Genomic DNA, 91,866 nt, shown 5'->3' with positions numbered 1-91,866 from the left:
TCACACTTTAATGATGAGTGTTCATTGCTATGCCCGCACCCAAAGCACTCCCATTTACTATCCATATTTCCTCTTATAGGCATAACGCCCTGCTAAGGGGTGAGCAACGCAATACAAAAGCCGCTGCAAACCACCTTAATCACTAAATTCAACGCATAGTAAAAATGCCAGGCGTTGCGAATCCCTCTTGAGCAGTTTGTTAGTTTGCAAACCCAAAGCGTTGATTTTACGTTATTTTAAGCTTTGCAAACAATAAACCTTATGTGTTTTGATTCACTTAAGTCAGGCGTAGTCTCAAAGCAGCTACTCAATGAAACCACGTGGAACAAACAACGCCGCAGAAAACGAACTCACAACACCAAAAAGCGCTTTTGGAAAACCAATCTCACAATACGGACTTTCAACAAAGCCACTGAAACCACATGAACTTACCACACCAGAGAAAACGCCATTTCAGCGAGTAGATCGGCTTTTGCACCAACAAACTCAACGAGCAGAGTTTCAGCAAAAAAAGTACAGCTTGGTTAACCCATAACTCGCCGCACCAAAGAACAAATCAACCGTTGAAACGATGCCAATTTTGGATTTTCACCACGCTAGTTAACACTGAAATTGAACACTGATATGGCTATTTAGACTTTCAGCTTTTACCACTAGATCTTGCGATATAGCTGCGTTTTTCCTCTTGCAAACTAACGCCGTGTTAAGGGGTGAGACAACGCTACCGCCAAAGCGGATATGACCGCCTTAATCACTTAAACTGATTTGAAGCGAAATCGCCACGCGTTGACGAATCCCTCTTAAACACTTTGTTATGTTTTACCACAACTGACGCGCTTACTTGGCAAAGAACTGAATTGCATAAAGAATTGTTTAACTTGCGTCACACGAATTTGTGGAATAATCCGACAAAATCGGCCAACACAAAGCGTGTAATTCCCAGGAATTTGATTGAGGCAACTTTGATAACTTTCAGCAAGTGATAGCGTCCCTTTCAAAATAGCGAAAGACAAAACTCAAATTGCTGAGAACCCCGCTGCCGATTTGCTAATTGGGGAAATATAACCGAAGCGACTTTAAGCCAAACCGATTATCAACGCGCAAATGCAATTTCAAATTGAAGCAACCCACGAACTTTGAAGCGTAATTATCTTTGAGGAATTCATTAACTTGGGCAGACAATATTGAATTGCTGAGACAACTCTAACGAATTGCCAAAGAGACCAAAGAAATAAGCGCCAAGAAACCTTTTGTTTCTTCTAAATCAAAGTGAAACATAACGCCCTGTTAAGGGGTGAGCAACGCAATACAAAAGCCGCCGCATACAACCTTAAACACTGAAACCAACGCATAGTGAAAATGCCACGCGTTGCGAATCCCTCTTGAACAGTTTGTTATGTGCGTGCTTACGTTATGCACCAAACTGTTTTATACGCTTAGCGCCAATAAAAAACTGATACTTACTTTGTTGAAGTAAGTCTAAATGGCACTCAAACATGGGTACGCCATTGGATAAAGAAAGGTGGTAGACGAGTCCATTACCGACATACACCCCAACGTGTGCTCCGTATGAGTCAGTAGAGTCGTTGTACATCATGATATCTAGCGGCTTAAACTCAATAACCACCTCACTAAACTCCGAGTCATCCCACAATTCACTAGAACGGTAGTTAGGTGGATTTAGACCGAAGTCTCTGAGCAGGTTATAAGCAAAGACCTGACAGTTAGCTCCAAGCGTTAAGTCTGAATCATCTTCGCAACCCGGAATGCGGGATGAAACGTATCTTACATTTTTGAATCTGTCGGGAATATCCATTTCCATTGTCTCCCAAAGCACATAACGCCGCATTAAGGGGTGAACAACGCCACCACCCTACCTAAACCATTGTGCCGTAACCACTAAAGCTAATTCAAACCAAAACTGCCAAGCGTTGTGAATCCCTCTTGAATGCTTTGTTAGTTGCCAAACCTAAAGCTTTAATTTGAAGTTAATTACCGCTTTGCCAACGCTAGCTTTATGTACTTTGAAAAACTCAAATCAGGCTCAGTTTCAAAGCGCCTGTTACTGAAACCACTTAGAACAAACAACACCGTAGAAAACGGATTAACCACACCAACAAGCGCTTTTTAGCACACAATGTATCAGAACTTACTTTCAGCAAGTAAATCGATTTCTGAAACAGAAAAGTTAACAGCCAAAGAAACCAAAGCGCGATTTTTGCAAACCCAAATGACTCAAAACCGAATTGCTAAACCTAGTCAAAAACACATGGACATTAGCCCTAAACATTCTGTTTTGGATACGTTTTTCCTCGTTGGCAACTAACGCCCTGTTAAGGTGTGAGCAACGCAATGCCGAAGCGCACGCATACCACCTTATACACTAAACGAAACGCAAAGCAAAAATGCCAAGCGTTGCGAATCACTCTTAAACAGTTTGTTATGTGCCTTTATCAAGTTAGAACCATAAAGGGCTACCAAACTCTATAGTTTTGCCTTTTGTTACTACTATTGCATCAAAATCTGAGCAAAGAACCAGCTTTTTGGCCTTATTAGATACCAAGTTAGAAGCTTTAGTCATTTCATGGGAAGTTTTCTGTGCATGTGGCGAGAACATGAACGGGGCTATATTGAGAGCTGATGTATCAGAAAGCCCAACAGCATTAATATCACCACATAATGGCGCCGAATCAATGGTCGGAGTAAGAATCATTGCTCCTGCACTGACACCGACAATTGGTTTACCTTCTTTTGCGCAATGCCTTATGGCAACATCCAATCCTCGCCTCTTTAACCAGAATAAAAACCGATATGTATCACCGCCAGATAAATGGATAACGCTTGAAGAAAGCGCTTCTCTCACAAAACTATCATCATAATTATCTTCTAGCTCAATATAATGAACTATATGAACGCCGAAAGATTTATAAAATTGCTTTATTTGTTCAAAGAACACTCTATCGGGGTCGGGCTGAGAAGCAAAATACGCCACTGATACTTCGGTCTCATGTCGAGATATTTCTGAGAGTAAATACATAACAGCATTTCTACCCTGATCCGTTGTGTTATCACTTATCAAAGCTAAATTTATATGTTGTTCCAAATTTCCTCCTGGCACATAACGCCCTGTTAAGGGGTGAGCAACGCAATACCGAAGCCGCCGCAAACCACCTTAAACACTAAAATCAACGCATAGTGAAAATGCCACGCGTTGCGAATCCCTCTTAAACAGTTTGTTATATGCAATTTTCTGGTGCTTACTAAATCGGCTTAACCCTTAACTTAAACGATTCGATTTGCTCGACTTGCGACGGCACAAACCCACATTTGATTTCAAGATAAGAGGTTTCCTTTGGCTGCATAATAAAGATTTCATTTTCGCCGATACAATTACCAATAAAATTACCATTCACATCGAAGGCAGATGCTAAAACCTCACGAGAATATAGCGCTTCTTCAGTAAGGTTTTCCTGTACGACAGCCAAACGCACATCGTCCCCATCTTTGAAGACATTATCCAATGTTAAACCATAGGCAGTTTTGAAATCTGCCAAATACTCAATTGCTTTATCATCGATTTCTTTGTCTTCAAGAATATTTCCTAGTGATGGTTCAACGAACTTTGTATAAACCAAGCCACTCAGAATGAGTGCAACTGAGAAACCCATTCCCCAGGAAAAACCAGTTAAGATGCTATTAAATCCTTTCATAAACATTCCAATCCATTGCATATAACGCCCAATTAAGGTGTGAACCATGCTACCACACAACTTAACTAGGACGCCGTAAACACTGAACCAAACCCAGACCCAAAGTGCCAAGCGTGGTGAATCACTCTTAAATTGCTTGTTATGTGTATGCCCAAAACAACAAAGGTGATAACGCAAAAAATACGCACCCGAACAGAAAAAAGTAAAAGCACAGCAAGAAAATTATTTCTGAAAGCGTTTTTCCGACTTTTGCGGCCGATTCTCCTGCATCTGATGCAGCTATTCTTACAGCGACAGGGCCGGTTAGGATGATTTTCTTTCTTGAAAAAAACTTAGCCGAAAAGATTCCCAAGACAAATATCAAGTAGATACTAAATACTGGAGCAACCAATAACTCGTTCAAAGAAGCTATAGCAGATGCAATAAATGCAAATAAGATCATTGAAGCGAATGATATAGCCCAAATACCGAATATTGAGAATTTGCTAAAGTAAGCAAACTTCTCAGCTAACAACTTGGGAAGGTAGTACATACTAATCCTCTTTTACACATAACGCCGCATTAAGGGGTGAACAACGCCACCACCAAACCTAAACCATTGTGCCGTAAACACTAAAGCCAATTCAAACCAAAACTGCCAAGCGTTGTGAATCCCTCTTGAATGCTTTGTTAGTTGCTAGACCCAAGGCTTTGATTTGGAGTTTATTACTGTTTTGCCAACACTGTTTTTACGTGCTTTGAAAAACTTAAATCAGGCGCAGTTTCAAAGCATTTGTCACTGAAACCACTTGGAACACGCAACGCCGTAGAAAACGGACTAACAACACCGAAAAGTTCTTTTGGAAAGACAAAGCCGCAGAGCTGACATTCAACAAACTAATCGACTTCTGAAACAGCAAACCAGCAAAAGAACGAAGCGCGATTTATTCACACCCAAAACCTTAAAAATCAGAGCACAAGCCTGAGTAAAACCAAACGAACCTTAGCCTTAAACATTTTGCTTTAGCTGCGTTGTCCTCGTTGGCAACTAACGCCCTGTTAAGGGGTGAGCAACGCAATACAAGAGCCGCCGCATACCGCCTTAAACACTAAAACCAACGCATAGTGAAAATGCCACGCGTTGCGAATCCCTCTTGAACAGTTTGTTATATGCTGTCTTCAAACATTGCATTTAAAATACCATACACCATTTCATGGCACGTGGAATTACCTCCCAAATGAACTAACTCATTATCACTGTCACCACTCAGAAACGCCAAGTAAGGATGTGCTTCATCACCATCAAAGCTAATGCTTGAAGAACTGTCGATCATACTTGCAACTTCAAAAGAAATATTACCTGTTAGTTCTTTTAGCAATGCTCCCTTAATACCAGCTCTTTCCAAATGTTCGGCAATACGTGCAATCATCTCACCAGTAAATACTTCCTGTTGAAGCATAAAATTATCTGTGTCTACTTTTAACTCCATAGGTACTTCATTCCTTTGTCTGGTATTGCATATAACGCCTTGTTAAGGTGTGAGGCACGCAATACCTAAGCCTCCGCATACCACCTTAACCACTAAACCTAACGCATGGTAAAAATGCTACGCGTGCCGAATCACTCTTGAACAATTTGTTATGTAGCCGACTTTCAGGTTAGTGCTTTCTGTCCAATTTGGATCTTGGGCTCAATACCAGCTTTGCGATACAAAGCTAGAGCTGATTCATTGAAAGAATATACTTCTAACCACAGCTCTTCTCCGCCGTTAGAAATAGCCCTTTCCTCAAATGCCTCTATTAGCGCCACTCCAACACCTTGACTCCTAAAGCATGAATCCACAACAATCTGTTCAACGTTTGCGATCTTTCGCTCTTTGAGAGTCCAAGACTTACGAACCCATAGCTCACCAAAAACAAAACCTACTAACTGCCCTTTGCTTTCGGCTACCAGAAAAATCGAGCTTTCACTTTTGATTATCTTGTGTAGGTCTATTTTTTGTTCAATTTCTTCCGGTGATAAAAAGTCATCAGGTAAATTTGCTTGATGATACTCATTAAGCTGAAACTGTAGTTTCTTGATAACACTGATATCTTCAATGCGAGCTTGCCGAATATTTAACATATATAAATCCTTTTAACTTACCGTCCTCTCGCGGCTACATAACGCTCTGTTAAGGGGTGAGCAACGCAATACCGATGCCACCGCATACCACCTTAATCACTAAAACCAACGCATAGTAAAAATGCCACGCGTTGTGAATCCCTCTTAAACAGTTTGTTAGCTGCGTACCAACATTTTTGCCACATCAATTGCGACAACTTCTGTACCGCACAGGTTTGGATCCCAATTGAGACCCACAAGATGTCCATCGCTATGAATACCTTTTAGCCAATTATCAACGAATGAATCTAGGTTAATTGGACTTGGGACATACAACTCCCAATCACCAACTGCGACCCGACTTGCGTATGCTCTATCTGACCAAAAAACATAAACTAATGCGTCTGGACACTGATTCGAATTACAAACTGCCCAACCACCATCAGGATGCTGAAGTCCCCAAACAGTTCGATTTTCGATTACTCTGTCGATAAATCTTATGTAATTGGAACTTGATGTAGCTTTATCTTGGATCATCATTTTTCCTCTAAGCAGCTAACGCCGCGTTAAGTGGTGAACAACGACAACCACCAAACCTAAATCATTGTGCCGTAAACACTAAATTCAAAGCAAACCGAAAATGCCAAGCGTTGTGAATCCGTCTTGAACGCTTTGTTAGCCATACTCTCACCGCAATTTTTTAACCAAGTAATGTACGGCTGTAGATACTGGGTAGTTTTCTAACGTCATTTGGCACGAATAGCCATTCTTTTCATAAAATGGACGAGCTTGAAAGCTGAATGTCTCGACCTGTGCATATTGGCAACCTTGTGACGCGGCATGTTCTTCAAGTTGCTTAAGTAGATGTGTTCCAATGTTGCTTCCACGCAACGACTCTGCGACCCACAACAACTTAACATGGAGCCAATTACCCCAAATTTCTGCGGTAATACCTGCTATTTTGTCTTGTTCATCGTTGTAAACATAGATTGCTACTGGTTGCTCAACTACGCCTTCAAGGTGCTCATCATTGTATTTTCTAAGATGTGAGCGGATTTCCTCAATGTCGCTAATTTTCGGGCTCGAATCTAGCTCAATTTTCATAGTTATTCCTTGTATGGCTAACGCCGCATTAAGGTGTGAGCAACGCTACCACTGAACCTAACGATACCACCGTAAACACTAAACCCAACGATGGAATGAAAAATGCCAAGCGTTGGGAATCACTCTTAAATGCTTTGTTATGGCGCTGAACTCAAAGTTAGCTCTTGTATATCAATTCGGTCTACTTCCCTACCCAATATCCGCTTGTACTTGACTAAACGATTAACTGGGATGACTGGCAACTCGATACCTTGATAATCTTTAAGAACTGATTCTGAAAAGTAGATTTCAAGCTGGTGCCAAGAGCCATCTTGACGTGATTGTATCTTCGTATGTTGAGACAAACCGATTTCAATTTTTTGACTTTGGTAAACCAACTGGAAATACTCTAAATCCCAACCATATTCGGCATAATGAGCTAACGGCTTTGATATGTATTTTGCTACATGCGATAACACCACGTCTGCGTCAGAGTTATGAATATAGAGATCTATATCTGCGATTTCCCGACCACCACCATGAATGGTTGCCGCTAACCCACCGACTATTTGATACTCCACATTCTCTGCATCCAAGATTTCTTTGAGCCACTGCAAGGCTACTTTAACTTTATCACTCATCTAGTTCCCTTAGCTAAATTTTGCCCTGCGCCATAACGCCGCGTTAAGTAGTGAGCAACGTTACCACTGAACCTAAGCTATTGTGCCATAAACACTTAAGCTGAATAGAACCAAAAATGCCACACGTTGCGAATCTGCCTTAAACGCTTTGTTATACATATATTTTATGTCGCTAGTAATCCAATAACTGTTGAACAAACCGCAAAGGATTAGCTAAAACAAATGACCATACTAGCAGAGAAAATCCAGTTACCTGTGTATACGGCGTCGAAATATTGTGGCAGTAACCCTATAGCTCCAAGTGGCATACAAAACATACCCACGTAGGTGCGAAACCCACTCACATAGACCTCAGCAAAGGAAATCGACAACAAGACCAATGACGCTAACATTATGCCAACTACAAAAAGTGGAACATAAATTTCCCAGAAGCCCATCTTTGGATGCAATAAGGGTGAAAGCTCAGAAAATAGTGCACTAATGAACACAGGGATGAATATTTTCGAAGACAAATCGTCAATTGCTTTGGCATAAATTGTTCCGAAAGTTTCCACTTTACCTCCATATGTATAACGCCGCATTAAGGTGTGAGCAACGCTACCACAACACTAAACCATTGCGCCGTAACCACGAAACCCAACCTTGAACTGAAAATGCCAAGCGTTGGGAATCACTCTTAAATGCTTTGTTATGTTTCTGCTAGGTACCTGTCACGTACTCGATTTAATAGCCCAGGTATTAGTGCACCTAAAATACCAAAGGAAAACCACGCAGACGCAGTAATTATGAATATATGAGGCTCTTTATTATTTGTATCGTACGAATGACCAGATATCGTCAAAACAAAGAAAAATAATAGTGTTATAAAAAACACTGTCGCTGATGAATAGAATACCAAAGAATTAGTCCAACTTTGTGATAGTTGATTTTGCTCTCGAAGTGCATAGTTGCCAAGTGATGCTGCGCATATCCCAACAACCCAATTACTCCAAGTTGTAACATGCGGGTAAATCCACGACAGCACTGAAAACAAGATAATTGTTAGAATTAAGATTACTAAAACCCACGAATCGAAAACGGCAGCTTTTGGGCTCAGAAAGCTTATTCTAGGTAAAAACTTTTTATAAATTTTATTATGCAAAGACTGCATGAAGCCATTACTTTTTATTGATGACCACTCATATAGAATTGCTACAAAGATCAAAGATAGTATAACGACTAACCCCCACTTCGAATCTACTGGATACAACGCATCGTCAAAGACAGGAGTATAGAAGACAAAGCAGATAGATAGCATCACGCCACAAAGCCAACCAAAAGTAAGCCATTGAATTAAAAATGCTTTGTAGAATTTAAATGATTTTTCCATTTCTTATTTTTATATCCTATGAATTATCTATTTTAAGTCATTTAAACGGATGAAGCGATATGCTCGGAAACATAACGCCCTGTTAAGGGGTGAGCAACGCAATACCGAAGCCGCCGCATACCACCTTAAACACTAAAACCAACGCATAGTGAAAATGCCACGCGTTGCGAATCCCTCTTGAACAGTTTGTTAGCCGTTTATAGCCCATGATAAACGCTTTGTATCAGTTTTGAATACACTGCCAGTAAAGCCCATCATTTCGAATAGTTTATACGCAAATGCACTATCTCGATTAGCGAAGTAATTATATAGAGATAAGTATTTGTGAGCATTATCTATCCCCGCAATATCTCTTTTAACAAATTCATGATATTTCAACAAACCTTTATACTCTTGGATTCCAAATCCACAACCGCTATTATCACAGACATAGCAAGTACCTTGGCTAATACGGTTTTCTGGAATGCAAAATTGACATGCACCCTCACCACCATAAGCCTCACAGTCGGATTCACTCACATAACCTCCACCATATTCTGGGCAGGATATAATTGTCTCTGGCTCTGCAGGCTCCCCGCCACAAAACGGACAGCAGTCACCGTAATAATTGAAAAAAGAATTATGTACAGGCTCTGAGTCTGGCAATACAGTTTGACAAGTTTTAAGTAATGCATGGTAAGTAATTAAGCTTGCGGAGTTATCATTAAACTCAAATTCAACAGTAAATTCGCCGTTTTTACTTGCGTTGTACAAGTTCTGAGACCCCATAAGGATAACATTATCAATTACATATATTTTTCCATGATAGAGGTCCTTATCGATTAAAAAACAATCTTTATATGGCTTAAACCCAGAGTCACTTCGACAAATAGTTGCGATAGGTACATCGTCGGGCTTTAGTCTATAAATTCTATCCCAGTCTCTTTTACCTATATATGCAGAAAAGATAAAAATTCTACTCTTTGCTTGTATAACCAATTCATCTAAACGAGTCCAAAACTCGTCACCAAAAACTAATTTTATTTCCATAGCTACCTAATTTCGAAACGGCTAACGCTCTGTTAAGGGGTGAGCAACGCAATACCAAAGCCGCCGCATACCACCTTAAACACTAAAACCAACGCATAGTGAAAATGCCACGCGTTGCGAATCCCTCTTGAACAGTTTGTTAGGCGACATTTCTACGTTTAACTTCTTTCTCATACGAAGATTCGTTGTATAGCCAAATAGCCCAAAATGCGAAAAACATCCCGATCGTGTAAATTGAGTAATTAAGAGCATTATCCGATAAGAAAACCGTAATGCTTGCCGCATCAGAAGATGGATAAAGGAAAATAACATTAAAAATTATGTACAAAATGGCTGTGACGAAAGTTGTTCTGAAAAGCCAATTTAAACATCCTTTCTTTCGCGATTTTTGCCAATTATCAAATGCTTTACCATTCATTAATCCACTCCTTTTCTGTTAACTGAAGCTAGATTCACGCCAAGATACTATCACTACTCTATCGTTTGTCTCATGTCGCCTAACGCCCAATTAAGGGGTGAGTAACGCAACACCGATGCTACCGCAAACCACCTTAATCACCAAAATTAACGCATAGTAAAAATGCCACGCGTTACGAATCCCTCTTGAATTGTTTGTTAGCACGCTGCCCTAAAAGCCTTTGGCACACGCCAAGAAGCTGAAATATTGCACGAAATTTATGGTTAAAAACACTGAAACCAAATGGGCAGCTGCCAAGCTTAAAACTAACTCAAGACGTAAGATGGATAGAAGAAAAATATGCCAAAGCGCCCTATCTCACCGCTTTCAAATTAGCAAAGGATACGGGCTTAGGACTTTAACAGCAGCTTCAAAGAAACCTAGCTTTGACGAAAATATCTCAGCACTAAAGAAACAACACCAGAGAAATAGCCCAAAAGTTAGAAACTGTAAACGCTAAAAGCAAAGCGAAAACTTCGCATCTAGTGCCACCGGAGCGAACGTGAAAGGCACATTTGATCAGGTGTAAAGCTAGGAAAAGAAACCAATAAACACGGACACTTTTAACCTTTGATGCCAACCCAGTGCCAACGCCTTGTTAAGGTGTGAGGCACGCAATACCGAAGCTTCCGCATACCACCTTAACCGCTAAAACCAACGCATAGTCAAAATGCCACGCGTGCCGAATCACTCTTGAACAATTTGTTAGCTTACTTTTTCAACGCTCATAGATCTTTAAGTGATTCTCTAAGTTTATCCATAGGTTGAATTCCAAGTTCACTACTAACCCAACCATACTGGTCGCCATGGAACCGAGGGAAAATATGCAAATGGTAATGGTCGAGCTCGTTGAAATGAGGTGCCTCTCCGTTGTTTTGCATAAAGCCGATACCATCGGGATTGAACTTAGCTTCTATACGCTTATATAAATCTCTTGCGACGTCGGTGATCTCTAAAAACACAGACTCGGGCAAGTCGATGAAAGTACGATATTGAGTCTTAGGACAAATTAAAATATGTCCAAAGTTGATTGGGTCATGGTCTGCAAAAGCTATAACTTTGTCAGATTCGTACACGATGACCGAGTCAATTTCACGATTAACAATTTGTTCGACTATCGTGGTCATCTAAACTCCTATCAAAGTATGCTAACGCCCTGTTAAGGTGTGAGCAACGCAATACTGAAGTCGCTGCATACCACCTTAAACATTAAAACCAACGCATAGTAAAAATGCCACGCATTGCGAATCACTCTTAAACAGTTTGTTATGTGCGTGCTTAAACTGAACACCTTTGCTCACAGAACAGCAAATCGATATAAGAGGCGACCGCAACTGGACCAAAATAGAGTTCATGAGCGAAATAAAAAAGTACACTTTTGGAGACTTTCTTCTTTAAAAGCACTTTAACCATAAGAAGTGTGACAATGATGTATACGATGGCAACTTACATTCTATCCCTACATGTAGCCTGACCATGAACTATTCAAGCGACGAAATTTCGCAACCCGAACAATCAAGATGTTGGAAACGCAAAAAAGATATACAAGGCAGCACCAAATACCGAGCCAGCCATAAACAAACCCAACTTTATTGCAGTACTTTTATTCGATTCCTTTTTGGACATAGTAATTCCTTTTACTAATTTAAAATGACTTTCATGCACATCTATTAGTCATCAACACCAAAGCACATAACGCTTTCTATACGGCGATTTGCCGTTTTTCTGGCAGGCTACCGCCTTCTTTCTTATCAAAAGCGCTATCAATCGTAGCACTTATATGCATGAAACAAATAGAAAAACAGTATGAATATGTGTGGTGGCGCGCGCAATTAGGCGGCGCACAGCACGCTAATTTCAAAAGTGGTGATACATTAACGGGGCTGTATAAATAAACAGGTTAATTTATCATGAAAAGTCAGTTTTTACTTAGTGTAAAAGAGCACATGCTTACTCGTCATTATGCGAATAAAACTATCGAAAGTTATCTTTTTTGGATAAAACGTTTTATCACTTTTCACCAGCTCGCCCACCCATCAACACTAGCAGAAGATGATGTCATTCAATTTCTGAGTTACTTAGCGGTAGAAGAAAAAGTTGCGGTAAAAACGCAAGCTTTGGCGCTGAACTCAATATCATTTTTATATCGTGATTATTTTAAAACCCCACTATCACTTGATATGAGATTTCAGAAATCCTTGACCGAAAAGAAACTTCCCGTTGTGTTAACCAGGGAGGAGATCCGAAGATTCGTTCAGCATATCGACCCGAGGTATAGACTCCATATTCAGCTACTTTACGGCTCCGGGCTTCGAGTTATGGAATGTTTACGCTTAAGAGTTCAAGACATCGATTATGATTATGGTGCAGTTCGCGTTTGGCAAGGAAAAGGAGGTAAAAATCGTACAGTCACATTAGCCAAAGAACTACATGAACCACTCAAAGCTCAAGTTAATTTAGCAAGAAACTACTACTTTAAAGATAGGCACATGCCTGGTTATGCGGGCGTATATATCTCTGAAGGTTTACGACGTAAATACCCAAAAGCGGAGCTAGATTTTAACTGGCACTTTTTGTTTCCATCAACAAAGTTAAGCGCAGATCGAGACACTGGTGAACTCAGAAGGCATCATATCAATGAAAGCGCAATACAAAGAGCTGTAAAGCGCGCGGCAAGCGACGCAAGCATTGAGAAAACTGTAACTTGCCACACACTAAGACACAGTTTTGCCACGCATTTATTGGAATCTGGCGCAGACATTAGAACTGTTCAGGAACAATTAGGGCATACTGATGTAAAAACCACGCAAATCTATACTCACGTTATCGAGCGCGGGGCTGGTGGTGTGTTGAGTCCATTATCCAGCCTTTAGAAAAACAAAGCCACCTCGAAAGGTGGCTTTGTTTTATAACTCTTTATTGACGAACACCGAGTTTCACATTGCCTTTTGAATCAAACCAAAGTGCTTGCGAACGGCGACGTCCTATTAGTATCGGACCATCGTCATAAAAGAGAAAGTTCTTCCAGTGCTTTTTAAAAATAGACCATTTCGTTTCGATGACATTGTACTTCTCGTAGCAAAAGTAAACGGTTACATCGTCTTGCCAATCGATATGTGCCTCAGCTTCCGCTGGCATGTCAGGATCATCCGACTCCCACGCAACCATCCAATCCACAGTTTCAGACCAATTCGCCTCATTCATTGGCCAGTCTTGGGAACTAAGTCTATCCATATCAGGGCTTTGAGCACTGATATTTTCTTTCCAAAATTGTGCTGAGCGGGCTTGGCTCATCGGCTTAATAAAAGCCAAATCTTCTTCTGGCACAGGCATCGACTGATGCGTAAAAATCCATTTTCTTTGGTATTCGTCCAAAGGCAAATAAGACATTCAGTCTCCTTTATTACGATTTCAGCCAACCTTTCTCTGTGGCTTCTTCAATCAACTCTTTCGCTTTGTCCCATAAGGTAACAGAGCCAAATTCAATTCGTTTATTAATGGTAAGTGCTTGTTCGCGTGAGACACCATGTTCCTTCCAACTCTGACCATTATTATGGTAGTTCAAGAGCATTGGAATTAACCGATCGAGTGCTTTTGCATACTTAGCATCATCGGTCTGCGCGGCTTCAAATTCATGCCAAAGCGCCAATAGCTCTTGCTCCTGATCGCTGGGTAACATACCAAACAAGCGCTCTGCGGCTCTGATTTCTTTTTCTGCTTGCTCTTGAGACGCAGCAGTATCATAAACAAAGGTATCGCCCGCGTCGATCTCTACTACGTCATGTATCAATAACATTTTCATCACTCGGCAAATATCAACAGGTGCATTCGCATGCTCTTCCATCAATATTGCCATCAGTGCGACATGCCAACTATGCTCACCACTATTTTCGAGGCGCCCTTCAGCACTTTTAACTCGAGTTCGGCGCAAAATGCTTTTGAGTTTATCGAGCTCGATTACAAGTGCTAACTGCTTTTCCAATCGTTCCATACTATCGTCCTTCTGGCTGCCAATTCGGATTAATAAGCGACGTTAGGACGTGGTCTTGCCACTCACCATTAATCAAAAGGTAATCTTTTGCATACCCTTCTCGGTTGAACCCTACATGCTCTAGCACAGATTCACTACGTTTATTGTGAGGCATGTAGCCAGCTTGAATACGATGCAGTTTCTGGACATTAAACATGTAGTCGCAAGCCATGGTTAATCCACGACGCATATAACCATGCCCTTGCGCTTTTTCAGCGAGAGAATATCCGACGTTACAAGAATAAAAAGGGAAACGACTCAAACTACTAAAGGATATCGTACCTAGCATTTCACCCGAAGAGGCTCTGACTAAAAGGCAATAATACCCCAATCCCATTCGATGCAGCTCATTGAGCTTGATAAGCTTTTGCAACCAACCGTTCACTGAGAAAAAAGCCTCTTCACGTTTCGGTTCAAACGGTTTCAGGTATTCTCGGTTCGCTTGAAAATATTCGGCAATCATATCTGCGTCACCGATTTCAGCGGTACGAAGAAGCAAGTCACCGTCCAACTTATGAACGGCGATAGATGAGCTGTTATCTTCCATTACAAATGATTAATTCCGTCTTTTCGTTCAATTCGATTAATTCTTACGGATACCGTAATCACGCAGTTTATTAGCGATTGAGGTATGCGATACATTTAAGCGCTTAGCAAGCTTACGGCTTGATGGGAATGACTGATACAAACGTTCCAGAACTTGAGATTCATAATCACGCATGATCTCATCCAAAGAACCGTCGATGTTAAGCGTTGCACTACCAGCGCCGACTGACTGAGGCTGAGGTAAATTGAAGTGATCCGCGTTTAGTATACCACCATCCATTTCCGTGAGCGCTCGAAGAACCATGTTATCCAGCTGGCGCATGTTTCCTGGCCACTGATAATTTGCAAGGGCATCAACTAGACCATCATCAAACTCTGGCTTATCAATCCCAAGCTGTTGAGCATGTTTCGCCACAAACAACTCAAGCAATGGTACAACGTCGTTTGAGCGCTTACGTAACGGAGGAATGCTGAGCGTAAGTACGTTGAGACGATAATACAAATCTTCACGGAACATTCCTGCTTCAGAAAGCTCGGCAAGGTTATGTTTTGTTGAAGCGATGATACGAACATCGACATGCATCTCATCTTCTGCACCGACACGACGGAAATTACCATCCTGTAGAAAACGTAACAGCTTGATTTGAAGGTGCGAACTCATTTCACCGATTTCATCAAGAAATACCGTCCCGCCATTTGCTTGCTCAAAGATGCCTTTGTGGCCTTGTTCATGATTAAATGAACCCGGCGCATGACCAAAAAGTTCGGTTTCTGCTACATCGTCAGGCATCGAAGCACAACTCAAAACTAGGAATGGTTTGCTCGCACGGCTAGAACGGCTGTGGCAAGCTTTAGCAAGCATTTCTTTACCGGTCCCCGTTTCGCCCTCAATCAACAATGGTTGGTCAAGCACAGACAGCTTCTTAGCTTGGTTCATTAGTGCTTTATGACGGTTCGATATACCAACAAAGTGCTCAAAACCCAGAGGATTATGCAGCGGTAGCGCTTCTTCAATTCTGGCAACTTGCTGACTAGAGCGAATCGTCATTAGAGTACTCGCTAGAGTCGAGTTTTGCGCTTCGTCTCGGATATAAACGGGCATCAACTCTAGAACATAGTCCAAGCCATCAATCACAAGGTTTTCCCGCGTTCGACCATTAACACCTTCAGACCAACGAGAGAAACGAACACTTGGTAACAAAGCACCGATTTGAGTACCAATCACTTCTTGCTTGTGAATGCCAAGCAATGAAAGTGCAGACATGTTTGCCATGTCTACGGCACCTTTAAGATCAATGGCAAAAACCGGATCGGGCAAGTTATCAACTAACGAGAGCAGCTCCGTATTGTGGCGCTCCATCGGCATAAACTGGATTTTACGTACGTCTTTCACCCCCGGAATACGGCGGATTTCAGCCATCAGCTCACTAAACGTATCAAAATCAATATCCGGGCAATTCAAATAGATAATACCGCTAATATCGATTTCGATACCACGCAAGTCGATGCTTTTAGACGCTAAAATATCGAGCAGTTCTCGGGTCAAGCCGAGTCGATCTTCACATAAGACTTCAAGACGCACTTAAAATATCCCAATTCACAACTGTCAGGAAAAGTTGACAGTAGTTTCTATCATGCTTGGAATGGCGTCAAGCAATCCTATCCATCAAAGTTGATATTCGTTACGGTTTCATCGTAATTGATGCAACTTTCGCCGCCACTGCCTTGCGTATGGTGCCCAACTTAACCTGACGGTCAGGATACCAGGGTAGTGGACGCAATAAGGTCATCGCTTTCAAGCCCAAACGTGCCGTTAGAATACCAACACCTAGTCCCTGCCCCGCACGAGCAGAAACTTTGCCAGCAAGATCCATCGACATCAAATCCATACTGGCATCAATAGCGAGCTCACTGGCACCAGCCGCCGCCATATTTACAAATACCGCTCTTAGTAACTTGATGCGAGAGGCATAACCTAGCTCTACCCCATATACCTTGGAGAGGTTGTCGATCATTTTGAAATTTCGCCACGCCACCAGCAACATATCAGCGGCAGCCAGAGGGCTCACGGCGACTAGGGCTGCACACTCGGTTGCGTGCTGTGATACGATATTCGTTGCCAACTTGTCTTGTTGGCTCACCACCATCGAGTCATACATATCAAGAATTTCAGCGTCACTATGAGCAGGGTTAATACTGTTCTGCCAACGATCAAAGCCCGGATTCTCTGCCATCACACCACTTTGTTCTGCTACGGTTTCGCAAAAGGCTTTCCCTTTCCCAACGCTCTCACTATTAACAAGTGCTTCTGCTTCTTCTTGAACACTAAAATGATTTCGTAGTTTTCGCAGTTTCCAAAGCTCTTTACCCATAGCTCCTAAACCAAGCGAAGCGATCGCAGCAATAAACCCCGTCCAGCTTAAGGCCAGCCAATCAGAAGCCTGAATTGCGGTTATAACCGAGTCCACCGCTTGCCAGCCAACCAGACCAGCAAAAGTTGCAAATGCGCCAGTCGCGAGCCATTTTCTGCCCGATTTTGGACGAATGACATGCTCGAGTTGCAATTCCTGTTCGGTCTCCTGGTGCGCTTCTTTAACTTCAACAGGTACAAATGTTTCTTTTTCGCCGAATGTTTGCTGCGCCGTCAATTCCGGTTGATTCGATTGCTGCTCTTTTTCCATTACCTTTTCAGAGAAAACTTGTTTTTGCTTCAACTCACTCATTTCAATTTATCTCCAATCAGGTAATCCAATGCTTTGTCTAAGCGTATGTGCTTCACTGGCTCATCATTCGGTGAGGGCATCGGACGAAACGACGTAAAATCAAACCCGTTGTTTTGCCAATACGCTGCATTTGGTAGCTTTTTCGGCACCTCTCCGGGAAACATAGTCATCGGCTCACCACCCAATGTTGTTCCTTGTAACGCCGGGATGGTCTTATCTCCAGAGGAAATAAACCCCGTCGTGGTTGCTTGGATGGAAGCGATACTCATGCAGCTCATCTCAATATTCTCGTAGGCTGCCGTTTGCCATGCTGGATGCACCATTTGTTGGAGCAGAGACACCAAATTTGGGTGCTGATCGGGCGTGATATGATCCGCTTTTGTAGCAGCAAACAACACTTTGTCGATTTTGGGTGAGAACAAACGACGCAAAAAGCTACTACGACCATAGCGGAAGCTATGCATGATCTGTTCTAGCGCTTGGCGCATGTCGTAAAACGCTTCATCACCGGCATTGAGAGGCTGCAAACAATCCACCAGTACAATCTGGCGATCGAAGGTCGCAAAATGATGCTTATAAAACGCTTTCACGACTTTCTGTTGGTATTCCTGAAAACGGGCTTCTAACATCGCTAAGTTACTGCCCTTGGACGCTTTGCTTTCCGAATCAACACGACACGGAAAAAACTGTAGCACCGGCGCGCCTGCTAGCTCACCAGGTAATACAAAGCGGCCAGGCTGAACCCAATGAAGGCCAGCGTCTTTACAGGCATGAAGGTACTCGGTGTATGTGTGTGCAACTTTCTCAAGTAGTTTCTCATTCACTTCTGCATAGAGGGCCACTTTCTCTAGTTCAGAAAGCCAAGCTTTGGCTAAATCGCCACGCTGGCCTTTAAGTGCATCAAACTGAGTTTGCGACCACGTTGCAAAGTCCATGTCCAATAAAGGCAGGTCGAGCAACCACTCTCCTGGATAGTCGATAATATCAACATTTAAAATTGCGGTTTTACTCAACAGCTTTTTCGTGGTTTTATTTGGTTTGTACTTGAGCGCTAAGCGAATCTCACTCACATCACGTGTCGGTACTGGCCACTGAGGTGGAGTAGCATGAATTTGGCTCATCGCCTCATCGTAAGCAAAGCGTGGCACCATCATATTCGATTGAGGCTCACGTTTCGCTCCAATAAGGCGCTTATCTCTAGCCGCAGTCAAAAGAGGCAAATTGTCATGGGTTGCAGTATGAAGAAGCTGATTCACTAATGACGTGATGAATGCCGTCTTACCGGCACGAGAAAGTCCGGTGACAGCAATTCGAACATTAGAGTCCATACCTCTGTTGATAAAGTCATTAACTTCTTTCTTTATTCTCTTCATTACGCTTCTTTATCTTACTCCACTTTAAAACAACGTTGTCAGCGACTTCGAATTTCGAGCTATGAATACTGTTCTATCCCGAATCCTATGAGTTTCACTTTATATACCTTAATAAAAGATGAACAAAACATCCGGCTTAATGCTGTGTTAAAAAAGAAAAGCCCCTGAGTGGTTCAGAGGCTTACTTAATCTACAGCATTAGTAACTCTATATGCGCTGATTACTATGTTAAACAGGAACCCGCTTTCTTTAAGCCTAGTCGTCTTCGATTAACTTATAGATAACAAATAGAGCGATTTCTAAAATCAGCCACAACACACATGTGATGGTCACGTACTTTTCATCAAAGATGCTGATACCGTGAAGAATCAAGTCATAGCCAACAAAGCCACCTATCACTACAGCAAGAATAATTTGTAGAATCTGAATAAAACGAGGCATGCCGTCTCCTAATTATTGTTCGCATAACGTTTGATTGCTATGCCTAAAGGTTTATATCCTTAATTATATAGACAAAAAGTGCAGGTTTCGCTGCACTTTTGTCAATTGTTTGCTAGGTAAATCAGCACCTTGTCACATTCTCTCTACTGAGACGCAGCAAGATTGCCCTTTGCCTTACGCTTCCATCTCTTGAATTTTCACTTTCCAAGTGTCTGGACCGATTTGGTGCGCGTTAACACCATTTGAGTCGACAGCCACTGTTACTGGCATATCTTCAACTTCAAATTCGTAAATCGCTTCCATACCTAAATCTTCAAATGCGACAACGCGAGCTTTCTTGATCGCTTTCGCCACCAAGTACGCAGCGCCACCGACAGCCATTAGGTAAACCGCTTTGTGATTCTTGATAGATTCAACCGTTGCAGGGCCACGCTCAGCTTTACCGATCATGCCCATGATGCCGGTCTTTTCTAGCATCATGTCGGTGAATTTATCCATACGCGTAGATGTTGTTGGGCCAGCAGGACCAACGACTTCATCACCAACTGCATCGACAGGGCCTACGTAGTAAATGAACTTACCGTTGAGATCTACGCCTTCAGGTAGACCTTCACCGTTATCTAGCATGCCTTGAATACGTTTATGCGCAGCATCACGACCAGTCAGAATTTTACCTGATAGAAGAACCGTTTCGCCTGTCTTCCACTCTTGTACTTCTTCTTTAGTAATTGTGTCTAAGTTTACGCGACGCGTATTTTCGCCCGCTTCCCAAGTGATATCTGGCCAATCTTCTAGTTTAGGTGGTGTTAGCTCTGCTGGGCCGCTACCATCAAGCGTGAAGTGTACGTGACGAGTCGCCGCACAGTTCGGGATCAAACAAACAGGCTTAGAAGCCGCGTGCGTTGGCGCAGTTTTGATTTTAACGTCGACAACAGTCGTCAAACCACCAAGACCTTGCGCACCGATACCAAGTTTGTTCACGCGATTGAAGATATCCAAACGAAGCTCTTCTTCTGCGTTTTGTGGGCCACGGTCAATAAGCTCTTGAATATCGATGTGTTCCATTAGAGATTCTTTTGCCAATACCGCTGCTTTTTCAGCCGTACCGCCGATACCAATGCCAAGCATGCCAGGAGGACACCAGCCCGCCCCCATTGTTGGTAGCGTTTTTTCTACCCACTCAGCAATATCGTCAGATGGGTTTAGCATCACCATCTTAGTTTTGTTTTCGCTACCGCCGCCCTTCGCAGCGATCTGAATTTCAACTTTATCGCCCGGTACCATGTTGATATGTACGACGGCAGGCGTGTTGTCTTTGGTATTAATACGTTTACCAGCAGGGTCCATAAGTACTGACGCACGCAACGGGTTATCAGGGTTCGTGTACGCTTGTCGAACACCTTCATCTACCATCTGCTGAACCGTCATGTCGGTCGAATCCCATTGCACGCCCATACCGATGTTGACGAAACACGTCACAATACCAGTATCCTGACAAATTGGACGGTGACCTTCTGCGGACATTCGGGAGTTAATTAAGATCTGAGCAATCGCGTCTTTAGCGGCTTGGCTCTCTTCGCGGTGATAGGCTTTTTCAAGAGCTTGAACAAAGTCTAGCGGGTGGTAGTAAGAAATATACTGTAGCGCATCAGCGACACTGCTGATCACATCCTGCTTGCGTATTACCGTCATTACATGCCTCGTTATAGTTATGCTTCCATTATTGGCTTGGCTTCAATCGTGTTTGTTGAGCTTATTGCTCTTTTGAGCTTCGTTTTTTATAAACAATTGTCGAACGGCTGATATCGACACACGAAATGCTGAAGTTGCCTACTTGTAAACCATCTCAAAACCCTATGAATAGAGGGAGTTTGGCTATACAGAGGAATATGATACTCTTGCTGCCCATGACATGCCATGCAGTGAACGATCTCTTTGTCACAAATTACACAAATGAACAACATGGACAATCAATTCATTGATTTTAAAGCGCTGGAATACGCACCAGAGTTTGCTATTCACCTTTTTTCTCGCATTCAACACCTACCTTGGGCGATGTTGCTGCGTTCTGCATCAAAAACGCATATCGATAGCCGCTTCGATGTGTTGGTCGCCAACCCAATTGCAACGTTAGAAACCACTGCCGACAACACACAAGTTGAAACGCCATCGAATGCCTATTCAACTCAAGATGACCCATTCACGCTGCTTCATCAGTTGCAAGAACAGTGGCTTCCTCACGTTGAGTTAAATAAGGAGTTGGATTTGCCTTTTGTTGGTGGTGCGCTCGGTTACTTCAGTTACGATTTAGGTCGCCGCGTAGAAACGATGCCAGAAGTGGCAGAAAAAGATCTCAACACGCCGGATATGGCGGTAGGTCTGTATGAATGGGCCGTCGTTGTTGACCACAAGCTTAAAAAAGCATGCTTAGTTGGTCAGAATATCGAGCAAGCTTGGCAATGGTTAAACGAGCAAAAAGCAGAACAAACCGTTGACTTCGCTTTGTCTGGTGCTTGGCAGTCAAACATGACGAAAGAGAGCTACGCCACTCGCTTTGACAAGGTGCAAGAATACTTGTTGAGCGGTGACTGTTATCAGATCAATTTGGCGCAGCGCTTTAACGCACCGTATCAAGGCAGCGAGTGGCAAGCGTATCTGAAATTGGAGTCCGCCAACCAAGCGCCATTCTCAGCGTTTATCCGTATGCCTGAGTCTTCGATTTTGAGTATCTCTCCAGAGCGCTTTTTAGAGCTCAAAGATCGCGTCATTGAAACGAAACCAATCAAAGGTACTCGACCACGCAGCGAAGATCCAAAGAAAGATAACGCTAATGCCCATGACTTGCAGACAGCGGAAAAAGATCAGGCAGAAAACCTGATGATTGTCGATTTGCTGCGTAATGATATTGGTCGGGTTGCATCACCGGGTAGCGTTCACGTGCCAAAGTTGTTCGATATTGAAAGCTTCCCTGCCGTGCATCATTTGGTGAGCACCATTCGTGCAAATTTGGATGAACAATACGCTCCTGCGGATTTGCTGCGAGCGTGTTTTCCAGGTGGTTCAATCACGGGAGCACCTAAAGTTCGCGCAATGCAGATCATTGAAGAACTGGAGCCGCATCGACGCAGCGCGTATTGCGGCAGTATTGGCTATATTTCACGCCATGGTCGTATGGACACCAGCATTACTATCCGAACTCTTGTAGCGGAAAAAAACAAACTTTACGCTTGGGCTGGCGGCGGCGTCGTGGCAGATAGCGATTGCGCCTCTGAGTATCAAGAAACGTTGGATAAACTTTCAAAGATTTTGCCAGCGCTGCAATCGTAGATTTCAACCGTGGACAACGTCGCTTTAATGCTATTGACGAAAACAATCTAAAACGCCTCCAGAACGGTAATGCCGCTCATTTAACAGCGAGTGGCATATTTCTGTATCTCATCACCCTGCACAGCGACGAAGGAGCGTGATACAGGTTCTTCTATTCAAGCACTTTGTGGTCAAATTTGTTTCATTACCCGCTCATCGTGCTGCTACTAGATTCTCAGTCTCGCCAAGGCTCGCTAGAATGACCCAAAAAACATCGTTAAATGATCGGCATTATCCAGTGTGGTGCGTTTTTTTGTGTGTTTTATTTGCATGTACTTTAGCTTTTAGCCGTTGGCCAACAAACATACTTTTTAAGAGGCAGCGTCTACTGCTCAAGCCACTTACACATAATCTGTTCGATATCGGTTGCGGTGTACGGCTTAGTGAGGATGTCGTCCATGCCTGAATCAATGCACTTTTGACGCTCTTCGATGGTAGTGCCAGCGGTTAATGCAATAATAGGATGAGTAAAGCCACGCTCTCTCAGATACATCGTCGCCTCATAACCATCCATTTCTGGCATTCGGCAGTCCATGAATATCAGTTCGTAGTCTTTACTTTTCACCGCTTCTAATGCTTCTTTGCCGTTGGCTTTTAAATCAGGTGTAATGTCGAGTTTTTTCAGCATTTGAGTAACAATGACTTGATTCATTCTGATGTCATCAACCACTAATATTGAGCGTCCTGCTAAATCGCTTCGCTCTATGGTGACCAACTCCCCCTCTGCTGTGCCTTGTGCTTGCCCTTCCTCAAGAGGAATAGCAACTTTAAAAGTTGTCCCTTTGCGCTCTTCACTTTCAAAGCTAATTTGACCTTGCATCAAATCCACAAGGTTTTTACAAATCGCGAGACCTAAACCTGAGCCTTCAAAGCTGCGTTTCGCCGAGCGATCAACTTGGACAAATGGATCAAAGAGTGACGGCTGTGCTTTTATTGGGATGCCAATACCAGTGTCTTCAACCTCAAAATAAGCCGTGCCGTTAAGCCATTCCACCCGTAACACGACACCACCCAAGTGAGTAAACTTAATCGCGTTTCCCACCAAGTTAACCAAAATTTGTGTAATGCGCTCTAAGTCACCGACTAAAAATTCTGGAATCCCCAGCTTTTTGTCGATAGAGAAATGGATGCGTTTTTCAGCAGCCTTAGCTGCAAATACACCCATGATGGCTTTTTCAAGTTCCTCCCAGGCAAAGACTTTATGTATGATTTCCATCATACCGGCATTCATCTTACTGAAATCAAGAAGATCATTAATGATAACTCTCAATAAGTCCCCTGATTGAGTCAGATTGCTCAAGTATTGACGCTGCTCTTCTTCTAATTGGGTTCGACTCAATAACTCCGCACTACCCAATACGCCATTGAGAGGAGTTCGCAGCTCATGGTTAATCATGGCGACAAACTCCTTCGTCGCTTTTTCTGATTCCTCAGCCCGCTTTCTCAGCTCGACCTCTCGCTCTAAACTTAAGTGTCGACCAATAACACCATGAACTAAGTCAGACACGAGCTCCATCTGTTTGGAAATAAAAGACTGATCGATTTGATCTTGCAACACAGAGAAAATCAACTCCCCAACCGTTTCCCCATCAATGATAACTGGCAAATGCAAATTCTCTCCCTGCCAATTAGGAGAGGTTAAAATCTCGTTGTTATGACGAAGCTGTAAGTGACCAAAGTGATGACGACGCAATGAGCTCAGCTTTGTAGCGTCAAGAAACAAGTAAGCCGCAGAAATGATCGAGTTAGAAGTGAGCTGCTCAATAAAGCTCGCTATCATTGCTTCATCGAACGTGCTCGATAAAAAAGTACGACCGAACTTAATCAACGTCGCATCAATTTGCTCTTCAAACTCAAACTTACGAAGATCCTTTTTAGATTTCAGCTCCAGCTTTTTCAATGCAACACTGAGTTGCTGGTTGGATTCATATAACTCTAAGCTTTTCTGTTCCAACAGCTGCTCAGCTGCTTTTCTTGATGCAACTTCTCGTTTGAGTTTCCTTTCTAATGAGGAACTTCCCGTCATATCGTTCTTATTGAGCCTCTAACCAAAAACGTACTTTGCTACCATCTTCTGACTGATTTTGATGTTTGATATGAACTACCTCACCAAAATGCGCAGCACAGCCTTTTATCAATCCTAAGCATACGTGAGACATACATCTTGCGCTGTGGTAGTCAAATACCAATTGGGATTGGTTTTCACTAATGAAATCAAATTGCGGAGGGTTAGCATCAGGATAGAGCTTCTTAACTTCGACATGAATAAAGTCTTCAACATGGCGAACAAATTGAAACGTCGTTTCACACTGTTGCAAACTGGCGTGACTAGGAATGGAGCGAAGTAAATTCAAAAAGACGCACTCTCCAAACACTTCTTGCAGTTGCTCGGGGGGAACACCAGATACTTTACTGAGATTCACGATCAACTTAACCAAGTCTTTGTGATCGTAACTACCAACAGCGGTGTAAACACCTTCATCGTTAGAAAGATCGAGAACTTGGTCTAACACATCAAGACCGAATTTCTCTTCTACTAACTCCATGAACTCGGTGAAAATAATCCCTTTCATTGGCCAATACTTGTCCTATAGTGACGTCCTAAAATAAAGAATGGTGTATAACCTTATAAGTTTCAAATTAATATGTTCAAGCAGAGTGAGACACACAACACAAAGAGGGAAAGTGCTGGCGAGTGCTTTAATGCGAATGTTTTATTTGGTAACCAGTAACGATAACGCCATACGCTTTGCCGTCTTTGAGTATAATAAATAATGGTTAGGCACGATAAATAAGGACTCAGTTTGGTTATCGACAAAACTCATTTACTACAGAACTTTCAATTTCGGCTTCCAACGGGCTACCACAAAGAGTCCCTTGCACGACTGAAATGGATGAAAGAAAAGTCCCTGAGAGATGCGGCAGTCTTAATCGGTTTTGTGGAACGCGATGACGGGTTACAAGTCATTCTGACTAAGCGCGCAGCCCACTTACGCCATCATCCGGGACAAATCAGCTTTCCCGGTGGCAAATATGAGCAGGAAGATATTCAGCTCGTGAATACCGCTTTAAGGGAAACCAAAGAAGAAGTTGGGATAGAAGATGAGCATATTCATGTGTTTGGTCAACTGCCTACACTACCAACGATTAGTCAATTTAATGTGACACCTTTTTTGGCTTTTGTTTCTCCGGAATATAAAACGCATATTGACCCAAATGAAGTAGAGTCAGTTTTTGAGGTTCCTGCCAACCATATTCTGAACCCCAAAAAATTGTATAGCACCAAATTTGACCTAAAAAGAAGCAGTCATCGTGTATTTGCTATCCCATATAGACAGCATTTCATCTGGGGCATGACGGCACAAATTATCGAATCAATGCAAAAACATATTATTTCACATTAAACAGTTGTTGATATCGGTGCTTTTATAGGCGCGATCATTATGCGCATCAATATTAATAAAACGTTGCTTCATAAACATTCATTCACATTAGATTAATTTTCCATTTTCACCGCAAACGCTTGCGGTGAAATAAATTTATACAAACAGCCCTATTGATAAGTTTTTCTAATTTTACTCATTAGCAGAAATCACGAGTAGCACATCATTTTCGTGATAAAAAGCAGGTTTTTGACATATCATTCAATAAGCGTAAGCAATAAATGATTTAGATCTAATTTTCCTAGTGTAAAATCTTGCAAAATTACTCCCGACTTATTTCCTGTTCCCAAAATGAGTAACTAAAAAATGAATACAACTACTTCTGCGGTTTCTACCGCACAATCGTCTAGTAAGTTTTCTTACAAAGACTTTACCTGGTGTCTGTCCCTTTTTGGTACGGCAGTAGGTGCAGGTGTACTGTTCCTTCCTATTAAAGCAGGTGCAGGTGGCTTCTGGCCATTAGTAATCCTAGCCCTAATCGCAGCACCAATGACTTGGTTCGCACACAAATCTTTAGCTCGTTTCGTTCTTTCTGCGAAAAACCCTGAAGCGGACATCACCGACACAGTAGAAGAGCACTTTGGTAAGACTGGCGCAAACCTTATTACGTTCGCTTACTTCTTCGCTATCTACCCAATCGTACTTATCTACGGTGTTGGTATCACAAACACAGTTGACTCTTTCCTAGTTAACCAAATGGGCATGGAATCTATTCCTCGCTGGCTACTTTCTGGTGCACTTATTGCTGCAATGACAGCAGGCGTAGTATTCGGTAAAGAGCTTATGCTGAAAGCAACTTCAGCAATGGTTTACCCTCTCGTGTTCATCCTACTAGCACTGTCTGTATACCTAATTCCTGGTTGGAACACTTCAATGATGGAAGTGTCGCCTGACTGGGGTGCAATGCCAGCTATCGTTTGGCTAGCAATCCCTGTTATTGTGTTCTCTTTCAACCACAGCCCAATCATTTCTCAATTCTCTAAAGAGCAACGTCGTGTATACGGTGATGACGCAGTTAAGAAAACTGACACTATCACTGGTGGCGCAGCAATGATGCTGATGGGCTTTGTTATGTTCTTCGTTTTCTCTGTTGTACTTTCTCTGTCTCCAGAGCAACTAGCAACGGCGCAAGAGCAAAACATCTCTGTTCTTTCTTACCTAGCAAACGTGCATGAATCTCCACTGATCTCTTACATGGGTCCATTGGTTGCTTTCGCAGCGATCACCTCTAGCTACTTTGGCCACTTCTTAGGCGCGCACGAAGGTCTAGTTGGTCTAGTGAAATCTCGTTCAAAATCACCAGTAAGTAAGATCGAGAAGATGTCTCTAATCTTCATTGTAATCACAACTTGGATCGTTGCTATCGTTAACCCAAGCATCCTAGGTATGATTGAAACAATGGGTGCACCGATGATTGCGGCAATCCTATTCTTGATGCCAATCTTCGCAATGCAAAAAGTTCCTGCGATGGCTAAGTACAAAACTTCAGCACCTGTGCAAATTTTCACAGCAATCTGTGGTCTTGCTGCAATTAGTTCTGTAATCTACGGCGCTCTTTAATCATCTCTGCCCAGTGCAGTATGATTAATCCAAAAATATAACGATAAAATTAAGCCTCCCAACTCCCCTTGGGAGGCTTTCTTCTGAGGTAATCGATATGATTAGTGTTTTTGATATCTATAAAATCGGTGTTGGACCTTCAAGCTCACACACTGTAGGCCCAATGAAAGCGGGTAAAGAGTTTATTGATGATCTTCGTGCAATGGGAAAACTGCGCGACATCACTAAAATCACCGTTGACGTTTATGGATCACTATCACTGACAGGGAAAGGTCACCACACAGATATTGCTATCATCATGGGTCTTGCAGGCAACACTCCTGAGAAAGTTGATATCGATTCTATCCCGGGCTTTATTGCTCGTGTAGAAGAAACTGAACGCCTTCCCGTTGGCATGCACTGTCACACAGTATCGTTCCCACGTGAAGGTGGAATGAACTTCCACAAAACAAACCTAGAGCTACACGAAAACGGCATGCAGATCCACGCTTGGATTGATGACGAAAAAGCGTACTCAAAAACTTACTACTCTATCGGCGGTGGTTTCATCGTTGATGAAGAAAATTTCGGTAAAGAAGCTGAGAATCCAGTAAAAGTACCTTACCCGTTTACAACGGCAGAGGAACTGGTTAACCAATGCCACGAAAGTGGATTGTCCATCAGCGCACTAACCATGAAGAATGAGCATGCGCTTCATTCAGATGAAGAAACTCGTACTTATTTCGCGAACATCTGGCGCACAATGCGCGAGTGTATGGATCGCGGTATGAATGAAGAAGGTATTTTGCCTGGTCCACTACGCGTGCCTCGTCGTGCAGCAGCACTTCGCCAGCAGCTACTTACTTCAGAAAAGACGACAAACGACCCAATGTCTGTTGTTGATTGGGTAAACATGTTTGCTTTCGCAGTAAACGAAGAGAACGCAGCTGGTGGCCGCGTAGTAACGGCACCAACTAACGGTGCGTGTGGCATCATCCCTGCGGTACTGGCTTACTACGATAAGTTCATCCAAACTGTGACTGAAAAAGATTACATCCGTTACTTTGCAGCTTCTGGCGCAATCGGAGGTCTTTACAAGCGTAACGCGTCTATCTCTGGTGCAGAGGTTGGTTGTCAGGGTGAAGTTGGCGTGGCATGTTCTATGGCAGCAGCAGGCCTTGCTGAGCTTATGGGTGGTAGCCCAGAGCAAGTATGTATGGCAGCAGAAATCGCGATGGAGCACAACTTAGGTCTAACGTGTGACCCAGTTGCAGGTCAGGTTCAGGTTCCATGTATCGAGCGTAACGGTATTGCGGCAGTAAAAGCAATCAACTCTACTCGCATGGCACTACGTCGCTCTTCAGCTCCAACTGTTTCTCTAGATAAGGTTATCGAAACCATGCTAGAAACAGGTAAAGACATGAACGCGAAATACCGCGAAACATCTCAAGGTGGTCTAGCAATCAAAGTGATTTGCTAACACGCCTTTCTGAATACCAATCAAAACCCGAGTTTATGCTCGGGTTTTTTTATACCCCAAAAAACCAGGAGAATGCGTTATCAGGACAAGTAAAAAAAACCTAAAACGTTGAATATATCCAAATATTATGGATATCTCAGTAAAAAATCACATCTCTTCCCTAGCTTTATTGATAACGTAGCCAAAAATTAAACTTGGAGCACATCAACACATGATTAGGTTTGAAATTGGAAACCAAATCTGCGTTTGCTTGTCCGAAAACGAAATATCTCTAGAGCTCAATCAGTCACTCCACCACTCCATTCCTGTCAACCCAAATGAGTACGCCATTCTGTCAACTATCGCCACATACGGCAGTTTAAATACGCCGATTAGTCAGCGGTTAATAGAAAGCAAAATCACTCAACAATACAAAATGACACTGCCAGAAAATGGCTTTAAAAACGCGGTGGCCGCTCTAAGAAAGAAATTTCGCAAGCTCACGGAAGAACACTTAACCACTAACAAAAACATTATCGAAAACATTCACCGGACCGGATACTTCATCCCTTTTACTATGCAAAACAACCATCAGAATGGCATCGAACATCAACAGAAGATCAATCAATACACAACCAATAGTCTTCGCAAAGCGCTTCGTATTTGCCTGCGTAATAAAAAGATCTATTCAGAAACGATGTGGGTTGTGTTGATCACTGCGATCATTTTCTTTGCTATCTGTTACTACGCGATAAACAGCATCGTTAAACATAATTATCTGGATAACGCCTTCGAAATTGCAGAGAGCCTTTCCCGCAGGAGTTGCTTTGCTAATGAAAGCGAACTGAAGTCGCTATTTGATAATGTGAAGTTGGTGGAATCGAGCATGATGCTAGATCGTTTCAATATTCGATGCTTAGTCACTCCAGAAACCGTTGTCCCTGTCAGCAAAAAAGCCTTTGAAGAGTGGAGTAACAATAACAATTACACGACACAATCATTTGACTTAAATAACGCAACTGTTTTGGTTCGTGTTAAAAACATTAACTTATCCGACAATGTTGAAAATCATATTTCACGTTTTTTTCTTTCTGGTATGAAGCTATCAACGAATACCGGAACGTCGTTAGAGATTGGTAACACCAATGAACGCTTTTTCAATTATCACGTAAAGAATAGTGGCTATAAAGAGGTGTATTACATCTCTGGACCGTTTCAAAGTATCATTCTACTGAGCTTACTTTTTCTCATTATACTGCGTCACCGCTCCCTACAAGCCTTTATGGCTTACTTGTGCGCAATTCGACAATTCAAAATAAAACTGGAGCCGATTTATAACACTTCGGCACAAAAGATTGTGCACTACGAAGCCCTCTCCCGGTTTAAGGTAAAAAATACGCAACGGTTTATTGAAACACTGATCCGCAATGGATTGCTGCTAACTCATACCTTACTGGTGATTGATTCCATCTACACCAAACAAAAAGCGTTGCCCATCCCTATCAGCATTAACGTTTGTCCTTCTTTGCTGCGAGGGCGTAACTTTTCAATCCTATATAGAGAGCTATCTAATCGGGATTGCCGTTTGCTGACAATCGAAATCACAGAAAATGCATCGATGTACTATACCTCTGAGATTTATGGCAATGTCGCGAAACTAAAAGCTCTGGATTGTAAAATCAGTATTGATGACTTTGGCACCGGTAATAATAATGTGGCGCTTATCAGCAAGCTGAATCCGGACTACCTCAAAATCGACCGAGAATTTGTTATTGGCCTAAAAACTGATGATAAAAAGATAGAAACCTTGCGTCAGTTAATTGCTATGGGCAATACGTATCGCTGCACGGTCATTGTTGAAGGCGTAGAAACGGCAGACAGTGCTCACTTACTCACAACATTGGGCGCCTATATTCACCAAGGTTATTATTACCCTCTTCATTGCTAGCTTTTCTTCACTCGGTTAGTTACTTAAAATAGATTTAATACTCTATAAAAACTCGTGGTGGCATAACGGTATGCCGCCAATTTGTGATTGAGCGATGATTGCGATTAAACCCACCAAACTGAAAGATTTTTCAAGTTTGATGCAATTGGATGTGCAAGAAGAGCAAAAAGGATTTTTTACACCGTTTGAAATGGCTTACCAAAAACGCAGTAAGTCAGAGGCGTTCTTTACGATTTATTCTGATGACCTATTAGTAGGCTATCTTGTTATCGATAAAGGTTTCTCCCAACATGCGCCGTTTGCTAAACGATACGAACTGGAGCTTAAATACTTGATGATTGATCAACGTTTCCAACGTCAAAGGGTTGGGAGTGAGGCATTGCGTAAACTGTTCCTTTATGCGTATACCATTAACCCTAAAAGCACCTCTCTTTGCGCCACTGTCCCACAAAGTCAGCAATACGCTATCAGTTTTCTTGATGCGTGCGGATTCATTAATACAGAGGAAACAACATTGGGTGATAATGAAAAAGAATGGATTCTACGACACCCATTAAGCTAGCTGGTGAAGCATAATCAAAATTGGGCCATTCAGACACAACAAAGGCAAGCTTCTCGCTTGCCTTTGTTTAATGCTCAATAGAAAGTGACTTATTCGCCTTTGTAAATACAACCCGCTGTGCACGTTTCTTTGATTTCGACTTTACTTAGCAGTGGTAAGCTTGGCTTAAGCTGCTGCCAAATCCATTTTGCTAACACTTCGCTAGTCGGGTTCTCTAACCCTTCAATGTCGTTTAGGTAGTAATGGTCTAAGCGATTGTAAATTGGTTTAAATGCAGCTTTGATCTCTGCAAAATCCACTACCCAACCTGTATGTGGATCAACTTCACCTTCTACATAAAGACGAACAAGGAAAGAGTGTCCGTGCAAACGACCACACTTGTGACCTTCTGGTACGTGTGGCAAATGGTGTGCTGCTTCGAACATAAACTCTTTATATAATTCTGTTTTCATCTTGATTCTCAGGCTTTAAAAAGACAGGCAATACTAAGGAATTCGCTGCCAAGAGACAAGCGTTACCCCATACAAGCGTAGCAAAAACTTCCGCTAGTTCCCGGCCTCTTTGCTATCACTCACACCAAAGCGCCGTATTTCTGTCACGCGCCAAACATTTGATTACACAGCACTCACATCACAATTACATATCCCCAACATGTGTGGGGTCACAATCATTCATTTCGTTGTTCGCAGTGCGCATTTGTGCACATTAATATTGTGCAGTTCGTTCCAATTACACTTATAAATTTATGCGCTCAACTATCACTTTTAAGCTCTTACTGGCGTTAATTGCTGTCTTCAGCTGCGTTCTAGCTGCCTCTACGGCTTACCAATACCATCAACAAAAAACCTTAATCAATGATGTTCTTAGTGAACAACTCCATGATAAGGCTAGTAATTATTTCGACAGCCTAAATATGATGATGCTTACGGGCACCATGTCGCAAAAAGAAACCTTACGTCAAAAGGCCCTGGCCCAAGAAGGCATTGAAGCAGTTCGCGTGTTGCGAGCTGACGCTGTGACCAAACTTTACGGACCTGGGCAACAAAACCAGCAGCCTGTCGATGATATTGATCAACGAGCGTTGAATGGTGAACTGGTGATTGAACCAATCTCAGCCGATTGGGGCAAAGGGTTAGTAGTCGCGCTACCAATGAAATCGAGCGAAAATTACCGTGGCACCAACTGCGTTTCTTGCCACGTTGCACCAGCAGGAGAAGTGTTGGGCGCGATTCGCTTGGAATACAACATGAATCATGTCAATTCAATGATCAGTAAACAGGCAATGTTTGCGATGGGAATAATGGCCGTAATCGCATTTGTGGGCTTCATCATAACGATGAGTTTGATTCAAAAAATCATTGTACGACCAATTCAAAGAACGTCGAAATTCATGTCGAATGTGAGCCATAGCAAAGATCTATCTCAACGACTTATGCATCACCAACAGGATGAAGTGGGCCAACTTTCTACAGCAATCAATTCATTCATGGATACGGTCTCCGAAAGCTTAGAACGTGTGCAAGACACCTCTCACTCACTTGCCGACTCCGCGAGTAAACTAACTGCTGTCGCGCAGTCCACAGATAAAGCGGCCAATAACCAACAGCTAGAGACCAACGAAGTACAAAGTAATATCACCGATATGTTGCAGCAACAAACTGCGGTTGAGGACTCGACTAACAACGCTACTGTTTTGGTCAATCACACCGTTGATGTCGCCACTCATAGTGCAAGCCAAGCACACAACGTCAGTGAAGACATCAAACAACTAGTAAGTAACATTGATACCGTACGGGAAAAAATCAGCTCTCTAAATCAAAGAACCGAAGAAGTGTCGTCCATTCTTGTGGTTATTAAGGGTATTGCAGAACAAACCAATCTGCTCGCGTTGAATGCTGCTATCGAAGCCGCCCGTGCCGGAGAGCAAGGACGCGGTTTTGCGGTCGTCGCGGAAGAAGTGCGTAACCTGGCTTCTAGGACGGCTGAAGCCACTGGTAATATTGAACATATCATTTCTCAATTCCAGCAAGGAAGTGAAGAGTCATTAACTTCTGTTGATACCGTCTGCCAGTTTGCTCATCAACGCTCTGTCGATGTCGAGGCACTATCAGCCACAATGCATAACGTTGTTGACGAAATGCGCCAAGTGCTCAGACATGCAGAAGATATCCAAAACCAGACGCAAACCACATCTGATGTAAGTCAGCATATTCAATCTAAAATAGATGTGATCACACTGCATGCTAACGACACATCGCAATCGGCATCGCACACGCGTGATATTAGTGTTGATTTAGAGCATCTATCCGAACGTTTAGAGCAATTACTAAACCAATTCACACTTTCATAGCACAAAAGAATGAATAAATAGAGAGATTCTCCCCATCAAAACGAATATAAAGGTTGATGCGAGCGAATTGACAGGTAATATGTCTCGTTGAATCTGTAAAATGCTACCCAACTCAGCGCTTAGCTTGTTTTTTGAACAAAAATGTTATCAGACAAGTAGTTTAAGTAAGCGTTGAGTTGAATTTTTACCTCAATGGAGAATATTGAAAACATGACTTACGCGCCTGTATCAGACGTATTGAAAGGTCAGCTAGCAGTAGACAGCGAAGTGACTGTTCGTGGCTGGATCCGTTCACGTCGTGATTCCAAAGCTGGAATCTCTTTCCTTGCCATATATGACGGCTCTTGTTTCGACCCGATTCAGGCCGTGGTCCCAAATAATCTTAATAATTACGAAGACGAAGTATTAAAGCTAACGACTGGCTGCTCTGTTGAAGTAACTGGTAAGATTGTTGAATCTCCTGCAAAGGGTCAAGACTTCGAACTTGCTGCCACTGACGTTAAAGTGGTTGGTTGGGTTGAAGATGCTGAAACTTACCCAATGGCAAAAACTCGTCACTCAATCGAGTACCTACGTGAAGTTGCGCACCTACGTCCGCGCACAAACGTAATCGGTGCAGTAGCACGTGTACGTAACTGCCTATCTCAAGCAATCCACCGCTTCTACCACGAGCAAGGTTACTTCTGGGTATCTGCGCCGTTGATCACGGCTTCAGATGCTGAAGGCGCTGGTGAAATGTTCCGCGTATCTACGCTAGACATGGAAAACCTTCCTCGCACTGACGCTGGTAAAGTGGACTACAACGAAGACTTCTTCGGTAAAGAGACGTTCCTAACCGTATCTGGTCAGCTAAACGCAGAAGCTTACGCTTGTGCGCTAAGCAAAGTTTACACTTTCGGCCCTACTTTCCGAGCTGAAAACTCAAACACAAGCCGCCACCTAGCAGAATTCTGGATGGTTGAGCCTGAAGTTGCGTTCGCAGAACTGGATGATGTAGCGAAACTGGCTGAAGACATGCTCAAGTACGTGTTTAAAGCAGTGCTTGCAGAGTGTCGCGATGACCTTGAGTTCTTCGCTCAACGCATCGACAAAGAAGCAATCACTCGTCTAGAGCAGTTCGTTTCTTCTGACTTCGCGCAAGTTGACTACACTGACGCAATCCAGATCCTTCTTGATTCAGGTCGTGAGTTCGAATTCCCAGTTGAATGGGGTATCGATATGTCTTCTGAGCACGAGCGTTTCCTTGCTGAAGAACACTTCAAAGCACCTGTAATCGTTAAGAACTACCCGAAAGACATTAAAGCATTCTACATGCGTGCTAACGATGACGGTAAAACAGTTGCAGCGATGGACGTTCTAGCACCGGGCATCGGCGAAATCATCGGTGGTTCTCAGCGTGAAGAGCGCCTAGACATTCTAGATGCGCGTATGCGTGAAGTGGGTATCGATCCTGAACATATGAGCTGGTACCGCGACCTACGTAAATACGGTACAGTGCCACACGCAGGCTTCGGTCTAGGCTTCGAGCGCCTAGTATCTTACGTAACTGGTATGGGCAACGTTCGTGACGTGATCCCATTCCCACGTACTCCTCGCTCTGCGAACTTCTAATCACTTTTTAGTGATATTGAATTAAAAAGACCTCCCATGTGGAGGTCTTTTATTTTGTACGAATGATTTTCTAGCAACCGATGTATACACTCTAGTTGTTATTTTCGTCGTCATCCTCATCTGCTCGCGCTGCGTATTTTACTCCAACCACACACAAGCCAAACATCACAAATGGGATAACGGCAGCAGTGTATTCCGTCCAAACCATATGAGAGAAAGATTTCGCCAATATCAAGTGTGCAAACACCAACAAAAATGCGCTAAAAATAGCAACACCCATCAACCTAAGTTCATGCTTTACCAACTGCTTTTTCATTACGGCTCCTAACCTAAATGGTTGTCTGCCCATGATTGAAACACAGCTTCGGTATCGTCCACTGATACAGTTTGAGCAAAAAACAGGTAAACAGTTGGCTAATGAAGTAATTCTCCGACCGTCTTCACGGCTTGTTCTAATTCATCATTTACAAGTAACGATGTATTAAGCCTCAGGTAGTTCTCATAATTTGGAGCGATAGAAAACAACTGACCAAATGCTACAGTGATGTTCGCTTCCAATAACTTCTGATAAATCGCTTTTCCGCACTTTGTTTTCGGCAGTTCTATCCAAAGAAAATAGCCGCCTTCCGGTTCCGTGTAACGAATCGATTGGGGAAAGTACTTATCAACCAGTTCAATAAACGCCAATTGCCGCTGCTCAAGATTCTTTCGCAGTTTTCTAAGATGGCTATCATAACTATCGTTTTGCAAGTAATGCGCGATACCCTGCTGGATTGGTGCACTGCCTGACAACGTCGAGATAAGTTGCAGCTTTTGAAGTTGCTCATTGAAGCGTTTGTTTACCACCCAGCCCAGCCTATAGCCAGGGCAAAGGCTTTTTGAAAATGATCCACAATGCAACACGCGCTCTTGTGTATCAAAAGCTTTAAGTGAGCTTGGCTTTTTTTCAGAAAAATAAAGCTCTGAATACACATCATCTTCGATCAAGTACACATCGTATTTGTCAGCCAGTTCGACGATACGTTGCTTCTGCCCGTCACTTAATAAAGTTCCTGTTGGATTGTGAAAGTTAGTCATTAACCAACATGCGCGAACATCATTGTCGGCAAAAGTCGCTTCAATTTGATCCACTGAATGTCCAGTTAACGGATCCACCGTTATTTCTATCGCCTTTAGACCTAAACGTTCAATCGCTTGAAGTGCGCCATAAAACGTCGGTGATTCAACTACAACAGTATCTCCAGGCTGGGTCACGGCCTGAAGGCTCAAATTCAACGCTTCTAATGCGCCAGAAGTAACGACAATATCATCCTGGGTAAACACCATACCTTGTTTGATGTACCGTTGAGCAATCAAACGGCGTAGAGACTCACAGCCCGGCGGCAAGTTATCCAATAACGTCTCTGCCCCCATCTTCCTGCCTGAGCTGGCTAGGTTGCGGTTTAGCGCTTCTAATGGGAACAATGCTGGGTCTGGAAACGCGGAGCCAAACTTCACCGCATTCGATGAGGCCTGATTTTTGAGGTAGTCGTAAAGTTCATCGTTGATGCTAGAGCGATAAACGGAAGTGGCTGGAGAACTCGGTTCGAAGCGGTCCAACTCCGCAGTAACAAAGTATCCAGACTGAGGTTTCGCTGCGACCCAACCTTGTGCTTCGAGCAGCTGATAAGCTTGTAATACCGTACCTGCGCTGACAGAATGGTTTCGGCTTGTTACACGCACTGATGGCAGCTTTTCCCCTGCTCTCCAAGTATTTTGCTGAATCTGCGTTTTGAACAGCTCAGCCAGTTGACGGTATCGGTTCATGTTTCCCTCATTTCACTTACAGCCGCACCATAGCATACTTCGCGCCAGCATTCTGATATGGGAGTATTCAATTTAGCAACGTAATTTATCAATCTTATAATAGATATTTCAGCCACGAAGTGAGCGTTTATATCCCATACTTTGACCGTTACACACATATTGCCTCACATCTTTGCAATACCTAAAAACCAAGGTTTTACGTTGGACTGAGTGCGTTAAACTCACTTCGAACTACTGTCTTTAAATCAGGAGGAAGCGATGAAAGTTTTTACAATGGACGATCTCTCGTATCGCGGAAAACATAAAGGTGTACATAGTTGGGACCATCCTGGCAGTACCACCCCTTATTATTGGCATCCTGATTGGCTGCATATCGCTGAAGATACTTTGGGTGAACACAAAAAGGCTGACCTTGAAGTCCCTGATGGAGAAACTGCGACAGAAGAGCATGCAAAAGCGGCGATTCTCAAACACTTGAATGACGAGTAGTTTAGGCTCTATCACCGTTCAAGAATAGCATTAGGTAGGCGAATCCATCGTTGTATGCTTTAAACACAAATAAAGCTAAAACCTGCCAAATAGTAAATTCTTCTGAATGAGAAGTACGCATCTTCTATAGCGTTCAAAGGGCAAAATAAGTCGATTGTTATCACATTAATTTTCATTACATCTGTTACATTTAAATAGTAATGGTGATGCACACCTCAACTCATGGATTATGAGAGAAAACAATAATGGCGAAATACAACGAAGAAGATATTAAATACAAAGGTGAATCCAACGGCGTACATTCTTGGAGCTCTCCTTCCGGCCAACCTTATTACTGGCACCCAGATTGGCTACACGTTGCGGAAGATGCGACGGGTACGCATCCGAAGCAAAAACTTGAAGTTGAAAAGACAGAAGTACCAACCGAAAAGCACGCATTAAAAGCGATCTTAAAGCATATGAACGACTGGGCGACTGAAAAACTTTCTTCTAACCCTGACATCGAAACCAATGCGGTTGAGTCGGAAATCAATCTGAAGAAATAACCCCAACCGATATCCATACTCTAACAGTAAACGCTCCACCTTTGGTGGGGCGTTTTTGTCTCAACAAATCCTCACTAGACAATTATAAACGTGTTAACGCAAAGCACTGAATTGAAACGATTGGGATGTGTGCAAAACTTCTCCAACCATGGCATAAATGCCCTTCAAACTCTGTGCCTACCAAACGTTTTCATGGCAAAAACTTTAGTTATGTTAGAATTCTGTTTCAAATCGCAACTTTTTTAGGTTTTCTTTTCAGTAACGGTTGTAACCAATATTGCTGAAAGGTATAAATGTTAGCACACCCCTTCGATTAACATGGATGAAGATTATGTTTGAAAAAGTAGTTGCCGCTCCGGCTGACCCTATTCTTGGCCTTACTGAAGAGTTTAAAAAAGATGCTCGCGCAGACAAAATTAACCTTGGCGTAGGTATTTACAAAAACGAGCAAGGCGAAACTCCCGTTCTTGCGACAGTAAAGAAAGCTGAAGCAGCACTTGTTGAAACTGAAAAAACCAAATCTTACCTAACCATCGAAGGCACAGCAGAGTACGGCATTGCAGTGCAAAAACTGCTTTTCGGCTCTGATGCAGAAATTGTAAACGAAAAACGCGCTAAAACAGCTCAAGCTCCGGGTGGTACTGGTGCACTACGTGTTGCCGGCGAGTTTATTAAACGTCAACTAGGCGATGTAAAGATCTGGATCAGCAACCCAACATGGGCGAACCACAACGGCGTATTTACTGCTGCTGGTATCGAAACGGCACAATACAGCTACTACAATGCTGAAACAAAAGACAAAGACTTCGATGCGATGCTAAATGATCTGCAATCTGCATCTGAAGGCGACATCGTGCTTCTACACGGCTGCTGTCACAACCCTACAGGGATCGATCCTACGGCTGAAGAATGGGAAACATTGGCGAAACTTGTCGCAGAGAAGAAATTGCTTCCTCTGTTCGACTTCGCCTACCAAGGCTTTGCTAAAGGTGTGGAAGAAGATGCTGCAGGTCTTCGTACTTTTGCTAAATACAACAAAGAAATCCTAGTCGCGAGCTCTTTCTCGAAAAACTTTGGCCTATACAATGAACGCGTAGGTGCCTTCACGTTAGTAGCTGAGTCAGAAGAAGTCGCAACAACCGCTTTTTCTCAAGTTAAAGCCATTATTCGCTCTATCTACTCTAACCCACCTGCACACGGCAGCGCTGTCGTGACTCACATTCTTGGCAACGCCGAAATGCGTGCGGAATGGGAAGCTGAAGTAGCAGAAATGCGTGACCGCATTCAAGAAATGCGTGAACTATTTGTAGCGACACTAAAAGCAGAGGGTGTGGACGCAGACTTTAGTTTCATCGAACGTCAAAATGGTATGTTCTCTTTCTCTGGTCTTTCTAAAGAGCAAGTTAACCGCCTTAAAGAAGAGTTCGGTATTTACATTGTCGGTTCTGGCCGAATCAGTGTTGCTGGTATGACGAAGTCAAATATGGGCCCTCTGTGTAAAGGCATTGCAGCGGTTTTATAATCGACTGTCGCATACTTTATTAAAAGGAAAGGTCAGCATAAGCTGACCTTTTTTGTTTTAACTTAACGCCAAAAGCGAACCCGTCCGATCTAGTAGACAAACTTCAAACTCAGCCCTACTTCATTGACGTAATCTGAGCTTTCACCGCTGTAATCAGTATCTCTAAACTGATAAAAAAGACCAGTGCCGATGACTTTATGCCATTGGTAGTTAAAACCGATCTTAAAATTGTTCTCATCAACGATATCACTACGGTTCAACTCCACTTCAGCTGTCGCAATAAGCTTTTCACTGAGCAAGTAATTCACCCCAACAGTTACAGCTTGAATCAATTCGCTATCGGAAGACAACGTATTATCCGTTTTGTCGTCCGTCGCTTTCGCTTTGTTTGCGCCTATTCCATATATCCCGTAGATATCGAATTGCTCTGTAACTCCATAACGGTAACCACCACCAAACAAAAGGCGGTCAATGCGAAGAGTAAAATCATCCGGATGGAAAAACTGCGCTGAGTAATCAACATTAAACAACCAGTTCTCAGTAAACAAATAGTTACCACCGAGTCCAACTGTGGTCGCATTAGAGTTATCTAACCATTCTTCGTTTGTCGTTCCGGCACCAACATCCAAATGAATGTGTTCGTACCCAAATTTTTCTGCTTGGTCCATGACCGCTGCGCTTGATATCGCCGGCAAAGCAGCTAAAGAAACAAGCAATAAATTTCTCACCATTCGACTTCCTTTCATGAGAATTATCTAAACACTGTATTCCATCGCCTGAGCTACTTGGCTCAAGAAGAATAGCTTAATCTAAAGACGTGATAACGATCTGAAACAGCCAAAGATCTAATCAGTCATCACGAAGAAAACATATCGACGACGTCTTTTTCAATTGAGGTGACCATATAGTAGTAAAAATGAAGCTCCCTTATCGTGCGATATGTCAGAATCTTATGACTGAGCACGAAAATCGCGGTTCAGATAAGACTCTGTTTTAAAACTAAGTTAAGATTACTTTATTATTTGCGAACTAAAAGGCGCCTTCGATGGATGCAGAACTTCTCGAGATTTACAACTTTCTCGCCAAGTATCCCCCGTTCAATGAACTCCCTGAAGAAACACTAAACAAGGTGACAGAGAGTGTCGAAATCTCGTACTACCGAGAAGATACCCCCATCATCCATTTTGGAGACTATATCCAAGATTTATACGTGGTGCGAAGCGGTGTTGTTGAAGTTTATCGACGCAAAGGTGAGCTGTATAACCGCCTTGACGAGGGTGACCTATTTGGCCAGATGGGCATGCTCACCAATAACAAAGTCCGCTTTCCGGTAAAAGCCATTGAGGATACCCTGCTCTACTGTATTCCTGGTGACATTTTCCAAGAAATTTACGATAACTTTGATTCCTTTGCGGATTTTGTTGAAGTTGAAAATAGCGCTCGTTTACGCCAAGCCATTTCAGAAAACAAAGACGCCAATGACCTGACGACGTCGAAAGTGAAAACCTTGCTAACTGGCGATGCTCATACGATTGATCGTGGTCAGACAATCCAGCAAGCCGCGCAGCAAATGGCGAATGACAACGTATCGGCTTTACTTATCGTCGACCCAGATTTCGTTCGTGACGAAGACGATCCACAGTCCCCAGTACTTGGTATCATTACTGACCGTGATTTGTGTACCCGTGTGTTAGCTGAAGGTTTGTCCCCACAGGACGATGTGTCTAGTGTGATGACCACGGAGGTCATGTCTCTTGACCACAACGCTTACATCTATGAAGCAATGTTAACGATGCTGCGTTACAACGTACATCACCTACCAGTGGTAAAAAACCAATTACCAATTGGTATTATCGAAACAACCGACATTGTTCGTTATGAATCTCAGAATTCGTTGTTGCTGGTGAGTAGTATTTTCCAACAACAGACTATCGAAGATTTAGCAGTTGTTGCCGAAGAAGTGAAAAGCAGCTTCGTGCGTCTGGTCAATGAAGATGCCAACTCTCACATGGTGGGTAGCGCGATGTCGGTCATTGGCCGAAGCTTCAAACAGCGTCTGCTAGAAATGGCAGAAGAAAAGCTTGGCCCACCGCCAATTCCTTATTGTTTCCTTGCACTTGGCTCAATGGGGCGAGATGAGCAACTGTTGGTGACTGACCAAGATAACGCCATCATTCTAGATGAGACCTATCAAGAAGAGAAACATGGTAAATACTTCGAAGCCCTAGCAAAATACGTCAGCGATGGGTTAGATGCCTGTGGCTACAAATATTGCACAGGCGATATTATGGCAACCAACCCACTGTGGCGCATGACTCGTTCAGAGTGGGAAGAGTGTTTTGCTGACTGGATTGATAACCCGAACCCGAAAGCACTACTCAACGCCTCCATCTTTTTCGACTTGGATGGCGTCTATGGCCGCTTAAAATGGGCAGAACAGTTAACTAGCTTTATTGTTCGTCGCGCTCGAAAGAACAACCGCTTCTTAGCGTGTTTGGCTCGTAACGCACTAAACAGAACACCACCTCTAGGCTTCTTTAAAGACTTCGTGATGGAAAAAGATGGCAGACACAACAACTCCATCAACCTCAAACGTCGCGGTACTGCTCCTCTGGTCGACTTAATTCGCGTTCACTCTCTGGCGGTTGGTTCACGTGCACAGAACTCGTTTGAGCGTCTTGACGACATTATTGATGCTGGCATTTTGCCAAAAGGTCGAGCACAAGACTTAAAAGACGCGTTAGAATTTATTTCCATGGTACGTATTCGTCACCAAGCGACGGATGTGGAACTAGGCATTGAGCCTGATAACAATATCGAACCGGAAAACCTCTCTGAGTTTGAACGTCGCAACCTAAAGGATGCATTCCAGATCCTAAGCAATGGTCAAAATTTCCTTAAGTTCCGCTACCAAGCGAACAAGAGCTTTAAGTGAGGTTTAGCATGATTAAAAAGCTCTTTCAGAAGCCAACCATTCAGTGGCCAACGAAGTTTGAACAAAAGCTGGAGATGGCGAAGGATGAGAATTTAATTGCGTTTTATAGCAACAAGCCGCCTGCTCCAGAAACACCGTTATCTGAGGTGGAGTTCGTGGCGTTAGATTTCGAAACGACGGGTTTGAATCCTGAAAAACATGACATCATTACTATTGGTTTGGTGCCGTTTAACCTGAAGCGAATTTTCCTACGTAACTCGCGTCATTGGAAGGTACGTCCACAGCGTGCACTCGATGAAGATTCAGTCATTATACACGGTATTACTCACAGCGAATTGATCGATGCACCTGACTTAGGCGATATCTTAAGCGAGCTGCTACCATGCTTAAGCGGGAAAATCATTGTTGTTCATTACCGTCGTATCGAGAGAGAGTTTCTGGATAAAGCGCTCAAAAGCCGTTTAGGGGAAGGTATTGAGTTTCCTGTTTTAGATACGCTGCACCTTGAAGAAACGATTCAACAGAAACGTTCAGGCTCTCTCTGGGAGCGTTTAAAAGGGAAAAAACCAGAATCGGTTCGGCTAGCGCAATCTCGACGCCGTTATGGGCTGCCAGACTATACGCCTCACCATGCATTAACCGATGCAATTGCTACCGCAGAGCTACTGCAAGCGCAACTCGCCCATCATTACAGTGAAGAGCAACCCATCAGTGAGTTCTGGCTGTAATATACTTCACGCTTAATAGCGATCAAAAAAGGAGCCAGATGGCTCCTTTTTTTTGCTTAGCTTGAGACAAGATTACAGCTTAAAGCGTTGAATCTCTTGTTCAAGTTCGTGTGATAGCTCAGACAGGTGAGCAGCTTGTTCTGCTGCTTGATGAGCTTCGACTGACAACTCGTTAGACACGTCACGAATACCTTCAGTGTTACGAGTGATCTCAGTGGTTACCGATGCTTGCTCTTCTGCTGCTGAAGCAATCTGCGTTGCCATATCACTGATACGCTCAACAGCAGTGTGGATTTGCGTCAAGCTCGCTGCAGCCGCATTGGCATCATCAACACTGGTATCAGCTAGACGACGACTGTCACCCATAATACCGACCGCTTTGGCTGTTGTGCCTTGTAGCATCTCGATAGTTTCTTGAATCTCTTGCGTTGAAGCATGAGTACGTTGGCTCAATACGCGGACTTCATCTGCAACCACAGCAAAACCACGGCCTTGCTCACCTGCACGTGCCGCTTCGATCGCCGCGTTAAGTGCAAGTAGGTTCGTTTGCTCTGCAATGCCTTGAATCGTTGATAGAATCGTATTGATGCTATTTCCGTGTGCTTCTAGCTCTTGAATCACATCAGTAGCAACTTGAACTTCTTGCGCTAAGTTCTGAATAGAACCTTGCGTTTGAGTTACTTGGCTTGAACCGTGTGAACAAGCTTGAACCGCTTCTTCTGAGTTACTTGCCGTGCTATCAGCATTACCTGCAATTTCTTGTGTCGCTGCTGCCATTTCATTCACAGCCGTCGCCACCATGTTGATTTCATCTTGCTGGTAAGAGATACGCTGACTACGCTCCTCAGCTTGCTGTGCTGTCGTGCGTGCTTGCTCTGAAAGCGCAGAAGATACGTGGCTAAGCTTAGTAACCATTGTGTGCATGTTGCCAACAAAACGGTTGAAGTTTTCCGCCAGTTTACCTACTTCATCATCACTGCGTGGTTCTAGGCGTTGCGTTAAGTCACCTTCGCCAGATGCAATTTCTTCCAGTGCATTTGATACGCGGTTCAAGTCACGGAACAAGAAACCAACTAGCCAAGAAACTGCAAGAATAACCACAATCGTGATCGCCACAGCAGTGAACAATAGATCTCGTAGCAATACCGCATGACCTGCTTCTTCTGTTGCGCGATCCATTTCAATCGCAAACATCCAATGCGTACCAGGAACTTTATTGAAGTAGTAAAGCTTCTCTTTTCCTTTGATTACCGTATCTTCGATACGACCTTCATCGGCGGCGCGCTCAATTGCCTCTTCTGAAAAATCTTTTAGAACACTGGTGATAGGCTTAAGCGTCAAGCTTTTATCTGGATGCGCTAAGAAGGTGCCTTCATTCATGTCGATTAGCATCGCATGCGCGTTTTCACCTGCATCTAAGTTAATCACATCGCTGATAAGCTGATCGATCAGTACGTCCGCACCAACAACACCAACAAACTGACCATTTTTCATTACTGGCTCAGCAATGGTCACAAGTAGTGCATTCGTGATTGCGTCTTGATATGCGGCTGTGATGATTTGCTTACCCGCGGCATCAGCATCCTTGTACCAAGGACGTGTGCGAGGGTCATAATCAGCACGGTTACGCTCCGGATGAGAGCGGTACATATCACCGTTTGGTGTACCAAGGAAGATGTCATCGAAGCCACCAGCCTTGCGAGCTTGTTGTAGGAAAGGAACAACGTCTTGCTCGGTCGAGTAGTCGTTGAACGCAGTGGCAATATCTTTACGGATATTGACCCAATCAGAAATTCCCTCTGACGCAGTAGTACTAAGACTTTGCGCACGTGAATAGACACCTGAACGAGTCTGATCAAATAATTGACCAGCCGACAACCAAGTAAGTGCTGTTGCCATCACAACAACAGCAGAAAGGCTTGCGCCTATAAGCTTTTGTTTTAATGATAATTTCATATTTATAGTTTTTTGAGTTGGGAGAACAGTTAAGGTGCATGAATATTACACACTTTTTTACGACTATTCACTAATTTTTAAAAAACAAAATAGCACATTAACTCTTTGTAAAATATGAACTTTCATGTGTCATTTTTTTGTCTCGAGCGTCATAAAAACCGCACAAAAAAAGCCAGCAAATTGCTGGCCTTTTGATTAATTGTTAGTCAAACGGTTTTATAAAATGCCGAATTACTGACGCTCAGTTCGCATACCCATCAATAAGCTCACACACATTGCAAGCAGAATGAAGGTAAATGGCAGTGCTGTAGAAATGGCACCAGCCTGAAGAGCTTGAACCGCCTCGGAGCCACCAATCCATAGCAGAGCAACCGCAATTGCACCTTCCATGAATGCCCAGAAGACACGTTGAAGTACAGGTGCATCGACTTTACCACCTGCCGTGATACTGTCGATAACAAGTGAACCAGAGTCAGAAGACGTAATGAAGAACACAAGTACCAACACAACAGCGATGATAGAAAGCATGCTACCAAATGGAAGAACATCAAACATTTGGAACATAGCAAGTGATACGTCAGTCAAGCCATTTGTGCCCAGCTCACCTACTTTATCAACAACTTGCTCGATCGCCAGGCCACCAAATACAGACATCCAAACAACGGTAACCGCAGTTGGAACCAGTAGAACTGCTGTGATGAACTCGCGAACGGTACGACCACGAGAAACACGCGCGATGAACATGCCTACGAATGGCGACCATGAAATCCACCAAGCCCAGTAGAACACTGTCCAGCCTTGGAACCAAGCTTCGTCCGTACGACCAAACGGGTTACTTAGTGGGATGATATTCTCTACATATGCCATAAGTGTGGTTGGAATCGAACCTAGGCTCGCCGCCCAACCGATAAGACCAACAAGGAGAAGTAGCAAGAACGCCACAACCATGTTGATGTTACTAATGACTTTAACACCACCATCGATGCCGCGTACGACTGAAACAACAGCAAGTAAAGTCACTACGGTAATAACGACGATTTGCAGACCTAGGCCTGGCTCAACACCAAATACGTGATGAATACCACTTGCTGCTTGCTGCGCACCTAGACCTAGGGATGTAGCAAGACCAAATAAAGTCGCAAGCACAGCCAGAATGTCCACAATGTGGCCAGCCCAACCCCATGCACGATCACCCAGAAGTGGGTAGAAGATCGAACGCATAGATAGCGGTAAACCTTTGTTGTAGGCAAAGAATGCTAAAGAAAGTGCTACAACACCGTAAATTGCCCATGGGTGAAGGCCCCAGTGGAACATCGTTGCACCCAGTGCCAATCTCGCGGCTTCTGGTGTATTTGCCTCAACACCAAGTGGCGTTTCATACCAACCGGTGAAGTAAGCGACAGGTTCTGCAACACTCCAGAACATTAAACCGATACCCATACCAGCTGCAAATAGCATTGCAAGCCATGACATAAACGAGTAATCGGCAACAGCGTCTTTACCACCTAGTCGGATCTTACCCATTGGTGAGACGATAAGCGCCAAACAGAAAATAACGAAAATGTTACCTGCAATAATGAACAACCAATCGAATGAACCAATAATTTTCCACTTCAGCCCATCAAGTGCCGTCTTTGCGGTATGTGCATCTAGAACTAATGCAGCGACAAGAAACAGCGCAATTAAACCTGCACTAATACCAAAAACTGGGTTATGAACATCAAAACCCCATTTTTGAACGTTGTCCTGACCTACCGTATAGTCGGTACTATCGATACTGTACTTATCTATACCCTTTGTCATCGTTCCTCTCTATTTTTGTAGTGTTTTTACGTACCAAACAAAAAAATCTTTCGAACACGATACGTTTTGCATTCCGTGAAGGCGCAAGATCCTATCATTTGACACGTTTTTGTCTATCTTTTTGCTATTAAAAAATCCAATAACTTACTTTTCACTGTGTGATTACGGCCTTTGATAGAACAAATCACTACTACAATAGTTAGACCACAAACATTTATTGCTATAATAATTTTAGCTCTTCTTATTTTGTCGAAAAGGCGCGACAAAATGGTATTGAGGACACGGCGTAAAATTGTAGAGGTAATTTTTGATTTCCCCCCTTTAAATAAGGGCGCATTTAAGTTAGTGTCGCCTCGATAAATGTTCCCTACAGACTGGATGAATAAATTGGAAAAGTACGAAGAAGTATTGGTCTCGATTCGTCAGATCATCCGCGCTATTGATTTACATTCTAAAAAGCTGAGCAAAGAGTCTGGATTGACTGCTCCACAGTTGATTTTGATGCGCGCTATCAATGACTTAGATAACGTGACGATTAAACAGTTGTCTAGCCACACTAACATGAGCCAAGCGACCGCAACGACCATTCTAGATCGACTAGAACGAGGCCAGTTTGTTGAGCGTCAGCGCAGTGTTCAAGACAAGCGTAAAGTGCATGCTGTACTTACGAGCAAGGGCCAAGAAGCCTTAAAACAAGCACCAACGCCGCTGCAAGAGCACTTCATTAATCGATTCCAAAAATTGGAAGAATGGGAGCAATCCCTTCTACTATCTTCCGTTCAACGCATCTCGACGATGATGAATGCAGAGGACATCGATGTTGCTCCAATGCTAGAGCTTGGTAGCATTACCAAAGCCGATTAGTTTCGCTCCCACGTGCTCGCTTTTTGCGGGCACTACTCTCCTACTCAGTCAACCCAGTTTCAAACGCATATTTTGCTAACTCTGCCGTCGAATGTAAGTCCAACTTGTGCTTAATGTTATGGCGATGCGTCTCTACCGTTCGATAACTAATATTGAGTAAAGTGGCGATTTTCTTGCTGCTGTTTCCTTGAGCAACTAATTTAAGTACCGCTTCTTCCCTGCGGCTGAGAGGATTCGTTTTTTGCGTGGCAGGCACCACTTCTTGGGTAAAGAGTGTTTGTGTGACGGATTCACAGAAATACGTCGAGCCTTGGTTCACCGTTTTTATTGCTTGCACCATTTTCTCGGCCGAGATTTCCTTGAGCATATATCCTACGGCACCAGCTTGCATGACCTTCATGATGTACTCGCGATTATCGTGCATGGTCAACATAAGTATTTTGCTCTCTGGGCGAGCTTCTTTAATCACACCAGTCGCTTCAATACCGTTCATTATTGGCATGCTGATATCCATCAATATGACGTCCGGTTGCAAGTGCTTTGCGACCTCTATCGCTTCCAAACCATTACTTGCTGTACCCACCACTTCGATGTCAGGCTCTAACTCCAAACGAGCCATGAAGCCATCCAATACCACTTGATGATCATCGACAATCACTACACTAATCGGTTTATCCATAAACTATTTCATCCAAATTAAGCAGCACAGTAATCTCTGTTCCCAAGCCAAGCTCACTCATTAGCTCAAATTCACCACCGATGAACTCTACACGCTCTTGCATGTTCCTTAACCCAATCCCTTGTTGGTGCACTGCATGGTTAACCACAAATCCAAGCCCATCGTCACGTATGAGTAATTGCAGCATATTGCCCATTTTTTGCAAAGTAACCGTTACTTTTTTCGCTCGCGCATGTTTTTCAATGTTATTCAAAGACTCCTGAGCGACGCGATATAGTGTCGTTGCGACTTCCGAAGTCAGTTTATACTGCTGAGTATCGAAATTGCTCTCGATATCAATCCCGGAATGGGAATGAAAGTCCTGTAGCAAGGTCGTCAGTGCTGCTTCTAAACCGATATCATCGAGGGCGCTTGGACGGAGCTGATGAGAAATATGCCGCACCTCATTTATCGCGGTGACGAGCGATCGTTGTGATTTATCTAAGTGGGATTTGAGTTTTTCGTCTTCCAGTCTATGACTCATTAAGTCTAAATGACATTTACTGGAGACTAACAACTGATTGATTCCATCATGCAGTTCTCGCGCTAAATGCTTTTTCTCATCTTCTTGGAACATCACGGTTTTATGTGCCAATTCTTTCAGGTTCTTATCAGCGAGGCGATGCTCGTGCAGATTGATCGCCAGAGTGAGAACAATGATTACAGCAACGGTCACCGCTAAGATCACGACGACTGAGAAAAATGTCGTTTCGATATTTTTGTTCACCGCCGCGCGCATATTGGCGACTTCTCGGCTTACATCCTCAATATACAGCCCAGTCCCTATCATCCATTCCCACTTATCGAGCCATGCAGCGTAACTAAGCTTAGGGACAACTTCACCCGTAGATGGCTTTTGCCACAGGTACTGATGAAATCCACCACCGGATTGCGCTTGATACAATAGAGCTTCGATTAAGCGATCGCCATTTTCGTCTTCAAGATAGAGTAAGTTTTCCCCGACAAGCTCCGGAAGAACTGGGTGTACAAGGTTGGTACCATATTTATCATAAGCAAAAAAATAGCCGTCCGACCCATAACTCAAACGATTTAAAATCGCTTTCACACGCGTTTTGGCAGCACTCTCTTCTAAAGTCGGATCGTTGTAGATGTAAGAAATGGAGTCAAAAGCGACGTCGACCGTATCTTTCAGCGCCGCTTCTTTTGATTGGATCAGGTTTTGATGAAAGATCTCCACCTCCCTTTTGCCAAGGGTCTTAGTTTGATAGATAGAGATCCAGCTGATACTCGCTGACACCAATACCACGGGTATCAGTGTCAGCAGAATTAACTTTGCTTTGAGAGGCATCCCTTCCCTCCATGAAACGCTGCCTTTACAGCTTACTATCTTAGCAGTACAAACGAATCGATTGTGTCTGCATAGACATAATTAACAGCTTAACAACTTGTCTCAAAAGGTAAAAACTCTCAGTTCACAAAATCTCTTTATTATCGAGTGATTAACTCATACCGTAAAAACCTGGGAAAAACAGCAAAGACGCCAACACAACAATCTGAATCGCGATGAATGGCATCACACCTTTGTAGATATCTCGCGTAGTAACCCCTGCTGGAGCGACACCTTTTAGATAGAACAAACTAAAGCCAAATGGCGGTGTGAGGAACGACGTCTGCAAGTTCATCGCAATAAGAATCGCAAACCACGTCATATTAATGCCCATCAATTCAGCGACTGGCGCAATAATTGGCACGATGATAAAACAGATTTCAACGAAGTCGATAAAGAAACCTAAAATCAGAATCACCACCATGGTAATAATAAGGAATCCCCACTTTTCACCCGGCAGTTCTAACATCCACTCTTCAACTAAATAATCACCACCAGTGTAGGTAAATGCCATTGAAAAGGCGGTCGCACCAAGTAAGATCGCAAAGACCATTGCGGTTACTTTAACTGTCTCTTTTGATGCATCATAAATCATCGACCAACTAAACTGCTTATACAATAGCGATAAAATAATCGCACCTGCACCACCCAGTGCCGCTGACTCTGTTGGTGTTGCAATCCCTGCAAAGATGGAGCCCAATACCACGATGATCAATGCTAAAGGTGGCAATACAGCTTTCAGTGCGGTGAGCACTTCTTGTTTACGACTGATCGACTCATCACGCTCTATCGCCTGTGCGGCTTGAGGGTTCAACTTCGCGTAGATGAGAATATAGATCACATAGGCGCCAACAAGTGTAATACCGGGCCAGATCGCAGCTTGAAATAGGTCCCCTACCGGTACGCCAAGTACATCACCCAACAAGATCAACACGATAGAAGGTGGGATAATTTGGCCCAACGTGCCAGACGCACAAATAGTCCCACACGCTAAACCTTTGTCGTAATTGTACTTGAGCATCACAGGAAGAGATATTAAGCCCATCGCAACAACTGATGCGCCTACCACACCCGTTGAAGCTGCAAGCAATGCGCCAACTAACACGGTAGAAATAGCGATACCACCGCGAACGCCACCGAACAAACGCCCCATTGATTCTAGTAGCTGTTCAGCAAGCTTCGTTTTCTGTAGCACTAGCCCCATAAAAACGAACAGCGGTACGGCCATTAGCACCGTATTTTCCATAATGGACTGAATTCGATATGGCATAAAAGCAAACATCTCGATGCCTTCAGCCCAAACACCAAAAATCAGCGCGATACCACCAAAAGTAAAGGCAACGGGAAATCCCAATAGAAGCGCAAAGAGCGCAACAAAAAACATCACTATACCGATCATAATGACTTCCTTTTACGACTTACCGTTATTACCGGCATAGATGAGATGAGGGTTGACAATTTTGTTGATTGAATGAAGTAACAATCCAATACCACTCACCGCCATAAAGAAAAATGACAGCGGAATCATCGCTTTGATAATCCAACGATATGGTAAGCCACCTGGGTCACCAGACGTCTCGCCTAACGCGTAACTTTCCTTAGCGAAATCAACACCAAACCAAGCTACCAGTAGGCAAAAAGGGAATAAGAAAAATAGTGTGCCTATGATGTCGATGATGGATTGTGCTTTGTAAGATAAGCGTTCATAAAAAATGTCGACGCGAACATGGCCACCGGACTTAATTGCGTAAGGCACACCAAGCAAGAACACGGCAGAGAATAGATGCCATTCCATTTCTTGGAATGCGATAGACACATCATTAAACACGTAACGCATGACAACGTCGTACACAACGTTTGCTAACAACAAAATAAACAGGATGCTGGATAACCATCCGAGAAAATCGCTAAAGCGGTTAAATAATCGCTCAATATAAATAAGACTTCTCATTCCGAACTCCGTGGAACGTTTAGATGCGCTCCGCTATGGTGCGGAGCATTCATTATGAAGTTTTCTTGGGCTTCGATAGCAGGCTAAACCTCTCGGCATCGCCTGCTTCACAACGTTATTGTTGAGCTTGACTGTTTAAGTACGCTCGGTGCGAAATATCTGACCATGGTCGAACTTGATTCATATAGTTCGCTTGCGACTCTTGAATCTCTTTCGCCAAAGCATCTTTTTCTGCATGTTCTTTCAACAAACGATCGTTTGCTTCTCTCAACGCAGCTACTACTTCAGGTGGGAAATCTTTTACTTCAACACTTGGGTATTCAGACTTAATAGATGCCCAGTTTTTGCCGCTTTCGTGTTTCGATTGCGTGTACATATCGTAAGCGGCCGTTTTCATGGCTACTTGCAAAATCGCTTTTAGATCATCAGGTAGACGGTTCCAGGTGCGCTTGTTAACGAGGAACTGAAGCTCAGTCGCTGGCTCATGCCAACCTGTGTAGTAGTAAGGAGCGATTTTGTGGAAGCCCATACGTAGATCCAGCGATGGACCAACCCATTCCAAGGCATCAATTGTGCGACGCTCTAGAGAAGTATATAGCTCACCAGGGGCGATATTCGTTGGCTTGGCACCTAACTCAGCCAAAATCTCACCAGCAAACCCTGGGATACGCATTTTCAAACCCTGTAAGTCCTCGACGGACTTGATCTCTTTTTGGAACCACCCGCCCATCTGAGTATCGGTATTACCGCCAGGGAAAGACATCAAGTTATGTGGAGAGTACACTTTTTCCATCAGCTCCATACCACCGCCGTAGTAAAACCATGCATACTGCTCGGTTGGCAACATACCGAAGGGCATAGAAGTGAAGTAAAGTGTGTTTGGAACCTTACCCTTCCAGTAATAAGACGCTGAGTGACCCATGTCATACTGACCCGACTTAACCATATCAAACACCCCAAAAGGCGCTTTATGCTTGTTTGCGGAATCAATGCGGATTTGCAAACGTCCGTTGGACATCTCTTCCGCCATTTTGGCCATGTTTTTTGTGGTATCACCAAAAATTGGGAAATTAGGCCCCCAAGTTTCAGCAAGCTTTAAACGATAGACTTTTTCAGCAGCGTTTACAGAAGTCGCTGCGAGTGCCATCGCGGCAGCGACAGCGGTTGTTTTGAGCACTCGTTTTAAAGATTTTTGGATTAGACTCATCGTTCACGTCCTTTATCACCAAGGTTATTGTTGTCATCCATTTCATTAGGATTGGCTGTATTCGGTATAAAAGATGTAACAATGTTGTCTAATGCGAAATGGGCATGAACACGGAAGCGAGTGATTCATCAATAAGGCATTAGCCTAAGGTATTACGTACAAGTACGTAGGAAAACCATCATGACAAAAGACTAATAATAGCAAAATCAATAAATTATATTTTTATCTATGAATAAAAATAAAAGACAATACTTACGTATTTTTCTGCCAAAAAATTTACATAGTATTTAAGAAAATGTGACAAACCACTTATTGGTAGTGTTAAAGTCAGTACTTAATGCATTATTTCCAATACCAAGATAAAAAAATACCTCGGCATCAGCCGAGGTATTCAATCTAGAACGGTAGCGGTAATTAAACTGCTTTGTAGATAACTTTGTTACCTGCTAACTGCTCTTTTTGAACTAGGTTTTCTTCAAGAAGCTTCTTTAGTGCGCCAGTAGCCCATGATGCCGCTTTAGTATCTTCTTGACCTGCAGCTAGACCGATGCCTTTAGGGTTAATACCTTCAGCATTCGCAATAACGATGTCTAATACTTGTTGTTGCTTAGGAGTAAGGGCAACATCAACTGTTTTCACTGCAGCTACTTTTTTATCAGCTACTACTTTCTCCGCAACAGCTTTTTCAGCAACAGAAGGTGCTACTGCTTTTTCCGCAACAGGCTTCACTGCTTTAGGTGCTGCAGCTAAGTTTGCTACTGTCGCTTTAATGCGTTTTTGCAGTTTCATCTGCACTTTACGCTTATGAGCAAGTCTCATTGAATATTTCTCCAGTTCACTGCATCTCAGCAGGGATGAAAATTTGAAGCGCGTTTTATACCAAAATTCACAAGCAATTTGTAGGTTTTAGCGGCGAAACGCGATGAAAAATGCGCTCAAAGCATAGAACGTCTACTATTTAATCAGATATTTTATGAACGGATTTATTGAATACTGGGTATAAAAACAGAGGTTTGTTTTATTTTGAATGCAAATCAATGCACATAAAGCTACCCACTTATTTTTGGACAAGTATTCGATGAGGTTATAAGCATGGAAACGCTGCACCTAACAAATTCACATTTCAAACCCGACTCCCCTATCAACAGAATACTTTTGTTGCTCGTTGCACTCATCACTTTGTTTTTGGTTGCCATTTCTCCGGGATGGAAGCAAGCCATGTTGTCGGTCATTTTGATGTCTGCAATCGTTGGTTTCGCCATCTTGATGATTAAGAAAAGCCAAGTCACTTTTACGCTGACAGCTTCTCACTTTCAGCAACACCTTTTTAAAGGAGGTTGGGTCGTCCGATGGCGAAATATTGAGTCAATCGGTATTTGTAGCTACCAACAGGAAGGGTGGCACCAACCGCTACCTTGGATCGGTATTCGTCTAAAACACTACTCACCCTACTTAAATTCAATCTGCCCTCGTATAGCGACAGAAATTCTCCTCAGCCAGCGAGCACTGCTTTACTTAGGCGCGAAACAAAATCAGTGTGAAGATAAGTTTGAGGATATGGTGCTTGACCCTAAACCGTATATAAACAGAGATGGGATTGAGTACAAAGGTTTGTTAGCGATGCTCGCCAACCGGATGAAGTATCAGAGAGGTTTCTACGGCTACGATCTATTTATATCAGCAAGTGATCTAGATCGTGAGGCTGAGGATTTTGTGGGACTGACTCGGCGATACTTAGCTGCCGCCGAGCCAGAATAATGCTTAGTACACGCACTTTTAGTAAAGCGGCATCTCGTCAGCAACGAACGGGTTAGTTTTACGCTCATGACCGAAAGTCGATTGAGGGCCGTGACCAGGGACAAACGTGACATCATTGCCTAAAGGCCACAATTTCTCTTTGATAGAGCTAATCAACGTATTGAAATCACCTTGTGGGAAGTCAGTTCGACCAATGCTACCGTTAAACAAAACGTCACCCACAAACGCTAAACGCGCTTCTTCACTGTAAAGCACAACGTGACCAGGTGTATGACCAGGTGTGTGGAATACGTTCAGAACTTGATTACCGAAAGTGACAGTGTCACCCTCATTTAGCCATTGGTGCGGTTCAAACGCTTCTGTCAGCGGGAAACCAAACATTTGGCTCTGACCTTCCAAACCTTGCAACCAGAAGTTATCTGCCTTGTGAGGACCAACAATCTCTGTACCGCCAAGCAGTGCAGACAGCGGCTCCGTGCCACCTACGTGGTCCAAGTGGCCGTGTGTTAGCACTAGGTTTACCACGTCAACACCCAGCTCTTTGATAAGCATAGCGAGCTGCTTTTCATCGCCGCCTGGGTCAACCACAATACCTTTCATGGTTTCGTCACACCAGACAATAGAACAGTTTTGAGAGAAAGATGTTACTGGAACAACTTGGTATTTCAGAGCCATAGATAACCTATACCGAATAAATTTGCATGAAAACTGCCGCAACTATGACACTAAGGCCTAGCGACTTCAAGCTTTGAACTGTGGGTAATCGACGACGTTCTGAGACTAGAAACCTTGTCTCAACTAGCACTACCAGGAACGAACAGCTCCCGTATCGATATGAACAAAGTTACTACCTGGATAATAACCCACGCCACCGGCTTTTAGGCTTAATGCAGCATCACGAACCGTTGAAAGCTTCACGCCGTCTAAACGAAAATCAATGGCCTTTCCTTCCATGTGCATGCTCTTTTTCGCTACACGAGAAGACCCGTTGCGCAGCGAGGCGTTAGTGGCAGGAGAACGGTAACCTGAAATGACGATCACCTCTGCTTCTGTACCAATTAACTTTTGAATTTGGCTTATTTGATCGAACAAGCGTCGATCCATCGGATGAACCTCATTCCGTCGATGGTCTCGACAAAACTCATTCAGCCTTTGAAGTTCATCATTAATGTATCGTTTTCCATCGAAATAGCATGTTTCGAGGATCTCTCCAGTATTAAGATTGTTCATCGCCAGCGCACGTGGCTCGTCAGGGAGTGAAGCCCAAGAAAATGATGGCAGGGCAGACGCCAACACCACACCACCAGCGGTCATTTTAAGGAAATCTCGGCGGGAAAAGTTACGACTTACCATTTCAAAATACAGTGCTCAACAACTAGACAAGTCGTGGACATTAACCAAACACATTTGTCACGTCAAATGCATAAAATGCTCCATCTTGATTTTCAGATGCAGTAATTGTTGATTAATTATTGAACGAAAAGAGAATTCTTCGTTTTGTAAATTTTCCTTAAAGATTTCAACTGCGGTGATCGTACTTATAGATATCATCACGGTAGTAAAGCGTTCCCTCTTCCAACCATGCTGTTTGATAAATGATGTGTACTTGAATGCGCTCTCCCAAAGGAACTGACGTGTTAGACCGACGAGAACTTTCTCGCTTTTTCGCTAAACGTTCTTCCAGCCCCTGAGTTTTGAACAGAAGTTCTGCTAACTGGTCTGCATGTTCTACACGAACACATCCTGAGCTGAATGCGCGTCTGTCCTGTTCAAACAAGTTCTTACTTGGCGTGTCATGCAAATAAATAGCTTGTGGGTTAGGCATATTGAACTTGTACAATCCCAGTGCATTTTGTAAGCCCGACGCCTGTCGCATACGATAAGGAAATGTTCTCGGATTCACCGTTGCCCAATTGATGGTTGTAGGGTCAATAATTTCGTTCGAAGTCCAAGACCGAATGATTTGAATGTTATGGTTAATCAAATACATCGGATTACGTTTTACTTTAGGAATAATGTCTTTAACCATGATAGTCCAAGGCACGTTCCAAGTTGGGTTGAGAATAACTGAATCCAATGCCACCGACATGATGGGTGTTTTTCTTGATGCTCTCCCTACCACAACTTTAGACTCAAACAAGGGTTGACCGTCATGCCAATACGTGACTTCGTATCCAGGCACGTTAACAAAGACAACATTATCCCTTTCTTTCGACCAAATTCTTGAACGCTCAGAATTCAACGCCAGCAGATGCAATCGCTCTTGAGGAGAAAAGTTGATCCATCGAATGGTATTCGGGCCGATAACGCCATCTTCTTTCAAACCATGAATACGCTGGAACTCTTTTATCGCAAGCTCTAATTGTTCGTCATATTCTTCAGTGACTAAATCCAAGTAAGAAACATCTACGCCTACGATCTCCATTCGCTCAATCAATAGGGGTCTGTTTTCTAATATATCGCCAACACGTGCTAGCCCAGTTTGTTGATAGGCAGGATATTGGTACTGAGAATGTTCCGATAGCGAAGAATAGGCGGAGTAGAAAGCATCATCTGTTTGTAATGGAGACCGGAGACTTGCCAAAAACTGACCAAGTTTGCCAACCGTAATCTCATTACTCAAAACCGATAAAGTATCGATGCTAGGAGCGGGTAACGTAACATGGGCTTTGTCTGTAAATAGCCAATTAATCCCTTCTTCGGGGAGTTGCTCAAGATAACTAAGGTACATCAAGAGTGAGTCTGTCATCACTAAATCGAAGTCGAGATTATCTCCCTGCCACCTTACTTGGTTTATCCGGTGAAGTTGATTTTCGAATTCGTCGGTGACATCCGCAAGAGCAACCAGGTTTACTTGAAAAAGAAACTGCTCAATATCACTTTCATTTTCCCAGTTCAAACGGTAATTGGTGCTTTGATACAGTTGATCAATCACCTCTGGATAATGGATCATTTTTTCTACAGACAGCTTTTGTACCGCTCCCTCTTGCTCGACTTGCGCTGAAGCTTCGAGAGAAACGACGGTGGAAAAGCTGCAAAACGGCACCAGAAGTGCCGTCATGATTAAAACCCTAGCAAACACTGAAATGATCCTTGCGCTACTTGCCATAATAAAAAGTATGGCAAATATCTCACAGCTTGCAGGTTTAAAATTAAGAATCTGATGCCGAAAACGACAACAAAACTCTCTATAAGTAATTACTCAATGATCTTTCTAGATAATTCTCGACCAATGGTTGTCCCATTGCACTCCGCTTGCGAAGGTACTTTTTGACTCCTCTGGTCTTTGCTCTACCACTTTTCCCGCCCCAGAGCTGACTCGGAACTCATCGCCATAGACCACAACACCAGAGGCGTCTGGTAACGCACTTAGCTCTACCAATTTGCCAGTAGATTTAGACCATATACCATAACAACTGCCCGGAGGCGAAGTGGCTAAGATCCATTCATCGGTTGCTGCAATACTCGCAACGTAGTGATTGAAACGCGCCCACTCTTCAGGTTCAGCTTGAAGATCTTGCATTTCACCACCACGTGTGTGCATGGCGATCAAGGCTGGATACTCATCCGGCTCACCACGATATTGCTGCCCACAAAGCACGGTTTCCGCACCATCATGGGCTAAGTGGCGAATACTCAACTTGTGATCCGGTAAAGAAACCTGATCCAGCAACGCACCATCTTGTGAAAGATAACTTAAGCTCGGTTTCATCGTTTCAAGGTTCAGTGGTTCACGGCCGTTGGTGTGTACGCCACCGACGCCAATCGCTAGTGCGCCGTCAGGCATCATGATCACTTCATGCGGGCCAAGGCCAAAACCTGTTAACTCATCGATTTTTTGATATTGCTTCTGCACATCATAAACACCAATGATCCCGCGACTTGTCCCCCTCTCCCCTTCTGTGGCAAATAGCAATGTGCCATCATGGGAGTAAACGCCATGCCCATAGAAATGGCGGTTTGGTTTTGCTAGCTGCAGTTTGATCATCTGCTCTGAGCGATAATCAAACACCATGAAGAAAGTACCTGGCCGACGACCAAAGACTACGGCGTGGCCTTGTTGGTTGGTTGCCACACCGTGACCACGCTCAGGAATCGGCAATGAAGATAGCGGTATACCATGCTCATCTGCCACCACCGCGGCGTATTTATCTCGGCCAATGATAGAGCAGCCGATCAACGCAGGCTCACGTGAGCTTGTTGAAGCACAACCAAATGGCATCATAGGTGTAGCCGCCCCGAATAGAGCGGCTTTCAGTAAGTTTCGGCGGGTTTGATCAGTCACCATCGGTTGCATTAAATCCTATAACCACGCCAAGCTCGATCGCCACTTCTTCGTGAATCAGGTACTTCAATTGCTCTAGCTTATTGTACTGAGCGAGCACCATGCGATAGCCTTCTTTTGTTTGTAGTGCAGCAAACAAGCTCTTATCTTCTGGCCAAGTTTCTAACGCCATTTCAAATTGATGAACAACACGGTCTGCGAGATCTGCATGGCCTTGCTCTCTAAGTAGCGCATCTAGACCATTTCCGTTAGCAAAGTACAACGCTTCCATCCCTTGAAGGTTGGCTTTTAGGTTTGAAAGCGAGGTCTCTGAACGCCACGATTCTGAGAAATACGGGCGAGGCTTACCAATCTTCGCTAGCGGTCGGCTCAACTTTTTCATGCTATATTCAAGCTGATTCGAAAGCAGTGAAATGTACTCAGATTCCCATTCTGTCACCTCTAGCGATTTCCAAGGGTTCTCTGCCCAAGAATCCGCAATGATCTGCGCTTTGTTATCGAGGTTTTCTGCAATCGAAACGCCTGTCGCACAGGTATTGCTGTTGCTAGATAAGGTCGACGCTTTATCGTAAAGCAGCCATTCCAATGCACCTAAACCTTGCACGGTGACACTTTGGGTGGAGATATCTTCTGCACTCCAAGCTTGATCAGATTTCGTCAGTACAGACATTTTACGACCAGTGGTGTTCTTTTTATCTGGCAAAAACTGAACATTCCAGCTTTGCTCCAACGCCGTAGCAGGGCCACGTTCTTGACCTTGTAATGCCATCCACGCAAGCATAGTTTGATGCCATTGCTGTTTTACTGGTGCATCATCTTTCGACTCTGATGCGCAGTAATCCGCGAAGCGCTGTTCAAGTTCTGTGGTTTGCGCTAAAAACGTCTGAGCTGATTGAAACTCAACCTCGTACACGCTTTGAGAAATATGACTTGTACTCTCAGGCTTGGCTGAGCTCGAACCGACGGTCGATTGGCAACCAACCAAACTTAACGTTGCGGCAATCGCACTCACTAACAGTGTTTTTTTCATGGTTGCTTCCTTATAGAGAGTTCAGAAACGCAATCAATGCGTCACGTTCTTTTTTGTTCAGTGCTAAGACGTTTTGTTTCGCTGTCTCCGCTTCGCCGCCGTGCCACAACACTGCTTCCATCAGGTTACGAGCGCGGCCATCATGTAGAAAGTAAGTGTGTCCGTTTACTTCTTCAGTATAACCAATGCCCCATAGCGGTGCCGTTCGCCATTCACGGCCGTTTGCTAAGTATTCCGGACGGTTATCGGCTAAGCCTTTACCCATGTCATGCAAAAGCATGTCTGTGTATGGGTGGATAAGCTGCTCAGAAAGCGCTGGTAACTCTGGTCGTTTCGCCGTTTTAACACTGGTCTTGTGGCAGCTTTCACAGCCAGACGCAGCAAAGATTTGCTGACCAAGTTTCACGTTAGGATCATTGACGTTACGGCGAATAGGTACGGCTAAGTGCTGGCTGTAAAACTCTACGAAGTCGAGAATATTTTCACTCACTTCAGGTTTGCCGCCATTTGGCATGTCGTCACAAATGCTTTGTTTCGAGGTACAGTTTTCATTTGGGAATAAATGGCTCGTAAGACCCACATCACCATTAAATGCTGCTGCATTTTGCTGCATTAGCGTCGGTTGTCCTGCTTTCCAGCCAAAGCGACCAATCGAGAAGTCGTCCTTCTCAATATCCCACACCTTATTGACTTTGCCTGAGATACCGTCTTTGTCGGCATCTTGTTCATCAGCCCAAGCAAGTAGCGTTTCGTCGGGAATACTCTCTAACAAACCAAGGCCGATCATTGGCGGTGCCACGCGTGCTGAGAACTCGGTATCAGGGTGCATATCGCCGTAACCCAGATCGGTAATGTTCAAATGAGGTTTTCTTAGCGTCACCGTCGTACCGTCTTTAAATTTCACTGGGACATCGGTGTAAGTGATTTCGATTTTGCCTTCTGGCGTTTGATCTTGCAGGGCGAAATCTTGAAGCTGGCCACCATAAGTCGGCTCAGGTATGCCGCCATCTTTGATGTAAGCTTTCTTTTGTTCTGGCGTCATCGCAGGAATGCTTAAGCGCACTAACATAGACACGGCATGTAAATCATCTTTCTCTGGCGGATGACCACGACCGTCTTTGATGTGACAATTCTGACAACCATTGGTGTTAAAAAGCGGGCCTAAGCCATCACGAGCGTCCGTTGACGCTGGCGCTTGTACCCAAGGGTTGCGGAAAAAGCTGTTACCGACGCTAAAATCGAGGCGTTTGCTCATTGGCAAGTTAGCAGCAGGAAGAGAATAGGCATTCGCGCCGTCTTTTTTAACACTGGTTTTGCCACCAGACTTAACATCATAAGCCATGGCAGAAGAAGAAAGGATCGCGGCTAGCGCAGAAATTAGGTATGGCTTCATATCATTGCTCTACATAGACAACAAGGGTGATAACAACGAGCTCAAACGTCAAAAGGGCTCACAAAGAGCCCTTATTTATTATGGTTTTCTTATTAAAACTCGTGGTCAGCAGTATCAGGGCTTAGGCTGTCGATGCCGACAATGCTTGCCGCGCGCTCAATCGCTCCGGTTTGTGCTACCAACGACATGATGGTGTCGTTTACTAGCGCGTTGCCTTGTGCGTTACCCGCTGCAATAAGTTGGTCAAAGTGCTGGTTGTTCTTCTCTGCAGAAGTCACTAGCTCACCAACTTGGCTACGTGTTGTATCAAACTGCTTTTGAATTTCGGTCGCTGCTTTCTTGTCTTTTTGAGCAACAAGGTCAGCGATACTTGGACCAGATAGCTCTTTGCCGTTTACACCTTTGTATGTACCTGTGTAAACGTTGTAGATGCCTTGCTCATTGTAGTAGTGGGAGTTGTGCGTGTTGTCTGAGAAACAATCGTGCTCGTCTTCTGTTGAGTTCGCTTCCAGTGCTACCTTCATGCGCTCACCCGCTAGCTCACCTAGAGAAAGAGAACCCATGCCGAATAGCATCTTACGTAGACCATTGTCTGCTGAGTCGTTCAGTAGCTCTTCACGGTAGTTACCTTTCACTTCAGCAGACCACTGCTTTTCCATCCACTCAAGGTCTTGAACCAGTAGATCAGCGGCTGCTTTTAGGTACTCTCCACGACGATCACAATGGCCATTCGTACACTCAGAACCCACAACGAAATCAGTGTAAGCGCGTTGACCTGCACCCGCGTTAGTACCGTTTAGGTCTTGACCCCAAAGTAAGAATTCAATCGCGTGGTAACCTGATGCAACGTTTGCCTCAGAACCACCTACTTCGTTTAGATCCGCTAGCAATTCTGGAGTGATTTTTGAAACGTCCAGTTTAGAAGCACCGATCTGTAGGCTAGTGTTCGCGATGATGTTGGCAGCAGCGCCCTCGTTACCCAATTCGTATTGGTAATCAGCCGCTACGTAGTCAATCAAACCTTCATCAAGTGGCCATGCGTTCAGCTGACCTTCCCAATCATCAACAATCGCGTTACCAAAACGGAAAACTTCAGACTGTTGGTAAGGAACGCGAGAATCGAGCCAAGCTTGTTTTACTTCTTCAAGCTTTTTCGCTGATGGTGATTGTAGAAATTCGTCGATTTTTACGTCAAGCGCTTTCGCTGTTGTTACTGAATCAGCAAACACAGCATGGGCAACGTCCGCGTAATGTTCGACTACTTGTTGTTTAGTTACTGTGGCAGCAACGGTAGAACCACTGGCAATGAGGAGTGATGCAGCAATAGATTGGACTAAAACTTTTTTTGCATTCATCTGAAGCATCCTTGTTGAGCTTTTCAATTATCGTATTGGTAGTGCTAATTATTCTTATTTGCACTTTAGTCTCGAGATAATACAAATTTACAATTTATTTGCAACTCCAGATACAAAAAAACCTCATAAAAATGAGGTTTTTCACAGACTTTATTGTCAGTTTTATCTTTAGGATTAAACCTTTAGGTCATGTTTTCCGTGAGAGACTTTTGCCTTCAGATAATTTTCGTTGCCATCTTTGATATGTGCAGAGGTATTGACAACCTCGCCAATTTCAATTCCGTACTCAGATAACTCACGGATTTTCTTAGGGTTGTTCGTCACAAGGCGGATCTTATTCACGCCTAAAGCTTCTAGCATTTGTGCTGCTTCTGTGAAATCACGCAGGTCATCATCAAAGCCCAAATGGTTGTTAGCTTCGTACGTGTTCATGCCCTGGCTTTGTAAGCGGTATGCATCGATCTTATTGTACAAACCAATACCACGACCTTCCTGACGGAGATACAAGATGATACCACCGGACTCGCCCATGCGATTGATCGTCTCTTCTAGTTGCTCACCACAGTCACAGCGTGAAGAGTGGAACACATCGCCTGTCAAACACTCAGAGTGCATACGAACTAAAGGCATGTCCTGAGTTTGGTCCGCTTGTTTAAAGATAATAGCAACATGCTCTTTGTCTGTCTTCAGACCATGGAAAGACAGAATTTCGGCATCAATGTTACTTTTTGCCCCGACTTTAAAATCTACTCTGGCACGTACTTCCGCCATATCTATACTCACTCGATTTATTGCTTGATGCGCTTGGTGCGTTTTCGTTATTGCATTCATGGGATTTACTCGTTGCTCTTCAACTATGGGGACTGATACCGCATTTTGCAATATAGAGATCACAATTGAGGGCAGTTATCCACTCAAGACAGCAAAAGAGAAACACTCTCCAACTGAACAATTGTTATATTATAACAATTTAAAAAAACTACAATAAAAAACCCCAGACAAATTTTGTCTGGGGTTTCAAGAAGGTCGTTTGGTCTATCTTTTAATGGGTCTGACTGCGCTTCCAAACGGCGAGTTCAATCCAAACTGCTTCGAGTTCTTGGATTTCCTCGTCGGTCAACACGGCGAGCGTTGAAGTAACTTGAGGCAGGTTCGGTGATTGCAATGCACGAATCTGCGAATAGAAGTCTTTTTTAAGTTGTAATATAACTGAATCCACTGCGTGCACCTATTTCGTTCTTTTATTACTTATCCAGCTCAAAATTTTTATTTTCTTTATACTGGAAACTTCATAAATTCGGAAAAATGATAACATTCTGCTTGTTAAGTGCACAATTTATTTTTAATAGTGGAATAACGGTCACATTAATTACGCTTCACCATTCGGATCGAATATAAGACAAAAAAGATCAAAAATAGCACAGGAAAGATCCACAACAGCGCCGTGGAATAATTTAATGGTGGTTGATACAGAACAATATTCCCATAACGAGCAACTAGATAGTCCTTTATTTCTTGATCTGAGCTGCCTTCATTGGCCATCGTATACACTTTCAACCTCAGGTCTTTAGCCGCTTGTGCATTAGACTCGACAAGGTTTTGGTTTTGACACTGCGGGCAGCGTAAGGTCTTGGCTAACGAGGTTGCACGCTGTTGCACTTCAACAGAATGAAATTCAAACAGATCAACATTCTGTTCTATATCCGCACTTCTCGTGAAAGGAGAAAATAGTATAAATAGGATTAAAGTGAGGAGAAGATTATTAAATCGAAACATTCAAGTATCCTGAAAATATATCGTTCCATTTATCTGCCGTTAGCTCCCCACGATATTTGATCAATATACGACCATTTTGATCAATCAAGTAAGTTTCCGGCGTTCCTATAACACCTAGCTCCACAGCGAGCTTTCCATTAGGGTCACTAATTACTTCAATATATGGGTTTCGTTTAGAGCTCAAATATTCACGGGCAGCTTGTTTTTGATCTCTATAATTCAGCCCAATAATAGGCACACCGAGTTCTGCTAACTGCAATAACTCTTCATGCTCTCGCTTGCATACCCCGCACCAAGATGCCCAAACATTCAATAATTTATATCCGTCGCTTTTGAACAATTGCTCAGAAACTATGTCATCAGAGATCAGAGAAGTAGAGCGAAAATTAGGTGTCTCTAAATTTCGTTGTGGGGACAATTCGACATGTGGTCGCTCAGACAAGGCCACCGCAGTAACTACAGCAAACACGGCAACAGCCACAACGAGACCTGCGAGTTTAAGCGTATTTCTCGATCGCATTGATAGCCTCTCTCCTTTTCTTTAGGCCTGTTAATAGCGCACCAAACACAGCTAATAGCCCGCCAGACCATATCCACCAAATACCTGCGCGGTACTGAACTTTAATCGCATAAGCATGAGTGTCGACTTTATCACCCAATGTCACGTAATAATCGCCATGCCATAGTGAACGAATCGCGGGCTCGGTCATATTCATCACTCGCACAGGGTAATGACGCTTTTGCGGGTTGAAATTGAGCATGCGGCCATCTTCCAAGTGCAAGGTGATCTGTCCTTGTTCCGCGGTGTAGTTTGGCCCCACCAGCCATTCGATACCATGATAATCGATAGTGATCCCCGCCCTTTGTTGAGAACTGCCGGGTTCGACACGTAAATTATGTTCATATGAGTAGTGACTGTTGAATACAGCTCCACTCACCGCCAGCGCAAAACCGATATGTGCCATCACGATTGGCATGAGTTTGCGCTTATTGGAACAACGAAACAGCATAACGAGATGCGCCACAATCACCCAAGTAGCCAATATTATGGTTAGCAATACTTCGAAATGCAGTACGTTCACTGAGAACATAAACCCGATCCCAGAGACTATAGATAACGCAATACTAATCGCGATATCAGTGCTTCCACTCGGAACTGCGCCTTTTGTCCATTTCAGCACTGGCATGAATGCTAAGGCAATCAGAGCCAGTATGCTTAATGGAAAGGTCAGACTATTAAAGTAAGGTGCGCCAACCGAAATGTTCCCTAAGCCGAGCAGTTGATAAACCATCGGATAAAAAGTGCCAAGAAAAACGATGGCAGTCGCAATAACCAGCAGCCCTTTGGCGATATAAGCAGTGTAAGCTTGGCTCGCTAGAGATTGAAGTTTGAAACGAGGGAGTTGTTCTCCTCGCAAAATCAATACGCCAAAAGTGATGATGACAAGCAAGCTCAATACACCAAGCAGCACTAAACCTTTAGTTGGGTCCACCGCAAAAGCGTGCACTGAAGTCAGCACGCCAGAGCGCACCACGAATGTCCCTAAAATGCTTAGGTTGAACGTAGCAAACGCCAGTGCATAGGTGCTCCAAATTGCGCCTCTGTTACGTGTTGCGACAACACCGCTGTGCAACAAAGCAGTACCAGTAAGCCAAGGGAGTAGAGAAGCGTTCTCCACAGGGTCCCAAAACCACCAGCCGCCCCACCCTAGCTCATTGTACGCCCACCATGATCCCACCAAGATACCCAACGTGAGCGTTCCCCATGCAAAAAACGCTGCGCTTCGAGCAACCACATACCAATCGCTCATCGGTTGTTTACCCAATAGGGCTGCTAATGCAAAAGCTAATATTGCAGCGTAACCGACATAACCGAGATAAAGCAATGGTGGATGAATGATAAGCCCAACATCTTGCAACATTGGGTTTAGATCTCGTCCTTCCGACGCCAATACTTGGGCATACTCGAACGGGTTAGAGGTCATTAACGTGAACCAAGCAAATGTCGCAATAAGAACGTTCATGATTCCTAAACAGTCACAAGTATATTGGGCGTTGAGCGGTGACTTAAATGCAATAAACGACGCCCATAAACTCAAGGTGACGACCCAAAACAACATGGAGCCTTGGTGCCCGCCCCAAGCGGCAGCAATCTTGAATGCTACGGGGAGTTGACTGTTGGAATGCGTAACAACATATTCCAACGCGAAGTTGTCTTGCACGAAGCAGACGATCAGAAGTGCTAAACAAATGAAGGAAGCTAAGCTAATGATGTGGGACATCGCGACTTGATGCGGCAATGTCGCCTTCTTACTCATAGCACGACGTAGCCAATGCAGCAACGATGCACAAGTCGATGTTACAGCCACCAATATCAGTAAGAAGAACCCTAGCTCAGCCTCCATTTTTCCCCCTTACACTATGGTCATTTGACCGGCATAGAGAATGAAAGTACGCAGCATAAGTACGCCAACCAAGCTCAACGTCGTGACCACAAAAACGTAACTGCCTTTGTGGCGCACTTCTGAAGGCGTTAACCAATTGAGAGTCAAAGGCGTTATCATGCCGATGAACACTACGCCAACCCAGAACCATTGAGCCCAGAATCCACTCGAAATAGCATTCCAAGCCGCGACTTCGTTCTGACCACCGCTGAAGATCAGTCCAGTAAAGAATGTCACTAAGACAAACAACTCAAACAACACTACTGGGCGTTCAAATCCGTGCACCCAAGACACACTTGGGCTGCAGGTCGACTCTTTAAACACCAAGATGCCGAACATCAAGCATGCTGCTGCGCCCGAGGACAAACTAGAGAACAGGAACAAGATTGGCAGTACTGGATTGTTTAGCATTGGGTAAGTCTTCAACGCAGACAATAGAAAGCCAGTGTACGCTGCAAGCACGATGGCTAAGAAGCCCAAGAACAATTCAATTGCGTTGTTGGCTTTCCCCGCCTTAATCAAAATGCCATCGGCAAAATCCAGCAGTTTGCTTGGTAACTTCCCTTCACAGAAGCTGATGATTTGATGGCGGAAGATAACGCCAATCCAAACAAACAACACGATCATGTACACTTGGAACAAGATCACGCCCATCGACATCACAGACGTTGGGTTGTAGTAGATCATGATCTTCCAAAACTCTAAAGGCTTGGTTAAATGGAAAATCAAAATTACCAACCCAGCAATGATGCCAAATGGCGCAAGCCAAGCCATCGCTTTCATGATGCCGTTGTTTGCGGGATCACCTTCAATCACTTTGCGTTTTAAATAGATAGAAATCATCACCGCACCTGCTGACATCCCAGCAAGGAATAAGTAAATCGCGATGATCCAATCCCAGACTAACGAGTCAAAGTGGAATGCACTTTCGAAGCCGTTCATGATGACACCTCCCCTTTGCTATGCGGAATTTTGTACAGTTTAGGTTGCGTACCTAAATGCGATTTATCGCGATAGACAACATGGCTTTCGATAGCTTTGCTCACCTCGCTAGTTGGGTCATTCAAATCACCAAAGATGAGTGCTTTTGTTGGGCAAGATTCCACGCAAGCTGGCTGCTTACCTTGCGCTAGGTTGGTATCACGGCAGAAGTTACATTTATCCGCAGAGTGATCGACTGGATTAAAGAAGCGCACTTGGTAAGGGCAAGCGGCAAGGCAATAACCACATCCGACACATTTCTCTTTGTGCACATCCACGATGCCGGTCGCTTCATCTTTGTATGCAGCGCCTGTTGGACAAACGTACACACATGGTGGGTTATCACAGTGCTGACAGGATTCGCGAGTAAACTGGTATTCCACATCTGGAAATTCGCCAATCGGTTCACTGCGATGAATTTTAAGTCGCGTTACGCCTTCAGGGACTTTATTTACTTCGCGACAAGCATCGGTACAAGCGGTACAGCCAATACAGGCATTTTCATCATGAACCATACCCATGCGTTTCGCTTGTTCACTGTTGCTGGCATAGAGAGAGGAGCTAACAACGGAAGTGCCTGCAACGCCTGTAGTTAAAATCAACGCGCCGCTGCCGGCTAAAAAGTTTCTTCTCGAACATTTCATGCTATCTCTCCTCTTCTTTGGCAAGTTCAGGTTCGACGGCAAATTCAGAGTGACAATCCACACACTGCTTGATCAGTTGTTTTCTGTCGTACGACAACGCTTTGGTTTTCGCTGCGTGTACATCGTGGCAATTTGAACAAGTGAGGTTTTTGGCGTGCACATCGTGCGTCCAGTGGCTTTCTCTCAGCTGTGTCGGTGCGTGGCAATCCACACATTGGCCGTTGGCTTTAAGAATCATGCTTGGATCAAGGAACACTTTGTCGTGTACCTCTTTCGATTGCGCGGCAGAAAACTTAATCACATCAGGCGCACCTTCACGATGGTCGGGACCAATGTTGCTATGGCAATTGGTGCAATTAAGTTGCTTCCCTTGGCTGAGTAGAGCTTGCGGGTCATGCGAAAGGTTCAGAGTCTCTTTTGCATCCTTATGACATTGCAGACACTTGTAGTCACGGTCACGGATCAACTCGACTTGATGACGCTCAGCTTGAGCACCTTCAATCGGCTCTGAAGAAGTCGCATGGGCGGCGATGGAGAAACCATAGATGGCAAAGACGAAGAGAAGTTTCAGCATTGTCTCTATGGTCAATTTTAGATTGCCCATATTGTTCTTTCCTTAGCTCGATAATAATTGATAACTATTCTCAATTATTTATTTGAGCGACAATTAATTTCCTCTGAAGATATTTTTTAGATCTTCAAATGACATCAATTCTTATTTCGGAAAGCCACAACGCTAAACCTATATTTATAATACCTCTATTATTCATAAGGGGTAGAAACGCCTGCTCAAAAAGCGAACTAAATCACCCTATTTTTAAAAAGGTTAAAAACCCAAAGCATTGCAGAACAATGACTTAACAACTACCACTTTAGAGGTATATAAATTCAAACATGACTGAGATCACTGGTGTAAATTGATCTAAAACAAGACAAGATTCACTCACTATTTCATCTATCCAATTAAGCAATATTATTAATCGTAGATCTCCAGTTCTTATTTGGAATAGCTCCTCACAACGCTGCTAATAAAAACGAATATGGAGATAACACTGTGAGCATAAAACACTGGATGAGCGCACCTATTGCGGTTGCGACCTTATTCGCCAGCCAATTATTTTTGGTTGGCGCTCCGTTAGCGGCAGAAGAGAAGGATTTTATCGATCCTCGAAATGACGCCTTTGAACAGAACCATCCCGACCAATACCACTCTTGGAAAGCAACATCCGAAAGTGAGCACATAGAAGATGCTCTAAGTGAAGACCCAAACATGGTTATCCTGTGGGCAGGTTATGGCTTCGCGAAAGACTACAACAAAGCGCGCGGTCACTTTTACGCACTTGATGATGTTCGCCAAACCTTACGTACTGGCGCACCAACCGACGAGAAGTCCGGGCCTATGCCGATGGCGTGCTGGAGCTGTAAAAGCCCAGACGTTGCTCGCGTGATTGATGAACGTGGTGAAGACGGTTATTTCGAAGGTAAATGGGCACGCTTAGGCTCAGAAATCGTCAACCCTATCGGTTGTTCCGATTGCCACAACACGGGCTCTGAAGCCTTCAAGAAAGGCGAACCCGCGCTGGCACTGACTCGCCCATACGTCGAGCGTGCTTTTGATACTATTGGTAAAAACTTTGATGAACAGTCTCGCCTAGATAAGCAAGCATCGGTCTGCGCTCAATGTCACGTTGAATACTACTTCACCGGCCCAACTAAAGCGGTTAAATTCCCATGGGATATGGGCACCACCGTTAATGACATGGAGAAATACTACGACGCGTTGAATTTCAAAGATTGGACGCATGCCGTATCTAACGCGCCGATGCTAAAAGCACAACACCCGGGTTTCGAAACTTGGAGAGCGGGTATTCATGGTAAAAACAAAGTGGTGTGTGTGGACTGCCACATGCCTAAAGTGACCAAAGAAGACGGTACGGTGTACACAGACCACAAAGTGGGTAACCCATTTGATCGTTTTGAAGACACCTGTGCGCAATGCCATACCCAAACTAAAGAGCAGCTACAAGGCATCGTCTCGACTCGCAAAGCGCAAGTACTGAACATGAAGCTAACCGCCGAGAAGCAAATCGTAGCGGCACACTTTGAAGCAGGCGCAGCGTGGAAAGCAGGTGCAACAGAAGCAGAGATGGAACCTATCCTACAAGATATTCGCCATGCACAATGGCGTTGGGACTACGCGATTGCTTCTCACGGTGTCCACATGCATGCTCCTGAGGTAGCACTAGAAGTACTTGGTACTGCAGTTGACCGCGCTGCTGACGCCCGTACCAAGTTGGTTCGCTTACTGGCAACCAAAGGCATTACTGACCCTGTTCAAATTCCAGATATCTCGACCAAAGCGAAAGCACAGCAAGCACTGGGCATGGATATGGATAAGATGAACGCAGACAAGAAACACTTCCTAGAAACGGTGGCACCAGAATGGGATAAAGCAGCAGCTGAACGCGAAGCCACATATTAGTCTAACTTGCAGAGGTTAGTTTATAGATACAACAAGGGGCGTACTGAACGCCCCTTTTCTTTCTTTATTATCTTTATCTCTTCATCCTGATTCTATCGAGAGACAAAAATCGAATGTACTAGCGACGAGGAAGCCTAGGTCTAGGTTGAATATTTGGACGTGCTTTAGGTATCTGCACATTTGGACGAGCAACTGGACGCTGGATCTTCGTTTCCGGTAATGCTTTTCTTTGTTGAACCTTTTCTTTCACCGCCTTGCCTTGTAAAGTCGCTGGTTCAATATGCTCCGGACGATTCTCCCATTGGGTTCGAATCTCTTGCTTTTGCTCGTCAGGCTGTGATTGCCAATGATCGTCAAGTTGGCGTTTCATGTTATCGATATTGGCGGACATATCGTCGTCTTTCCAATCTTCGACTTTGTCTTTGATGGATTGCTGTTGGTCTTCATCTAAACCATTCCACCACTCTTCCAGTTTCTCTTTGTATTCATCGTCGTTATCGCAACAGCCCGGATAGTAATAAATCCAGTAGTCGTCATGATCGTACCACCACGGGTCGTAGTAACCCGATGAATAATAAACCGTAGAGGAAGAGCCAGAATGATCGGAAGAGCTACAACCCGCCAGCACAGAGCCGCACAGCAAAACCAATATGCTTAGTGCTTTATTTTTCATTCGTTGCCCACCTTTCTCTCTATTGCTTGTTAAATTGTACGCTTACAATAGCTCTTTTGCTTTGTTAATAGAGTTAATGATTTGCACCCTATCTAAATTTGGATCATTAGAATCTAATAATATTACCCAGGCATCAATCGCTTCCTGAAATCGGAATGACAGAAAATGATCATTTGCGATCAAAGACAAAGCGGCTTCATTGTGCGGTTCTATCTGCAAAGCTTGCTCCAAAAGCAAGCTAACTTCTTGCGTCATTGATTGCTGGTGAATGTAGTACAAGGTCGTCGCTTTTGCGGCAAGTTGCGTGGCACTGACTGGCTCAGTCAGTTGGATCGCGTAATCAAAACAAATCAGCGCGCCATCAAATTCCCCCTCTAGCAGGTAGCCCTGCCCGAGTTGGAACCACAATTCAGCGTTGTTCGGATCTTCACGCAACTGGTCTTGAATCTCTTTCATGATGTCACGAGCAGTCATCATTCGTGACATTTCCGCTTGTATTGATTTAGGCGGAGTTTGATGCAGCAATAAGAAACTGGCACTCGTCACGACAAGTACTAACAGGCAAAAGCCAAACCATTGAGCAGGTTTAACTTTTGATGCACTCAGTGATAAGAGTACGATAAACAGCCCCATCAGAGTGATGGCAGCGAAAAACCAAACAGACATAACACGTCCTGTAAACAAAGATAACGTCAGTGTACGCATTTCTTACTTTAAATGCGTTGATACAGATACAAAAAAGCCGAGCAACTAAGGCTCGGCTTTTCATATCAGGATAACGATGTAAGATTACTCTTCGTTACCTTCCTCTGCATCATCAGCAGCTGGAGCGTCTTGCTGCGTATTTTCGTCTGTTGACTCTAACGCTTCTGCATCTTCATCAGCAGGCAGCTCTTCATCATCAACTTCTTCAATACGTTGCAAACCAACAACTGATTCATCTTCCGCAGTACGGATAAGCGTTACACCTTGTGTGTTACGACCAACTTGGCTAACTTCACCCACACGAGTACGTACTAACGTGCCAGCGTCGGTGATCATCATCATTTCATCACCTTCAACAACCTGGATAGCACCAACTACCGGGCCATTTCGCTCAGAAACTTTGATAGAAACTACACCTTGAGTGCCACGACCTTTTGTCGGGTACTCGCTAAGTGCTGTGCGTTTACCATAACCGTTTTCTGTAACCGTTAGGATGTCGCCTTCGTGCGAAGGAACAATAAGTGATACAACTTGGTCATTTTCAGCCAGTTTCATACCACGAACACCAGAGGCGGTACGACCCATAGGACGAACACCTTTAAACTTGATCTCTGGCTGACCATTCTCATCAAGAACTGGTTTACCATTTTCATCAAGTACTGGAATCTCTTCTGCTTCTTTAAAGCGAACCACTTTACCCGCTTTAGAGAACAGCATGATTTCATTTTCGCCGTTAGTGATATCCACACCGATTAACGAATCGTCTTCACGTAGGTTCACAGCGATTAGGCCGTTTGAACGTACGTTTGCAAACTGGTTCAACGGCGTTTTCTTAACCGTACCGTCACCTGTTGCCATGAAGATGAATTTGTCTTCAGAGAATTCATCAACACGTAGAATCGCGGTAATGCGCTCACCTTCTTCGAGTGGAAGGATGTTCACAATTGGCTTACCACGCGCAGTACGGCTCGCTAGAGGCAATTGGTAAACTTTCAGGCGGTATGTTTTACCACGAGTAGAGAAACACAAGATGTTATCGTGGGTATTCGCCACTAGAAGACGCTCGATATGGTCTTCATCTTTCATCTTAGTCGCACTCTTGCCTTTACCACCACGGCGCTGTGACTCGTAGTCGCTCAGTACTTGGTACTTAACGTAACCACCGTGAGATAGAGTAACCACAACGTCTTCACGTGCGATCAGCTCTTCCATGTCAATATCATGGCTCGCAGCTGTGATTTCTGTACGACGAGCGTCACCAAAGCCGTCACGAACCGCTTCAAGTTCTTCACGGATCACTTCCATCAAACGCTCAGTGCTCGCAAGGATATGCATGAGTTCAGCGATTTCTTCTAGAAGTGTTTTGTATTCGCCAAGAATCTTCTCGTGTTCTAGACCTGTTAGTTTATGTAAACGTAGATCTAGGATAGCTTGTGCTTGTTGCTCAGTCAGGAAGTACTGACCATCACGAATACCGTATTCAGGCTCTAGCCATTCAGGGCGCGCAGCATCTGTACCAGCACGCTCTAGCATTGCTGAAACGTTGCCTAAATCCCAACCACGAGCGATAAGACCCGCTTTTGCTTCAGCCGGTGTAGGTGCCTTACGGATAAGCTCAATAATTTCATCAATGTTAGCAAGCGCTAGAGCTAAACCTTCAAGGATATGAGCACGTTCACGCGCTTTACGCAGTTCGAAAATAGTACGGCGTGTCACAACTTCACGACGGTGATCAACAAAGCACTTCAACATATCTTTTAGGTTGAATAGCTGTGGCTGGCCATTGTTTAGGGCCACCATGTTGATACCGAAAGTGGTTTGCAGCTGAGTCTGAGCGTAAAGGTTGTTTAGAACTACTTCGCCCACAGCATCGCGCTTACACTCAATAACAATGCGCATACCGTCTTTATCTGACTCGTCGCGCAGTGCACTGATACCTTCTACTTTCTTATCTTTAACTAGCTCAGCGATCTTTTCGATCAAGCGAGCTTTGTTCACCTGGTAAGGAATTTCAGTGACGATAATGGTCTCTTTACCATTCTTCTCCACTTCGATGTCCGCTTTCGAACGCATGTAGATTTTGCCGCGACCTGTTTTGTACGCGTCTACAATGCCTTTACGACCGCTGATAAGCGCCGCCGTTGGGAAATCAGGACCAGGAATGTAATCCATTAGTTCATCAATAGTGATTTCTTCATTATTGATGTATGCAAGACAGCCATCAATCACTTCGCCAAGGTTATGAGGCGGGATGTTGGTTGCCATACCTACTGCGATACCAGAAGCACCGTTAACCAATAGGTTTGGAATTTTAGTTGGAAGAACCGCTGGGATCTGCTCAGTACCGTCGTAGTTTGGTACGTAGTCTACGGTTTCTTTGTCTAGGTCAGCCAATAGTTCATGGGCAATTTTTGCCATTCGAACTTCGGTGTAACGCATTGCCGCAGCAGAGTCGCCATCGATCGAGCCAAAGTTACCTTGACCATCGACCAGCATGTAACGAAGCGAGAACGGCTGAGCCATACGTACGATTGTGTCGTACACAGCACTATCACCGTGTGGGTGATATTTACCGATTACGTCGCCGACAACACGGGCTGATTTTTTATATGGTTTGTTCCAATCGTTGCCTAGTACGTTCATCGCGAATAAAACGCGGCGGTGTACTGGTTTTAGGCCATCACGCACATCTGGAAGAGCACGACCCACGATGACTGACATCGCATAGTCTAGGTATGAACCTCTAAGCTCATCTTCAATGTTTACGGGCGTGATCTCTTTAGCTAAATCGCTCATAGAGCCATTATCCCTCTATTATCTGATCGTAATTACGATACGTGTAAGGTGCAAAAATATAACACACAATTCATCACTTCGGCATCACTTTCCCTCTCCTTTTATCAGGTTGTGAGCTTGGTTATGAATCAAATGTCGAGAATTTGCACACTCATCCCATATCTTTCTGATTAGTGGTTATATTTCGGTCAATATTGAGCAAAATCGGACCCTTTACGCGGAAAAGCGAGGTAAATTCCTTTAACCACACAACGCGAAAATGCAGGTTTTAGAGTTATTGTCACTGGCACCAGTTCAAGGATGAAGCAAAAACAATAGTTAGCGCTTTACAAATTACAGGCACCTGTCTCGATTGCCGCGCCAGTGAACTCTGTCATTGTCCCTTAACTAAGCACATCGAGGTTGTTTGGGTGTAAAACGTTGGAGTATACTGGCGCCCTCTAAAGGACTCAGATTGAATGCAATAAAACCAATTATGACTAAAGCACAAAACGTCGACCCAAGTGAAATTAAGAAATTCGAGGACATGGCTTCTCGATGGTGGGATTTAGAAGGCGAGTTTAAGCCACTTCATCAAATTAACCCACTTCGTTTGAACTATGTACTTGAAAAAGCAAATGGCTTGTTTGGCAAGCGCGCACTTGATGTCGGCTGTGGTGGTGGCATTCTTGCTGAAAGCATGGCAAAAGAAGGCGCTATTGTGACGGGGCTTGATATGGGTAAAGAACCATTAGAAGTCGCGCGACTACATGCATTAGAAACAGGTACTCAACTGACCTACATTCAGAGCACAATAGAAGACCACGCTATAGAAAACGCAGGAACTTACGATGTCGTGACTTGTATGGAGATGCTTGAACACGTTCCAGATCCTCTCTCCGTTATCCGCTCTTGTGCTGCGCTAGTCAAACCCGGTGGTCACGTGTTTTTCTCAACTTTGAACCGAAACATTAAGTCGTACTTATTTGCTATTGTCGGTGCTGAGAAGCTTCTTAAGATTGTTCCTGAAGGCACTCATGAGCACGATAAGTTTATCAAGCCAGCCGAAATGATGAAGATGATAGACCAAACTGACTTGACGGAAATGGGCATTACTGGGCTTCATTACAACCCTCTAAATGACAGCTACAAACTCGGTCGTAATGTAGATGTAAACTACATCGTTCATACTAAAAAATACTGAACGCTATTAAGTTAAAAAATGAGTTTTGTGATTGACATTTTTTAAAGAAAATGAATCGGAAGCGGTAGCACAAAGTTGCCGCTTTTTTTGTCTTTTTATGGCTAAAATTCGTGCTCTAGATTCCATTTTGACCAAGCCATTTTTCGTAGATAAAAACGGCCAAAGATCAAGGAAAATATTTTTGCATGCGGTTATTTCTAAACCGATCTCGAAACCGTACTTTTAACCATTCAAGTCTGCCCTTTTCTCATCGGTTAGTGTTCACTTACTGATTTTTTTCATTTTGTCAGTTATCCACAAGTCATCCCCGAACTGTACCTTGATAAATCAGTGTAATAGCACTATCTTGTAACCCGCAAACAAATGAACCCCTATATGTTGTGTTTAAGCGACAATATATAGATAGACTTTGATCACAAAGCCGCCGCAAGCTTTACTCATATTGCACATAAACAAACAAAAATACGGCTTTTATCAGTTTTCTTAGGGAAATAAAGCAGAATGAACCAACAACTTACCGTCACCAAGCGTGATGGCCGTAAAGAAAGTATCGATCTGGATAAAATCCACCGCGTTATCACTTGGGCTGCAGAAGGTCTAGATAATGTTTCGGTTTCTCAAGTAGAACTTCGCGCTCACATCCAGTTTTACGACGGCATCACAACGACAGATATTCACGAGACAATCATCAAGTCTGCGGCAGACCTGATCTCTGAAGAGACTCCGGATTACCAATACCTAGCTGCTCGCCTAGCGGTATTCCATCTGCGTAAAAAAGCGTATGGCCAATACGAGCCACCAACGCTTTATGATCACGTGTCTCGCCTCGTCGATATGGGTAAGTACGATCAACATATTCTAGAAGACTACACAAAAGCAGAACTCGACGAACTTGATGCGTACCTCGACCATAAACGCGACCTAAACTTCTCATACGCGGCAGTTAAGCAGCTAGAGGGTAAGTACTTCGTACAGAACCGTGTTACGGGCCAAATTTACGAAAGTGCTCAGTTCTTATACATCCTTGTAGCAGCGTGCTTATTTGCGAAATATCCAAAAGCGACACGTCTTGATTACATCAAACGTTTCTACGATGCGACATCGACATTTAAGATTTCTCTACCTACGCCAATTATGTCTGGCGTGCGTACCCCTACTCGCCAGTTCAGCTCATGTGTTCTGATCGAGTGTGGAGACAGTCTTGATTCTATTAACGCAACAGCAAGCTCAATTGTTCGTTATGTATCTCAGCGCGCTGGTATTGGTATCAACGCAGGTCGTATCCGTGCATTAGGCTCAGAGATTCGCGGTGGTGAAGCATTCCACACTGGTTGTATTCCGTTCTACAAGTACTTCCAAACAGCAGTAAAATGTTGTTCACAAGGTGGTGTACGTGGTGGCGCAGCTACTGTGTTCTACCCAATGTGGCACGGTGAAGCACGCTCACTAATGGTACTTAAGAACAACCGTGGTGTTGAAGAAAACCGTGTTCGTCACATGGACTACGGTGTTCAGTTAAACAAACTGATGTACCAACGTTTAGTTGAAGGCGGCAATATTACGCTATTCTCACCATCTGATGTACCTGGTCTGTACGACGCATTCTTCGAAAACCAAGAAGAGTTTGAGCGTCTATACGTGAAGTACGAGAACGATCCTTCAATCAAGAAAGAAACGGTTAAAGCGATTGAAATGTTCACTCTGCTAATGCAAGAGCGTGCATCAACGGGTCGTATCTACATCCAGAACGTGGACCATTGTAATACTCACAGCCCATTTGATTCTGAAGTCGCTCCAGTTCGTCAGTCGAACCTATGTTTAGAAATCGCACTGCCAACGAAACCATTAACTAACGTTGAAGATGACTCAGGCGAGATCGCACTGTGTACGCTTTCTGCATTCAACTTAGGTGCTATCAAGTCTCTAGATGATTTCGAAGAGCTATCCGATCTTGTTGTTCGTGCGTTAGATGCACTGCTTGATTACCAAGATTACCCTCTACCAGCGGCATACAAATCGACTATGAACCGTCGTACGCTAGGTGTTGGTGTGATTAACTTTGCTTACTACTTAGCGAAGAATGGCGTGAAATACTCTGACGGTAGCGCGAACGGCCTAACTCACCGTACGTTCGAAGCAATGCAGTACTACCTATTGAAAGCATCTGTAGCACTGGCGAAAGAACAAGGTAAGTGTCCTTCATTCGACGAGACGAACTACGCGAAAGGCTTACTGCCGATTGATACGTATAAGAAAGATATCGACCTAATTTGTGACGAAGCGCTGCACTACGACTGGGACAGCCTACGTAAAGAAATTATGGAGCACGGCCTACGTAACTCAACACTGACTGCACTAATGCCTTCTGAGACTTCTTCTCAGATTTCAAACGCAACTAACGGTATTGAGCCACCACGTGGTTACGTTTCAGTAAAAGCTTCGAAAGACGGTATCCTGAAGCAAGTTGTACCAGAGTTCACAGAACTTAAAGACAGCTATGAACTGCTTTGGAATATCGGTTCGAACGACGGTTATCTGCACCTTGTGGGTATTATGCAGAAGTTTGTTGACCAAGCTATCTCTGCTAATACTAACTACGACCCGTCACGTTACGAGACTGGCAAGGTTCCAATGAAGAAACTACTTCAAGACCTGCTAACAGCGTATAAGTTTGGTGTGAAAACGCTTTACTACCACAACACTCGTGATGGCGCGAAAGATGAACAGAAAGACGCTGTTCAACCACAAGATGACGATTGTGCTGGCGGCGGTTGTAAGATTTAATCTTCCCGTACCTAGCGAACCCGTAAAGACAGACTATCGATAACCTCCCCCTTACGGGGAGGTTTAAAAGGAATTGAGGCATTATGGCTTACAGTACTTTTAACCAAAAAAAGAATGACCAATTGAAGGAACCAATGTTCCTAGGTCAATCAGTAAACGTTGCACGTTACGACCAACAAAAGTTTGAGATTTTCGAAAAACTTATCGAGAAACAACTTTCTTTCTTCTGGCGTCCAGAAGAAGTAGACGTATCTAGCGACCGTATCGATTACAACAAACTGCCAGATCACGAGAAGCACATCTTCATCTCTAACTTGAAGTACCAAACGCTTCTTGACTCTATCCAAGGCCGCAGCCCTAACGTGGCACTGCTGCCGCTTGTGTCTCTACCAGAACTAGAGACTTGGATTGAGACTTGGTCTTTCTCTGAAACGATTCACTCTCGTTCTTACACACACATTATTCGTAACATCGTGAACGATCCTGCTGTAGTGTTTGATGATATCGTTGAGAACGAGCACATTCTGAAGCGTGCAAAAGACATCGCGCACTACTACGACGATTTGATTCAAGCGACGAATGATTACCATCGCTACGGTGAAGGTGAGCATGTCCTTAACGGTGAAACGGTTAAGGTTAGTCTGTACGATCTTAAGAAGAAGCTGTACATCTGTTTGATGTCTGTTAACGCATTAGAAGCTATTCGTTTTTACGTCAGTTTCGCATGTTCTTTCGCTTTCGCAGAACGCGAACTAATGGAAGGTAACGCGAAAATCATCAAGCTGATCGCTCGTGACGAAGCACTTCACTTAAACGGCACGCAGCACATGATCAACCTGCTACGTAACGGTCAAGATGACTTCACTTTCATGCAAATCGCAGAAGAGGCAAAACAGGACTGTTTTGACCTATTCAAAGAAGCGGCTGAGCAAGAAAAAGAGTGGGCAGAGTATCTATTCAAAGATGGCTCTATGATCGGTCTAAACAAAGACATCCTAAGCCAATACGTTGAATACATCACAAATATTCGTATGCAAGCGGTAGGTCTACCAGCAGCGTATCCAGAAGCAACAACCAACCCAATTCCATGGATTAACGCTTGGTTGTCTTCAGATAACGTTCAAGTTGCGCCTCAAGAAGCAGAAATCTCTTCTTACCTTGTGGGTCAAATTGACAATGAAGTTCGCGCAGATGACTTCGAAGGATTCGAGCTGTAATGGCAACACTCAAAATCAACAAACTGATCAGCATTGAATCCAACCCTTCCAATACGATTTTGGAAACAATGGAGCAAGCTGGCCTATTACCAGAATACAACTGCCGTGATGGACACTGCGGCGCCTGTCGCTGCAAATTGGAGTCTGGTGAAGTGGAGTATGTTGGTTTTGCCATGGCTTACACACAAAGTGATGAAATATTACCTTGTATCTGTAAAGCAAAATCAGATTTGTCACTTAGCGGCGTTAACTACGCGATGAAAGAAAAGCAGCGCGCATAACGTTGACTCGACGGTATAAAATGCAAAAGCCAAGGCAATCACCTTGGCTTTTTTGTCTCTGTGTTTTGTCTCTCAGACTACTGTATAGAGCTTTGGTTATAAAGCACTGCTCGGGAGGTGCATCTCTTTAACTTTCTCTAAAAATGCATAATGCGCAAACATCGGTTTACGTTCTAGGTAGCGACGCAACAAGTCTAGAGCTGCCGTGCTGATCACTTTAACTTGATCATTGCGCTGATACTTTTTCGAGAGTTTATATAATGCTCCCCACTCGCCTGACGGTGTCGATAAAGCGACGGAAAAAACACCCTCTTCAATATGGCCAGTAACGAGTGATAAATCCGTCCCACACTTCTCTCGCGTAGCGCCAGCCAGAGCAAACGTCTCTGCTAATGGATCTCCGCTGTTGGCCATCGCTTGAGTCAGGCTCGGTAGTATCCAACCATGCCCTAGTTGCTTTTCAGCGTTTTCATCGCCGTTTAGCCAGTACGTTAAGTATCCTCCGCTACTTTTTTCGGAGGTCGACACCGTTAGTCCTTTATCGACCAACAACTGGCCGACATTTTCAACCATAGGTAAGTCAATACTAACGGTATTACTCTCAAGGTGTTTATTAATTATCTGTACTAGTTTCAAACGCTGTTCAATCTGATCTGAAGGACCAAAAAGTTTCACTTCAATAAAAGGCAAGTAAGAGCGATACCCTAGCTCATAGCCTTGAGGAAGTTTTAGCTGATCTAGCTTATCTGAAATACCTGATTCAGACAGACCAAACGTGTAGATTCGACTACAACATGAGCCTTGAACATCGGGAAACACTCTTCTCAGATCGGGAAGAATTTGCGTCTCTGCCATGAGCTTAAATTCACTTGGTACACCCGGTGTGAAATAAAAAATGGCATCATTAATCAGCATTTTGAAACCGCAAGCAGTGCCTATCGGGTTGTCCAATATCTCTGCCGTTTCTGGCAGCATTGCTTGCTTTAAATTACTGTCCGGCATAGGGATGCCACGTCGAGCATACAAACTTTCTAGATGCTGTAACCACTCTTTGAATAGCACCAGTTTACAATCGGCGGCTCTCGCGGCGGCGGCAGCACTCATGTCATCCGTTGTAGGGCCTAAACCACCATTAACAATAACCACATCGTTGTTAAAGCTGAGCATTAAAAACTCTTCAACCAAACTCGATAGGCTATCACCAACCGTTGAGCGCTTTGTTAAGCCAAATCCATGTTGATAAAACAGGCTAGACAACCATGCCGCATTAGTATCAACAATATCACCGTGGAGGACTTCCTCACCAGTACTAAGCATTGCTATTTTCACAACTGACTCCTGAACGTAAGCACAATCCTATTTTCGTTATAGCGCTTATTTTTCTTTTTATTTGGACAAATCTCGCCGAGGTTTGTTGGGACTAAATAAGGGTCAAGTGTTTAAATGATTGATGTTTTGAGGGATAATTACGAGCCCGAACATACACCATTAACTCGGAGACCTTTGTGTCAAAATCATCCATGTTCAAGACGACTCTAACAGGCCTTTGCTTGGCTTCGTCAGCGCTTGCGCACGCAAGTCACTATGACCTAAGCCGTCATACAGAGTTTTCTTACACACCTGATTGCTTGTCAGGTTACTGCGAAACGACGACTCTGTACACCTTCGAGGCTCAAAATCGCGGTGTTATGTATGAACAGAATAATGATGATTCGCTAAACCTTGACGCAGGGCTTCAGCCTAAACATCTCATCATCCCTCAAGATAAAGACTGGGATTACCTGATGGGTCAAACCTACACCATTCTAGGTCTCAGTATCGCGACCGTAGGCATGATGACTTTTCTTCCAGAAAGTATCACCAAATGGGACGAAGAAGACCGAGACATGAGTAAGTTGGGGCAAAAGTGGAAAGATAATGTCTCTGACGGCCCCGTTTGGGATCGCGATGAACATGTCCTCAACTACATCATGCACCCATATTTTGGCGGCGTTTACTACACGGCAGCACGTCACGCTGGCTATAATGAATTTCAGTCGTTTTTGTACTCCGCAACTATGTCGACGTTCTTTTGGGAGTATGGCGTGGAGGCGTTCGCAGAAGTACCATCTTGGCAGGATATTTTTATCACACCATTCTTTGGTGCTGTTGTTGGTGAAATGATGTTAACGGCTGAGCAAGACATTATTGCAAACGGCGGCGAAGTTATGGGCTCTGAAACCGCAGGTGATGTTTCGCTCTTCTTCTTAAACCCTGTTGGACATATTCATTATTGGGTAACTGATGCATGGGGCGGTAGTGCAGAACTACAATTCAATTCATCACCTTGGTTTGGAAACCAAGATGTTGCAAAATTCGCCATGGACGCAGGCGCAAACTATGACAGTCAATTTTATGGTGTCGAGTTAAAAGTAACCTTCTAATCCTAAGTTGATACTCGGTAAAAAGCAGCCTTACGATGGCTGCTTTTTTGTGCTCTGAACATTGTTTTAATTATTTGCATCACGAATTAGTGTTAAAAATTGACTTTCATCAAACATTACCCGCCCTTAGCACCTACACTAAATAAAAGGATTTATTCCAATAACTTAAGTAGCACGTTTATTCGTACTGCGTCCAAACCTTGATTCCAGGAGGGGACATTATGAACACCGTATTTATTGTTAATTTTGTCGGACAAGCGTCACCCGCCACGATTAAAGAGCTCGCTGCAATCACACACGAAAACGGCGGGAAATGGCTGATCAGCAAAGTAAACTTTATCGAAGACCAAGTTGCAGGTGTCATCAAAGTAGAGCTTCCAAGAGAAAATGCCGACATCGTTAAACAGGCGTTCTCTTCTTGTCAGACTCTTGTTGTTAGGTTCGTCGACTCTGAGCCTCATTCATATCGTGAAGACACTATCTTCCAACTTCGTTTAGATGCCAACGATAGAGCGGGTATTGTGAATGAAATTACTCACGTTCTCGATAATCAAGGTATCTCAATTTTAGATATGGATTGTCAGCGTGTATTCATTGCTGGAGGCGGAGGGGTAAGCTCTAGCTTATTCAGCGCTAAAATGGCGATAAAACTGCCTAGCGAGCTAGAAATTGAAGACATAGCCAATGAGTTAGAATCTCTGAGTGAAGACACTCGTGTGATTGTGGAGAGTTAATCACGTACTGTTATCGTTTCCCCAATAAAAAGAGCAGCGATTAAGCTGCTCTTTTGGTGCTTATGGCGCGATACGTCTTATTTCACTGACCACTGAGATAGTGAACGTTTGAAATCAGAGTAGTCAAATTCATTCAGTTTTTGAATGTCACCATTCGAGCGTTCACAGTAGACCGACGGCATACGTAGACCGTTAAACCAGTTCAATTTCACCATGGTGTAACCCGCACTATCAAGAATATGCAGACGTTGTCCAATTTCTAGCGGCTGTTCAAAGTTCGCCACGCAGAACTGGTCACCCGCAAGGCATGAACACGAGCCGATCACATACTCATGTTCACCATTTTCAGACGCTTCTAGAATCGATGCAGGCTCGTCGTAAATCAACGTATCAAGACGGTGTGCTTCTGTTGCTGAATCCACAATCGCGGTTTTCTTTACGTTCTCAACGATATCAACCACAGTGACCACTAGGTCAGTCGTCTTGGTAATGATCGCTTCGCCCGGTTCTAGGTACATTTGCACGCCGTGTTTTTCAGCAAACGCTTTCAGCGCTAGGCCAAGCTTTTCGATGTCATAACCCGGCCATGTGAAGAATACCCCGCCGCCCATGCTCACCCAGTCCAGCTTATCTAGGTACTCGCCAAACTGATCTGAAATAGCATCGAGTAAGCCGATAAACGCATCCACGTCTTTGTTCTCACAGTTCATGTGGAACATTACGCCATCAATACCATCAAAAATTTCCGGTTTGATGTGATCAGCCTGAACCCCAAGACGAGAGAATTGACGCGCTGGGTTTGCTAAGTCTTGCCCTGCATAGCTCACACCTGGGTTTAGGCGCAAGCCAATCGATGCTTTACCTTCGACAATATGACGATAAGCCGCTAGCTGTGACTGAGAGTTAAAGATCATCTTGTCACAGATGTCCGCCACATCGCGAACGTCATCTTCGCTGTAACCCACACTGTATGCGTGTGTCTCACCACCGAACGTTTCGTAGCCAAGCTTCACTTCAAACGGGCCAGAACTTGTTGTTCCGTCTAGGTAAGGCTTGATGATGTCGAATACACCCCATGTTGAGAAGCACTTCAGTGCTAATACAAGCTTCACACCAGAGATGTCTTTTAGCTGTTTTGCTTTCTCTAGATTCTCAATCAGCTTGTCTTCATTGATCATGAAGTATGGCGTTTTTAGTTCGTTTTGTTGCATTTTGATACCTTACGTCCCTTCGCCTTAGCAAAGACACTATAAAATCGAACAAAGCCGACGCAAGTGCATCGGCTTAAACGTACAAATAAGAGTCGCTAAATTCTTACTTCAATTTATGGATAACAGGTTGTCCTGGCTCCAGTTCTTGAACATGCCAATCTAGACCAATAGATGGTATGGTTTCTAGGAATGGGTCTGGATCTAGCTGCTCCATGTTGAACACGCCTTTGTCTGCCCATTTGCCACGGAAGAACTGCAAAGCCGCAGTGATCGCTGGTACGCCAGTGGTGTATGAGATAGCTTGGTGTTCAACATCTTCGTATGCGACTTCGTGATCAGCGTTGTTGTAAATAAATACACTGCGCTCTTTACCATCTTTCTTACCTTGAACCCAAGTACCGATACACGTTAGGCCAGTGTAGCCTGGCGCGAGTGATGTTGGATCTGGTAGTAGTGCTTTTAGCACGTGCAAAGGTTGAACAACCGTACCGTCGTGAAGCGTTAGTGGATCTGGGCTGAGTAGACCGATGTCGCGCATCACATTGAAGTAGTTTAGGTAACGGTCACCAAAGCCCATCCAGAATTCGATGCGTTTCGCCGGGATGAACTCTTGCATAGATCGAACTTCGTCGTGCGCCATTGAGTACACTTTGTGTGAACCACAATTCGGGAATTCAAACTCAAGCATACGTGAGTGACAAGGTACTTGTTTCCACTCGCCGTTTTCCCAGTAGAACGAATCGCCTTGAATCTCAAGCATGTTCGTTTCTGGATCAAAGTTAGTTGCGAACTTCTTACCGTGGTCGCCTGCGTTTACATCCATTACGTCGATAGTATCGATTTCATCGAACAGATGCTTCACTGCGTATGCGGCAAACACCGATACTACGCCCGGATCGAAACCAGCACCAAGAATACCTGTAATGCCCGCTTCTTCAAACTTCTCACGGTAACCCCACTGCCAATCGTAAGCTTGAGGTACTTGTTGGCCTTCAGAGCACAAATCAACCGCAACAGATGTATCAAGGTATGACACTTTAGCTTGGTAACATGCTTCCATAATAGACATGTTCACCCAAGGAGGACCTGCGTTGATCACTAAGTCAGGTTGTACTTCTTTAATTAAAGCAACTAAAGAATCTACGTCGTCCGCGTTTACCGCTCGCGCTTCTAATTTCTTAGTTGAATCTTTCAGATTGTTTTTCTTCTGAATCGATTCGATGATTTTCTCACACTTACCTACGGTACGTGATGCGATTGTGATATCACCCAGAACGTCGTTGTTTTGTGCTGCTTTATGTGCAACTACCCAGCCAACGCCGCCTGCACCAATCTGTAGAATTGCCATAGTTTTCCGTTACCTTTGTTAAACTAGCTCTGCCGCTAGCGTATTGATTTTTGAGAGCAAAGATTCAAAGTCCGCCGTCGTCAGACACGGGTTCAAAATCGTAAATTTCAATGCAGTTTTATCGTCGACAATGGTTTCACCCAATACCGCAATACCGCGTGTTAACGCTTCTAAGCGCAACGTTTTGTTCAGTTCATCAAGATCCGCTGATTCATTTGTCGCGCGGAACAGAACCGTAGATAGTGATGGTTCAGCCAACAACTCAAAGTGTTTGGTTTCTCGAATCATGTCCGCCACTTCAAGCGTCTGCTCAAGCAAATGATCATACATATCGCCTAGGGCTTTTGGCCCTACGCTTTGCATCGTCATAAACACTTTGAGCGCATCAAAACGCTTAGTTGTCGCAATAGACTTATCCACCAAGTTCGGTAGTTCGTCGTGTTCGCGGTTCAAATAGTCTGCATGGTGAAGCAGGAATTTAAAGTTAGACTTGTCATTTACCAATAGCGCACCACAACTGATGGTTTGGTAAAACAGCTTATGGAAGTCTACGCTGATGGAATGTGCACGCTCACAACCTTTCAGACGCGCTTTTTGGCTACTTAGAATCAGAGCTCCACCGTATGCACCGTCGACGTGCATCCACATGTCATGTTTCGCTGCCATATCGGCGATAAAGTCTAAGTCATCAATAGCACCGTGGTCCGTTGTACCCGCTGTACCAACAATGGCAAATGGGATCAAACCTTCTGCTTTGGCCTGATTGAGAACTTCGTCTAATTTAGTGACATCCATCGTTCCATCGGCATTAGCATCGACAGTCATGACCGCTTTTTCACCCAATCCCATCCAAGACGCTGATTTTTGAACCGTGAAGTGGGACTTTTTCGAACATACAATACGTAGCTTGTCTGCGTATTCAGGAAGGCCAAGCTTTTGAATTGAGTGTGCACTGAGTTTGTCAGCAATCCAATCTCGCGCAAGCATCAAACCCATTTGGTTACTTTGCGTGCCGCCGCTCGTGAAGATACCGTCCGCTTTTGCACCTAACTCATATTTATCGCATAGCCAGTTCACAACTTTCTGTTCAACATAAGTCGCTGATGAAGCTTGATCCCATGAGTCCATCGACTGGTTCAAAGCCGCAATCATTGCCTCTGCCGCGATCGCTGGCATCAACGGTGGAGTATGTAGGTGAGCAATACAATCTGGATGTTGAGTAAAAATTGCGTTTTTCGCGACCAGCTCAGCAGCATCGTCGATAACGGATTTAAGAGGTGCATTTCCATTATCAAGATCAACGTCGTGAATCGCTGCTTCCAATGCTTTTGGATCCATACCTGAATACGGTGCAGTCACTTGTTCAAACACTGACTTCATTGCCGTAGTAGTGTGATTCATCACCGAAGCAAATTCATTGCTGCCCATCTCTCCAGTGTGGATGAAATGCTTCTTCCATTCATCTTGTGGCTGAGTTTCGATGTGACTACCGCCAGCGGCTAAAATCGCGTCTTCAAATACACGTAAAGCAAAGTCGATTTGCTGAAACGAGATGATAAGAGGAGGAAGGAAACGAATTACTGCGCCTTCGCGGCCACCTTTCTCAACGATCAAGCCACGCTCGAGTGCTGCGCGTTGAATAGAAAGTGTGAGTTCACTATCCGCTTGAGGTTCACCAAATTTATTGAGCTCACCGTTTGGGGTTTTAATCTCCACGCCTAGCATCAAACCTTTGCCACGAACCTCTGCGATACAGTTCACACGCTTTTGAATACTTTCAAGGCCGTAGCGCAAGTACTGACCCGCAATATTGGCATGCTCAACAAGATTATCACGCTGGATAATTTCTAATGCTTTCGCACCAGAGACCATGGCTAACTGGTTACCACGAAATGTACCTGTGTGCTCGCCCGGCTTCCATGTATCATGTTGCTTGTTGATAACCAATAGCGACATTGGTAATCCACCGCCAATTGCTTTTGATAAACACAGAATATCTGGAACAATGCCCGACTCTTCGAACGCGAAATTGTAGCCAGTTTTACCAACACCACACTGGATCTCATCGAAGATCAGTAAGATACCGTGTTCATCACAAATACGACGTAACTCTCGTAGCCAGAATGCTGGCGCAGGAACAACACCACCCTCACCTTGCACTGGCTCCACGATAATTGCGGCAGGCTTCATAATGCCTGACTCATCATCGTTTAAAAGACGATCGATATAGCGAATACTTGCTTTTGCACCTTCATCACCGCCAAGCCCAAAAGGACAACGCAGGTTGTATGGGAAAGGCATAAAGTGCACATCCGACATCAAACCAGTTCGACGAGCTTTGGTGCCTAAGTTACCCATCATCCCCATCGTACCATTAGTCATACCATGGTATGCGCCACGGAAGGCAAACATAGTGTTGCGACCGGTAGTCTGTTTCGCGAGCTTGATAGCAGCTTCAACCGCATCAGCTCCAGACGGGCCACAAAATTGGATAACGCTGTTCTCGCTTAACTCTTGAGGAAGAAAAGACTTAACAGATTGAATAAACGTCGTTTTTGCTGATGTTGCAATATCTAGCGTCTGATATGGCAGTCCTGAATCTAATTGTTCTTTCAGCGCTTGGTTTATTTCAGGATGGTTATACCCCAAAGCTAGAGTGCCTGCCCCCGCAAGGCAGTCTAGAAAGATCTGTCCACGCGTATCTTCAACCAAGCACCCAAAGGCTTGTTTAATTGCGATCGGCAAACGACGTGGATAAGAACGTACTTCAGATTCATGCTCAGCCTGATCAATCAATACTTGATCTGGCGTTAAGTCATACGTTCCCTCAACGATAGGAACCTGAGACGAAAAAATGTTTGCGATATTGCTATCGACTTCAAAGGCAGTGCTCATACTACATAATCCCTTGAATTATAATAATTCTATATCCTGTATTAATAATCATTAGAATGAAATTACAGGAGGTGTGAATACCCCTCCGCATTTGTCAGTGCATAAATGACAAATACAGATCATCCGCCACGATACTCGCGACTTTATATGTAAAAGGGATTAATCAAGGTTCTGTAATGCACCCGTTTTGTAAAACAGGACATTTCGGCAGTATGAAGCTGATTAGTGTGTGTTTATTCAAAGGTTTCAATGTTGGGTTTCCCATTAATATGCCGCGTTTACAGCATTAGTATCCCGTCTATCGACAAAAGGCTTTGCCGATACCTACCCTACGCAGTGTCACAATCAGCTTGAATGGTCACTACGCGTATCCCCCAGAGATCAAACGTTGTTAATTACGCTCCGAGATTGCGCGCGAATTTATCACAAAATAAAATCTTCTGGCAACGATTTTTCATATTAGTAACAGTGATGTAAATCACAACAAAACATACCCCATCGAAACTCGCATGTTCATATTCATGAGCTAAGCTTTTCTGCTTCTCTCAAACAGCTGTTATTTAAACAAATATTCTTGAGATATCATCACCTCATCCAACAGAGGTTTAAGGTTGTGCTGCTTAATCGTAAAACATTCCTTTCTATATCCGGAACATTTAAAAAGATAGCATTCTCGTCACAGCTTTGCCTGGAGCAAGAGTGGTTATTCTCCACAAGTGATGGTTTAAACATAGACTAGTAGGAATGGCTAAGATGCTTTGCAATGGCAGAATGAACAATCACTTGAGTCAATGAGACAAAGGGTTCGTTACTTAACGAAGTCTGTGACAGAAAAGAAGTTTGAGATTTTCAAAAAATACGAAAAAGGCCTAACATTTTCATGTTAGGCCTTAAATCTGGAGCGACACACGAGGTTCGAACTCGTGACCTCAACCTTGGCAAGGTTGCGCTCTACCAACTGAGCTAGTGTCGCATTTAATATGAGATGGTGCCCCGGGCCGGACTTGAACCGGCACAACGCGAACGTCGAGGGATTTTAAATCCCTTGTGTCTACCAATTCCACCACCAGGGCACACAAATATTCTTTGTGATGCCTTTACAGAAAAGTAAAACACCATCTGATATCGCCAATGCCATATCAATAAAATTTGGAGCGACACACGAGGTTCGAACTCGTGACCTCAACCTTGGCAAGGTTGCGCTCTACCAACTGAGCTAGTGTCGCATTTTTCTCGAAAGCCATTCGCTCTCAAAAGAATAATGGAGGCGCCTCCCGGAGTCGAACCGAGGTCCACGGATTTGCAATCCGCTGCATAGCCACTCTGCCAAGGCGCCTCATTTGTGAATAAAGATAAGCTTTTTCACCACCCTTTCGAGCCGTGCTCTCTTGGGTACGGGATGCATTCTACGGATTCGAGCGATCGAGTCAACACTATTTTTATTTTTTTAAATCGTTTGACTAGAATTTGTGCGAAAGACGATGGATTGCTTAGTTTTAATACTAAAAATCGCTTAAATACACTTGTTTATCATAAAACTTTGGCTACGCCTTACACTGCTGGCCGTGCGTTGCGTGCATTGAAGTATTAATAATCAGAAGACTCGCCTCTCTAAGACTCTCCAAGGACAAAAACAAGACTTAGATCACAAATAGAACTCTATCGAAGCAAAAGCCCCAGATACAAATTGCAAACATGGCCGTTAGCAAGCATTGAAAAGCGAGAGAAGCCAAAAATGCTGTAGATTGTCTTAGATGTAAATTACCACCTTCTAAAGAAGGTGGCTTTGTGTGAGCCCCCTAAAAGGGGGCCTTTGTTTAGTCCAGCGCCAAT

General features: G+C 43.9%; 82 protein-coding genes and 4 tRNA genes. 24 read left to right on the top strand and 62 right to left on the bottom strand.

Features of this window, described 5'->3' with window-relative positions:
• Window positions 1–310 precede the first annotated feature (310 nt).
• Window positions 311–535, top strand: a complete 225-nt coding sequence (locus R7P69_RS19970) for a hypothetical protein (protein WP_164837126.1) — start codon at window positions 311–313, stop codon at window positions 533–535.
• 876 nt (window positions 536–1,411) lie between these two features.
• Here the strand turns inward: R7P69_RS19970 and R7P69_RS19960 are convergent.
• The 14 genes from R7P69_RS19960 to R7P69_RS19885 form a co-directional block, all read right to left on the bottom strand.
• On the bottom strand, window positions 1,412–1,822 hold the full coding sequence (locus tag R7P69_RS19960; protein WP_318121665.1) for a hydrolase: 411 nt from the start codon (window positions 1,820–1,822) through the stop codon (window positions 1,412–1,414).
• A 636-nt stretch (window positions 1,823–2,458) separates the two neighbouring features.
• On the bottom strand, window positions 2,459–3,103 hold the full coding sequence (locus R7P69_RS19955; RefSeq protein WP_238952009.1) for a Type 1 glutamine amidotransferase-like domain-containing protein: 645 nt from the start codon (window positions 3,101–3,103) through the stop codon (window positions 2,459–2,461).
• A gap of 157 nt (window positions 3,104–3,260) precedes the next feature.
• Window positions 3,261–3,710 carry a hypothetical protein gene (locus R7P69_RS19945; protein ID WP_045480129.1) on the bottom strand — a complete coding sequence of 150 codons (450 nt, stop codon included), beginning with the start codon at window positions 3,708–3,710 and terminating at the stop codon, window positions 3,261–3,263.
• A gap of 139 nt (window positions 3,711–3,849) precedes the next feature.
• Window positions 3,850–4,242: a hypothetical protein gene (locus tag R7P69_RS19940; RefSeq protein WP_238952010.1), complete on the bottom strand. Its 393-nt coding sequence runs from the start codon at window positions 4,240–4,242 to the stop codon at window positions 3,850–3,852.
• A gap of 613 nt (window positions 4,243–4,855) precedes the next feature.
• The gene (locus R7P69_RS19935; protein ID WP_054866683.1) at window positions 4,856–5,179 is read right to left on the bottom strand and encodes a hypothetical protein; all 324 of its coding nucleotides are present in this window, start codon (window positions 5,177–5,179) and stop codon (window positions 4,856–4,858) included.
• A gap of 164 nt (window positions 5,180–5,343) precedes the next feature.
• On the bottom strand, window positions 5,344–5,814 hold the full coding sequence (locus R7P69_RS19930) for a GNAT family N-acetyltransferase (protein ID WP_005377057.1): 471 nt from the start codon (window positions 5,812–5,814) through the stop codon (window positions 5,344–5,346).
• Window positions 5,815–5,970: 156 nt separating this feature from the next.
• Entirely contained in the window at window positions 5,971–6,330 is a 360-nt protein-coding gene (locus tag R7P69_RS19925) for a DUF2750 domain-containing protein (protein ID WP_031780752.1), read from the bottom strand.
• A 150-nt stretch (window positions 6,331–6,480) separates the two neighbouring features.
• Complete coding sequence (locus tag R7P69_RS19920; protein WP_036825139.1) at window positions 6,481–6,897, bottom strand: GNAT family N-acetyltransferase; 417 nt, start codon at window positions 6,895–6,897, stop codon at window positions 6,481–6,483.
• Window positions 6,898–7,034: 137 nt separating this feature from the next.
• Window positions 7,035–7,517 carry a MazG-related protein gene (locus R7P69_RS19915; protein WP_238952011.1) on the bottom strand — a complete coding sequence of 161 codons (483 nt, stop codon included), beginning with the start codon at window positions 7,515–7,517 and terminating at the stop codon, window positions 7,035–7,037.
• Between the two features lie 209 nt (window positions 7,518–7,726).
• A complete protein-coding gene (locus R7P69_RS19910; RefSeq protein ID WP_238952012.1) occupies window positions 7,727–8,071 on the bottom strand; it encodes a hypothetical protein in 345 nt (114 codons plus the stop codon).
• 134 nt (window positions 8,072–8,205) lie between these two features.
• Window positions 8,206–8,886 carry a hypothetical protein gene (locus tag R7P69_RS19905; RefSeq protein ID WP_238952013.1) on the bottom strand — a complete coding sequence of 227 codons (681 nt, stop codon included), beginning with the start codon at window positions 8,884–8,886 and terminating at the stop codon, window positions 8,206–8,208.
• A 189-nt stretch (window positions 8,887–9,075) separates the two neighbouring features.
• The gene (locus R7P69_RS19895) at window positions 9,076–9,915 is read right to left on the bottom strand and encodes a hypothetical protein (protein WP_238952014.1); all 840 of its coding nucleotides are present in this window, start codon (window positions 9,913–9,915) and stop codon (window positions 9,076–9,078) included.
• A gap of 139 nt (window positions 9,916–10,054) precedes the next feature.
• The gene (locus tag R7P69_RS19890; protein ID WP_038886177.1) at window positions 10,055–10,333 is read right to left on the bottom strand and encodes a hypothetical protein; all 279 of its coding nucleotides are present in this window, start codon (window positions 10,331–10,333) and stop codon (window positions 10,055–10,057) included.
• 764 nt (window positions 10,334–11,097) lie between these two features.
• Entirely contained in the window at window positions 11,098–11,499 is a 402-nt protein-coding gene (locus tag R7P69_RS19885) for an HIT family protein (protein ID WP_005377049.1), read from the bottom strand.
• A 783-nt stretch (window positions 11,500–12,282) separates the two neighbouring features.
• Here R7P69_RS19885 and R7P69_RS19880 point away from each other — a divergent pair.
• Window positions 12,283–13,245, top strand: a complete 963-nt coding sequence (locus R7P69_RS19880; protein ID WP_017636093.1) for an integron integrase — start codon at window positions 12,283–12,285, stop codon at window positions 13,243–13,245.
• 43 nt (window positions 13,246–13,288) lie between these two features.
• Here the strand turns inward: R7P69_RS19880 and R7P69_RS19875 are convergent, their stop codons facing one another.
• From R7P69_RS19875 to R7P69_RS19840, 8 genes are all read right to left on the bottom strand, one after another.
• Window positions 13,289–13,762, bottom strand: coding sequence for a DUF2947 domain-containing protein (locus R7P69_RS19875; protein WP_054577705.1), 474 nt, complete (start codon window positions 13,760–13,762; stop codon window positions 13,289–13,291).
• Window positions 13,763–13,775: 13 nt separating this feature from the next.
• The gene (locus R7P69_RS19870; RefSeq protein WP_005376917.1) at window positions 13,776–14,363 is read right to left on the bottom strand and encodes an HD domain-containing protein; all 588 of its coding nucleotides are present in this window, start codon (window positions 14,361–14,363) and stop codon (window positions 13,776–13,778) included.
• A gap of 1 nt (window position 14,364) precedes the next feature.
• Entirely contained in the window at window positions 14,365–14,949 is a 585-nt protein-coding gene (rimJ, locus tag R7P69_RS19865) for a ribosomal protein S5-alanine N-acetyltransferase (RefSeq protein WP_005388271.1), read from the bottom strand.
• A gap of 36 nt (window positions 14,950–14,985) precedes the next feature.
• The gene (gene tyrR, locus R7P69_RS19860) at window positions 14,986–16,530 is read right to left on the bottom strand and encodes a transcriptional regulator TyrR (protein ID WP_238952015.1); all 1,545 of its coding nucleotides are present in this window, start codon (window positions 16,528–16,530) and stop codon (window positions 14,986–14,988) included.
• A 100-nt stretch (window positions 16,531–16,630) separates the two neighbouring features.
• Window positions 16,631–17,671, bottom strand: a complete 1,041-nt coding sequence (locus R7P69_RS19855; protein WP_238952016.1) for a YcjF family protein — start codon at window positions 17,669–17,671, stop codon at window positions 16,631–16,633.
• Window positions 17,668–19,044: a YcjX family protein gene (locus R7P69_RS19850; RefSeq protein ID WP_238952017.1), complete on the bottom strand. Its 1,377-nt coding sequence runs from the start codon at window positions 19,042–19,044 to the stop codon at window positions 17,668–17,670. Before R7P69_RS19850 ends, R7P69_RS19855 begins: the two co-directional genes overlap by 4 nt.
• 255 nt (window positions 19,045–19,299) lie before the next feature.
• Complete coding sequence (locus tag R7P69_RS19845; protein WP_005376906.1) at window positions 19,300–19,485, bottom strand: hypothetical protein; 186 nt, start codon at window positions 19,483–19,485, stop codon at window positions 19,300–19,302.
• 174 nt (window positions 19,486–19,659) lie between these two features.
• Entirely contained in the window at window positions 19,660–21,177 is a 1,518-nt protein-coding gene (locus tag R7P69_RS19840) for a fumarate hydratase (RefSeq protein ID WP_005376905.1), read from the bottom strand.
• Between the two features lie 270 nt (window positions 21,178–21,447).
• Between R7P69_RS19840 and pabB the strand changes: the two genes are divergently transcribed.
• Complete coding sequence (gene pabB / locus R7P69_RS19835; protein WP_238952018.1) at window positions 21,448–22,812, top strand: aminodeoxychorismate synthase component 1; 1,365 nt, start codon at window positions 21,448–21,450, stop codon at window positions 22,810–22,812.
• 364 nt (window positions 22,813–23,176) lie between these two features.
• Here the strand turns inward: pabB and R7P69_RS19830 are convergent, their stop codons facing one another.
• The gene (locus tag R7P69_RS19830) at window positions 23,177–24,877 is read right to left on the bottom strand and encodes an ATP-binding protein (protein ID WP_005388280.1); all 1,701 of its coding nucleotides are present in this window, start codon (window positions 24,875–24,877) and stop codon (window positions 23,177–23,179) included.
• Between the two features lie 7 nt (window positions 24,878–24,884).
• Window positions 24,885–25,424, bottom strand: coding sequence for a heme NO-binding domain-containing protein (locus tag R7P69_RS19825; RefSeq protein WP_005388282.1), 540 nt, complete (start codon window positions 25,422–25,424; stop codon window positions 24,885–24,887).
• 231 nt (window positions 25,425–25,655) lie between these two features.
• Between R7P69_RS19825 and R7P69_RS19820 the strand changes: the two genes are divergently transcribed.
• The 5 genes from R7P69_RS19820 to R7P69_RS19800 all read left to right on the top strand — a co-directional run bounded on the left by R7P69_RS19820 (window position 25,656) and on the right by R7P69_RS19800 (window position 31,802).
• Window positions 25,656–26,255: a CoA pyrophosphatase gene (locus tag R7P69_RS19820; RefSeq protein ID WP_005376901.1), complete on the top strand. Its 600-nt coding sequence runs from the start codon at window positions 25,656–25,658 to the stop codon at window positions 26,253–26,255.
• A gap of 345 nt (window positions 26,256–26,600) precedes the next feature.
• Window positions 26,601–27,854: an aromatic amino acid transport family protein gene (locus R7P69_RS19815; RefSeq protein ID WP_005376900.1), complete on the top strand. Its 1,254-nt coding sequence runs from the start codon at window positions 26,601–26,603 to the stop codon at window positions 27,852–27,854.
• Window positions 27,855–27,951: 97 nt separating this feature from the next.
• Window positions 27,952–29,313 carry an L-serine ammonia-lyase gene (locus tag R7P69_RS19810; protein ID WP_005376899.1) on the top strand — a complete coding sequence of 454 codons (1,362 nt, stop codon included), beginning with the start codon at window positions 27,952–27,954 and terminating at the stop codon, window positions 29,311–29,313.
• A 211-nt stretch (window positions 29,314–29,524) separates the two neighbouring features.
• Window positions 29,525–31,240 carry an EAL domain-containing protein gene (locus R7P69_RS19805; protein ID WP_025767297.1) on the top strand — a complete coding sequence of 572 codons (1,716 nt, stop codon included), beginning with the start codon at window positions 29,525–29,527 and terminating at the stop codon, window positions 31,238–31,240.
• Between the two features lie 94 nt (window positions 31,241–31,334).
• Window positions 31,335–31,802: a GNAT family N-acetyltransferase gene (locus R7P69_RS19800; RefSeq protein WP_025767296.1), complete on the top strand. Its 468-nt coding sequence runs from the start codon at window positions 31,335–31,337 to the stop codon at window positions 31,800–31,802.
• Window positions 31,803–31,891: 89 nt separating this feature from the next.
• Here the strand turns inward: R7P69_RS19800 and queD are convergent, their stop codons facing one another.
• The gene (gene queD / locus R7P69_RS19795; protein ID WP_005376896.1) at window positions 31,892–32,254 is read right to left on the bottom strand and encodes a 6-carboxytetrahydropterin synthase QueD; all 363 of its coding nucleotides are present in this window, start codon (window positions 32,252–32,254) and stop codon (window positions 31,892–31,894) included.
• Window positions 32,255–32,547: 293 nt separating this feature from the next.
• On the opposite strand from queD, the gene R7P69_RS19790 reads away from it, so the two are divergent.
• Both R7P69_RS19790 and asnS read left to right on the top strand, forming a co-directional pair.
• Window positions 32,548–34,152, top strand: coding sequence for a methyl-accepting chemotaxis protein (locus R7P69_RS19790; protein WP_193838081.1), 1,605 nt, complete (start codon window positions 32,548–32,550; stop codon window positions 34,150–34,152).
• Between the two features lie 210 nt (window positions 34,153–34,362).
• Window positions 34,363–35,763: an asparagine--tRNA ligase gene (gene asnS / locus R7P69_RS19785; protein WP_017636101.1), complete on the top strand. Its 1,401-nt coding sequence runs from the start codon at window positions 34,363–34,365 to the stop codon at window positions 35,761–35,763.
• A gap of 91 nt (window positions 35,764–35,854) precedes the next feature.
• Here asnS and R7P69_RS19780 read toward each other — a convergent pair whose 3' ends face one another.
• Together R7P69_RS19780 and R7P69_RS19775 are read right to left on the bottom strand one after the other, a co-directional pair.
• The gene (locus R7P69_RS19780; protein ID WP_017636102.1) at window positions 35,855–36,079 is read right to left on the bottom strand and encodes a hypothetical protein; all 225 of its coding nucleotides are present in this window, start codon (window positions 36,077–36,079) and stop codon (window positions 35,855–35,857) included.
• A gap of 98 nt (window positions 36,080–36,177) precedes the next feature.
• Entirely contained in the window at window positions 36,178–37,569 is a 1,392-nt protein-coding gene (locus R7P69_RS19775) for a PLP-dependent aminotransferase family protein (RefSeq protein WP_238952019.1), read from the bottom strand.
• 258 nt (window positions 37,570–37,827) lie between these two features.
• Between R7P69_RS19775 and R7P69_RS19770 the strand changes: the two genes are divergently transcribed.
• From R7P69_RS19770 to R7P69_RS19760, 3 genes are all read left to right on the top strand, one after another.
• The gene (locus tag R7P69_RS19770) at window positions 37,828–38,058 is read left to right on the top strand and encodes a hypothetical protein (RefSeq protein WP_186584870.1); all 231 of its coding nucleotides are present in this window, start codon (window positions 37,828–37,830) and stop codon (window positions 38,056–38,058) included.
• Between the two features lie 245 nt (window positions 38,059–38,303).
• Window positions 38,304–38,603: a hypothetical protein gene (locus R7P69_RS19765; RefSeq protein ID WP_005376885.1), complete on the top strand. Its 300-nt coding sequence runs from the start codon at window positions 38,304–38,306 to the stop codon at window positions 38,601–38,603.
• A gap of 331 nt (window positions 38,604–38,934) precedes the next feature.
• On the top strand, window positions 38,935–40,125 hold the full coding sequence (locus tag R7P69_RS19760; protein WP_017636105.1) for an amino acid aminotransferase: 1,191 nt from the start codon (window positions 38,935–38,937) through the stop codon (window positions 40,123–40,125).
• Between the two features lie 89 nt (window positions 40,126–40,214).
• Here R7P69_RS19760 and R7P69_RS19755 read toward each other — a convergent pair whose 3' ends face one another.
• Entirely contained in the window at window positions 40,215–40,856 is a 642-nt protein-coding gene (locus tag R7P69_RS19755; RefSeq protein WP_238952020.1) for an outer membrane beta-barrel protein, read from the bottom strand.
• Window positions 40,857–41,170: 314 nt separating this feature from the next.
• Here R7P69_RS19755 and R7P69_RS19750 point away from each other — a divergent pair, with 314 nt between their 5' ends.
• Together R7P69_RS19750 and R7P69_RS19745 are read left to right on the top strand one after the other, a co-directional pair.
• Complete coding sequence (locus R7P69_RS19750; RefSeq protein WP_191115982.1) at window positions 41,171–43,060, top strand: DUF294 nucleotidyltransferase-like domain-containing protein; 1,890 nt, start codon at window positions 41,171–41,173, stop codon at window positions 43,058–43,060.
• A gap of 8 nt (window positions 43,061–43,068) precedes the next feature.
• Window positions 43,069–43,788 (top strand): 3'-5' exonuclease, encoded by a 720-nt coding sequence (locus R7P69_RS19745; RefSeq protein ID WP_213915207.1) that lies wholly within the window; start codon window positions 43,069–43,071, stop codon window positions 43,786–43,788.
• 72 nt (window positions 43,789–43,860) lie between these two features.
• Here the strand turns inward: R7P69_RS19745 and R7P69_RS19740 are convergent, their stop codons facing one another.
• Together R7P69_RS19740 and R7P69_RS19735 are read right to left on the bottom strand one after the other, a co-directional pair.
• Entirely contained in the window at window positions 43,861–45,744 is a 1,884-nt protein-coding gene (locus R7P69_RS19740; protein ID WP_005376880.1) for a methyl-accepting chemotaxis protein, read from the bottom strand.
• Between the two features lie 231 nt (window positions 45,745–45,975).
• Window positions 45,976–47,547 carry a BCCT family transporter gene (locus R7P69_RS19735; protein ID WP_005376879.1) on the bottom strand — a complete coding sequence of 524 codons (1,572 nt, stop codon included), beginning with the start codon at window positions 47,545–47,547 and terminating at the stop codon, window positions 45,976–45,978.
• Window positions 47,548–47,934: 387 nt separating this feature from the next.
• Between R7P69_RS19735 and R7P69_RS19730 the strand changes: the two genes are divergently transcribed.
• The gene (locus R7P69_RS19730; RefSeq protein WP_005376877.1) at window positions 47,935–48,411 is read left to right on the top strand and encodes a MarR family winged helix-turn-helix transcriptional regulator; all 477 of its coding nucleotides are present in this window, start codon (window positions 47,935–47,937) and stop codon (window positions 48,409–48,411) included.
• Between the two features lie 40 nt (window positions 48,412–48,451).
• Here the strand turns inward: R7P69_RS19730 and R7P69_RS19725 are convergent, their stop codons facing one another.
• From R7P69_RS19725 to R7P69_RS19700, 6 genes are all read right to left on the bottom strand, one after another.
• Window positions 48,452–49,090: a response regulator gene (locus tag R7P69_RS19725; protein ID WP_005376875.1), complete on the bottom strand. Its 639-nt coding sequence runs from the start codon at window positions 49,088–49,090 to the stop codon at window positions 48,452–48,454.
• Window positions 49,083–50,438, bottom strand: coding sequence for a cache domain-containing protein (locus R7P69_RS19720; RefSeq protein WP_238952021.1), 1,356 nt, complete (start codon window positions 50,436–50,438; stop codon window positions 49,083–49,085). Before R7P69_RS19720 ends, R7P69_RS19725 begins: the two co-directional genes overlap by 8 nt.
• A 151-nt stretch (window positions 50,439–50,589) precedes the next feature.
• Window positions 50,590–51,876 (bottom strand): TRAP transporter large permease, encoded by a 1,287-nt coding sequence (locus R7P69_RS19715; protein WP_005376871.1) that lies wholly within the window; start codon window positions 51,874–51,876, stop codon window positions 50,590–50,592.
• Between the two features lie 12 nt (window positions 51,877–51,888).
• Window positions 51,889–52,428 (bottom strand): TRAP transporter small permease subunit, encoded by a 540-nt coding sequence (locus tag R7P69_RS19710; protein ID WP_053306570.1) that lies wholly within the window; start codon window positions 52,426–52,428, stop codon window positions 51,889–51,891.
• A gap of 115 nt (window positions 52,429–52,543) precedes the next feature.
• Window positions 52,544–53,635, bottom strand: coding sequence for a TRAP transporter substrate-binding protein (locus tag R7P69_RS19705; protein ID WP_182039495.1), 1,092 nt, complete (start codon window positions 53,633–53,635; stop codon window positions 52,544–52,546).
• Window positions 53,636–54,049: 414 nt separating this feature from the next.
• A complete protein-coding gene (locus R7P69_RS19700) occupies window positions 54,050–54,454 on the bottom strand; it encodes a hypothetical protein (protein ID WP_047103233.1) in 405 nt (134 codons plus the stop codon).
• A 273-nt stretch (window positions 54,455–54,727) separates the two neighbouring features.
• Between R7P69_RS19700 and R7P69_RS19695 the strand changes: the two genes are divergently transcribed.
• Window positions 54,728–55,393, top strand: coding sequence for a DUF2982 domain-containing protein (locus R7P69_RS19695; RefSeq protein WP_005376857.1), 666 nt, complete (start codon window positions 54,728–54,730; stop codon window positions 55,391–55,393).
• Between the two features lie 18 nt (window positions 55,394–55,411).
• On the opposite strand, the gene R7P69_RS19690 is transcribed toward R7P69_RS19695, so the two are convergent.
• The 15 genes from R7P69_RS19690 to nrfB form a co-directional block, all read right to left on the bottom strand.
• Window positions 55,412–56,068 carry an MBL fold metallo-hydrolase gene (locus R7P69_RS19690; protein WP_005376855.1) on the bottom strand — a complete coding sequence of 219 codons (657 nt, stop codon included), beginning with the start codon at window positions 56,066–56,068 and terminating at the stop codon, window positions 55,412–55,414.
• Window positions 56,069–56,197: 129 nt separating this feature from the next.
• The gene (locus tag R7P69_RS19685; protein ID WP_031778936.1) at window positions 56,198–56,746 is read right to left on the bottom strand and encodes a DUF882 domain-containing protein; all 549 of its coding nucleotides are present in this window, start codon (window positions 56,744–56,746) and stop codon (window positions 56,198–56,200) included.
• Window positions 56,747–56,912: 166 nt separating this feature from the next.
• A complete protein-coding gene (locus R7P69_RS19680; protein ID WP_005376852.1) occupies window positions 56,913–58,454 on the bottom strand; it encodes a L,D-transpeptidase family protein in 1,542 nt (513 codons plus the stop codon).
• A 153-nt stretch (window positions 58,455–58,607) separates the two neighbouring features.
• Window positions 58,608–59,690, bottom strand: coding sequence for a DUF1513 domain-containing protein (locus R7P69_RS19675; protein ID WP_225474044.1), 1,083 nt, complete (start codon window positions 59,688–59,690; stop codon window positions 58,608–58,610).
• Entirely contained in the window at window positions 59,671–60,708 is a 1,038-nt protein-coding gene (locus R7P69_RS19670; protein WP_318121657.1) for an imelysin family protein, read from the bottom strand. The genes R7P69_RS19675 and R7P69_RS19670 overlap by 20 nt, the downstream gene beginning before the upstream one ends.
• A gap of 10 nt (window positions 60,709–60,718) precedes the next feature.
• On the bottom strand, window positions 60,719–62,101 hold the full coding sequence (locus R7P69_RS19665) for a di-heme oxidoredictase family protein (RefSeq protein WP_005376848.1): 1,383 nt from the start codon (window positions 62,099–62,101) through the stop codon (window positions 60,719–60,721).
• 92 nt (window positions 62,102–62,193) lie between these two features.
• Window positions 62,194–63,456 (bottom strand): imelysin family protein, encoded by a 1,263-nt coding sequence (locus R7P69_RS19660; RefSeq protein WP_005376847.1) that lies wholly within the window; start codon window positions 63,454–63,456, stop codon window positions 62,194–62,196.
• Between the two features lie 174 nt (window positions 63,457–63,630).
• Window positions 63,631–64,227 (bottom strand): GTP cyclohydrolase II, encoded by a 597-nt coding sequence (locus tag R7P69_RS19655; RefSeq protein ID WP_025767283.1) that lies wholly within the window; start codon window positions 64,225–64,227, stop codon window positions 63,631–63,633.
• 271 nt (window positions 64,228–64,498) lie between these two features.
• Window positions 64,499–64,675: a hypothetical protein gene (locus R7P69_RS19650; protein ID WP_020480909.1), complete on the bottom strand. Its 177-nt coding sequence runs from the start codon at window positions 64,673–64,675 to the stop codon at window positions 64,499–64,501.
• Between the two features lie 146 nt (window positions 64,676–64,821).
• Window positions 64,822–65,232 carry a heme lyase NrfEFG subunit NrfF gene (gene nrfF / locus R7P69_RS19645; RefSeq protein WP_025767282.1) on the bottom strand — a complete coding sequence of 137 codons (411 nt, stop codon included), beginning with the start codon at window positions 65,230–65,232 and terminating at the stop codon, window positions 64,822–64,824.
• On the bottom strand, window positions 65,219–65,752 hold the full coding sequence (locus tag R7P69_RS19640; protein WP_054577026.1) for a DsbE family thiol:disulfide interchange protein: 534 nt from the start codon (window positions 65,750–65,752) through the stop codon (window positions 65,219–65,221). The genes nrfF and R7P69_RS19640 overlap by 14 nt, the downstream gene beginning before the upstream one ends.
• Window positions 65,730–67,637 (bottom strand): heme lyase CcmF/NrfE family subunit, encoded by a 1,908-nt coding sequence (locus tag R7P69_RS19635; RefSeq protein ID WP_053306574.1) that lies wholly within the window; start codon window positions 67,635–67,637, stop codon window positions 65,730–65,732. The genes R7P69_RS19640 and R7P69_RS19635 overlap by 23 nt, the downstream gene beginning before the upstream one ends.
• Window positions 67,638–67,646: 9 nt before the next feature.
• Complete coding sequence (gene nrfD / locus R7P69_RS19630; protein WP_238952022.1) at window positions 67,647–68,618, bottom strand: cytochrome c nitrite reductase subunit NrfD; 972 nt, start codon at window positions 68,616–68,618, stop codon at window positions 67,647–67,649.
• Window positions 68,615–69,301 carry a cytochrome c nitrite reductase Fe-S protein gene (nrfC, locus tag R7P69_RS19625; protein ID WP_017636123.1) on the bottom strand — a complete coding sequence of 229 codons (687 nt, stop codon included), beginning with the start codon at window positions 69,299–69,301 and terminating at the stop codon, window positions 68,615–68,617. Before nrfC ends, nrfD begins: the two co-directional genes overlap by 4 nt.
• Before the next feature lies 1 nt (window position 69,302).
• Entirely contained in the window at window positions 69,303–69,905 is a 603-nt protein-coding gene (nrfB, locus tag R7P69_RS19620; protein ID WP_238952023.1) for a cytochrome c nitrite reductase pentaheme subunit, read from the bottom strand.
• Between the two features lie 450 nt (window positions 69,906–70,355).
• Between nrfB and nrfA the strand changes: the two genes are divergently transcribed.
• Window positions 70,356–71,783, top strand: coding sequence for an ammonia-forming nitrite reductase cytochrome c552 subunit (gene nrfA / locus R7P69_RS19615; protein WP_031778935.1), 1,428 nt, complete (start codon window positions 70,356–70,358; stop codon window positions 71,781–71,783).
• 118 nt (window positions 71,784–71,901) lie between these two features.
• Here the strand turns inward: nrfA and R7P69_RS19610 are convergent, their stop codons facing one another.
• The 3 genes from R7P69_RS19610 to gyrA form a co-directional block, all read right to left on the bottom strand.
• Entirely contained in the window at window positions 71,902–72,456 is a 555-nt protein-coding gene (locus R7P69_RS19610; RefSeq protein ID WP_318121655.1) for a hypothetical protein, read from the bottom strand.
• A 42-nt stretch (window positions 72,457–72,498) separates the two neighbouring features.
• Entirely contained in the window at window positions 72,499–73,122 is a 624-nt protein-coding gene (locus R7P69_RS19605) for a tetratricopeptide repeat protein (RefSeq protein ID WP_193838085.1), read from the bottom strand.
• A gap of 123 nt (window positions 73,123–73,245) precedes the next feature.
• Entirely contained in the window at window positions 73,246–75,957 is a 2,712-nt protein-coding gene (gyrA, locus tag R7P69_RS19600; protein ID WP_017636128.1) for a DNA topoisomerase (ATP-hydrolyzing) subunit A, read from the bottom strand.
• 475 nt (window positions 75,958–76,432) lie between these two features.
• Between gyrA and ubiG the strand changes: the two genes are divergently transcribed.
• The 4 genes from ubiG (at window position 76,433) to yfaE (ending at window position 81,422) form a co-directional block, all read left to right on the top strand.
• Complete coding sequence (ubiG, locus tag R7P69_RS19595) at window positions 76,433–77,140, top strand: bifunctional 2-polyprenyl-6-hydroxyphenol methylase/3-demethylubiquinol 3-O-methyltransferase UbiG (RefSeq protein WP_005376820.1); 708 nt, start codon at window positions 76,433–76,435, stop codon at window positions 77,138–77,140.
• Window positions 77,141–77,641: 501 nt separating this feature from the next.
• Entirely contained in the window at window positions 77,642–79,924 is a 2,283-nt protein-coding gene (gene nrdA, locus R7P69_RS19590; protein WP_005376819.1) for a class 1a ribonucleoside-diphosphate reductase subunit alpha, read from the top strand.
• 83 nt (window positions 79,925–80,007) lie between these two features.
• Complete coding sequence (gene nrdB, locus R7P69_RS19585; RefSeq protein WP_005376818.1) at window positions 80,008–81,141, top strand: class Ia ribonucleoside-diphosphate reductase subunit beta; 1,134 nt, start codon at window positions 80,008–80,010, stop codon at window positions 81,139–81,141.
• The gene (gene yfaE / locus R7P69_RS19580; protein WP_005376817.1) at window positions 81,141–81,422 is read left to right on the top strand and encodes a class I ribonucleotide reductase maintenance protein YfaE; all 282 of its coding nucleotides are present in this window, start codon (window positions 81,141–81,143) and stop codon (window positions 81,420–81,422) included. The genes nrdB and yfaE overlap by 1 nt, the downstream gene beginning before the upstream one ends.
• 96 nt (window positions 81,423–81,518) lie before the next feature.
• Here the strand turns inward: yfaE and R7P69_RS19575 are convergent, their stop codons facing one another.
• Window positions 81,519–82,751 carry a CinA family nicotinamide mononucleotide deamidase-related protein gene (locus R7P69_RS19575; protein ID WP_047103272.1) on the bottom strand — a complete coding sequence of 411 codons (1,233 nt, stop codon included), beginning with the start codon at window positions 82,749–82,751 and terminating at the stop codon, window positions 81,519–81,521.
• A gap of 191 nt (window positions 82,752–82,942) precedes the next feature.
• Between R7P69_RS19575 and R7P69_RS19570 the strand changes: the two genes are divergently transcribed.
• Window positions 82,943–83,845 (top strand): DUF3943 domain-containing protein, encoded by a 903-nt coding sequence (locus R7P69_RS19570; RefSeq protein WP_005376815.1) that lies wholly within the window; start codon window positions 82,943–82,945, stop codon window positions 83,843–83,845.
• A 221-nt stretch (window positions 83,846–84,066) separates the two neighbouring features.
• Window positions 84,067–84,579 (top strand): glycine cleavage system protein R, encoded by a 513-nt coding sequence (locus R7P69_RS19565; protein WP_005376814.1) that lies wholly within the window; start codon window positions 84,067–84,069, stop codon window positions 84,577–84,579.
• 77 nt (window positions 84,580–84,656) lie between these two features.
• On the opposite strand, the gene nspC is transcribed toward R7P69_RS19565, so the two are convergent.
• The 7 genes from nspC to R7P69_RS19530 all read right to left on the bottom strand — a co-directional run bounded on the left by nspC (window position 84,657) and on the right by R7P69_RS19530 (window position 91,369).
• Entirely contained in the window at window positions 84,657–85,790 is a 1,134-nt protein-coding gene (nspC, locus tag R7P69_RS19560; protein WP_054577687.1) for a carboxynorspermidine decarboxylase, read from the bottom strand.
• 103 nt (window positions 85,791–85,893) lie between these two features.
• Window positions 85,894–87,138: a carboxynorspermidine synthase gene (locus R7P69_RS19555; RefSeq protein WP_238952024.1), complete on the bottom strand. Its 1,245-nt coding sequence runs from the start codon at window positions 87,136–87,138 to the stop codon at window positions 85,894–85,896.
• Window positions 87,139–87,156: 18 nt separating this feature from the next.
• Complete coding sequence (locus tag R7P69_RS19550) at window positions 87,157–90,033, bottom strand: pyridoxal phosphate-dependent class III aminotransferase (protein ID WP_238952025.1); 2,877 nt, start codon at window positions 90,031–90,033, stop codon at window positions 87,157–87,159.
• 897 nt (window positions 90,034–90,930) lie between these two features.
• Window positions 90,931–91,006: transfer RNA gene (locus R7P69_RS19545), tRNA-Gly, on the bottom strand.
• A gap of 13 nt (window positions 91,007–91,019) precedes the next feature.
• Window positions 91,020–91,106 (bottom strand) — tRNA-Leu (locus R7P69_RS19540).
• 77 nt (window positions 91,107–91,183) lie between these two features.
• Window positions 91,184–91,259: transfer RNA gene (locus tag R7P69_RS19535), tRNA-Gly, on the bottom strand.
• A 36-nt stretch (window positions 91,260–91,295) separates the two neighbouring features.
• Window positions 91,296–91,369: transfer RNA gene (locus R7P69_RS19530), tRNA-Cys, on the bottom strand.
• Window positions 91,370–91,866: the final 497 nt, after the last annotated feature.

The sequence above is a fragment of the Vibrio sp. 661 genome (genome assembly GCF_033339315.1).
Lineage (GTDB): Bacteria > Pseudomonadota > Gammaproteobacteria > Enterobacterales > Vibrionaceae > Vibrio > Vibrio alginolyticus.
This window is presented reverse-complemented; position numbering and strand designations above follow the sequence as displayed.

What these genes read in the sequence shown, in the direction of transcription:
- R7P69_RS19970 (WP_164837126.1), top strand. Translation starts at nt 311, where the DNA reads ATGAAACCACGTGGAACAAACAACGCCGCAGAAAACGAACTCACAACA.
- R7P69_RS19960 (WP_318121665.1), bottom strand. Translation starts at nt 1,822, where the DNA reads ATGGAAATGGATATTCCCGACAGATTCAAAAATGTAAGATACGTTTCA.
- R7P69_RS19945 (WP_045480129.1), bottom strand. Translation starts at nt 3,710, where the DNA reads ATGAAAGGATTTAATAGCATCTTAACTGGTTTTTCCTGGGGAATGGGT.
- R7P69_RS19940 (WP_238952010.1), bottom strand. Translation starts at nt 4,242, where the DNA reads ATGTACTACCTTCCCAAGTTGTTAGCTGAGAAGTTTGCTTACTTTAGC.
- R7P69_RS19935 (WP_054866683.1), bottom strand. Translation starts at nt 5,179, where the DNA reads ATGGAGTTAAAAGTAGACACAGATAATTTTATGCTTCAACAGGAAGTA.
- R7P69_RS19930 (WP_005377057.1), bottom strand. Translation starts at nt 5,814, where the DNA reads ATGTTAAATATTCGGCAAGCTCGCATTGAAGATATCAGTGTTATCAAG.
- R7P69_RS19925 (WP_031780752.1), bottom strand. Translation starts at nt 6,330, where the DNA reads ATGATCCAAGATAAAGCTACATCAAGTTCCAATTACATAAGATTTATC.
- R7P69_RS19920 (WP_036825139.1), bottom strand. Translation starts at nt 6,897, where the DNA reads ATGAAAATTGAGCTAGATTCGAGCCCGAAAATTAGCGACATTGAGGAA.
- R7P69_RS19915 (WP_238952011.1), bottom strand. Translation starts at nt 7,517, where the DNA reads ATGAGTGATAAAGTTAAAGTAGCCTTGCAGTGGCTCAAAGAAATCTTG.
- R7P69_RS19905 (WP_238952013.1), bottom strand. Translation starts at nt 8,886, where the DNA reads ATGGAAAAATCATTTAAATTCTACAAAGCATTTTTAATTCAATGGCTT.
- R7P69_RS19895 (WP_238952014.1), bottom strand. Translation starts at nt 9,915, where the DNA reads ATGGAAATAAAATTAGTTTTTGGTGACGAGTTTTGGACTCGTTTAGAT.
- R7P69_RS19890 (WP_038886177.1), bottom strand. Translation starts at nt 10,333, where the DNA reads ATGAATGGTAAAGCATTTGATAATTGGCAAAAATCGCGAAAGAAAGGA.
- R7P69_RS19885 (WP_005377049.1), bottom strand. Translation starts at nt 11,499, where the DNA reads ATGACCACGATAGTCGAACAAATTGTTAATCGTGAAATTGACTCGGTC.
- R7P69_RS19880 (WP_017636093.1), top strand. Translation starts at nt 12,283, where the DNA reads ATGAAAAGTCAGTTTTTACTTAGTGTAAAAGAGCACATGCTTACTCGT.
- R7P69_RS19875 (WP_054577705.1), bottom strand. Translation starts at nt 13,762, where the DNA reads ATGTCTTATTTGCCTTTGGACGAATACCAAAGAAAATGGATTTTTACG.
- R7P69_RS19870 (WP_005376917.1), bottom strand. Translation starts at nt 14,363, where the DNA reads ATGGAACGATTGGAAAAGCAGTTAGCACTTGTAATCGAGCTCGATAAA.
- rimJ (WP_005388271.1), bottom strand. Translation starts at nt 14,949, where the DNA reads ATGGAAGATAACAGCTCATCTATCGCCGTTCATAAGTTGGACGGTGAC.
- R7P69_RS19855 (WP_238952016.1), bottom strand. Translation starts at nt 17,671, where the DNA reads ATGAGTGAGTTGAAGCAAAAACAAGTTTTCTCTGAAAAGGTAATGGAA.
- R7P69_RS19850 (WP_238952017.1), bottom strand. Translation starts at nt 19,044, where the DNA reads ATGAAGAGAATAAAGAAAGAAGTTAATGACTTTATCAACAGAGGTATG.
- R7P69_RS19845 (WP_005376906.1), bottom strand. Translation starts at nt 19,485, where the DNA reads ATGCCTCGTTTTATTCAGATTCTACAAATTATTCTTGCTGTAGTGATA.
- R7P69_RS19840 (WP_005376905.1), bottom strand. Translation starts at nt 21,177, where the DNA reads ATGACGGTAATACGCAAGCAGGATGTGATCAGCAGTGTCGCTGATGCG.
- pabB (WP_238952018.1), top strand. Translation starts at nt 21,448, where the DNA reads ATGGACAATCAATTCATTGATTTTAAAGCGCTGGAATACGCACCAGAG.
- R7P69_RS19830 (WP_005388280.1), bottom strand. Translation starts at nt 24,877, where the DNA reads ATGACGGGAAGTTCCTCATTAGAAAGGAAACTCAAACGAGAAGTTGCA.
- R7P69_RS19825 (WP_005388282.1), bottom strand. Translation starts at nt 25,424, where the DNA reads ATGAAAGGGATTATTTTCACCGAGTTCATGGAGTTAGTAGAAGAGAAA.
- R7P69_RS19815 (WP_005376900.1), top strand. Translation starts at nt 26,601, where the DNA reads ATGAATACAACTACTTCTGCGGTTTCTACCGCACAATCGTCTAGTAAG.
- R7P69_RS19810 (WP_005376899.1), top strand. Translation starts at nt 27,952, where the DNA reads ATGATTAGTGTTTTTGATATCTATAAAATCGGTGTTGGACCTTCAAGC.
- R7P69_RS19805 (WP_025767297.1), top strand. Translation starts at nt 29,525, where the DNA reads ATGATTAGGTTTGAAATTGGAAACCAAATCTGCGTTTGCTTGTCCGAA.
- R7P69_RS19800 (WP_025767296.1), top strand. Translation starts at nt 31,335, where the DNA reads ATGATTGCGATTAAACCCACCAAACTGAAAGATTTTTCAAGTTTGATG.
- queD (WP_005376896.1), bottom strand. Translation starts at nt 32,254, where the DNA reads ATGAAAACAGAATTATATAAAGAGTTTATGTTCGAAGCAGCACACCAT.
- R7P69_RS19790 (WP_193838081.1), top strand. Translation starts at nt 32,548, where the DNA reads ATGCGCTCAACTATCACTTTTAAGCTCTTACTGGCGTTAATTGCTGTC.
- asnS (WP_017636101.1), top strand. Translation starts at nt 34,363, where the DNA reads ATGACTTACGCGCCTGTATCAGACGTATTGAAAGGTCAGCTAGCAGTA.
- R7P69_RS19780 (WP_017636102.1), bottom strand. Translation starts at nt 36,079, where the DNA reads ATGAAAAAGCAGTTGGTAAAGCATGAACTTAGGTTGATGGGTGTTGCT.
- R7P69_RS19775 (WP_238952019.1), bottom strand. Translation starts at nt 37,569, where the DNA reads ATGAACCGATACCGTCAACTGGCTGAGCTGTTCAAAACGCAGATTCAG.
- R7P69_RS19770 (WP_186584870.1), top strand. Translation starts at nt 37,828, where the DNA reads ATGAAAGTTTTTACAATGGACGATCTCTCGTATCGCGGAAAACATAAA.
- R7P69_RS19765 (WP_005376885.1), top strand. Translation starts at nt 38,304, where the DNA reads ATGGCGAAATACAACGAAGAAGATATTAAATACAAAGGTGAATCCAAC.
- R7P69_RS19760 (WP_017636105.1), top strand. Translation starts at nt 38,935, where the DNA reads ATGTTTGAAAAAGTAGTTGCCGCTCCGGCTGACCCTATTCTTGGCCTT.
- R7P69_RS19755 (WP_238952020.1), bottom strand. Translation starts at nt 40,856, where the DNA reads ATGGTGAGAAATTTATTGCTTGTTTCTTTAGCTGCTTTGCCGGCGATA.
- R7P69_RS19750 (WP_191115982.1), top strand. Translation starts at nt 41,171, where the DNA reads ATGGATGCAGAACTTCTCGAGATTTACAACTTTCTCGCCAAGTATCCC.
- R7P69_RS19745 (WP_213915207.1), top strand. Translation starts at nt 43,069, where the DNA reads ATGATTAAAAAGCTCTTTCAGAAGCCAACCATTCAGTGGCCAACGAAG.
- R7P69_RS19740 (WP_005376880.1), bottom strand. Translation starts at nt 45,744, where the DNA reads ATGAAATTATCATTAAAACAAAAGCTTATAGGCGCAAGCCTTTCTGCT.
- R7P69_RS19735 (WP_005376879.1), bottom strand. Translation starts at nt 47,547, where the DNA reads ATGACAAAGGGTATAGATAAGTACAGTATCGATAGTACCGACTATACG.
- R7P69_RS19725 (WP_005376875.1), bottom strand. Translation starts at nt 49,090, where the DNA reads ATGGATAAACCGATTAGTGTAGTGATTGTCGATGATCATCAAGTGGTA.
- R7P69_RS19720 (WP_238952021.1), bottom strand. Translation starts at nt 50,438, where the DNA reads ATGCCTCTCAAAGCAAAGTTAATTCTGCTGACACTGATACCCGTGGTA.
- R7P69_RS19715 (WP_005376871.1), bottom strand. Translation starts at nt 51,876, where the DNA reads ATGATCGGTATAGTGATGTTTTTTGTTGCGCTCTTTGCGCTTCTATTG.
- R7P69_RS19710 (WP_053306570.1), bottom strand. Translation starts at nt 52,428, where the DNA reads ATGAGAAGTCTTATTTATATTGAGCGATTATTTAACCGCTTTAGCGAT.
- R7P69_RS19705 (WP_182039495.1), bottom strand. Translation starts at nt 53,635, where the DNA reads ATGAGTCTAATCCAAAAATCTTTAAAACGAGTGCTCAAAACAACCGCT.
- R7P69_RS19700 (WP_047103233.1), bottom strand. Translation starts at nt 54,454, where the DNA reads ATGAGACTTGCTCATAAGCGTAAAGTGCAGATGAAACTGCAAAAACGC.
- R7P69_RS19695 (WP_005376857.1), top strand. Translation starts at nt 54,728, where the DNA reads ATGGAAACGCTGCACCTAACAAATTCACATTTCAAACCCGACTCCCCT.
- R7P69_RS19690 (WP_005376855.1), bottom strand. Translation starts at nt 56,068, where the DNA reads ATGGCTCTGAAATACCAAGTTGTTCCAGTAACATCTTTCTCTCAAAAC.
- R7P69_RS19685 (WP_031778936.1), bottom strand. Translation starts at nt 56,746, where the DNA reads ATGGTAAGTCGTAACTTTTCCCGCCGAGATTTCCTTAAAATGACCGCT.
- R7P69_RS19680 (WP_005376852.1), bottom strand. Translation starts at nt 58,454, where the DNA reads ATGACGGCACTTCTGGTGCCGTTTTGCAGCTTTTCCACCGTCGTTTCT.
- R7P69_RS19675 (WP_225474044.1), bottom strand. Translation starts at nt 59,690, where the DNA reads ATGCAACCGATGGTGACTGATCAAACCCGCCGAAACTTACTGAAAGCC.
- R7P69_RS19670 (WP_318121657.1), bottom strand. Translation starts at nt 60,708, where the DNA reads ATGAAAAAAACACTGTTAGTGAGTGCGATTGCCGCAACGTTAAGTTTG.
- R7P69_RS19665 (WP_005376848.1), bottom strand. Translation starts at nt 62,101, where the DNA reads ATGAAGCCATACCTAATTTCTGCGCTAGCCGCGATCCTTTCTTCTTCT.
- R7P69_RS19660 (WP_005376847.1), bottom strand. Translation starts at nt 63,456, where the DNA reads ATGAATGCAAAAAAAGTTTTAGTCCAATCTATTGCTGCATCACTCCTC.
- R7P69_RS19655 (WP_025767283.1), bottom strand. Translation starts at nt 64,227, where the DNA reads ATGGCGGAAGTACGTGCCAGAGTAGATTTTAAAGTCGGGGCAAAAAGT.
- nrfF (WP_025767282.1), bottom strand. Translation starts at nt 65,232, where the DNA reads ATGTTTCGATTTAATAATCTTCTCCTCACTTTAATCCTATTTATACTA.
- R7P69_RS19640 (WP_054577026.1), bottom strand. Translation starts at nt 65,752, where the DNA reads ATGCGATCGAGAAATACGCTTAAACTCGCAGGTCTCGTTGTGGCTGTT.
- R7P69_RS19635 (WP_053306574.1), bottom strand. Translation starts at nt 67,637, where the DNA reads ATGGAGGCTGAGCTAGGGTTCTTCTTACTGATATTGGTGGCTGTAACA.
- nrfD (WP_238952022.1), bottom strand. Translation starts at nt 68,618, where the DNA reads ATGAACGGCTTCGAAAGTGCATTCCACTTTGACTCGTTAGTCTGGGAT.
- nrfC (WP_017636123.1), bottom strand. Translation starts at nt 69,301, where the DNA reads ATGAAATGTTCGAGAAGAAACTTTTTAGCCGGCAGCGGCGCGTTGATT.
- nrfB (WP_238952023.1), bottom strand. Translation starts at nt 69,905, where the DNA reads ATGGGCAATCTAAAATTGACCATAGAGACAATGCTGAAACTTCTCTTC.
- R7P69_RS19610 (WP_318121655.1), bottom strand. Translation starts at nt 72,456, where the DNA reads ATGAAAAATAAAGCACTAAGCATATTGGTTTTGCTGTGCGGCTCTGTG.
- R7P69_RS19605 (WP_193838085.1), bottom strand. Translation starts at nt 73,122, where the DNA reads ATGTCTGTTTGGTTTTTCGCTGCCATCACTCTGATGGGGCTGTTTATC.
- gyrA (WP_017636128.1), bottom strand. Translation starts at nt 75,957, where the DNA reads ATGAGCGATTTAGCTAAAGAGATCACGCCCGTAAACATTGAAGATGAG.
- ubiG (WP_005376820.1), top strand. Translation starts at nt 76,433, where the DNA reads ATGACTAAAGCACAAAACGTCGACCCAAGTGAAATTAAGAAATTCGAG.
- nrdA (WP_005376819.1), top strand. Translation starts at nt 77,642, where the DNA reads ATGAACCAACAACTTACCGTCACCAAGCGTGATGGCCGTAAAGAAAGT.
- nrdB (WP_005376818.1), top strand. Translation starts at nt 80,008, where the DNA reads ATGGCTTACAGTACTTTTAACCAAAAAAAGAATGACCAATTGAAGGAA.
- yfaE (WP_005376817.1), top strand. Translation starts at nt 81,141, where the DNA reads ATGGCAACACTCAAAATCAACAAACTGATCAGCATTGAATCCAACCCT.
- R7P69_RS19570 (WP_005376815.1), top strand. Translation starts at nt 82,943, where the DNA reads ATGTTCAAGACGACTCTAACAGGCCTTTGCTTGGCTTCGTCAGCGCTT.
- R7P69_RS19565 (WP_005376814.1), top strand. Translation starts at nt 84,067, where the DNA reads ATGAACACCGTATTTATTGTTAATTTTGTCGGACAAGCGTCACCCGCC.
- nspC (WP_054577687.1), bottom strand. Translation starts at nt 85,790, where the DNA reads ATGCAACAAAACGAACTAAAAACGCCATACTTCATGATCAATGAAGAC.
- R7P69_RS19555 (WP_238952024.1), bottom strand. Translation starts at nt 87,138, where the DNA reads ATGGCAATTCTACAGATTGGTGCAGGCGGCGTTGGCTGGGTAGTTGCA.
- R7P69_RS19550 (WP_238952025.1), bottom strand. Translation starts at nt 90,033, where the DNA reads ATGAGCACTGCCTTTGAAGTCGATAGCAATATCGCAAACATTTTTTCG.